We start from the raw sequence: 112127 nt of genomic DNA on the forward strand, positions 1-112127 counted from the left end.
ACTGGCACGACTTCAGCAGCGATGCCGCCGAGGTTCGCCAGCAACGCCTGCAACAGCTGGCCGACGACCAGGCGCACCAGCCCTTCGACCTGGAGCGCGGCCCGCTGCTGCGCGCCTGCCTGGTCAAGGCCGACGAGCGCGAGCACTACTTCGTGCTGACCCTGCACCACATCGTCACCGAAGGCTGGGCCATGGACATCTTCGCCCGCGAGCTGGGCGAGCTGTACGAGGCCTTCGTCGACGAGCGCGAGTCGCCGCTGGCGCCGCTGCCGGTGCAGTACCTCGACTACAGCGTGTGGCAGCGCCAGTGGCTGGAGGGCGGCGAGGGCGCACGCCAGCTGGCCTACTGGAAAGACCGCCTGGGCGACGAGCACCCGGTGCTGGCCTTGCCGGCCGACCGCCCGCGCCCGGCGGTGCAGAGCCACCGTGGCGAGCTGTACCGGTTCGACCTGGCCCCGGCACTGGTCGAGCGCGTGCACGCATTCAACAGCCAGCGCGGCCTGACCCTGTTCATGACCATGACCGCTACCCTGGCGGCGCTGCTGCACCGCTACAGTGGCCAGCGCGACCTGCGCATCGGCGCGCCGGTGGCCAACCGCATCCGCCCGGAAAGCGAAGGGCTGATCGGCGCCTTCCTCAACACCCAGGTACTGCGTTGCGACGTGGATGGGCAGATGAGCGCCGACGCACTGCTCGAGCAGGTGCGCCAGGCCATCATCGACGGCCAGTCGCACCAGGACCTGCCGTTCGAGCAACTGGTCGAAGCGCTGCAACCGTCGCGTTCGAGCGCCTACAACCCGCTGTTCCAGGTGATGTGCAACGTGCAGCGCTGGGCCTTCCAGCAGAGCCGTGAGCTGGTGGGCATGCAGGTGGACTACCTGGTCAATGACGCCAGCGCCACCAAGTTCGACCTTTACCTGGAAGTCACTGACCTCGACGGCCGCCTGGGCTGCTGCTTCACCTACAGCCGCGACCTGTTCGACGAGCCGCGCATCGCGCGCATGGCCGAGCACTGGCAGCACTTGCTGGTGGCCTTGCTCGACAATCCGCAACAGCGTCTGTGCGAACTGCCGATGCTGGCCGAGGCCGAGCAGCAGGCGCTGGTCGGTCAGCTCCAGGGCGAGCAGGACTTCGAGCTCACCCAGACGCTCCACGGCCTGTTCGCCGCCCAGGCCGAGCGCACGCCGCAGGCACTGGCGCTGACCTTCGCCGGCAATCACCTGAGCTACGCCGAGCTCGACCAGCAGGCCAACCGCCTGGCCCGCGCCCTGCGCGAACGCGGGGTCGGCCCGCAGGTGCGGGTAGGCCTGGCGCTGGAGCGCTCGCTGGAGATGGTGGTCGGCCTGCTGGCCGTTCTCAAGGCCGGTGGCGCCTATGTGCCGCTCGACCCTGAATACCCGCTCGACCGCCTGCGCTACATGATCGAAGACAGCCGCATCGGCCTGCTGATCGGCCAGCGTGCGCTGCTCGGCACCCTGGGCGAGCTGCCCGAGGGCGTCGCCCGCTGGAGCCTGGAGGACGATGCCGCCAGCCTGGCCGCCTACAGCGACGCGCCGCTGGACAACCTCAACCTGCCGCAGCATCAGGCCTACCTGATCTACACCTCCGGCTCCACCGGCAAACCAAAGGGCGTGGTGGTCAGCCATGGCGAGATCGCCATGCACTGCCAGGCAGTCATCGCTGAATTCGCCATGCGCAGCGACGACTGCGAGCTGCACTTCTATTCGATCAACTTCGACGCTGCCAGCGAACGCTTGCTGACGCCGCTGCTGTGTGGCGCCCGTGTGGTGCTGCGGGCCCAGGGCCAGTGGGGCGCCGAAGAAATCTGCCAACTGGTGCGCGAGCAGCAGGTGAGCATCCTCGGTTTCACCCCGAGCTACGGCAGCCAGCTGGCCCAGTACCTGGCCGGGCAGGGCGAGCAACTGCCGGTGCGCCTGGTGATCACCGGGGGCGAGGCACTGGCCGGCGAGCATCTGCAACGCATTCGTCAAGCTTTCGTACCCCAGCAGTTCTTCAACGCCTACGGCCCCACCGAAACCGTGGTCATGCCGCTGGCATGCCTGGCGCCGGAGACACTGCCCGCCGATGCCGGCAGTGTGCCGATCGGCCGGGTGATCGGTGCCCGCACCGCCTACATCCTTGACGAGGATCTAGCCCTGCTGCCGCAAGGTGGCGTCGGTGAGCTGTACGTGGGTGGCGCCGGCCTGGCCCAGGGTTACCACGACCGCCCGGGTCTGAGCGCCGAGCGTTTCGTCGCCGACCCGTTCAGCCACGACGGTGGCCGGCTGTACCGCACCGGCGACCTGGTGCGCCTGCGCACCGATGGCCTGGTGGAGTACGTCGGCCGTGCCGACCAGCAGGTGAAGATCCGCGGCTTCCGTATCGAGCTGGGTGAGATCGAAAGCCGCCTGCAGGAGCATGCCGATGTCGAGGAAGCCGTGGTGCTGGCCCTCGACCTGCCGGGTGGCAGGCAACTGGTGGGTTACCTGGTCTGCCCGCAGGCCAGTGGCAATCCGCAGGCACAGGCCGCGCTGCGCGAAGCGGTCAAGGCCGACGCCCGCCTGCACCTGCCGGACTACATGGTGCCGGCGCACCTGGTACTGCTCGAGCGCCTGCCGCTGATGGGCAACGGCAAGCTCGACCGCCGCGCGCTGCCGGCCCCGGACCTGGAACAGCCGCGCCAGCATTACCAGGCCCCGGCCAACGAACTGGAAACCCAACTGACGCAGGTTTGGCGCGAAGTGCTCAACGTTTCGCGCATCGGTGTGCAGGACAATTTCTTCGAACTGGGCGGCGACTCGATCCTGTCGATCCAGGTGGTCAGCCGTGCCCGTCAGCTGGGGCTGCAGTTCACCCCGCGCGACCTGTTCCAGCACCAGACCATCCAGACCCTGGCCGCCGTGGTCACTCGCAGTGAGGCACCTGGCAATATCGAACAAGGCCAGCGCCAGGGGCGCACCGGCCTGACACCGATCCAGCACTGGTTCTTCGACAGCGAGGTGCCGCAGCCGCAGCACTGGAACCAGGCAGTACTGCTGCAGGCGCTTCAGCCCTTGCAAACCGAGGCACTGGAGCAGGCCTTGAATGCGCTGGTGGCGCATCACGACAGCCTGCGCCTGCACTTCGAGCAGCACAACGGGCGTTGGCAGGGCCGCTATGGCCAGCCGACGGCCCAACCGCTGTTGTGGACGGCCACGGTCGCCGATTTCGATGAGTGCCAGGCGCTCTACACCGATGTACAACGCAGCCTCGACCTGGCCCAGGGGCCGTTGCTGCGCGCACTGCTGGTGACCGACGGGCAGGGTGCGCAACGGCTGTTGCTGGCGATCCACCACCTGGTGGTCGACGGTGTGTCCTGGCGTGTGCTGCTGGAAGACTTGCAGGCGCTGTATCGCGGCGAAACCCTCGCGGCCAAGACCCACGCCATGGGCGAGTGGGCCGCACGCCTGGCCAGCTATGCCGGCAGCGACTCGCTGCGTGACGAGTTGACTTGGTGGGAAGGCCAACTGGGCAGCGCCCGCCATGAACTGCCGTGCGATCACCCGCAGGGCGGGAACCTCAATCGCCATGCGCGCAGCGTGGCCATCGAACTGGATGTGGAGCAGACCCGCCAACTGCTGCAACAGGCTCCGGCGGCCTATCACACTCAGGCCAACGACCTGCTGCTGACTGCCCTGGCTCGAACCCTGTGCCGCTGGAGCGGCGACGAGCAGGTGTTGGTGCAGTTGGAAGGCCACGGCCGTGACGGTTTGTTCGAGGACATGGACCTGACTCGCAGCGTCGGTTGGTTCACCAACGCCTACCCGCTGAGCCTGAACCCCATGGTCGGCGAGGACGAGACTGCCCGCGCAGCGTCAATCAAGCGCATCAAGGAGCAACTGCGCCAGGTGCCGCACAAAGGGCAGGGCTATGGCGTGCTGCGCTACCTGGCCGATGACGCCGACCGTGAGCGCATGGCCGCGCTGCCCCAGGCGCGCATTACCTTCAACTACCTCGGCCAGTTCGACCAGCAGTTCGACGCGGCCGCGCTGTTCCAGCCGCTCGACGCCCCGGCCGGCCTGGCCCACGACCTGGATGCGCCGCTGTCCAACTGGCTCAGCGTCGACGGCCAGGTGTACGGCGGCGCCCTGCAACTGCGCTGGAGCTTCAGCACCGAACGCTACGACGAGGCGACCATCGACCGGTTGGCCGAGGCCTACCGTCAGGAACTGCTGGCCCTGGTCGCCCACTGCCTGGCGGATGGCAACGGCAGCTTCACGCCATCGGACTTCCCGCTGGCTCAGTTGAGCCAGGAACAGATCGATGCCTTGCCGGTGCCGGCCACCGAGATCGAGGACGTCTACCCGCTGACGCCAATGCAGGAAGGCCTGCTGCTGCATACCCTGCTGGAGCCGGGCACCGGCCTGTACTACATGCAGGACCGCTATCGCATCAACAGCGCCCTGGACCCCGAGCGCTTCGCCCAGGCCTGGCAGGCCGTGGTGGCGCGCCATGAAGCTCTGCGCGCCTCGTTCAGCTGGAACGCCGGTGAAGCGATGCTGCAGATCATCCACAAGCCGGGCCATACACCGGTGGATTACCAGGACTGGCGCGGCCTCGACGAAACCACCCAGGAGGCGCGCCTGCAGGCCCTGCACAAGCAGGAACGCGAGGCCGGCTTCGAGCTGCTGCGCGAGGCACCGTTCCACCTGCGCCTGGTGCGGGTGGACGATGCCCGCTACTGGTTCATGATGAGCAACCACCACATCCTCATCGATGCCTGGTGCCGTTCGCTGCTGATGAACGACTTCTTCGAGCTCTACCAGGCCCTTGGTGAAGGCCGCCAGGCGCAATTGCCGGTACCGCCGCGCTACCGTGACTACATCGGTTGGTTGCAGCGCCAGGACCTGGGCGAGGCGCGCCAGTGGTGGCAGGACAACCTGGCCGGCTTCGAACGTGCCACGGCGATCCCCAGCGATCGCCCGCTGCGCCATGACCATGCCGGCGACGGCATGCTGGTCGGCGACTGCTACACCCGCCTCGACGTCGCCGAGGGTGCCCGCCTGCGCGAGCTGGCCCAGGCCCACCAGCTGACCGTCAACACCTTCGCCCAGGCGGCCTGGGCCCTGACCCTGGCACGCTACAGCGGCGAGCGCGACGTGGTGTTCGGCGTCACCGTGGCCGGGCGCCCGGTGAGCCTGCCGCAGATGCAGCGCACGGTCGGCCTGTTCATCAACAGCATCGCCCTGCGCGTGCAGTTGCCGCAGCCCGGCGAGCGCGCCAGCGTGCGCCAGTGGCTGCAAGGCCTGCTGGACCGCAACATGCAGCTGCGCGAATACGAATACCTGCCGCTGGTGGCCATCCAGGAATGCAGCGAGCTGCCCAAGGGCCAGCCGCTGTTCGACAGCCTGTTCGTGTTCGAGAACGCCCCGGTGGAAACCGCCGTGCTCGACCACGCCCAGCACCTGAACGCCAGCTCCGACTCGGGGCGCACCCACACCAACTTCCCGCTGACCGCGGTGTGCTACCCGGGCGACGACCTGGGCCTGCACCTGTCGTTCGACCAGCGCTACTTCGACTACCCGACCGTCGAACGCCTGCTGGCCGAGTTCAAGCGCCTGCTGCTGGCGCTGGTCGAGGGCTTCGAAGGGGAGGTGGGCGAGCTGCCGCTGCTGGGTGCCGACGAGCAGCGTTTCCTGCTCGATGACTGCAACCGCACCGAGCATGCCTATGAGCTGGAGCAGAGCTACATCGAACTGTTCGAGGCGCGGGTGGCCGCCCATCCGCAACGCACCGTCGCCCGCTGCCTGGACGCCGCGTTCGACTATGCCGGGCTGAACCTGGCCGCCAACCGCCTGGGGCATGCCCTGGTTGCGGCAGGTGTGGCCGTCGACCAGCCGGTGGCGCTGCTGGCCGAGCGGGGCCTGGCATTGTTGGGGATGATCGTCGGCAGCTTCAAGGCCGGCGCCGGTTACCTGCCGTTGGATCCGGGCCTGCCGTCGGCGCGCCTGCAACGCATCGTCGAGCTCAGCCGCACGCCGGTGCTGGTGTGCAGCGCCGCCTGCGCCGAACAGGCGCGGCTGTTGCTCGATGAAGTGGCCGGGGCCGTGCGGCCCAAGCTGCTGGTGTGGGAAGAGGTGCAGGCGAGCAACGTCGCCAGCCACAACCCAGGCATTCACAGCGGGCCGGACAACCTCGCCTACGTGATCTACACCTCGGGCTCCACAGGCTTGCCAAAGGGGGTGATGGTCGAGCAGCGCGGCATGCTCAACAACCAGCTGAGCAAGGTGCCGTACCTGGCGCTGGATGAGCAGGATGTGATTGCCCAGACCGCCTCGCAGAGCTTCGACATCTCGGTGTGGCAGTTCCTCGCCGCGCCGCTGTTCGGGGCCAAGGTGGAGATCGTGCCGAACGCCATCGCCCATGACCCGCAGGGCTTGCTGGCCCACGTGCAGGCCACCGGCATCACCGTGCTGGAAAGCGTGCCGTCGCTGATCCAGGGCATGCTGGCCAACGACCACCAGGCCCTCGACGGCCTGCGCTGGATGCTACCCACCGGTGAGGCGATGCCACCGGAGCTTGCCGCGCAATGGCTGCAGCGTTATCCGGCCATCGGCCTGGTCAACGCCTATGGCCCGGCAGAGTGTTCGGACGACGTGGCGTTCTTCCGCGTGGACCTTGAGTCGACCCAGGGCAGCTACCTGCCGATAGGGACGCCGACCGACAACAACCGCCTGTACCTGCTGGGCGAGGACCAGACCCTGGTGCCGCTGGGTGCGGTGGGTGAGTTGTGCGTTGCCGGCACCGGCGTAGGCCGTGGTTATGTCGGCGACCCGGTGCGCACGGCACAGGCCTTCATCCCGCATCCTTATGGAGCACCGGGTGAGCGCCTGTATCGCACCGGCGACCTGGCTCGCCGCCGCGCGGATGGCGTGTTGGCGTATGTCGGCCGTATCGACCACCAGGTGAAGATCCGCGGCTACCGCATCGAACTGGGCGAAATCGAGGCGCGCCTGCACGAGCAGCCGGAGCTGCGCGATGCCGCCGTGGGCGTGCAGGAAGGCGCCAACGGCAAGCACCTGGTCGGCTACCTGGTGGCGCACCAGGGCGTCGAGGCCGATGCCGCGCTGCTCGACCAGCTCAAGCAACGCCTGCGTGCCGAGTTGCCGGAATACATGGTGCCGCTGCACTGGGGCTGGTTCGACAGCCTGCCGCACAACGCCAACGGCAAGCTCGACCGCAAGGCGCTGCCGGCCATCGACATCGGTGGCCAGCATAGCCAGGACTACCTGGCGCCGCGCAACGAGCTGGAGGAGACCCTCGCCGGGATCTGGGCCGATGTGCTCAAGGCCGAGCGGGTGGGGGTGCGCGACAATTTCTTCGAGCTGGGCGGGCATTCGCTGCTGGCCACGCAGATCGCCTCGCGGGTGCAGAAGGCGCTGCAACTGAACGTGCCGCTGCGGGCGATGTTCGAGTGCAGCACGGTGGAGGCGTTGGCGGTGTATGTGCAGGGGCTGCAGGGCAGTGCGCTGGACGATGACAAGGTCGATCGGTTGAGTGACCTGATGGCGGAGCTGGAGGCGCTGTAGCAGTAACAAGGGCAATCATGTCGGCGCTCTTCGCGGGTAACCCCGCTCCCACAGGCACACCGCAATCTTCGAATCTGCGGTGTACCTGTGGGGGCGGGGTTACCCGCGAAAGGGCCGATGCGGTCTCAGCGCTTGCCGAGAATCTTGCCCAGCATCTCCGGCCGCGGCGCCCCTTGCTGGCTCTGCAACTGGCCTTTCTCATCCTGGTAGAAGATCGCCGGCGTCGCCGCCAGCCCCAGCTCTTCCATCAGCGCCATGTTGCCCTCGAGCTTCTTCTGCACCGCCTCGGGCACGCTCTCCAATGCTTTGAGCGTACTGGCCTTGCCGGCTTTCTCATGCACTTGCAACGCCTTGGCCGGGTCCTTGGCGGCCAGCAGGGCGGCGGACTTGCCCGGGCTGTCCTCGCGGATGATGCCGACCATGATGTGGCGCAACTGCACCTTGCCCGACTCCACCCACGGCCGCGCCTGTTCCCAGAACATGTTGCAGTAGGGGCAGTTGGGGTCGCTGAACAGGTAGACGATGCGCGGCGCGTCGGCCTTGCCGTCCTGGATCCAGGCGGCCTTTTCCATCTTCGCCCAGATCGCCTTGCTCATGGGCGCGTACACCAGCTTCTCCAGCGGCTCGGCGCTGAGGTCCTTGCCCTGCTCGTCGAACAGGCTGCCCACCAGCACATGCTTGCCGTCGGGGGTGAGGTACAGGGCGATGCCGTTGTTGTGGTACTCGGCGGCATAGCCGCGCAGGCCGTTGGGGGCGTTGAAGCTGCCCTTGATCACGGCGCCCTTGGCCTGCAGTTGCTGGATCGGCTTGGGCAGCTCCTCTGCGTGCAGCGCGGGGGCGGCGAGCAGGGCGAGGGTCAGGGGCAGCAGCGCATTCAATCGCATGTCAGTTTCCTTGTGGGGCGGGCGCGTCGGCGCGTTCGAAGGGTTCCAGGGCGTGGCGCAGGCTGGCGCGCGACAGTTCGCCCAGGTGGCTGCCGACCAGCCGGCCATCGGCGTTGTAGAACAGGGTGGTGGGCAGGGCCATGGAGCCGACCCGGCGGGCCAGCTCGCCGGTGCCGTCGAACAGCACATGGGACAGCGTCAGGCCGGTGGTGGCCATGAAGGTGCTGACGTTTTCCGGGGTCTCGCCCTGGTTGACGAACAGGAAGGTCACATGGGGGTAGTCGTCCTCGGCCTGTTGCAGCACCGGCATCTCACGGCGGCAGGGTGGGCACCAGGTGGCCCAGATATTGATCACCAGCGGCCGGCCACGGTAGTCGTGCAGGGCCACGGCCTGGCCGCGGCTGTCATGCAAGGTCATCTGCGGCAGCTCGGTGCCCTTGCTGTAGAGATGGCTGGCCAGGCTGCCGAGCCCCCAGAACAGCGCGCCGCTGAACAACGCCCAGCCCAGTGGCCGGCGCAGGCCTGGGCGGCGCCAAGCCTGCCAGGCGGTGCCCAGCACAACGCCCAGCAGCCCGCCCCAGAGCAGGAAGCCGCCATCGCGGATGTCGATGATCTGCAGCGGGTCGTCGCGGTACATCGGCCAGTAGGCCAGCACGAACCCCAGGCGGGCGAACAGCAGGCCCAGCAGGAACAGGTTGAACAGCGCCGACTCGGGGTTCTCGCCACCGCGTTTGGCCACGCGCCAGCCCACCAGGCTGGCGATCCCCAGGGCCGCGAGCAGCAGCAGGTGGTTCAGGGCCATGGTCAATGGCCCGAGGGTGACGGTCAGCATCAGCCTTGGCTCCTGGTCTGGGCCCAGTGCTTCAGGAAACCGGCGGCGTCGACTTCGCCGGTGATGCGCTGGGCGCGGCGTTCATCACCTTCGGGGCCGATCCAGATCAGGCTGGGCGGGCCGGGGACCTGGTAGCGTTGCAGCAGTTCGCGGCTGGCTGGAGTGTCGGCGGTCACGTCCAGGCGCACCAGATGCACGCCGGCCAGGCTGGCGAGTACGTCAGGGCGGGCGAATACCTGCTTTTCCATCACCTTGCACGACACGCACCAGTCGGCATAGTAGTCCAGCATCACCCACTGGCCACGGGCCTTGGCGGCATCGAGCTCGCGTTGCAGGTCGGCGGGCGCGCTGACGGTGACGAAGGCATCGTGGGCATCGACCCTTGCCGGGCTGCCAGCTTGAGCGGTGAATGGCTGCAGCGGTTGCCACAGGTCATTGCCACCGGCCGCGGCGCCGACCAGCAGCAGGCCCCCCCACAATGCACCCAGCAGCGGCACCGCGCGCAGGGCCGGCAATGCGTGCAGGGCCGGCCAGGTCGCCCAGCCCAGGGCGATCAGCCAGCCCCCGGCCAGGGCCAGCAGCAGCGGTTCGGGCAGCAAGGTGCGCACGGTGTACAGGGCCATGGCCAGGAACACGAAGCCGAACACCCCTTTGACCCGGTTCATCCAGGCGCCTGGGCGCGGCAGGTAGCGGTTGCCCAGGGTCACCAGCAACAGCAGTGGCACGCCCATGCCCAGCCCCAGGCTGAACAGCACCAGCGCGCCTTGCAGCATGTCGCCGCTCTGGGCGATGTAGAGCAGCGCACCGGCCAGCGGGGCGGTCATGCACGGGCCGAGCAGCAGGCCCGACAGGGCGCCGAGCAGCGCCGCGCCATACAGGTTGCCGCCCCGGGTGCCTTGCCCGGCGCGGTCCAGGCGGTCGCGCAGGGTGGCGGGCAGTTGCAGTTCGAACGCGCCAAACATCGGCAGGGCGAGCAGCACGAACAACGCCGCCAGGCTGCCCAGCAGCCAGGGTTGCTGCAACCAGGCCTGCAGGCTGGCGCCCAGCAGTGCGGCGACCACCCCCAGGGCGGCGTACACCAGCGCCATGCTCAGTACGTAGACCCCGGCCAGCAGCCAGCCGCGCCGGGCGCTGGCGCCGTTGCCCAGGACCAGCCCGGCGAGGATCGGCAACATGGGCAGTGAGCAGGGGGTGAAGGCCAGCAGCAGGCCCAGGCCGAAGAACGCCAGCAGGCTCCAGGCCAGGGTGGACTGTTGCAGGCCGCTGGCCAGGGCCTGGTCGCTGGCCTGTGCCGTGTCCGCTGCCGGCGTCGCGCCGCCCAGTGCGATGGGCGTGGTCTGTGGCGGGTAGCAAAGGCCGGCGTCGGCACAACCTTGCCAGCCCAGGCGCAGCTCGCCAATGGCGGCGGCTGGGAGCAGAAGCTCGAGTTGGTCGCGATAGACCGCGCTGTCGCCGAAGAATTCGTCGTGGTGGTTGAGGGCTGGAGGTAGCGCGGGGTGTTGTTCTTCAGGCAAGCCATCGAACTTCAGGCGCTTTTGATAGAGGTAATAACCGTCCTTGATCTGGAAGTGCAGGCGCATCTGGCCGTCGGGCAGGCGGTCGTGGGTCAGCACGAAGGCCTGGTCGACCGGCAGGAAGTCCGGTTTGACGGCGAAGGGGTTGGCCTGGAGCGGGCCGGCGAGCAGGAATGTCAGGAACAACAGGAGCACACGCATGTCTAGGCCTTGGCAGCGCTTTGAAGGGGACCATGCTGGCCGTGGTTCATTAACCCAAGGTTAACCCGGTCCTACAGGGTGGTGTTTCAAGGGGTTTTGGGGCCCGGCAATGGACCGCGGGGTGGCGGACAGGTGCCTGTCCCAGAAATTGCAGTGTTCTCGAGATCGAGCGCCGCCCGCGCGGCGCTCGATCTCATGGGCACTGCAACTCCAACGATGAACATCTCGAAAGCGCAACCCCCACTTGATACCGTCACAAAGCAGGCGTACCGTTCCTCACATGTGAGAAAAGGATACCCTCGATGGCAGGCAAGAAAAGCTCCACCGACTATATGCGAGACATGCGCGCCCGGCTCAAGGCCGCCGGCTACGTCAAGCGCGAGTTGTGGATCCTGCCCGAGCACGCCGCCGCCCTGCGCGGCATCGAGAAGGCTTTACGCCAGCCCCATGGGGGCAAACAGGTCAGAACGGAGGATTTCATGACCGAGCACAAACACTGGACGATCGAATCGCTGCACAGCGCCCTGCAGGAGCTGGATGAAGTGCGCGAAGGGTCGATCGGCCTGTCCCTGCAACAAGGCGCCGAGCCCAGCCTGAAGCTGGAAATGCGCGAACTGGACGGCCTGCCGCTCTACATCGCCGTGGCCGGTGAGCAGATCCTGGTCGACACGCTGCTGGTGGCAGCGAGCCAGGTCAAGGACCGCGCCGCGTTCAACGACGCCGTGCTGCGCACCCGCGACGTGTTCCCGCTGTCGTCCATCGGCCTGCACACGCTGCCTTCGGGCGAGTCGGTGTACACCATGTTCGGCGCCCTGAGCGCCGCCTCGTCGCTGGACAATATCGTCCAGGAGATCCAGACCCTGGCGGAAAACGTCATCACCGCCGCCGACGATTTCGACGTCTACTTCACCCACTGATTTTCCGGAGATTCCCCATGAGCCTGTTGAAAAAGATCGTCACCGCCCTGCGTGGCGGCGCTTCGGAAGTCGGTGAGGCGATCGTCGACTCCCAAGCCCTGCGCATCCTCGACCAGGAGATCCGCGACGCCGACAACAACCTGATCGACGCGCGCAACCAGCTGGTCAAGATCATGGCCAAGCACAAGACCGCGCAGCAGCGCATCGAAGAGTTCAACAAGACCATCGGCGACTGGGAGCAGAAAGCCATCGCCGCCCTGGACAAGGGCGAAGAGGGCCTGGCCCACGAATGCGCCGCGCGCATCGCCGACCTCACCAACCAGCGCGATTCCGAACAGGCCCTGGCCGACCAGTTCGGCGCTTCGGTGAAGACCCTCACCGACACGGTCAACAAGACCGAAAGCCAGATCAAGGGCCTCAAGCAACAGGTGGACCTGATCAAGGCCCGCGAAAGCGTGCAGCGCGCCCAGGTCAGCGCGGCCTCGGCCACCGGTGGCGCCAACGGCAGCCTGGAAACGGCGGTGGGTTCGCTGGATCGCATCAAGAAGCGCCAGAGCGAGCGCGCCGCCGAGCTGGAAGCGGCGGCCGAGCTGGCGGGCAAAGCCGATGGCAGCGACCTGGAGGCGCGCCTGAAGGCCGCTGGCATCGGTGGCAGCAACAGTGGTGCCGACGATGTGCTGGCGCGTCTGAAGGCCAAGGCGGCGAAGCCTGAGTGATCAAGGGGGTGTGAGGCCAGCAGTGTTGTGCTGGCTGCACTGGCCTAAACCGTAACCCATTGGTTCGGTGCGATCTCTGTAGGAGCGGCTTTAGCCGCGATCACCCGCGAAGCGGGTGCCAGGCACCGCGTCGCCTGCATCGCGGCTGAAGCCGCTCCTACAGTGAGCAGGCGCGCACCATTGGCGCGGCCAATGAAAACCAGTATCGTGTCGCCCCCGCCAAAGGACTGCCGCGACCCCAAGGGATTCTTCATGTCGCCCTCACCACACAGGCCCTGCCTGTTCGCGTCACCTCTGGCCTGCGTCCACGCTCCGTCACAACCTCACCAAGGAGACACCCCGTGGGTTGGTTGAAACGCTTCATGGGCTTCGAGGCGCCCAAGCCCGCAGCCACTTCCGCCAAAGCCTCCGGCAACCTGCCGTTCGGCCTGGCCAGCGGCCGCCTGATCAAGCTCGACAGTTCGCTCAAGCTGCTGCTCGATGGCCACAGCGAGCTCGAAGTCCCTGACCAGGAGGTGGTCTGGGCCGTTGGCGAGGTCGATCTCGGCCAGTCGATGCGCCTGGCCCGCTTCTACATGGAAGACGAGGACTACTGGCTACAAGTGGTGATGAACGGCGCGTCGGCCGACGATGTGCGCGACATCATCCTGTTCGGCTACTACAGCGCGGTGCCCATCACCAGCGACGCTGAACTCAAGCGCCTGGTCGGCCCGGATTCGAGCATCGGCCTGCCGTACTACGAGCACGAAGGCTACGAATTCGTCCGCCAGTGGGGCAGCGAGGACGGGCAGACCGAGCTGACGCCGATCAGCGAATGGGTGACCAGCCCCGAAACCAGCTACCGCATCCAGCACCTGTCCATGCTGTATGCCCGCGAGACCGGCCTGACCGATCGCCGCGAATTCCTCCTGCTGTCGGTGGAGGAAGACGAAGAAGGGAATGTCAGCCTCACCACCTCGGTGGGCGTCACCCTGCAATCAACGGACTTTCACGTCATCTGACAAGGATCCACCATGCTCGAAGCACTTCGCATGTCGCTCAACGCCGAGGCGGTGATCGGCTTCATTCTCTACATCAGCGTGGCGCTGGTGCTGTTCTGGGTGTTCCAGTTCATCTACACCCACCTCACCCCGCACCGCGAGTTCGCCCTGATCCGCGACAACAACAGCGCCGCGGCCATCGCCCTGGGTGGCGCGCTGATCGGTTTCTCGCTGCCGGCCAGCAACATCATCGCCTACAGCGTCAGCCTGCTCGATTTCGTGGTCTGGGTAGTGATCGCCGCAGCCGTCCAACTGCTGGCCTTCGGCATCACCAGCCTGGTGCTCAAGGGCCTGGCCAACCGCATCGCCAAGGGCGAGATGGCCGCCGCGATCTATGCCGCCGCCGTGGCGATCAGCGTGGGCTTCCTCAACTCGGCCTGCATGACCCCCTCGGTCTGACTCGTTCGCGCGCAAGGAGCCCTTCATGAGACGCAGTTCCGTCAAGCTGGTATTGGCCAGCTCCCTGCCACTGGCGCTGTCCGCGTGCAGCGCGCCGGAGGAGACCTACACGGTCAGCAAACGCACCAACTACACCACCGTGCAGGCTTGTGTCGACGACAAGGTGCCGGTGGACGTGTGTTCCGACGCCTACATGCAGGCGCTGGCCGACCACCGCCGCATCGCCCCCACCTACGGTGACAAGGCCGCCTGCGAGGCCGACTTCGTGCCAGACTATTGCCAGGTGACCAGCGACGGCCGCTACATGCCGCGCCTGGGTGGCTTCGAGTTGGCGGTGTCGGGCGAGGTCAGTCAGTCGCAGGTCGACGCGGCTCGCGCCCAGATCGAGAACAGCGGCCAGGGCGGCAGCGGTGGCAGCAATGTCAACGGCTTGCTCACTGGCCTGCTGCTGGGTCAGGTGCTCAGCGGCGGCAACCGCCAGTACTACTCGCAGCCGGTCTATCAGTACCGTGACAGCCGTGGCGACTACCGCAACTCTACGCTGGGGCAGCAAGTCGACCAGGGCAAGCGTTTCGAGCGCTCCGACCAGGCCCAGAGCAGTGGCACCGGCAGCTACACCTACTCGGGTGGTTCTTCCAACCGCAACTACACCTCGACGTCCTCCACCCGCTCCAGCGTCTCTTCGTCGACCTCCCGTGGCGGCTTCGGCAGCCAGGCCACCGCGCGCAGCGGCTGGGGCGGCAAGAGCAGCGGCGGCTTCAGCTTCGGCGGTTGAGCATGCGCAGGATCAGCATCGAAGAGCGCCCGGACTGGCGCGCCACCGCCGAACGCGAGGGTTTTACCTTCCATACCATCGATGGCGAGCGCTACTGGGACGAGCGCGGCTACTACCAGTTCAGCGAGGCCCAGGTCAGCCGCGACCTGGAAGCGCCGACCCAGGAGCTGCACGCCATGTGCCTGGACGCTGTCGAACGCATCGTCGACAGCGAGGCATTGATGACCCGCCTGGCCATCCCGCCGGCGTTCTTCGACCTGGTGCGCCGTTCGTGGAAGGAGGGCCAGCGCCACCTGTATGGGCGCTTCGACTTCAGCTACGACGGCAGTGGCCCAGCCAAGCTGATCGAGGCCAACTACGACACGCCGACCTCGCTCTACGAGGCGGCGGCGTTCCAGCTGATCTGGCTGGAGGAACAGATCCAGCGTGGTGTGCTGGCGCCGCATGCCAGCCAGTTCAACACCCTGGCCGAGGACCTGGTGAAGGCTTTCGCTGCGTTCGAGCGCGAGGGCACGTTCTACTTTTCCGCCATCGGCGGCTCGGCGGAGGACCGCGGCACCACTGACTTTCTGCGCAAGATGGCCGAGCATGTCGGTATCGCCACCCGGCACATCGACCTGGAGGATATCGGCCTGGACGGTGCGGGGCGCTTCGTCGACCTTGAAGGCCGTCCGATCCCCCGGCTGTTCAAGCTGCATGCCTGGGAGCACATCTTCCACGAGGACTTCGGCCGCGCCATCGCCGGGAGCGGCACCCAGTTCATCGAGCCGGCCTGGAAGTCGCTGATCTCCAACAAGGGCATCCTGCCGCTGCTGTGGGAGTGGCACGCAGGGCACCCCAACCTGCTGCCGGCGTACCTCGACCAGGACCCGCGCAGCCCGGTGCCCAAGGGCTGGGTGCGCAAGCCGTACTTCTCCCGCGAGGGGGCCAACGTCGACATCCGCACGCCCGACGACCAGCGGGTGTTCGAGGATGGGCCCTACGACGATGCGCCCTACATCCTCCAGGCGTTTGCGCCGCTGCCGAAGTTCGGTGACAGCTACACCCTGATCGGTTCGTGGGTCATTGGCGACCAGGCCTCGGGCATTGGCATTCGCGAGGACGATAGCCTGATCACCAAGGACAGCTCGCGCTTCCTGCCCCATGTGGTGTTGGGCTGAGCCGCGTGGCAGACGAGGCGTTCTGAGGTAGGTTGCAGGACCTCTGTAGGAGCGGCTTCAGCCGCGATCAGCGTTGGAGCGGGCACCAGAACTGCGTAGCCGGCATCGCGGCTAAAGCCGCTCCTACAGCGACTGCGCAAGCCTGCTCACATGCCAGTGTTTTGATACCCGCGCCAGCCCAATCATGGGGTTGTAATGATTGCGGCGTCCGATGGTCGGTTTCAGGACGCGCCGAGTCGCCCGCGCACATCCCACCCTCGCCAGACCTGCCATGCTCTCAGGATGCCCACGGACCGAGTGCGCCAAGACACACGGCCACGGGCAAGGAGGGCGCCCGCCCCACGCCACCGTGACGTGGCCGGCGCGCCGCAGCTGAACACCGCCGGACACCTGCCCGCCACTCGGGCCGCTCCGGGTTGACGAGGTTTGCTGTATGCCTGACGAGTCGAACCACCTGCCCCTGATCCAGCGCGTCCTGACGCGCGAAAAGCACACCCCCGGCGCCTTGTTGCCGATCCTCCACGCCATCCAGGCCGGTATTGGCTACATACCCGATGCCGCTGTCGGCGAAATTGCCCATGCCCTCAACCTCAGCCTGGCCGAGGTGCGTGGGGTGATCAGCTTCTATCACGATTTCCGCACCACGCCACCGGCCCGCCATACTTTGCGCCTGTGCCGTGCCGAGTCATGCCAAAGCCGCGGCGCCGAGGCGCTGGCCGCGCAGTTGCGCGAGCAACTGGGGCTGGATGACCACGGCACCAGCGAGGACGGTGCACAGAGCCTGCGACCGGTGTATTGCCTGGGGGCTTGTGCCTGTTCGCCCGCCCTGGAGCTCGATGGCCAGTTGCATGCCCGGGTCACGCCGGAACGCCTGCGGGCGCTGGTCGCCGGCTGCCGCGAGGAGGTGAAGGCATGCTGAACCTGTGCATTCCCTGTGATTCCGTGGCCCGCGCGGTCGGTGCGGACGCGGTGGCCGACGCCCTGGTGCTGGAAGCCGAACGCCGCCAGATGCCTTTGCGTATAAAACGCACCAGTGCCCGTGGCCTGTACTGGCTGGAACCGTTGCTGGAGCTGGAAACCGAAGCGGGTCGCCTGGGCTTCGGGCTGGTCACCGTCGAGGACGTTCCTGGCCTGCTTGACGCGCTGGCCAGCGACCCTGGCAGCCATGCGCTGGCGCTGGGGCTGGTGGAGCAGATTCCTTACCTCAAGACCCAGCAACGCCTGCTCTTCGCCCGTGCCGGTATCACCCGGCCGTTGTCGCTGGACGACTACCACGCCAACGGCGGCTTCGAGGGGCTGCGCCAGGCCACGCTGATGGAGGGCGACGAAGTGGTCGCCGCCGTGCTCGACTCGGGGCTGCGCGGTCGCGGCGGCGCGGCCTTCCCGGCGGGCATCAAGTGGCGCACCGTGCGCCAGGCCCAGGCGGTGCGCAAGTATGTGGTGTGCAATGCCGACGAAGGCGATTCCGGCACTTTCGCCGACCGCATGCTGATGGAGGGCGACCCGTTCCTGTTGATCGAAGGCATGATCATCGCCGGGCTGGCGGTGGGTGCCAGCCATGGCTACATCTATGTGCGCTCGGAATACCCGGACGCCATTCGTGTGCTGAACGAAGCCATCCTGCTGGCCCGCGAAGCGGGTTATCTGGACGTCGCCGGCAACAGCCTGGCCTTCCACCTGGAGGTGCGGGTGGGGGCGGGGGCCTACATCTGCGGCGAGGAAACCGCGCTGCTCGAGTCGATCGAGGGCAAGCGTGGCATCGTCCGGGCCAAGCCGCCGCTGCCCGCGCTGGAAGGGCTGTTTGGTCAACCGACCCTGGTGCACAACGTGCTCACCCTGGCCTCGGTGCCGATCATCCTGGCCAAGGGGGCTGCCTTCTACCGTGATTTCGGCATGGGGCGTTCGCTTGGGACCTTGCCATTCCAGCTGGCGGGCAATGTCCTTCGCGGTGGGTTGGTGGAGCGAGCATTTGGCCTGACCTTGCGCGAGCTGGTTGAGGGCTACGGTGGCGGGACCGCCAGCGGCCGGCCGCTCAAGGCGGCGCAGGTTGGTGGCCCGCTGGGGGCCTGGGTGCCGCCCGCGAACTTCGACACGCCGCTGGACTACGAAGCGTTCGCCGCCATGGGCGCGATGCTCGGCCACGGTGGCGTGGTGGTCGCTGACGACACCCTGGACATGGCCGGCATGGCTCGCTTCGCCCTGCAGTTCTGCGCCGAGGAGTCCTGCGGCAAGTGCACCCCGTGCCGGATTGGCTCGACCCGTGGCGTTGAGGTGATCGACCGCCTGATCGCCAGCACCGACCCGGCCTATCGACAAAGCCAGGCCGGGCTGCTGCGCGACCTGTGCGACACGATGCAGTACGGCTCGTTGTGCGCCATGGGCGGGATGACCCCATACCCGGTGGTCAGCGCCCTCGAACACTTCCCTGCCGATTTTGGTCTGGCCACTGCGGAGGCTGAGCGATGATCCACTACTTCGACCCCAGCAACGACATCGACCTGGGCACCCCCGCGCGCACCAGCGAGACGCAGGTCAGCCTGTCCATCGACGGCCGAGCGATCAGCGTGCCGGCCGGCACCTCGGTGATGCGCGCCGCCACGCTGCTTGGCACCACTATCCCGAAACTGTGCGCTACCGACAGCCTCGAAGCCTTCGGCTCTTGCCGCATGTGCATGGTCGAGATCGACGGCATGCGTGGCTACCCGGCGTCCTGCACCACGCCGGTCACCGAAGGCATGGTGGTGCGCACGCAGACACCGCGCCTGGCCGACCTGCGGCGCAACGTGATGGAGCTGTACATCTCCGACCACCCGCTGGATTGCCTCACCTGTTCGGCCAACGGCAACTGTGAGTTGCAGACCGTCGCCGGCCAGGTCGGCCTGCGCGAGGTGCGCTATGGCTACGAGGGCGCCAACCACCTGGCCGAACAGAAGGATGTGTCCAACCCGTACTTCGACTACGAGCCCAGCAAGTGCATCGTCTGCAACCGCTGTGTGCGTGCCTGCGAGGAGATTCAGGGCACCTTCGCCTTGACCATCACCGGGCGCGGTTTCGACTCGCGGGTGGCGGCGGCGGGTGGCGACGACTTTCTCGCTTCTGAATGCGTGTCGTGCGGTGCCTGTGTGCAGGCATGCCCCACCGCCACATTGAGCGAAAAGAGTCTGGTACAGATGGGGCAGCCCGAACGGGCGGTGATCACCACCTGCGCCTACTGTGGCGTGGGCTGCTCGTTCCGCGCCGAAATGAAAGGCGACCAGCTGGTGCGTATGGTCCCGGACAAGCAGGGCGGCGCCAACCATGGCCACGCCTGCGTCAAAGGTCGCTTTGCCTGGGGCTACGCGACTCATCCGGACCGCATCACCAAACCCATGATCCGCAAGCGCCTGCAAGACCCTTGGCAGGAGGTCAGCTGGGACGAGGCGGTAACCTACGCCGCCAGCGAGTTCAGGCGCATCCAGCTCAAGTACGGGCGCGATTCCATCGGTGGTATCACTTCCAGCCGTTGCACCAACGAAGAGGCGTACCTGGTCCAGAAGCTGGTGCGCACGGCCTTCGGCAACAACAACGTCGACACCTGCGCGCGGGTCTGCCATTCCCCCACCGGTTATGGCTTGAAGCAAACCCTGGGCGAGTCCGCCGGCACCCAGAGTTTCGACTCGGTGATGCAGGCCGACGTGGTGCTGGTGATCGGCGCCAACCCCACCGACGCCCACCCGGTGTTCGGCTCCCAGCTCAAGCGCCGCCTGCGCCAGGGCGCGCGGCTGATCGTCATCGACCCGCGGCGCATCGATCTGGTCGATTCGCCCCATGCCCGTGCCGAACTGCACCTGCAACTGCGCCCAGGTACCAACGTGGCCATGCTCAATGCCCTGGCCCATGTGATCGTCACCGAAGGCCTGCTCGATCAGCGCTTCATCGACGCCCGCTGTGAAACCGAAGACTTCGCCCGTTGGCGCGACTTCGTCGCCCGTGCCGACAACGCCCCCGAAGTGCTAGGCCCGGTGTGCGGCGTGCCCGCCGAGCAGATCCGCGCCGCTGCCTGGCTGTACGCCACCGGCGGCAACGCGGCGATCTACTACGGCCTGGGCGTCACCGAGCATAGCCAGGGCAGCACGGCGGTGATGGGCATCGCCAACCTGGCCATGGCCACCGGCAACATCGGCCGCGAAGGCGTAGGGGTGAACCCGCTGCGCGGGCAGAACAACGTGCAGGGCTCTTGCGACATGGGCTCGTTCCCCCATGAGCTGCCCGGCTACCGGCATATTTCCAACGAAAGCGTGCGCGCCGAGTTCGAGCAGGCCTGGGGCGTAACCCTGCAACCCGACCCGGGCCTGCGCATCCCCAACATGTTCGAAGCGGCGCTGGACGGCAGTTTCAAGGCGCTGTACTGCCAGGGCGAGGACATCGCCCAGAGCGACCCCAACACCCAGCACGTCACTGCGGCATTGCTGGCCATGGAGTGCGTGGTGGTGCAGGACATCTTCCTCAACGAGACGGCCAAGTTCGCCCATGTGTTCCTGCCGGGCAGCTCGTTCCTGGAGAAGGACGGCACCTTCACCAACGCCGAGCGGCGCATCTCGCGGGTGCGCAAGGTAATGGAGCCGCTGGCCGGCAAGGCCGACTGGGAGGCCACCATGGCCCTGGCCGGCGCCCTGGGCTACGCCATGGATTACCAGCATCCGTCGCAGATCATGGACGAGATCGCCCGCCTGACCCCGACCTTCCGCCGGGTCAGCTACGCCGAGCTCGACCGTCACGGCAGCCTGCAATGGCCGTGCAACGACGCCGCGCCCGATGGCACACCCACCATGCACATCGACCAGTTCGTGCGCGGCAAGGGGCGTTTCATGCTCACCGGCTACGTGCCTACCGACGAGAAGGTCAACACCCGCTACCCGCTGCTACTGACCACCGGGCGCATCCTCAGCCAGTACAACGTCGGCGCGCAGACACGGCGCACCCGCAACGTCGCCTGGCATGACGAGGATCGCCTGGAGATCCACCCCACCGATGCTGAAAGCCGTGGCATCAGCGAGGGTGACTGGGTGGGTATCGGCAGCCGCTCCGGGCAGAGCGTGCTGCGCGCCAAAGTCAGTACTCGAGTGGCGCCGGGGGTGGTGTACACCACCTTCCATTTCCCCGAGTCCGGCGCCAACGTGATTACCACCGACAACTCCGACTGGGCCACCAACTGCCCGGAATACAAGGTCACCGCGGTGGAGGTGGTGAAGGTGTTCCAGCCGTCGGAATGGCAGAAGCGCTACCAGCGTTTCAGTGACGAGCAGCGGCGCTTGCTCAAGGAACGACGCCACGCCGAAGCGAAGGAGGAGGTGCGCCGATGAGCAACGACAACCTGGTGAAGATGGCCAACCAGATCGCTCACTACTTCGACAGCGAGCCGGATCATGCGAAGGCGGTGCAGGGTGTAAGGCAGCATCTGCAGAGCTTCTGGACGCCGGCGATGCGTCGGCATTTGGGTGAGCGGTTGCAGGCCGAGGGCGGCGAGGGGCTGGATGTGTTGGTGCGCGAGGCGCTTCAGCCGGTGGTTTGATTGTCTTGCTGATTCACGCCTGCCCCTGTAGGAGCGGCCTTGAGCCGCGAAAGGGCTGCGTAGCGGCCCCAGGATTTCAGGGGCGAGCAAAGATCGTCGGGGCCGCTTTGCGGCCCTTTCGCGGCGCAAGGCCGCTCCTACAGGGGGCACGTAAGGGTTAGGGGCTTGCCCCGCGATAGGGTGCTGGAATTCCGGCTCAATCGCACCGCCAGAAATAGACGTGCTCTGGATCCCCTTCGTCGAGGTGTTCGACCACCCCACTCTCGACAAACCCCTGGCGCTCCAGCAGCCGGCGCATCGGCGCGTTGGAGCGATTGGTCGAAGTGAACAGCTTCTGCCCCCCGCATTCGGCCTGTATGTGGCCCACCAGCGCTACCCCCAGCCCGCTGCGCCGATGGCTTTCGCCAACCATCAGCATCTCGATGAACGCACAGCCGAAAAAGTGCCGGTGCATCACCGCATACGCGGCTACCGCACCGTCAACCTCGGCTACCAGGCAAAGGTACTGCCCGAGCCAGGCGGCGATCTGTCCAGCGCGTCGCGGGTCGTGTCGGGCGACGCTGTCGATGGCGATCAGGGCTGGGAGGTCCTTTGATTCAGCAACGCGAATGTGCATGGTTCGGCTCTTGGCTGGAGATTTTGCAAATATGGGTGTGCAAGGCTCATGGTTGTATCTGCGCAACGTCGGCGATCTTGCTGGCGCTACTCGCGTAGGAGCCGGCTTGCCGGCGAAGAGGCCGGAACAGGCAAAGATGAAAAGTCCGTCATGAATGCGAGGGTGATTCTGTGCCAATGCTACGCTCGCGGAAACATCTCGACGGACATCCACCATGGACATGAACTGGCACCAGGCCCTGCAAGAGAGTCTGAGCTGGCTGGCAATCGCCTCTTTGATCACCCTCGTCGGCTTCACCGCCGCTGCCGCACTGGCCATACGCTGTACCCGATGGGGCAGCCAGTTCTGGCAGCTCGCCGGGCCCTATTTCAGTTTCACGCGCAGTTGGCGGCCATTGCTGGCCTTCGCCTTGCTGCTGGTGCTGACGCTGTTCTCGGTACGCCTGAACGTGCTGTTCTCGTTCTGGTACAACGGCTTCTACAGCGCCCTGCAGGGCCTCGACCAGACCGCCTTCTGGTACCTGCTCGGGGTGTTCGCGGTGCTGGCCACCATCCACGTGCTGCGTTCGCTGTTCACCTTCTACGTGACCCAGGCCTTCAACATCCACTGGCGAGTCTGGCTGACCGAGCGCCTGAGCGCCGACTGGATGCGCGGTGACGCCTACTACCGTGGGCAGTTCCTCGCGGAGCCGGTGGACAACCCCGACCAGCGTATCGAACTGGACATCAACGCCTTCGTCTCCGGCTCCGTGTCCCTGGCACTGGGGGCGGTGAGCGCGCTGGTCTCGCTGGTAGCCTTCACCGGAATTCTCTGGGGCCTGTCGGCGCCGTTGACGGTGGCCGGCATCGAAGTACCGCGGGCGATGGTGTTCGCCGTGTACGTCTATGTGCTGATCGCCACCTGGATTGCCTTTCGCCTCGGCAAGCCGCTGATTCGCCTGAACTTCCTCAACGAGAAGCTCACCGCCAACTTCCGTTACGCGCTGATGCGCCTGCGCGAGAACGCCGAGAACATCGCTTTCTATCAAGGTGGGCAGGTGGAGCGCGGCACCTTGCTGACGCGCTTCTTCGCCCTGATCGGCAATGCCTGGGCGCTGGTGTTCCGGAACCTGAAGTTCAGCGGCTTCAACCTGGGCATCAGCCAGGTCGCCGTGGTGTTCCCGTTCATTCTCCAGGCACCGCGGTTCTTCAGCGGCGCGATCAAGCTTGGCGACGTGATGCAGACCTCCCAGGCGTTCGGCCAGGTGCAGGATTCGCTGTCGTTCTTCCGAGAGTCCTACGACACCTTCGCCCAGTACCGCGCCACCCTCGACCGTCTGACCGGCTTCCTCGACGCCAACCAGCAGGCCAGTGCCTTGCCCCGGGTGTTCAGCGAGGACCAGCCGCGTGCCCTGGATATCAGCGGGTTGCAAGTGATGCGCCCTGATGGCCATGCCCTGATCGCCGACCTCGACCTGAGCCTGCAGGCCGGCCAGGCCTTGCTGATCAAAGGCCCGTCGGGCAGTGGCAAGACCACATTGCTGCGTGCCCTGGCGGGGCTGTGGCCCTATGCCGAGGGTGAGGTAAGGCGACCCATGGGCAAGCAGGCGTTGTTCCTGTCCCAGCGCCCGTACTTGCCGCTGGGTGACCTGCGTACTGCCATCGCCTACCCGGCGGATGCCACGCCCGAGGATGATGCGCGCATGCAGCAGGCCCTGCGCCAGGTCAACCTGGCGCACCTGGCCGAGCGCCTGGATACCCCCAACGACTGGGCGCATATCCTCTCGGTGGGCGAGCAGCAGCGCCTGGCGTTTGCCCGGGTGCTGTTCAACCAGCCGCAGGTGGTGTTCCTCGACGAGTCCACCTCGGCGATGGATGAGGGGTTGGAGCACGCGCTGTATTCACTGCTGCGCACGGAGATGCCGGCGACATTGCTGGTCAGTGTCGGGCATCGCAGTACGTTGTCCGGGTTCCATACGCACCGTCTGGATGTGGACGGGCAGGGGGGCTGGTCCCTGCTGGAGCAGCAACCTGCGGTTGGAACGCCTGCCTGATACCGCACACCTGCGCTATCGCCCCAGGGTGGCCCCCTGTAGGAGCGGCTTCAGCCGCGATCACCCGCGAAGCGGGTGCCAGGCACCGCGTTGCCTGCATCGCGGCTAAAGCCGCTCCTACAGCCGGGCGTATTGCCGCTGGCAAGGAAGCACTTCCCGATCCCCCATTCCCCCCAAGGTCAGCACACTGACTTCCTCGACAGCGCGGCCCGCATCGAGGCGGCCAACGACCTGAGCGTCAAGGCCGGGCGCGACGTCATCAACCGCGCCAGCGTGCTGCAGAGTGGCCGCGACCTGACCCTGGGCGTGGTCGAGCAGGTCGGCAGCCATGCCAGCACGACGACCCGCCACAACAGCTCGACGATCACCCAGCATGGCTCCACGGTCCTGGCCGGGCGCGACCTGTCGGCGGTCGCCGGCCGGGACCTGGCGGCGATCGCCAGCCAGATCGAAGCCAAGCGCGACGTGGCGATGTCGGCCGGTGCCGGCCTGAGCCTGATCTCGGCGGCCAACGAGCAGCATTCGGAGGTCAACACCAAGAAGGTCAAGGCGCGCGAAGACCACGTGCAGCAGGTGTCCACCACCGTCAAGGCCGGTGGCGACGTCGCCCTGATCGCTGGCCAGGACCTGGCGATGAGCGCCAGCCGGGTCGAGGCGGGGGACGAGGCCTACCTGGTCGCCGGCGGCCGGCTGGGCCTGCTGGCGGCCGAAGACAGCGACTACTCGCTGTATGACAAGAAAAAGAAGGGCAGCTTCGGCAGCAAGAAGACCCAGCGTGACGAAGTGACCAAGGTGACCCAGGTTGGCAGCGAGGTCACCAGCGGCGGCAACCAGACCCTGCAGAGCGGCGGCGACCAGCTGTACCAGGCGGCCAAGCTCGACAGCGGCCAGGACATCACCATCGCCAGCGGCGGCGCGGTCACCTTCGAAGCGGTCAAGGACCTGCACCAGGAGAGCCACCAGAAGAGCAAGAGCGACCTGGCGTGGACCAGTGCCAAAGGCAAAGGCCACACCGACGAGACCCTGCGCCAGACGCAGATGGTCGCCCAGGGCGAACTGGCGATCAGAGCGGTCGATGGCCTGAACATCGACATCAAGCAGATTGACCAGAAGTCGGTGCACCAGGCGATCGACGCCATGGTCCAGGCCGATCCCAAGCTGGCCTGGCTCAAGGACGCCGAGCAGCGTGGCGATGTGGACTGGCGCCAGGTCCAGGAGCTGCATGACAGCTTCAAGTACAGCAATTCCAGCCTCGGCCAAGGGGCCATGCTGGCGATCATCATTATCGTGACCGTGTTGACGGCCGGGGCCGCCAGTACGGCGGTAGGTTCTGCTGCGGGTGCCACGGCGGGGTCCGGTTCGGCAATGGCGGCGGCAGGCACCGCCACGGCTGCGACCACGACCACCGCCACGGCCGCCGCTGCGACCACGACCACCGCCACGGCCGCCGCTGCGACCACGGCCGCTGCGAGCACCGCAGCGACGGCTGCCGCGACCACGGCTGCCGCTACTACCGCTGCGACCACCGCCGCGACCACTACGGTGGCCGCTGGCTGGGGCAATGTCATGGCCTCCTCGGTGCTGACGGGGATGGCCAGCAACGGCGCGGTCAGCTTCATCAACAACGGCGGCAACCTGGGCGCGACGTTCAAGGATGTCACCTCGAGCCAGAGCCTGCGCGGCTATGCCTCGGGCGCGCTGACCGCAGGCTTTACTGCCGGCGTGCTGGACAACGCGTTCGGGGTCACGGGGGACAACGTCAACCGGGTGACCAAGGGCTTCGACCTCAGCAAGCTGTCCGATATCGGCAAGTTCACTGCCTATTCGGCTGCCCAGGGCGCTGCCCAGGCGTCGTTCAACACCGCACTGCAGGGTGGCAGCCTCACGGACAACCTGCGCAACTCCCTGGTCTCCCAGGCGCAAGGCGTGCTGCGTGGCGTCGCGTTCAATGCCGTGGGTGACTTTGCCAGAGATCAGAACTGGGCGAACGCCAGCATCGAGAAGACCGCGCTGCATGCGTTGGTTGGCGGCCTGCTCAGCGAGGCCGCGGGCAAGGGCTTTGCCACCGGCGCGCTGGCGGCCGGCGCCAACGAGGCGATGAGCGAAAGCTTGAGCAAGCTGGTCAAGGGTGACAAGCAACTGGAGTTGATGGCCTCGCAGTTGGTCGGTTTGACCTCGGCGGCGATGGTGGGTGGCGACCTGCAGACCGGGATCGACATCGCCAAGGATGCGACGGCGTACAACCGCCAGTTGCACCCTGAGGAGAAGCGCCTGATCAAGGAGAAGGCGGCTGAACTGACGCGTGAGCGTGGGCAGCCGAAGCTGGAGGGGTTCACCTGGGAGGAGTTGTTGACCCTGGCCAGCGACAGTCAGCTGGACAACAGTGCCGAGCGTAAATACAACGCCCTGCGCGCCCAACTGCAGGCCAGTTCGCAACAAGGCAACCCACTGACCGCGAAGTTCGAAAGCGACATGGACTTCGCCAATTCGGTCGTGCGGCAGATGAGCGAGCAGGGCACGCCGCTGCACTGGAAGGATGGCTCGGTCATCACCGCGCATGGCAAGGAGGTACGAGCGTTCCAGGCGACAGCCGAGCAGAAGGCGGACAGCCAGTTGTTTGCCAGCAATGGCAGCGGCAGTTTCGGGCCCATCAGTGGCAACCTGCAGGGCGATGCCGAGCGCTTCGGTGCGGGGACGGCGCTGAAGCGCCACTCCGAAATCGGCCTGTTCAATGGCTCCAGTGATGCATCCGATACGACGATGCAGCGTGTCCGGGACTCGACCATTGGCGGGTTGAAGGACTTCACCCTGCTGGATGTGGTGCCATTGGGCCGTGCGGCCAGTGTTGGCGGAAAAGCGGTTGCCGCCGTCGAAGCCAAGGTCGCGGAGCAGATGGGGGAGGCTGTCCTGAAGGGCGGTGCGACCTACGTTGAGAGCAAAGTCATCCAGGCCAATACCACGGTACAGCTGAGCGTGGCGGTGACGCTGGCGGGCGGGAAGGTGCTGCCCAAAGGCAGTGTGGTGACGGTGGCCGACGATACGATGAAGGTCGTTTACCCGAATGGGGTGAGTGAGATAGGGTCGTATGGTAAGGCGGTGGGGCAGCCGTTGGCGTTGCCGGGGGGGAAAGGTGCAAAAGCAACTGATGGTGTTGGGGGAAAGATAGATGATCTAGCCAATAGTGGCTTGAGTTCAGCGTCAAACCTTCCAAGTGGAGCAGGTCTTGGTGGTTTTAAGGTCGGCTTAAGTGCAGATGATATAACTGCTATAAATTCACGATTTGGCGGTTCGGTTTCATTCAGAGAGGTTGATACGGCTGTTGCAAATGCTGCCAATTACGATGGCTTTTATAATAAAGCCGGCTCAATGATTAGGGATATTGCTGGTGGGCATCTATTTGATAATGGGAACAAACGAACTGCCGTTGAAGTGGTTGAGCAATTGATTGTAAAAAACGGCGTGGATGGCCCGCCAAAACAAGTGATTTGGAATGTTGTTGATAAGGTTGCGACTGGGAAGCTAACTAGTGTTCAAGATATTTCAAAGGCGTTAAGAGGGGTGGACTGATGTCTTTTAATGAGCTTTCTGAGAAGTATGCGACCCGCATTGGTTTGCCAGATATGAATAGTGTGGGGCTGGAGGACTTTGTTCAAGCGCTAGAGTTGGTGGCTATGAAGAATAGGGGTTTTTTTATATTTAAGATAGATGGTGAGAGAGAGCGTGGTGTTTATACATTTATTTTGAATATGTTGACTGGCAGTGATCTTGTGATAAGGAAGGATACAGATAGCATAAGTGAAGGTATGGAGTTTATTTTTTCTGAGCTTGAACGGCTCGCTATATATCCGTAATTTGATGAGTGGTGCTCGGGGCGTGTTCAGCTTTTATGGTTCGGGTCAACCAAGGCATGTGTTCAATGTTGTGAATCTGGAAAAGGGGGACAGATTTGAATGGTACTTACTTAAGATGCTTCGAATGCCCATATTTTCTGATCTCAGCCCTTGCTGATCGACGTGGCTTGGTCAGCAAGCGGTAGGCCTGAGGCCTTCGTTTTATGGCCCGAGGCTCGACACGACCAGGCCGGTTGCCCACACGCCTTTGAGCAATCAGCATCAGCAAATCTGCCAACTGATCTTCCCTATCACCGTCGGAAAAGGGGCAGATTTACACATGTCTAAAATTTACCGTCCTGGCTGTAGGGGAAAACCGAGGATGAACATTGATTAGCGTTTTAGAATTGAATGAATTGCTCGTTGCTCACAACTGCCTGCATTCCATTAGTATCCACTTGAGTGAGGATGGTATGGCCTATGATTTATTCTTGTCGGTTTCGGCCTTTGGAAAGGCAGGAGCTGATGTCATATGTATCAGATTCATTGATGTCAGCCAATGTATGTTTCGAGATTTTGGTGGCGGATTGACTCAGTTAATGCACATGAGTGTGAATAAGCTAGATGATGGCCTTGACAGGGTGCGTTATCAACTCAGAGAGCTTGAGGATGAAAAGTTATCATTTTATTTTTCATCGTTTTTGGTTGATTAGATGGTGCAAAAAATAACATAGAGAAAAGGTGGCTAATTTTCCGCTCTAATTTTTTGCTCTTGTGGCTCAGGAAAAGGCGAGTGATTGTGCCGGGTCGTATACGAATTTTCGTGGGTCAAGGGCAGACGCATTGAGCGGAGGAAGCTGGGCAGGTCGAAATTAGAGTAGGTCAAATAAATCTGTCCCCATTTTCTGAGAGCTACCTAGGATGTGGGAAAAATTAATTGAGAAAGGTTCAAGCAATGCTCGAGTGTACAGTCAAGAGGAATTCTTGAGGGAGTTTGGACGATGATTTTTAACGAACTGCTATCTGAAGAGTTGTGGAATGGTGAAAAAGGTGTGTGTTTTCTTGTGTGTAAGGGGGTGTGCTATTGGGTTTTAGATTATAAATATAATTTCTCTCTTGATGCGGAGAAGGATTATTCTGCGTATTTGAAGAGGGGGCATATAACGCAGGAGCAGTATGAGCAAGCATGCAAAGAGTTCAGGGGGGTATTTTAAAACTTACCTCTGATAATTTTCGGGAGTATTTAGTTTGCTCGAGTGCAACCATTGTCTCTAAAGTGGAATTGGAGGATTATTTCAATTCGGCCGGGGAGGGAGGGTTGCTGAGAACTGTTGAGAAGTATTATTTGTCGGGAGGTGAGCTAGAGGCGGATGTAGTTTATTCTGTTGGAAGGGCTGTGTCTAAACTGCCAATGTTTTATATTAATTTTGATAGAAAAATATACATGCACATGGATTCTGGTAGGTCGCATGAAGAGCTGGCTTATCCTGATTGGTTTGCTAAGTGCTCAGATTTTGGCTTTCTGATTCCAGATGTAGAACGATATTGGGTAAAGGGTGGTGATTATTGGAAGCTTAGGTTTATTCATTAAGCATGCCAGGCTACGGAGAGGTGTGGAAGGAGTGGTTGTGCGGCTGCTCAGGGAAACGCGAGTGTTTGTGCTGGGTCGTATACAAGTTTGCGTGGGTCAACGGCAGACATATTGAGCGGAGAAGGCAGAGCAGGTCGAAATTAGAGTATATAAATAAATCCATCCTCATTTTCGGCTGATATGTTCGCGAGCGCAATGCAACGCCTCGGCAATGAAGGCATCCAGGTCAATCAAATCCGTGGGGCTTGGGAGGCGGGTACTGACAGCGTTAACACTGCTAGGTATCTGCAGAATATTGCCAATGGAATGTCAAAAGAAAATGCTGCTTTGAATACATGGACAGGCCAAATATCCCAAAGGTACGGATATACGAAGGTCGAAAAAATTGACACCATTGGCGGAGTTATTTATGTCACTTTCGGAAAATAGACATTTGCTAGTGCAAATACTGGATGGAAAATCGCCAAGCGTTGTGTTGAATGTGATGCTAGAGGTTGCTCCTGATTTGGATAAATATGCTTTAGCAGATATTTTTCTGGAAGAGCTTGACCGCTTGGATAGCAAAATCCTTCCTGTAATATGGAAATGGAAGAGCGTCAAATCGATTAGAGGTATATCTGATCAACAATTTGATGAGGCGGTGCTTGCGCAGATGAAGACTGCGGGTTATATGGTGTAAATGATTGTGCGAGACAAAGGGGCAGATTTGAATGGGACTTACTTAACATGCTTCGAATGCCCATGTTTTCTGATCTCGGCCCTTGCTGATCGACGTGGCTTGGTCAGCAAGCGGTAGGCCTGAGGCCTTCGTTTTATGGCCCGAGGCTCGACACGATCAGGCCGGTTGCCCACACGCCTTTGAGCAATCAGCATCAGCAAATCTGCCAACTGATCTTCCCCATCACCGTAGCTGCGTTGCCGTAGCGCCATCAACAACGGCGGCAACCTGGGCGCGGCGCTCAAGGATGTCACCTCGAGCCAGAGCCTGCGCGGCTATGCCTCGGGCGCGCTGACCGCAGGCTTTACCGCCGGCGTGCTGGACAATGAGGAGAAGGGGACGGACTTATTTTCTACTCTATTTTTTACTCTTGAAGCTCAGGAAAATGCAAGTGTTTGTGCTGGGTCGTATACAAATTTTCGTGGGTCAACGGCAGACGTATTGAGCGTGGGAAGCGGGGCGGGTCGAAATTAGAGTAGAAAAATGAATCTGCCCCATTTTTGCCAGGGACGTTGAATAATGTACTCAAGCGCTAAGGTATTTGCTGGTTTTGTGAGTTGGTTGCTCTCTTTGCGGTTTTTTTCTGAGGAGAAACTGCTTGAAATGCTTGAGGAGTTTGATGGTGTTCAAGGGGTTGTAAGAAATGATTTGTATATATCGGCGTACGAGGAAGTCGCTCGCTACCTTGCCCGTCTTCAATCCCTTGAGGAAATGATTTATTTTGTCGAGGCGAATGGTGAGATGTTGAGTGAGTTGCCAGGGGAGCAGTATTATTTTGTTGAGGCTGTAGTGGATTTGTATTCTGCCAATGGGCTAAATGTTGCAGGGTTGATTGGTGTTTCACCCGATAGATATAAGGAGTGCTTGATTAAGCGCTTTGGATAGTGTCGCAAAAGTAACTGCGGAAAAAATGGAAGAAAGGGGCGGATATGAATGGCACTTACTTAGCAATCAATCAGTAAGATGAAATGAAGAAGGGCTGGCCTTGGTCCCTGGTTTTGCCGATTTTTGCGAAGCTTCGAGGTGTACGACGGGAGTGGTGCAGCGCCTATCGAATCGAGCGCCGCCCGCGCGGCGCATCGCGGATGAATCCGCTCCTACATTTGTTGCAACGTGGCCATGACAGATAGGCCATGGTTGTTCGCCTTGTTGGCACGACGCAATTTATTGCCTGGCGCCGCCGCCGCCCCACCTATCTCATGCCTTGCGTCAGGGCTGGCAACCCTGGCCTCACAGGTGCGGCACGTTGCAATAGATGTAGGAGCGGATTCATCCGCGATGCGCCGCGCGGGCGGCGCTCGATCTTGAACTCGCTGCAAGGCCGACGGCGAGCACCTGGCCGCCAATACGCGGTCAAGGGGCAGGGTTCATACGGAAGCCGCCAAACGCCGACATGGTAGTGACACCGGCGCGAAGGCATAATGCGTGGCTCTGTACTAAGGACTGGAACGCGTGATGATGGAAGGCTCTGGGCCAGGCAAGGTGTTGTTGGTGGAAGACGACGAGAAGCTCTCGGGGCTGATCGCGCATTTCCTGTCGCAACATGGTTTCGAGGTGCGCGAGGTTCACCGCGGCGATCTGGCACGGCAGGCCTTTGTCGAGTTCCAGCCATCGATGGTCGTACTCGACCTGATGCTGCCCGGGCAGGATGGCTTGCAGGTATGCCGGGAAATCCGCGCGCTCAGCGATACACCGATCGTGATCCTCACGGCGCGCGAGGACGACCTGGACCATATCCTCGGCCTTGAATCGGGGGCCGACGACTACGTGATCAAACCGATCAAGCCACCGGTGTTGCTGGCCCGCCTACGTGCGTTGCAGCGGCGGCATGTGCCGCAGGCCAACCCGGGCGGCGCGCTGCTGTTCGGCGAGCTGAAGATCGACCCGGTGTGCCGCGAAGTGACGCTGGAGGGCGAGGTGCTCGAGTTCACCACCATGGAGTTCGACCTGCTCCAGCTGCTGGCCGACAACGCCGGGGTGATCCTGTCCCGCGATGACATCCTCAACAAGATGCGCGGCATCGACTTCGACGGCATGAACCGCAGCGTCGACGTGTATATCAGCAAGCTGCGCAACAAACTCAACGACACGCCGCGCGAGCCGGTGCGGATCAAGACCGTGTGGGGCAAGGGCTACCTGTTCAACCCGTTCGCCTGGGAGCGCTAGATGCTGCGCCTGTTCCTGGGCCTGTACCTGATACTGGCGGTGGGGCTGGTGCTGGCGTTGCAGACCGTCGAGCATACGCTCGACGCGCTGCTCGCCCCGCAGATGGAGGCCGCCAGCCGCGAAACCTTCCGTGGCACGGTGCACGCACTGGTCTCGCAGTTGCGCGACGTACAGGGCGAACAACGTGCCCAGCGCCTGGCACGCCTGCGCCCCGACTATGGCCTGGGCCTGGAGCTGGTGCGACGTGACCAGTTGGCGCTGAGCGAGCGTGAAAATGCGCAGTTGGCCCAAGGCCAGCTGGTGCTGCGCGAGCAGTACACGCAACTGTTCAGCCGCATCGATGACGGCGAGCAACTGCTGAGCATCAAGCTGCCACGCGAGCCCAATTTCATGCCGGTCTACATCGTCACGGCCTACCTGATGCTGGCGCTGCTGCTGGGGGTGGTGCTGTTCTTCTGGGTGCGCCCGCACTGGCGGGACCTGGAGAAACTGCGCATGGCCGCCCAGCGCTTCGGCGACAACGATCTGTCGGCGCGGGTGCGCATGTCGCGGCGTTCGAGCATCAGCGACGTGGCAGGGCATTTCGACCTGATGGCGGCGCGTATCGAGGGGTTGATCGCCAACCAGCGCGAGCTGACCAACGCGGTATCACATGAGTTGCGCACGCCCATCGCGCGCCTGAACTTCGAACTCGATCAACTCAGGAAACAACAGGACCCGGTCAAGGCACGCGAGTTGATCAGCGACATGTATGCCGACCTGGGCGAGTTGGAAGACATGGTGTCCGAGCTGCTCACCTACGCCAGCCTGGAGCATGGCGCGACCGCCATCAGCCTGCAACCGATCGAGGCCGGCAGCTGGCTGGACAGCGTGGTCGCCAGCGTGACCCTGGAGGCCGAGGCCAATGGCATTGAGATTCACCTGGCGCCGAGCCCGGTCGAGACGTTCAGTATCGAACCGCGGTTCATGGCCAGGGCGGTGATCAACTTGCTGCGCAACGCGATCCGCTACGCCGAAGGGCACATCCACGTTTCGCTGTCGTGCCGTGACGGCCAGTACCAGCTGCAGGTCGACGATGACGGGCCGGGGGTGCCGGTGGCGGGGCGTGAGCGGATCTTCGAGCCCTTTTCGCGGCTCGACAGCAGCCGCGACCGGCGCACCGGTGGCTTCGGCCTGGGGCTGGCCTTGGTGCGGCGGGTGGTGCAGTCCCATGGCGGGGAGGCACAGGTGGGGGATGCGGCGGGTGGGGGCGCGTCCTTGCGCATGATCTGGCCGGCCCGGGGCCAGGCAGCCCCGGGTGGTCGAAAGGGGTCAGAAGGTGTAGGTCATCTGGCTGACCACTGAAGTTTGCAGGCGCTTGTCGACCAGCGGGCTATCGCCAGCGTCGTTGCTCAGGTAGTCCGCCGCCAGCACCGTCGCCAAGCTCCAGTGCTCGCCGAACGGCATGCTCCAGGCCAGTTCGGCGCCGCGGCTGACCAGGCCGCCACTGGCTTTATGGGCGCGGAACTGGCTGCGCGAGGCCTGGGCCTGGCTCACGCCATACCAAGTGCGCACGTAGTCGCCGTCGCCGAACTGGCTGTTGATGCTGCCCGTCAGCTCGCCGAAACGGCCCTTGTACAGCGGCGTGCCCAGGCTCAGTTTCAGGTGGTTGTTGGCCGAACCGGTGTCGGGTTCGTCCTTGTCCTCTTCGAAGGCATGCTCGAAGTTGGCGGCCAGCGTCAGTGGGCCGAGGTGGTAGGCCGCGTCCAGCCCCACCAGCGGCCGTGACTTGATCGAACCCATGCCTTCGAGCTTGTCTGAACCTTTGAAGCCGGAGCGGTGGTCTTTGCGCGCGGCGCTGGCGCCCACATAAACGCCAAAGTCGAACGCGTCGCCGTCATGGGCCCAGCCCAGGCCTTTTTGGGTATCGATGAAAAAGCCACCGGGGCTGGTGATGCTGCCACCGAGCAGTGGCGCGGTGGTCCGTTCGCTGGCGCCGCTGTAGCGGGGTGCATTGGCAACACCCGCGTTCAGGCGGTACTGCCAGTCTTCGGCGCGCAGGTCGTTGGCGCTCAGCAGCAGGCAGGCGCAAGAGAGGGACAGCAAGCGGTACGGTACAGACATGATGACACCCGATGAGGATTGGATGTGCCCATGCTAGGGAGCGCGGCGGCGGCAATCCTTGGCAGCTTTGTCGGGAAACTGTCAAAGACTGTTAATGCGCACTTTTTAACAATCCTTTGCAAAGCTCATGAAGTTGTGGCCGGTGCTTCATTGCTAGGGTGCGCTCCCTTCAAGCCACCTCGAGATTGTTCATGAGATCCCTCTACCCGTTTGCCCTGTTCGCCTGTCTGGCTGTGAGCCAGGCCCAGGCCACCAGTTTCGTCATGACCACCGACATGACTGTCAGCCTGAGCATGAGCGCCAGCAAGGGCACGAGCAGTTCGTTCAAGGACGACAAGATCGTCCTGGCGGCCAAGGATGACGCGGCGGCGTTCGTCGCCAGCGACGGCGCCATTCGCGGGGCGCGCATGGAGGCGGCATTCGAGCGGATTCGCCAGGTGCTCGATGAACCCGGCTTGCCGGACCAGGCGCTGGCGCAGGCGATCCTGGCGCTTTGATCGCGAGTACGTCGGGAGAGGTGCAGCGCCTATCAGATCGAGCGCCGCCCGCGCGGCGTATCGCGGATGAATCCGCTCCTACATTCGTTGCAACGTGGCCATGACCGATAGGCCATGGTTGTTCGCCTTGTTGGTACGACGCAGTTTATCGGCTGGCGCTGCTGACGCCCCACCTGACTCACGCCATGCGCCAAGGCTGGCAACCATGGCCTCACAGGTGCGGCACGTTGCAACAAATGTAGGAGCGGATTCATCCGCGATGCGCCGCGCGGGCGGCGCTCGATCTCATAGGCGCTGCATGGCGGACGGCGAGCACCCGGCCGCCACCACGCGGTCAAAAGCCCCGCGTCCAAAGGCCTCGAACAAGCAAGCTGTAAGAATGCTCTTCAGACTTTCCTGATTCCATGTAGTCCATTTCCCATTCAAGCTTTCACGGCCTTTTCGCTGTTGTTCCGGCCTGCCGCATTCCTTAGTCTCGCCCAGTCGTTGCCAATTCAACGACCGGGTGTGCAAGCCCGTACAGGTACAGCGCGAAAGCGCCTTGTGAACCTGTCGCTATCTGCGACAAGGGTTCTTCAATGGCGGCTATGCGTTGGGAGACCTTCGGGTCTGCCGGGTTCCTGTATCCTCGGTCTTGCACCCCTGCGCATAGCTGCCACCTATTCGAGTGCAAGCGGATTTCGGCAGTTTTCCCATGACGGTACAGGAGTGCTGAACCATGCTGAAAATAGTGCCCGATCCACCCCAAGCCTTACCCCAGGAGGTTCACCCATGAGCCTCGCCCCCCGCAACAAAACCCACCCCCCACGCCCAACCACGGCCCACGCCCATTTCGGCACCTGCAACGACGCCCACCCCCCCATGTTCTCGGTACACGCCGGCATCGACGGCGAGGATGCGCTGGTGTGCGCCGTGGCCGCGCTGCGAGCGGCCTATGAAACCAATGCCATGGCCTTGGAAAGGGCGGGCGAGCCGTTGCGCAGCCTGCTGGTGGCGACGGAGAACTCCCTAGAGAAGGGCCTGGCGCTGTCGTCGGCGGTGCTCGACGGGATAGAGCGCGGCTAGTGCTGAAATCCGTTCGCCGGCTTTGCCGGCGAACGGGGCTCAGAGGCAACCCCGGTGATACCCGTGGTCTTGCCGGCAGCCAATCGACTCCGTAGCATCCGCAACCCCGCCCATGGCCTTTCGGGATTGAGGGCCGGCTATAGGACCACGGAAGAATGTTGCCGCTGTTTTCACGCCTGCTGTTGCACACCCTGGCCTGCGTGGCCTTTCCCTTTCTACTGCGGCTAGGCTTTGACCTTTACCGGGCGCACGTCGGCCCGCCGGTGGCGCGTGGCGTTGGTGTCGGCCTGGCCACGATGCTGGTGTTCTACACGTTCGTTTTCTTCAACCTGCTGATGGTGGCCATCCCGCGGGCGGCGGTCCGTTATGGGTTGGCGCTGTTGCTGGTGCTGGTGGTGCTGGTCTACTTCAATCCCTTGCACCCGATACGCGCGCTGGGGTTCGCCGCGTTGTGCGGGGGGCTGTGCCTGGTGGCGATCGTGTTGACGCCGTGGTGTACCCGGTTGCTGCGGTTGTTCGGCAGGCGCTTGGCGTGATCTTTACGCTGAATTGCCTTGAAGCGTGTGTCGTGGTGGGTGGCACCGGCTTTGCCGGTGTTCGCCGGCAAGGCCTGCTCCTACAGGGGGTGGTTCGGCTGCAGTAGCACGCCTTGTTGATCGAGCCACTGTTCGAAGCATTCGAAGGTGGTGATGGCGGCATCGACCGATTGGGCCTGGGTGGCAGCGCTTGCCTCGGCCAGCCGTTGCAGGAATGCCCGCCAGTTCGCGCCCGTCGCGGGGCCGTACACATCGAGGAAGGCGCCGCCGCTGTCGGCGTCGATGCCCAGGCGTTCGGCCATCGCACGCTTGAGTACCTGGCCGCCGAGGGTGGAGCCTTCGAGCACGTACATCACGCCCAGGGCGCTGGCCGCGCTGTCGATGCCGGGCAGGGCATGGCAGCGGGGCAGGGCGTCGATGTCGTGGGACGTGTGGTTCAAGGCGCGCAAGTCACGGGCCAGGGCCGGCGCCTTGCGTCGCTCGAGGGGCTGGTACCCGGCCAGCGCGGCATCCAGTGGCGCGTGGAAGCCATGGTAGGCCTCGACCAGGCGCCGGTAGGCCGGCAGGTCGAAACCTTCGCTGAAGAACGGCAGGCGCTGTTCCAGGCCTTTGTGGCAGGCACGGGTGCCTTCGCGCAGGGCGTGCAGCAGGGGGCTGGCGGTTTCGGGCATCGTCGCGCTTCTGGCCGTGGAGGTAGCCGTGATACTGCCAGAAACCCGTGGCCGGTCACCACTGCAGCCGCGCTTGTACTCTGCCGCGTATCTGCAATCATGGCGCCTTTCGAGACGAGCTGACTCAAGGACGCAGCATGGGACGTGCGACAAGATGGAACTGGTTGGCCCTGGCGCTGTTGCCGGGCCTGGTGGCGGCGGCCCCTGAGCCGGTGCCGCTGTACCGCGAGATCAAGGATTGGGCGGTGGGCTGCGACAACACCCGCGCCTGCACGGCCTTGCTGGCGATCGATGATGAACTGATGACCGGGCTGCACACCATCGTGCGCCGCGAGGCGGGGCCCAAGGGCAAGCTCGAACTGACCCTGCGCGTGGGGCCGACCTATGCGGACCAGGTGCTGCTCGATGGCCAGCCGCTGTCGGCCGGATGGCAACATATCCAGCGCCAGTACGATTACGACCTGCGCCTTGAAGGCGATGAGGCTCTGGCGTTGCTGCGTCAGCTGCGCAATGGCGAACGGCTGAGCGCGCTCACCGAAGATGGCGAACTGGTCGCTTCGTTGCAGGGGCTCAGTGCCGCGCTGCTGGTGGTCGATGCCGTGCAGGCGCGGGTCGGGCATGCCGATGCGTTGGTGCGGGTGGGGGATGCGCCCGCCGCCAGCGTGCCTGATGCACCGCCCGTGGCGCATTTGTCGCGCTACATCCCGGCACCTGCCTTGGATGATAACCACCGCCAGGAAATGGGCGACGCGGTGCTGCGCTGGGCGACCGAGCAGGGGGTGATGGAGGATAGCCGCTACAACAACCTGGAACTGCATCCGCTGGATGAAGCCCATGCCCTGGGGATCCTGAGCACCGGATGCAGTGGGGAGTTCTGCGCCAACTACCTGTACCGGGTTTCACGCACAGCGCCCTACCAGGTCAGCGAGTTGAGTGTCGAGGTGCCGGTCTCGCTACTGGCGCCCAACCTGAGCGGTTTCATGGCTTTCGACTCCCTCACGGGCCAGCTGTATGCCACCGACAAGAGCCTGCTCGAACGCGGCTGTGGCCTGGTGCAGCACTGGCGCTACGACGGGGCGCTCATGCGCCCGGAACGGGTGGCCAGGATGGACCGTTGCGGGTACGTGAAACCGGAATTTTGGCCGGTGCTGTGGCGAGCCGAGGGCTAGCCTCGGGACGCTGGGGCCGCTATGCGGCCCGTTCGCGGCAGCCCCGAATCAGAACGCCAGCTTGTAGCCGATCAGCAGCAGCATGGTCGCCAGGCACGGCCGCAGCACGCGGTCGGAGATGCGCCCGGTCAGGTGGCTGCCCAGGTAGATCCCCGGCAGCGACCCCAGCAGCAGGTAGCCCAGCAGCGACCAGTCCATGTTGCCCATGCCGGCATGGCCCAGGCCGGCGACCAGGGTCAGCGGCACGGCGTGGGCGATCTCGGTGCCGACCAGGCGACGGGTGACCAGGAATGGGTAGAGCAGGAACAGCGCCACGGTGCCCAGGGCGCCGGCACCGATGGAGGTCAGGGTGACCATCACCCCCAGCACCACGCCAGTGATCACGGTGAGAATGTTCAGGCTGCGGTCGCTGAGGTGGTAGTGGTCGCCCGCGTGCTTGCTGGCGAAGGCCTGCAGGCGCGACTTGAACAGGATCGCCAGGGCGGTGAGGATCAGCACCACCGCCAGGCCTTGCTTGATGATGGCGTTCAGCGCCGAGGTGTCGGTGTGCAGGGTGCTGAGGAACCACAGGGTGAGGGCGGCGGCGGGCACGCTGCCCAGGCTCAGCCAGCCGGTGATCTTCCAGTCGATGTTCTTGTTGCGCCCGTGCACCCAGACGCCACTGGCCTTGGTGATGGCGGCATAGAGCAGGTCGGTGCCCACGGCAGTGGCCGGGTTGATGCCGAACCACAGCAGGATCGGGGTCATCAGCGAACCGCCACCAACGCCGGTCATGCCGACGATGAAGCCCACTACCAGCCCAGCAATGGTGAAACCAAAAGAACCTACATCCATACGCTACTCGACTGCCCAGCTTGCCCGTGATCGGATGCTTGCCAGCATATAGATTTTTTTATAGCCAAATAGACTTGTTCGTTATTAGGTTATAACCGCCGGCCTTTTCAAAAGGGGCGACGGGCGTGTTGCAATGTCGATGAGTTCGAATGCTGTTCCCGGTACGTTCATCCCATCCTGAAAGGAGTGTTCCATGAGCAATGACATCCAGCGTTTTCCCAGCAGCCTGCCGTTTCCGTTTTCCCGCGCGGTGAAGGCTGGAGGGTTCCTGTTTCTCTCCGGGCAGATTCCGATGAATGCGGCCGGCGAGGTGGTCAAGGGCGATATTCAGGAACAGACCCGCGCGGCCTGCGAGCGGATCGGCGAGAGCCTGGCGGCATGCGGGGCGCGCTTCGACCAGGTGGTGAAGTGCACCGTATGGCTGTCGGACATGAGCCATTTCGCCGGTTTCAACGAGGTGTACAAGGCGTTCTTCGGCGCGGCGTTGCCGGTGCGCTCCACGGTGGCCTCGGCGTTGGCGCTGGGCGTGGATGTGGAGATCGAGGTGCAGGCGTTCGTCGGGCAGGAATGACAGCGACGCCGTCGTAGGGATGGTCAGGTGCGGCGGGTAAGGGATATCGCGGTGGCCTGAGCGGCCGGTTCGCCGGCAAGCCGGCTCCTGCAGTAGGAGCCGGCTTGCCGGCGAAGAGCACGACTTAGATACGGAAGCTGCCCACCAGCTGCTTCAGGCGCCCGGCCTGCTGGCTCAGGGCGTCGCAGTGGCGCAGGGTCTCGTTGAGGTTTTCCACGCCTTGCTGGTTGAGGGCGTTGATCTGGGTGATGTCCAGGTTCAGGCTCTCGACCACGGCGGTCTGCTCTTCGGTGGCGGTGGCCACCGACTGGTTCATGCCATCGATCTCGCCGATGCGCTGGGTGACGCTGGCCAGGCGCACGCCGGCCTGGTTGGCCACCTGCACGGTCTGCTCGCTCGAAACCTGGCTGGTGTTCATGGTGTGCACCGCTTCGCGCGAGCCTACCTGCAGGCTGGTGATCATGCGGTGGATCTCTTCCGCCGATTCCTGGGTGCGGTGGGCCAGGTTGCGCACTTCGTCGGCGACCACGGCGAAGCCACGGCCGGCTTCACCGGCACGGGCGGCCTCGATGGCGGCGTTGAGCGCCAGCAGGTTGGTCTGCTGGGAGATGCCCTTGATCACGTCGAGGATCTTGCCGATCTCGTCGGTGCTGGCGTTGAGGGTCTCGATCTGCTCGCAGGACTCGCTGATGCGCTGGGACAGCGCGGTCATGGCGCTGATGGCTTCTTCGACCACTTCGCGGCCACCGTTGGCCTGCTCGCTGGCGCCGCTGGCGTGCTGCGAGGCGTCGGCGGCATTGCGGGCGATTTCCTGGGTGGCGGCACCCAGTTCGTTGATCGCCGCGGCCACACTGTTGGTGCGCATGCTTTGCTCTTCGGAGCCGGTCAGCGAGGCGTTGGAGGCGCCCACCACTTTCTCCGACAGGTCATGCACCAGGCGGGTGGCCGACGACACTTCGCTGATCGAGGCGTGGATACGCTCGACGAAGCGGTTGAACGAGGTGGCCAGTTCACCAAACTCGTCCTTCTGCTCCACGACCAGGCGGCGGGTCAGGTCGCCTTCGCCTTCGGCGATGTCCTGCATGGCGCGGCCCATGGTGGTCAGCGGGCGCATCAGCACCGGGATCAGCAGGCCCAGCAGGCCGGCGATGACGGCCACGGCGATGAGCATGGCGATGATCGCCGAGGTGCGGAACTGGCTCAGGGGGGCGTAGGCTTTCTCTTTGTCGATCGACAGGCCGATGTACCACTGCGCCGACGGCAGGCCTTCCACCGGGGCGAAGGAGATGATGCGGTCCTTGCCGTCGAGGCTGACTTCCTGGATGCCGGGTTCGACACGCAGTGGGCTGCCTGGGTAGATGTCCTTCAGGTTCTTCATCACCCGGGTCTTGTCAGGGCTGACGATGACCTGGCCGTTGCGGTCGACCAGGAAGGCATGGCCGATGCCGCCGAAGTCCACGGCGTTGATGATGTCGACCAGGGTGTTCAGGCTCAGGTCGCCGCCGACCACGCCGATCAGCTCACCGCTGGACTTGGCCTTGACCGGCATGGCGATGGTTACCACCAGGCCACCCACCGCCGCCTGGTAGGGCGGGGTCAGCATGGTCTGGTTGGCGGCCACGGCCTGGCTGTACCAGGGGCGCTGACGCGGGTCGTAGCCGTCAGGCATCTTGGCGTCGGGGCGCTGGGTGAACAGGCCGGTGCTCTGGCCGAAATAGGTGAACTGGAAGTTGCTGGTGTAGGACGGCTGGTCGACCAGGCCTGGCACGTTGTTGCCGGCGCCTTGCTGGGCGATGTCCTGGGCGAGGTTTTCCAGCACCAGGATGCGCCCGCTCATCCAGTTCTGCACGCTGCTGGCGGTCTGCAGGCCGGCCTGGCGTACCGAGGACTCGATGTTCTGGCGGATGGTGTTGCGTTGCAGGTAGTCGTTGTAGAGCGTGAACAATGCAAATGCCAGGACGACGACGCCGCAGGCACTGAGCAGGATCTTGTGGCGGAATTTCAGGTTCATGTTTCGAGACCTTGATTCAGTGAAGGGAGGGCGCCGCATGCTTGTGGCACGAGTGACGGGGCCTGTTTCCACGGTATCGGCCGTTTGCGCAAAATGTTGAAATACTAAATGTCGCAGTGCTTGGCAGATCTGCCATCACTTGATGACAAATCATTTCGAGGCCAGCAGCGTCACCAACGTCCTGGCCGCTTGCCCGAGCGGTTGTTGTTTGAGCCAGAGGGCATGCACCGGCAATTCGAGGGCGTTGTGGGTGTTGCGAAAGTCCAGGCGTACCAGGCGCCCGGCGTCGATCAGCGGAGCCACCCGCGACAGCGGCAGGTCGCCCCAGCCAAGCCCGGCTTCGACCATCTGCAGGGCCAGGTCGAAGCTGTCGGTGCGCCAGTGCGAGGTGCCGATCAGCGAGCGCGGGTCGGTCAGCGGCAGGTCGCGGCTGCGCACCAGGATCTGGCGCAGGTTGACCAGGTCCTCAAGGTCGCGGATGCGGCCTTCGAGGTAGGCCGGGTGCCGGGGCGACAGGGTGGCCACCAGCGATTCCATGGCGATGTACTGGAAGCTGCGACGCGCATCCACCTGCAGCCCGGCGAAGGCCAGGCACAGGTTGACCCGGCCGCTGTCGAGCAGTTGCAGGGCTTCTTCCTGAGGCGCGGCGAGCAGTTCGATGTCGAGCAGCGGATGGCGTTCGCCCAGCCGGGCGATGGCATTGAGCAGTGGTTGTTGGTCGATGTCCGGCACCACGGCGATGGCCAGGCTGCTTTCCAGGCCTTGGGACAGTTCCAGGGCGTGTACCTCCAGCAACCCCAGCTGTTCGGCGATCAACCGGGCGTGAGGTTCCAGAGCCAGGGCCTGTGCGGTGGGCCTGGCTTCACGTGGGCCTCGGTCGAAGAGGGCGTAGCCCAGCTCCGCCTCGAGGTTGCCGATGGCCATGCTGACCGCCGACGGTACACGCCCCAATGCCCGGGCGGCAGCGGAAAACGAGCCGCGATCCAGCACGGCGAGGAACAGCTGGATAGTGTCGCTGGAGAAATTCACGGGTAATCCTGGAAGTGGCTGATATCAGAAAATCTGATGGCTGCTGACTTTTGCTGTCAGCTTCATTGAAGCATCATCGCCTGCTTTCGACGTAGCCGCAATCAAGGTAATACCGTGCAAGGACTTAAACGCAAACTGGTCTATGTGACCTTCTACGAACTCATCGGCCTGTGCATGTCGACCCTGGGGCTGGCCTACCTGTCCGACACCCAGGCCTCGCACACCGGCCCGCTGGCGGTGATGATCACCACCATCGCCATGGCCTGGAACCTCATCTACAACAGCCTGTTCGAGTGGTGGGAGAGCCGCCAGGCCAAGCGCGGGCGCAGCCTGGCGCGGCGGGTGGCGCATGCCATCGGCTTCCAGCTGACCCTGGTGGTGTACCTGATCCCGCTGATCGCCTGGTGGCTGGACATGACCCTGCTGGAGGCGCTGCTGGTGGACATGGCGTTCATCATCCTGGTGCCGTGCTACACCTTCGTCTACAACTGGGCGTTCGACCGCATCTTCGGCCTGCCGGCCGCGGCCATGGCCACTGCCTGAGCTTGACGATCGGATCTGCAGGAGCGGCTTCAGCCGCGATGCATTCGCCGCAGTGTGTGGCACCCGCTGTGCGGGTGATCGCGGCTGAAGCCGCTCCTACAGGAACCCGTCGAGTCAATTCGGCAGGCGAATCAGCAAAGGCTCCTGTGACCGACTTTCGAGCAAACTGTCCTCCACCTGCCCCGACAGGTAATACACCCCCGCCATGGCCCCGCTCTGGCGGTTCTCCATCAGCTCCTGCCATTCCTCGTTCAGCGCCACATTGAGGATCACCCGCAACTGCTCGACCATCTGCGGTTGTTCGCGGTCATGGGTGATGAGCCCATAGCCGGCGGCCGCCACCGAGATCAACGCCCCCGCCGCCTTGCCCACGGCCGCGGCGACGGCGCTGGCGGCCCCGCGCGGGGCGAGGGTGGCGCCGAGTTTTTCGCTGGCCCGGGTGGCTACCGACGACAGGCCAGCCTCGGTCTGCCCGGGCGCCTTTGCTGCCAGCTGGTGCAGTTGTTGACGAAGTGACTGCCAGGCCGGCTGCTGGTCCAGCGACTTGGCCCGGAGCAATTGGTAAAGCGTGGCATTGCGCGCCTCGGGCGGCCCCAGGGCGATGGCCTGGATATGGTTCAGGCGTTGGCTGAACTGCTCGGGCGGGGCGTTGTAGCGCTGGATGATCTCGGGCAGTTGCTGGCCGAGCAGTTGCAGGTACAGCTCGCTGGCGCGATCGCGGATGATCTCGGGGTTGATCTGTTCGGCCACCGGTTCGATCACCCGGTCGTGGTATTGCTCCTGCAGGTACAGGGCCAGGCGCTTTTCCGGTGGTTCGTTGCCGCTGTTCATCTTGTACCAGGCCACCTTGAGGGTGAGCCATTGCTGGGTCCAGTAGCCGGTGAACCAAGGGATGAAGTCGTTCTCGGTGCGTTGCTGCACCTGTTGTTTCCATACCCGCATGGAGCGCCGGGCATAGTCGTTGGCCGAGCCTGCGGCGGCGGCCGAAGCCTCGATGATGTCCTGGTCGATGCGTTGCCAGACGGCAGGGGGGAGGTTTTGCGGCGGGGGCGGGGCAGGTGGGCGTTTTCCGGCGCAGCCGGCGAGGGCCAGCAGCAGGCAGAGCGGGAATGCCACGAGGAGGGATTTCACGTGGATTGCCTCCTTGGTAAGAGGCCGCGGGTGATTTATCCGAAGTATAGGTTGGGCCTGAGGGCCTCATCGCGGGTAAACCCGCTCCTACAGGTACTGCGCAATACCCGCGATGGGCCGCGAAGCGGCCCCTTTGCAGGCTTGAATGACATGTTCAGCCCTCCAGTTCAAGGTGCAGCAGCGGATAGGGATCACCCTGCCCATCCACCTCGGATCGCCCGGCCTGGACAAACCCCTGTTTCAGATAGAACCCCACCGCCTGCGGGTTCTGTTCGTTGACATCGACCTCACGTACGTCCAGCTCACTGACCACGCTGCCCAGCAGCGCCTTGCCGATGCCCTGGCCGCGGCAGGCCGGATCGATGAACAGCATTTCCAGTTTGCCGTCGTGCACGCCGGCAAACCCTTGGATGCGTCCGTCGTGGTCACGCCAGGCGCGCAGTTCGACGAAGCCCAGGTATTGCTCCCTTACTAGCGGGCGCAGGCGTTCTATATAGCCTTCGGGCAAAAAGTCGTGGGTCGCCCGTACCGAGGCTTCCCAAAGCTCGGCGAGGCGGTCGTAGTGTTCCGTGCTCACTGGCACGATGCTGTGGTCCATATTGTCTCCAGATGAAAAGTGCTTCGAGGTGTTCGCACATTCACGCGACATGGTACTGATCTGACAAGCCACTGCGCTATGCTCGCACCCTCGGTCCTTCACTTCGGAGGCATGCGTGACAGCCACCCCGGTTCCCTACGCCGACGCCCTGCTGCTGGTGGATGTGCAATGCGCGTTCATGCAAGGCCCGGACGCCGTGCCAGGCCACCTGGCGCTGCAGTCGAGCATCGCCCGTCTATTGGCCCGGGCGCGCGCGGCCGGCGTACCGGTGATCTTCCTGCAGAACGACGGCGCCCCCGGTACGCCGGATGCTCCGCACAGCGCCGGTTGGTCGCTGTACTTTCCGCCAGCCCGAGGCGAGCACGTGCTGTTCAAGTGCGAGGATGATGGGTTCGCCGACACGCGGTTGGAAGCGCTGTTGCGTGAGTTGGGCGTCCACAGTCTGGCCCTTTGTGGCCTGCTCTCGGAAATGTGCCTGGCCGCCACCGCCCGCGCCGCGCTGCAGCGGGGTTTCCAGGTATCGTTGCCACACGACGCCCACGCCACCTACGACGTGCCGCCCGGTCCGGGTGGCTCGCCGGGTGTGCCCGCAGCCCTTGCGGCGCGGGCAGCAGAGTGGTCGCTGGGCGATGAAGTGCGGATCCTGCCGGGTGTGGACGCCGTGCTGTTCAGCTTGGCCAGCACGGCAGGCAGTTGATGTCGCAGTGACCGTACGCCGGCCGGTCTTCCCTGGACCTGGCCTTGAGGTGTTCAGACCATGACTTGATACGGGGTATAGGACCAGTCCTGCGCCAATGTGATCTTACCGGTCTGCGGCTCGAGGATCTTCAGGTGGCCATCCAGGTCGAGAAACAGGTTCACGACGTGTGCGTCGGTACCGCTCGAGCCCGCGATCCAGCCCACCGCGTAAGGGTGGCTCGCGTTGTTGTGGTAAGCGTCGAGCGAGGCCTGGCCCTTGTAGACGAAGGCGAAATCGTCGCAGTCGAAGCTCTCGCTGCGCCAACGGCAACGTCCCAGTCCCGAGTCCTTCCAGATCTGCCGGGCGTGGTGTGACGAGATGGCTTGGTAGGCAGTGTCGACTTCAAAGAGCGCGTCAGTTGGGAGGCAGGGCCAGGTAGCCTTGATGAGGTCGAACAGGCCATTGCCGGAAACATGGTAACGGTGCAGCGTGAAACGCGTTGGTCCCTTCCCAGGGTTTGCCAGGTACAGCCAGTCCCAGTTGCTGCCACCTGCCTTGAAGGCTTTGCGTTCACCGTCGATTTCAATTTCCAGTGTGAATTGATGAGCGGTACTCCCACTGGCGATGGGGCTCAAGGTGAGCCTGGGGTAGCCGGGCCAGCGTTGGCCGGAGGCGAAAAGCCATGGGTCGCCGCCGATGGGGCCATTGGCATAAAGGCTCCAGGATTGGTCTTTCGCATAGACATTCAAGGCGGGAGGGCTATCAGGCCCTGAGGATGATGCCGCGATATGAAGCACGTCCGAGTTGTACGTGTCGAAATCTCCCAGATAGGCCCAGCCCCACGATTCCTTCTGTTCGGCGCACAAGACACGACCGTACTCGTCAAAGAGCACATAGGACTCGTCGCTTGCCAGCGCGTCCAAGGGTATCGATACGCTGAGTTCACCGTCAGCCGGGCTCGGCTTTGGTGAGGGGACCGTTTCGGGTGGCCTCCCCGCGGGCAAGTGGGTATCTGCTTGTAGGGGTGGTTCGGTCGTGTTCATTGGGCGCGTGGGTCCGGCAAGCCCGACGGGATGTCGAGGTGGTGTGGAGTCTCGCCCGGATCACCGCGCCTTGATCATCCGGCACCGCTTCCCTCGGGCACATCCAGTTCAAGCTTGGCTTCCAGGCGGTCCAGGTGCTCATGCATCAGCGCCAGTGCTCCTGTGCCGTCGCCGCGCTCCACCGCGTCGATGATCGCCGCATGCTCCTGCCAGGCACAGTGCTCGCAACAGGGCGATTCGTAGCGGGCAATGATCAGCGAGGTCATCGGCACCAGGCCATTGAGAAAGCGCGCCAGCGGTACATTGGCGGCCATCTGCGCCAGCTTCAGGTGGAACTCGCCGCCCAGGCGGATTGCCGTGCAGCGCTGGCCCTGCTCATGATGCTGACGTTCGCGCTCCACCAACTGGCGCAACTGGCGGATCTGCGCTGGCCGGGCACGCTGGGTGGCCAACCCGATCAATGTGGTCTCGGCCAGGCGCCGGGCACTGAGCACCTGGCGCGCCTGCTGTGGATCGGGCGCCGCCAGTTGCGCGGTGTGGCTGGGACGCTGCACGATCACCTGCTGGTCGGACAGGCGCCCGAGCACCCGGCGGATCACCGTGCGGCTGACCCCGAAGGCATTGCCGAGGGCCTGCTCGGGCAGGGCGGTGCCCGGTGGCAGGCGCTGTTCGAGGATGGCGTCGAACAGGCGCGGGTAGATCTGCTCGGCCGACAGGCGGGTTTCACCTGCGCCGAGCAGGGCGGGCAGGCGGGGGGCGGCTTGGGCGCAGGCGGTCATGGTCGCTCTCCTTCTTCTTTATTCAGGTGCCCGGCTGGTCGTCCGGAATGTTCAGGGCGATGCCCATGCGCTGACCTTCGGCGAGAATGTGCAGGCGCATCTGCTGGCTGGCCTTGGCGCTGTTGCGCTCGCGGATGGCCCGCACCACGGCCTCGTTCTCGCTCAGGCGCGCGGCCAGGTGTTCGGGCGAGTTGCGCAGCATCTCGGCGCTTTGCTTGAGGGCATTGCCGGTCTGCTGCACCACGCTCTGGAAGATCGGGTTGGTGGTGAGGGCGAACAGCGCCTCGTGGAAGGCGATATAGGCATTGATGCCGGCTTCGCTGTCGCAGGCGTCGAGGGCCTCGCGCATGTCCATCAGGGTCAGGCGCAGTTGGCCGATGTCCTGGTTGCCCGCCGACTGCGCGACCAGCCCAGCGATGAAGGGTTCGAGGGTGTAGCGCAGTTCGAGCACGTCGGCCAGGCTGGCGGCGGCGATGGCCTCCGGCTCTTCGGCCTGGACGCTTTCTGTGTCCAGCACCAGCACGCCTTTGCCCGGCATCGAGCGCACCAGGCCCAGGGTTTCCAGCACGATGACCGCCTCGCGCAGGCTGGGGCGGCTGATGCCCAGTTGCTCGGCCAGCTCGCGCTGGCCGGGCAGCATGTCGCCGCTGCGCCATTGGCCGCGGGCCAGGGCCTGGCGGAGTTTCTCCACCACTGAATTGACTACCGTCGACGAGCTGATCACGTTTCGCTCCTTGGTTGACGCTGCATCTTCGCGTCTGGCGGGCCGGCGCCGGGCGCCGGCCTCGCGTGGCTCAGAATTCCTGTTGATGGGGTTGGCCCTGCTTGCGGGTTATCGGCGCGAAGCCTGGTTTGTTGGCCAGTACATTGTGCGCACGCTCCAGGTCGATATCTTTCTCCCAACGCGCGATGGCCACGGTGGCGACGCAGTTGCCGATCAGGTTGGTCAGCGCCCGGCCGATGCCCATGAACCAGTCCACCGCCAGCACCAGCACCAGGCCCACCACCGGGATCGCCGGCACGGCGGTCAGGGTGGCGGCGAGAATCACCAGGGCCGAGCCTGGGATGCCGTGGGCGCCCTTGGAAGTCACCAGCGACACCAGCAGGATGGTCAGCAGGTCGGTCATGGCCAGCGGTGTGCCGGTGGCGTTGGCGATGAACACGATGGCCAGGGTGAGGTAGATGGAGAAGCCATCGAGGTTGAACGAATAGCCGGTGGGGATCACCAGGCCGACGGTGGAGCTGCCGATGCCCAGGTGCTCGAGCTTGCGCATCACCTGGGGCAGCACGGCGTCGGACGAGGCGGTACCGAGCACGATGGTCAGCTCTTCGCGCAGGTATTTGATGAAGGGCAGCAGCTTGAGGCCGGAAATACGCATCACTGTACCGAGAACGATCAGCACGAAACCGGCGCAGGTCAGGTAGAACAGCGCCACCAGGCCTCCCAGGTGTTGCAGCGAGCTCAGGCCATATTTGCTGGTGGTGAAGGCAATGGCGCCGAACACGCCGATGGGGGCCAGGCGCACGATCATGCCCATGATGCGGAACACCACATGGCTCAGTTCGTTGATCAGCCGCGAGATGCCCGAGGCCGATTCACCGACCAGGTTCAGCGCGCTGCCGAACAGCACCGAGAACAGCAGCACCTGGAGGATGTTGTTGTCGGCGAAGGCGCCGACCACCGAAGTCGGGATCAGGTCCATCAGGAACGTGGCCGTGCCGTGGATGTGCTGGCCGCGCTCGGCGAGGGCTCCGGCATCGGCGCTGGACAGCTGCTCCAGGTGGATGTTGGCGCCGCTGCCGATGCCGCTGCTGAAGGCGAATACCAGGCCGATCACCAGCGCCAGGGTGGTCAGCACTTCGAAGTAGATCACTGACTTGAGGCCGATCCGCCCGACCTTCTTCAAGTCGCCGGCGCCGGAAATGCCGCTGACCACCACGCAGAACACGATCAGGCCGATGAGCATCTTGATCAGCTTGATGAAGCCGTCACCCAGGGGTTTGAGTTGTAGAGAAAGGTCGGGGAAGCTCAGGCCGCAGACGATGCCGAGGGCAAGGCCGAGCACTACCTGGAGGAAGATCGAACGCGAACACCATTTGAGCATGGGAGGAGTCTCTGGTCGGTGTCCTTGCCCCCCAGCCACACGGAGCGAAAGAGTGCAGGACTTAATTATTGTGGTCTTACCGGTTTGTTCACTGCGAGGGCCATGAAACGCCGAAATTTTCGACATTGCAAGGTTTTTTGGCCTGACCGGTATGACCAGTTGTGGTGCGTCGACGGAGAACCTGCTCTAGCGTGGTGCACGGGGGATTTCAGGGTTTGGACAGGGCCTGATCGACGGCAGCGATCAGCTTGCCAAGGTCCTTGGGCGGGGCGTTGTGGATGACGCCGAACAGGTAGGCGCGTTGCTCTTCTTCGTCGTCCGGCTCGGCGAAAAAGACTTTGGGTTTCACCCCCAGCGCTTCGGCGAAGTTCATCAGCGCCTCGATGCTGGGGGTGTACGTGCCGGTTTCGAAGCGGCTTATGGTCTTGGGGTCGAAGCCGGTGCGCTCGCCCAGTTGCGCCTGCGTGAGGCTCGCCAGCTTGCGGTAGCGGCGCAGGGCAGGGCCGAGGCCTGTTCTGGTCATCGCTTAATTCCCATTTAGAATCAAGCACTTAACGATATCTATCGATGCAGTGCAACGCCATGATTCATCACCTTTATTTGCAAAGTGTGATGGAATTCGTAGAATTCGCCGCTTTGATTGGTCAGCCATTCAAGCAATTGTCCAAGGTGATCCGGCCATCCGCCGGCTTGCGTGCGCCTGTTGTCGAACATTGGAACTGATCCGGGATGAACGGTTCCGGCGCCCCTGGCCACCGGCCAGGCCACCCGTCGGACCGCCTATGAAGGGAGTCTCATCGTGCGTCTGAACCTGCCGGTCAATCCGGTCGAGCAAAGCTTTCCCGAGCACCAGCGGCTCATCTCGGCGACCGACACGGCCAGCCTGATCACCTACTGCAACGCCGAGTTCGCCGCCATCAGCGGCTACAGCCAGGACGAGCTGATCGGCAGCCCGCACAACCTGGTGCGCCACCCGGACATGCCCGAGGCGGTGTTCGAGCTGATGTGGCAATACCTCAAGGCCGGTCGCAGCTGGATGGGGATCGTCAAGAACCGCTGCCGCAATGGCAATTTCTACTGGGTGAACGCCTACGTCACGCCGATCCTGGAGCAGGGCCGGGTGGTCGGCTACGAGTCGGTGCGCGTGCGCCCCAGCCGCGAGCAGATCACCCGGGCCGAAGCGTTGTATGCGCGATTGCGCGCGGGCAAGGCGGCGCTGTCACCGGCCCACCGCCTGGCCCTGCTGGCACGCGGCATGACCCTGCCGTTGCTCGGCGGCGCGCTGGCCATTGGCGTGAATCAGCTGTGGCCGGGCCTGGTGGCTCAAGGCCTGACCCTGGCACTGTTCGCCGCTGTCGGAGCCTGGGCGCAAAGCCGGATTGGCCGTCACCTGCGACGCATCGCGGATGGCGCGGGCAACACCTTCAGCGACCCGGTCGCGGCGCTGACCTACAGCGACCTGCCGGGCGCCGCCGGCCAGCTGGAGCTGATCCTGATCAGCGAGGAGGCGCGCCTGAAGACCGCGCTGACCCGCCTCAGCGACCTGGCCGCGCAGATGGCCGAGGCCGCCCTGGATGCCGGGCGCTTGTCCCGCGGTACCGAGTCAGCCTTGCTCGAGCAGCGCGCCGAGACCGACCTGACCGCTACCGCCATGACCGAAATGGCGGCCTCCATCGGCGAGGTCGCCGGCCACGTGCAACTGACGGCGCAGGAGGCGCACACCGCGCACCTGCTCGCCGAGCAGGGCAGCCAGGTCGCCGATGCCAGCGGCGCGGCGATCCGCGACCTGGCCGGCACGGTCGGGCAGATCAACCAGGCGGTCAACGACCTGGCCGGTCAGACCGGTGATATCGCCGAGGCTGCCGGGATGATCCGCGCCATTGCCGAGCAGACCAACCTGTTGGCGCTCAATGCCGCGATCGAGGCGGCGCGGGCCGGCGAGCAGGGGCGCGGTTTCGCCGTGGTCGCCGACGAGGTGCGCGCACTGGCGGACAAGACCCGCCAGTCCACCCTGCATATCCAGGCGATCATCGACAGCCTGCGCAGCGGCGCCGGGCAGGCGGTGAGCATCGCCAGCCAGGGCCTCGAAGGCGCGGAGCAGGGGGTCACCCAGGTGGCCCAGGCGCAGCAGGCGCTGCAAGGCATCCGCCAGGCCGTGTTGCGCATCAGCGACATGAGCCAGCAGATGGCGGCGGCTTCCCAGGAACAGTCGGCGGTGGCCGAGGATGTCTCGCGGCAGATCAACGGCGTGGCCGGTACGGTGCAGCAGAGCGCCCGGCGGGCCAACGCCGCCGCTTCCCGCGGGGCCGAGCTCGAGCAGGTCTGCGCCGGATTGCGCGCCCTGGTGGAGCGCTTCAACCGCTAGGGCGGGCAACTTATGGATGATATCTATCGCGCGGCCGTGGATGCGGCCGCGATCTTTTCCGAGACCGACCTGCGCGGGCGTATCACCTACGTCAACCAGCAGTTCTGCAGTATCTCCGGCTACAGCCGCGAGGAACTGCTGGGCGCCAACCACCGTATTCTCAACTCCGGGCTGCACGAGCCGGCGTTCTTCCTCGACATGTGGAGCGCCCTGGCGGCCGGTCGGGTGTGGAAGGGCGAGATCTGCAACCGCGCCAAGGATGGCTCGCTCTACTGGGTCGACAGCACCATGGTGCCGCTGGTCGACCCGCATACCGGCCAAGTGCGCAAGTACGTGTCGATCCGCTTCGATGTCACCGAGAAGCGCCAGCTGCTGCACACCTTGCAGTGGCGTGTCGGGCACGACGTGCTGACCGGGCTGCCCAACCGCGCGTACTTGTCCGACCTGCTCAACCAGGCCCTGGCATTTTCGCGCCGCGAGCGCATCCCGCTGGCGGTGTGCATGCTCGACCTGGATGGTTTCAAGGCGGTCAACGATGGCTATGGCCACGCCACCGGCGACCTGTTGCTGGTCGAAGTGGCGCAACGCCTGCAGGGCATCCTGCGCGGCGGTGACGCAGTGGCGCGGCTGTCGGGCGACGAGTTCGTGCTGATCCTGCGCCACATCGAGGGCCCCCGCCAGTTGCATGCCGCATTGCAACGGGTGCTGCTGTCGCTGGCGGCCCCCTACGTGGTCCGTGAACACGCCCTGACCCTCAGCGCGAGTATCGGCGTGACCCTGTTCCCCCAGGACGACGAGGACGCCGACACCCTGGTGCGTCACGCCGACCAGGCGATGTACGTGGCCAAGCAGCAAGGGCGCAACCGCTACCACCTGTTCGACGTGTCCCAGGAGCAGGAGCTCAAGGCCACGCACCAGACCGTGGCGCGCGTGCGCCAGGCCATGCGCCAGGGTGAACTGTGCCTGCACTACCAACCGAAAGTGAACATGCGCAGCGGGCAGGTGATCGGTTTCGAGGCGTTGTTGCGCTGGATGCACCCCACGAAAGGGCCGGTGCCACCGGGCGAGTTCCTGCCGTTGGTGGAGCAGACCGACCTGATCGTCGAATTGGGCGAGTGGGTTATCGAACAAGCGCTGGTGCAGCTGGGGCAATGGCGGGAGGAAGGGCGGGGATGGTCCCTGAGTGTCAACATCGCCGCCCGCCAGTTGCAGCGTGGCGACTTTTCCGAGCGTCTGGCGCAGCTCCTCGAGCGTCACCCTGGCGTGGACCCGGCGCAGCTGGACCTTGAGATCGTCGAGTCGGTGGCCATCGACAACCTGGCGCGGGTCGGCCACTGCCTGGATGCCTGCCGGGCACTCGGTGTGCGCTTCTCGCTGGACGACTTCGGCACGGGCTACTCATCGCTGAGCTACCTCAAGCGCTTGCCCGCGCAGACCATCAAGATCGACAAGTCGTTCGTGCGCGACATCCTGCACGACCATGACGACCTGGCCCTCACCGGTGCGGTGATCGGCCTGGCGCGTGCGTTCGGCCGGGAAGTGATCGCCGAAGGGGTGGAAACCATCGAGCACGGGCGGGTGTTGATGGGGTTGGGATGCGAGCTCGCCCAGGGCTATGGCATTGCGCGGCCTATGCCGGCAGGTGAGGTGGTCGAGTGGGTGGCAGGCTATCACCAGCCCTCGGAGTGGCTGGCCGGTTGAGGTGATGGGCGGCCATGCGCCCCTCCGCCAGCGTGTAGGTCAGCGTTGCCTGCAAAGCCGTCTCAGCGTTGCGCCGGGTGGCACCTGAGGCGTCGAGCAGCGAGCCTCGCGCTGCCCGCCCGGCATGGATAGCACCCGGCGGGCAGCGTGGAGGTTCAAGCCAGGGGCGCCGTACTTTTGACCGCCGCCAGCTCCGGATGGGCGACCAGCTTGTCGATGTGCAACTCGTCGTTGTTCATCCAGGTCTCGGTCAGTACCCGGTAATGCTCCATGTCGCGGCAGCGCATGCGCAGGCTGTAGTCGAAATGGCCACTGATCAGCTGGCATTCGTACACCTGCGGGCAGGCCCGCACGGTGGCTTCGAAGGCCTTCTGCGCGGAGCGTCCGCTCTGGTTGGACAGCGCCACCAGCACCAGCAACGACAGGCCGGGCGAGACCTGTTGCAGGTCGATGATCGCCCCATAGCCGCGGATAACGCCGCGCCGTTCCAGCTTGCGCACCCGTTCCAGGCAGGGCCTGGGCGTCAGGTGCACGAGGGTGGAGAGCTTTTCATAGGTGATCCTTCCCTGGTGGCGCAGCACGTCGATGATGGCTTCATCGATGCGATCCAGTGGTGCGACTGCGGTGCTAGTGGCCTTGGTATCCATATGCGGCGTGACTTCACTTGAGGCGGTTGGAGAGGAACTGCCGCAGGCGCTCGCTCTGTGGCCGGTCGAGGATCTCGGCGCTGCCGTGCTCTTCGACCAGGCCCTGGTGCAGGAACAGCACCTGGCTCGACACCTGGCGGGCGAACCCCATTTCATGGGTGACCATGAGCATGGTACGTCCTTCCTCGGCGAGCGTCTGTATCACCTTGAGCACTTCGCCGACCAGCTCCGGGTCGAGGGCCGAGGTGGGCTCGTCGAAGAGGATGATCTCCGGCTCCATGGCCAGCGCCCGGGCAATGGCCACGCGTTGTTGCTGGCCGCCGGAGAGGAATGCCGGGTACTGCTCGGCGGCGCGCGCCGGCAGGCCGACCTTGTCCAGGTACTTGCGGGCACGGGCCTCGGCTTCGCCGGCGCTGACGCCCAGCACCTTGCGCGGCGCCAGGCAGATGTTCTCCAGCACCGTGAGGTGGCTCCACAGGTTGAAGTGCTGGAACACCATGGCCAGGCGCGTGCGCAAGTTCTGCAACTGGGCTGGTGGCGGGGTGCGGGTGCCGGGGTGTATCTCCAGCGTCTGGCCGTCGAGGGTGATGCTGCCGGCGTCGGGCTGCTCGAGGAAGTTGATGCAGCGCAGGAAGGTGCTCTTGCCCGAGCCGCTGGCGCCGATCAGGCTGATCACGTCGCCCTTGCGTGCTTGTAGCGAGACGCCCTTGAGCACCTGGTGTTCGCCATAGTGCTTGTGCAGGCCCTCGACGCTGAGCTTGATGGCGCCGGCATGGGCGCGTTCTGCCGGGGCCTGTTCGAAGGTGTTGAGTGGCAGTGCGGTAGCAGTCATGAAATCAGCCTCGGGCAGGGACAAGGAAGCGCATCCAGCGGCGCTCGGCCAGTCGGAACAGGCCGACCAGGGCGAAGGACAGCAGCATGTAGAGCAGGGCGGCCACACCGAAGGCCTGGAAAGTCAGAAAGGTCGCGGCGTTGGCGTCGCGGGCCACCTTGAGGATGTCGGCGACGGTGGCGGTGAAGGCCAGCGAGGTGGCGTGCAGCATCAGGATCAGTTCGTTGCTGTAGGCCGGCAGCGAGCGGCGCAGGGCGGCGGGCAGCACCAGGAACAGGTTGAGCTTCCAGCCCTTCAGGCCATAGGCCAGGGCGGCTTCCAGCTCACCAGCCGGCAGGTTGCGGATGGCCCCGGCGAAGATCTCCACGGTGTAGGCGCAAGTGTTGAGCACGAATGCCAGCAGCGTGCAGTTGAGTGCGTTACGGAAGAACTGGTCGAGCAGGGCGTGCTCGCGTACCACCTGAAGGCTATAGAGGCCGGTGTAGCAGATCAGCAACTGGATATAGAGCGGTGTGCCGCGGAACACGAAGGTGTACAACTGCACCGGCAGGCGCAGCCAGGTGTTGCGCGACGCCCGGGCCAGGGAGAGGGGCAGCGAGAGTGCCAGGCCCAGGACCATGCTGGCGACGAACAGCCAGAGGGTCATGGCCAGCCCCGACAGGCCGTTGCCGTCGCTGTACAGGTAGGCCAGGCCATATTCCTGAAGGAGATCGATCATCGCGCCAGCTCCTTGATGCCGATGTTGTAGCGCCGCTCAAGGTAAGTGAGCAGGCGGTTGGAGAGGGTGGTGATGAGCAGGTAGACCAGCCCGGCCAGGCTCAGGAAGAACAGCACGTCGTTGGTGGTCTTGCCGGCGTTCTGCGCGGCCTTGACCAGGTCGGCAAGGCCGATGATCGACACCAGTGCGGTGGACTTGAGCAGCACCAGCCAGTTGTTGCCCAGCCCCGGCAGGGCGAAGCGCATCAGTTGCGGGAACAGCACCAGGCGAAAGCGCTGGGCGCGGCTCAGGCCATAGGCGGTGGCCGCCTCCAGCTGTCCGGCCGGCACGCTGAGGATGGCGCCGCGGAAGTTCTCGGTGAAGTAGGCGCCATAGATGAAACCAAGGGTGATCACCCCGGCGCCGAACGGGTCGATCTCCACGTAGTCCCAGCCCAGCACCTCGGTCAGATCGTTGAGCCAGATCTGCATGCTGTAGAAGATCAGCAGGATCAGTACCAGGTCGGGGACGCTGCGGATCAGCGTGGTGTAGAGGGTGGCCGGGAGGCGCAGCAGCGGTGAGCGGGACAACTTGGCGCTGGCGCCGAGCAGGCCGAGCAGCAGGCTCAGGGCCAGTGACAGCAGGGCCAGCTTGACGGTCATCCAGGTGCCTTGGGCCAGCAGCGGGCCGAAACCTTGCAGGCCGCTTGTGAGGAAGTCGTGCATGACGGGGTCTCGCGGTGGGTTCTTCGCGGGCAAGCCCGCTCCCACAGGATGTGTGCAGGCCAGAGGCTTTGATTACCTGTGGGAGCGGGCTCGCCCACGAAGAGGCCGGTGGGAACTCACTCGTTGTAGATGTCCAGTTCGCCGACGTACTTCTTCTGGATCTCGGCGTAGGTGCCATCGGCATGGATCAGGGCGATGCCCTTGTCGAGCAGGGCCTTGAGCTCCGGGTCGGTCTTGCGCAAGCCCATGGCGATGTCCAGCGGCAGGGTTGGGTCCTTGATTGCCGGGCCGCTCTTGAAGTCGGCACCTTCAGGCTTGGAGAGGAAGTTGAGCTGGGCCTCGAGCTTGTCGGTGACGGTAGCGTCGAGGCGCCCGTTCATCAGGTCTGCGTAGTTCTGGTCCTGGGCTTGATAGGCCTTTACCTGCGCGCCCAGCGGCGCCAGCACGGCGCGAGCGTAGGCTTCCTGCAGCGAGCCCTGCAGCACGCCGACCTGCTTGCCCTTGAGCGACTCGACCGTGTCGCCGAAATCGGCGGACTTGCGCACGATCACCGAGGTCGGGCTGAGGAACAGTTTGTGTGTGAAGTCGATCTGTTTCAGGCGCGCCGGGGTGACCGCCATCGACGACATGATGGCGTCGAACTTGCGCGCACGCAGGGCGGGGATCATGCCGTCGAATTCGTTGTGCACCCAGGTGCATTTGACCTGCAGTTTCAAGCAGATGGCGTTGCCCAGCTCGATGTCGAAGCCTTGCAGGCTGCCATCGGCGGCGACGGATTCGAAGGGGGGATATTCGGGGTAGACGCCGAAGCGGATCTCGGTCCACTCCTTGGCGTGGGAAACGGTGGTGGCGCACAACGAGAACAGCAGCACGCCGAGGCGTTTTCGCATGGAGAGCATGGTCTTGGGTCCCTGGGTGTTGTTATTGGTAGTAGGGCGATTACCGCGTGTAGGTCCGTCGGTGACTCATGGGTCGGGCTCAGGATGCGCGAGATAGACCGGTTTTTTGTGTCGTTTGCTAGCGCGCTGGGTGCCGGAATCGGCTGTTAGGTTCCTCGTGGCAGCAGAATCGGCTGTTCCGACAAAGATTTATGGAAGTGCGACAGCGGATTCCGCGTGTCACGCGCGCCCTGCCGACCACCGTATTAACTCATTGATCTGGCGCGACCTCCGTAGGAGCGGCTTTAGCCGCGATCACTCGCGAAGCGGGTGCCAGGCACCGCGTCGCCTGCATCGCGGCTAAAGCCGCTCCTACAGGGGGCAATCAGGCTGCGTTGGCTTTGGCTCGTGCCGAGACGGGCCGCAGCAAGGCGAACAGGTCTTTCGGGTTCTCAAGCGCTGGCACCAGCGCGATGTCATGCCCGATATCCAGCGCCCGGGCCACATCCAGCACATAGCGCAGCGCCGAATAGTCCTCAAGGGCGAAGCCGACCGAGTCGAACAGCGTGACCTGATCGGCGCTTTCACGTCCTGCGGCACGCCCTTCGACGACCTCCCAGAATTCGGTGGTCGGCGAGTCGCTTGGCATCTGCTGGATCTCGCCCTCGATACGGCTTTGTGGCTCGTACTCGACGATCACCCGTGCACGCTCGACGATGTCGCGGTGCAGCTCGGTCTTGCCCGGGCAGTCGCCGCCGACCGCATTGAGGTGCATGCCTGGCTCGATCATCCCCGGGGTGAGGATGGTGGCGTAGGCCTTGTCGGCGGTCACCGTGGTGACGATGTCGGCGCCGCGCACCGCTTCGGCGACGTCAGTGGCGATGGTCAACTTCAGTTGTGGATAGCCGGCCAGGTTGGCGGCCAGTTTCTCGCTCGCCGCACGGTCGATGTCGAACAGGCGGATCTCGTCGATGCCCAGCATCGTGTGGAAGGCAATCGCCTGGAATTCGCTTTGCGAGCCGTTGCCGATCAGTGCCATGCGCTTGCTGTCCGGGCGCGCCAGGTAGCGGGCGGCCAGGGCCGAGGTGGCGGCGGTGCGGATCGCGGTGGTCAGGGTCATCTCGCTGAGCAGCACCGGCGCGCCGGTGTCGACATCGCCCAGGGCACCGAAGGCCATTACCGTGAGCAGGCCGTTGTGGGTGTTCTTCGGATGCCCGTTGACGTACTTGAAGGCGTACAGGTTGGCATCGGACACCGGCATCAGCTCGATCACCCCGTCGGGCGAATGGTTGGCCAGGCGCGCGCACTTCTCGAAGTCGTGCCAGCGCAGGTAGTCCTGGCGGATGTACTCGGCCATTTCCTCGAGGCAGGTGGGCAGGCCCTTGCGGTTGACCAGGCGGGCGAGGTCTTGCACGTCGATATAGCGGGTCATGGTGAGGCTCCTTTTCAAGTCAGTGGCGCGAGGGCAGGTGGACTTCGGCGAGCATGCAGCGCGCGCTGCCGCCACCGATGCGTTCGATATGGTCGATATTCACCACCACGGGATGGCTGTGCTGTTCCACCTGGCGGCGTTGCCGCGGTTCCAGCGAACGCCAGGCGCTGCGTGACATCACCAGCAGCGACCGACCGTCGCGGTCGTGGACTTCGAGCATGTTGCCGGCGAAGTTCTCCAACTGCTCGAAGGTCAACGCCAGCACCTGCTTGCCGGTATCACGCAGCGAATGTTCGAGGGTGCGGCGTTCCGTGGCGTGGGGCAGGGCGTCGAGGCAGGCTACGGCCAGCTGGCGGCCGACGTTCATCATCACGTTGCTGTGGTAGATGGGGGCGTGCTGGCGGTCGACGGCGTGGAACAGGCACAGGCGGTAGTCGAGCTGTTCGGCGAACTGGCGCAGGGCATGTTCGTGGGTGCGCCCGGAGTGGCAGGCATAGCTGATGCGGTGCTCACGGTCGAGCACCATGCTGCCGGTGCCTTCGAGGAACAGATTCTGCTGTTCCAGCGGGCTCAGGTCGACGGTGCGCTGGATGGCAAAACGCTCCTCCAGTACGCGCAACGCACCCTTGTCGCGTTCCAGGCGGCGATTGCGGCCTTCCATCGGGTAGAGCACCAGGCTGCCGTCGGCGTGGCTGCTCCACCAGTTATTGGGGAAGATCGAATCCGGCGTGTGAGGCTCAGGCGTATCCTGCACCACCAGCACCTCGACACCGTGCTGGCGCAGGGTTTCGACGTAGCCGTCGAATTCCTCCAGGGCCTTCTCGCTTGCGGTCGCCGGGTCCAGTGGTGCTTGCTGGAAACGATTGTTGAGCGCGGTGTCCGGGTTGAAGGTGAACCGCGCGGGGCGAATCATGAGGACGGTATTTGTTGTTTGCATTGGGCACGCATCCACAGGTGGGCTGTGTGACCATTGTGGGTGGGTGAGCGGTGAAATCCCGGCTGAAGCGGGTGGGGTGGGCAGCGGGACCAGCTGAAATGGCTTGTTTGCCAGCCGAATCGGCTGAGGCCGCAGGAAATGCTTTCATCCTCGTGGGCAAATGAAAACGGCGCCTCGAAGGGCGCCGTTTCACTTCATTGCCGGAACAACTTACTTATGCAGCTCTTCGGCGGCATACAAGGTGTTCTCCAGCAGGCACGCGCGGGTCATCGGGCCCACGCCGCCCGGCACCGGGGTGATCCAGCCGGCGCGGGGCAGAGCCGTCTCGTAGACCACGTCGCCCACCAGCTTGCCGTCTTCCTGGCGGTTGATGCCGACGTCGATGACGATGGCGCCTTCCTTGATCCACTCGCCCTTGACCAGGCCCGGCTTGCCGGCAGCGACCACCACCAGGTCGGCACGGCCGACATGGCCGGCCAGGTCCTTGGTGAAGCGGTGGCAGACGGTCACGGTGCAGCCGGCCAGCAGCAGTTCCATGGCCATGGGGCGGCCGACGATGTTCGAAGCGCCGACGATCACCGCGTTCATCCCGTACAGATCCTGGCCGGTGCTTTCCAGCAGGGTCATGATGCCTTTCGGGGTGCAGGGGCGCAGCAGGGGGATGCGCTGGGCCAGGCGACCGATGTTGTACGGGTGGAAGCCGTCGACGTCTTTATCCGGGCGAATGCGCTCGAGCAGCAGCGAGGCATCCAGATGTGCCGGCAGCGGCAGTTGCAGCAGGATGCCATCAACGGCCGGGTCGTCGTTGAGGCGGTCGATCAGGTCGGTCAGGGCTTGCTGCGTGGTATCGCTGGGCAGGTCGAACGCTTGCGAGATGAAGCCGACTTCTTCGCAGTCCTTGCGCTTGTGCGAGACATAGACTTGGGAGGCCGGATCGGTACCGACCAGGATCACCGCCAGGCCTGGTGTGCGCAGGCCCTGCTGGCGGCGCTCGGCGACACGTTGGGCGATCTGCTGGCGCAGGTTGGCGGCGATCGCCTTGCCATCGATAAGGTGTGCAGTCATAGACGCGTGATTAACCATCGAGAAGGGAACATGAAGAAGGCGGCATTCTCTCACGAGACGGCCCGAGGGCAAAGGCGGATGGTCGGGCAAATTCCCTAAGCCCTTCAATAAATTATATTTTTTTGAGAAAACTGTTGACGCCCTGCGGGGCCGTCTATAAGATTCGCCGCACTTGTCGGGCACTGCCTGGCACGGGTTGGCAAGGTCGGGCAGAATAAGCAGTTGGTTTGTTCGGCTTGACTGTAAGCTTAAGCGCCCGTAGCTCAGCTGGATAGAGCATCCGCCTTCTAAGCGGATGGTCGCAGGTTCGAGTCCTGCCGGGTGCGCCATTAAGGCCTGGGCAAGTAAGCAGTACCGCAATATGGTGGGCGTAGCTCAGTTGGTAGAGCGCCGGATTGTGATTCCGGTTGTCGTGGGTTCGATTCCCATCGTCCACCCCAGATTCTGCAGGGGCGCCTTGATTGAATGATCCGGCGCCTTTGTTTTTGAGTTTCATGCGGACGTGGTGAAATTGGTAGACACACTGGATTTAGGTTCCAGCGGCGCAAGCTGTAAGAGTTCGAGTCTCTTCGTCCGCACCATGTTTCTCTAAGGCTGTACCGCAACATTGCACTATGGTGGGCGTAGCTCAGTTGGTAGAGCGCTGGATTGTGATTCCAGTTGTCGTGGGTTCGATTCCCATCGTCCACCCCATATTTTAAAAGGGCGCCTCGATTTTCTGATCGGGCGCCTTTTTTGTATTTGTCTTGTATGCAAAATGCCGCTAACGCGGCATTTTTCGTTTTTGCGGTGTTGGTTGGGTGGGGCGGATTTCTGGCGCGAGCGTCATTTCGCTGGCGTCGTGCATCTCGCATGACGATGCCGCCTGGGAGAGGTGCTGCCAGGAGCGCCTGAGTAATGTTGCCCATCTGCTCGATGTGACTGCCTTACGTTGAAATCCCTCATCAGTTGATCACGCCAGCGCGTGTGGTCTGCGGCGCGCAGCGTCACAGCGTCAGATTCGACTGATTCCTGTGCGGGGCGTTTCGTCGCTCTGGTGCTCTTTATGTGGGTCGGTAGTGTTTCCTCTGGTGGCGGCAGCCTGAAAGCTGATAGATTTCAGCCGGTTGAAATACCGGTCTGGAGCCGGCAGGGGAAATACCGATGATTGCCAAAGAAGCTCGCCAGGCCCTGGCATTGCAGCGTTTTGCCGAAGCCAATCCGCAATTGCTCGAGGAGATCCGCGAGCTGGATGCGCGCGAGCAGGCTCAGCAGGTCGAATGGGCGTTCGAAGATGCGGCGCAGGAGCAGGGTGTCGAGCCCTGGGAGTACGCGCTGCAACTGATCGCCGAGTCGCCGGAGCAGTTGCAGGCCATGCGCCTGGAGACCCATCGTGAGGTGGCCGAGGCGCTGGGAATGGAATGGGAAGAGTACTGCCAGTTCAATGAGATCGATCCGCAGTAGGGTCGCTTTATTGGGGGGGCGGCGCTTGATCTGAAGATCGCTGCAAGGTCTTCGGCGAGCACGTGCCAGCCTCCACGCAAATGCTCTTGAAATTCCGAAAATAGGCCGCATATCCGCTGGCTGTGGTTTGTTTGACAAGGTTTTACGGTCGCGCGGCCTCGAATGGCCGGTGCGACCCTGATAATGAACAGCTCGACGCCACGGCGGGCGGGCCTTTCAATGAATTCGACCGGCGTGGTGTGCCGACCCTTCAGGTGGCGTGACTTCTGCGGCATGAGTCACTAGAATGTTTGCCCTTGATTCTGGAGTCGGGCTATCGCCGGCTAACGTCTGTGCAACGAGGAATATCCATGCAAGTTTCTGTTGAAAACACTTCTGCTCTCGAGCGCCGCATGACCATCGCCGTTCCGGCCGAGCGCGTCGAGAACGAAGTCAACAAGCGTCTGCAGCAGACTGCCAAGCGCGCCAAGGTTGCCGGCTTCCGTCCGGGCAAGGTGCCGATGAGCGTGATCCGCCAGCGTTTCGAAGCCGACGCCCGTCAAGAGGCTTTCGGTGACCTGGTCCAGGCTTCCTTCTACGAAGCCATCGTCGAGCAGAAGCTGAACCCGGCTGGCGCCCCTGCCGTCGAGCCAAAATCGTTCGAGAAGGGCAAGGACCTGGAGTTCGTCGCCATCTTCGAAGTCTTCCCTGAATTCACCGTTGCCGGTTTCGAGTCGATCGCCGTCGAGCGCCTGAGCGCCGAAGTGGCTGACGCCGACCTGGACAACATGCTGGAAGTCCTGCGCAAGCAGAACACCCGTTTCGAGGCTGTCGAGCGCGCTGCTGCGAACGACGACCAGGTCAACATCGACTTCGTCGGCAAGATCGACGGTGAAGCCTTCGCCGGCGGTTCGGCCAAGGGCACTCAGCTGGTGCTGGGCTCCGGCCGCATGATCCCGGGCTTCGAAGACGGCCTGGTCGGCGCCAAGGCTGGCGAAGAGCGCGTGGTCAACGTGACCTTCCCAGAGGACTACCAGAACCTGGACCTGGCTGGCAAAGCCGCTGAGTTCACCATCACCGTGAACAGCGTTTCCGCGCCTGTGCTGCCTGAGCTGAACGAAGCCTTCTTCGCCCAGTTCGGCATCAAGGAATCTTCGCTGGAAGGCTTCCGCGCCGAAGTTCGCAAGAACATGGAGCGTGAGCTGCGCCAGGCCATCAAGGCCAAGGTCAAGAACCAGGTCATGGACGGTCTGCTGGCCGCCAACCCGATCGAAGTCCCGAAAGCCCTGCTGGAAAACGAAGTCAACCGTCTGCGCGTGCAGGCTGTTCAGCAGTTCGGTGGCAACATCAAGCCTGAGCAGCTGCCGGCCGAACTGTTCGAAGAGCAAGCCAAGCGCCGCGTCGTGCTGGGCCTGATCGTCGCCGAAGTGGTCAAGCAGTTCGAGCTGAAGCCTGATGAAGCCGAAGTTCGCAAGGTGATCGAGGAAATGGCCTCGGCTTATCAAGAGCCTGAGCAGGTCGTTGCCTGGTACTACAAGAACGACCAGCAACTGAACGAAGTCCGTTCGGTTGTACTGGAAGAACAAGTTGTAGATACTGTCCTGCAGAAAGCGACTGTGACCGACAAATCGGTCTCGTACGAAGAAGCTGTCAAGCCAGCACAGGCACCTGCCGCCGCTGAGTGATAAGGCTTCTCTCGTAGGAACCCCACAAGCCAGCCTTCGCGCTGGCTTGTGTGTATTCAAGCCATGACTATTTGGGAGTGAGTGCAGGACATGTCCCGCAATTCTTATATTCAGCAGAGCTCTGACATCCAGGCCGCAGGCGGCCTGGTCCCGATGGTTATCGAGCAGTCCGCCCGTGGCGAACGCGCCTATGACATCTACTCGCGCCTCCTGAAGGAGCGGGTGATCTTCCTGGTCGGCCCCGTAGAAGACTACATGGCCAACCTGGTGGTGGCGCAACTGCTGTTCCTTGAGGCGGAAAACCCGGACAAGGATATCCATCTGTACATCAACTCGCCGGGCGGTTCGGTGACTGCCGGCATGTCGATCTACGACACCATGCAGTTCATCAAGCCGGACGTCTCGACCATCTGCATCGGCCAGGCCTGCAGCATGGGCGCCTTCCTGCTGGCGGCCGGTGCCGCCGGCAAGCGCCACTGCCTGCCCAACTCGCGGGTGATGATTCACCAACCGCTGGGTGGCTTCCAGGGCCAGGCGACCGACATCGAGATCCACGCCCAGGAAATCCTCAACATCAAGGCGCGCCTGAACGAGCTGCTGGCCCACCACACCGGCCAATCGCTGGAGACCATCAAGCGCGACACCGAGCGTGACAACTTCATGAGCGCTGCGCGCGCGGCCGAGTATGGCCTGATCGACTCGGTCTACGACAAGCGGCAACTGGCATCCTGAAGCAATGCGCCAGAGCGGGCAGGCACGGATTGTGCCTGCCCGCGGACTTGAAAAAGCCAGCGATTGCCTTCATCTTGTGTTTCAAGCCTACCGGATTGGATCGATCGAATGACTGACACCCGTAATGGCGAGGACAACGGCAAATTGCTCTATTGCTCCTTCTGCGGCAAAAGCCAGCACGAAGTACGCAAGTTGATTGCCGGCCCCTCGGTATTTATCTGCGACGAGTGCGTCGACCTGTGCAACGACATCATCCGTGAGGAGGTGCAGGAAGCCCAGGCCGAGAGCAACGCGCATAAATTACCCTCGCCGAAAGAAATCAGCGGCATCCTGGACCAGTACGTCATTGGTCAGGAGCGCGCGAAAAAGGTCCTGGCCGTAGCGGTGTACAACCACTACAAGCGCCTGAACCAGCGTGACAAGAAGGGCGACGAAGTCGAACTTGGCAAAAGCAACATCCTGCTGATCGGGCCAACCGGCTCGGGCAAGACGCTGCTCGCCGAGACGCTCGCGCGCCTGCTGAACGTACCGTTCACCATTGCCGACGCCACGACACTGACCGAAGCCGGTTATGTGGGCGAGGACGTCGAGAACATCATTCAGAAACTGCTGCAAAAGTGCGACTACGACGTGGAAAAGGCCCAGATGGGCATTGTCTACATCGATGAGATCGACAAGATCTCGCGCAAGTCGGACAACCCGTCCATCACCCGTGACGTCTCGGGCGAGGGCGTGCAGCAGGCACTGCTGAAGCTGATCGAAGGCACCGTGGCTTCCGTACCACCACAAGGTGGCCGCAAGCACCCGCAACAGGAATTCCTGCAGGTCGATACCCGCAACATCCTGTTCATTTGCGGTGGCGCCTTCTCTGGCCTGGAAAAAGTCATCCAGAACCGTTCCACCAAAGGTGGCATCGGCTTCAGCGCTGAAGTGCGCAGCAAGGAAGAAGGCAAGAAGGTTGGCGAGTCGCTGCGTGAAGTCGAGCCGGACGATCTGGTCAAGTTCGGCCTGATCCCCGAGTTCGTCGGCCGTCTGCCGGTACTGGCCACGCTGGACGAGCTGGATGAGGCTGCGCTGATGCAGATCCTCACCGAGCCGAAGAACGCGCTGACGAAGCAATACGCCAAGCTGTTCGAGATGGAAAGCGTCGACCTCGAGTTCCGCAGCGATGCGCTCAAGGCCGTGGCGCGCAAGGCTCTGGAGCGCAAGACCGGCGCCCGTGGCCTGCGTTCCATCCTCGAAGGCGTGCTGCTCGACACCATGTACGAAATTCCTTCGCAGAAGGAAGTCAGCAAGGTGGTGATCGACGAAAGCGTCATCGAAGGGACTTCGCAGCCGCTGCTGATCTACGAGAACAGCGAGCCGCAAGCCAAGGCCGCCCCCGACGCCTGATCGGGCAGGGGTGCAGCAACCAGCAAAGGGGCCTTCGGGCCCCTTTCTGCATTTCATGGACGCTGCGCTTGTAATTTCCCAAGGCTGCCCCCACATTAGCCCCAAGCACCATTTCCAAAGGTTTCCGGCCACAAGGCCGCTGTAGAGGCGAAATCATGAAGACCACCCTCGACTTGCCTCTTTTGCCATTGCGGGACGTCGTCGTCTATCCGCACATGGTCATCCCGCTGTTCGTGGGGCGTGAGAAGTCCATCGAAGCCCTCGAGGCCGCGATGACGGGCGAAAAGCAGATCCTGCTGCTGGCCCAGAAGAATCCCGCCGACGATGATCCGGGCGAAGACGCCCTGTATCGCGTCGGTACTGTCGCAACCGTGCTGCAGCTGCTCAAGCTGCCTGATGGCACCGTCAAGGTGCTGGTCGAAGGCGAGCAGCGTGGCGCGGTCGAGCGCTTCACCGAAGTCGAAGGGCACATCCGTGCCGAAGTCAGCCTGATCGACGAAACCGAGACCGCCGAGCGCGAGTCCGAGGTGTTCGTGCGCACCCTGCTGTCGCAATTCGAGCAGTACGTGCAGTTGGGCAAGAAAGTCCCGGCCGAAGTACTGTCCTCGCTCAATAGCATCGAGGAGCCAGGGCGCCTGGTCGACACCATGTCCGCTCACATGGCGTTGAAGATCGAGCAGAAGCAGGAAATCCTCGAGATCGTCGACCTGCAGGCCCGTGTCGAGCACGTGCTGGCATTGCTGGATGCCGAGATCGACCTGCTGCAGGTCGAAAAGCGCATCCGTGGCCGCGTGAAGAAGCAGATGGAGCGCAGCCAGCGCGAGTACTACCTGAATGAGCAGATGAAGGCCATTCAGAAGGAGCTCGGTGATGGCGACGAAGGTCACAACGAAGTCGAGGAGCTGAAAAAGCGTATCGATGCCGCTGGCCTGCCCAAGGACGCCCTGGCCAAGGCCCAGGCCGAGCTGAACAAGCTCAAGCAGATGTCGCCGATGTCGGCTGAAGCCACCGTTGTGCGTTCGTACCTGGACTGGCTGGTGCAGGTTCCATGGAAAGCCCAGAGCAAGGTGCGTCTGGACCTGACCAAGGCCGAAGAGATTCTCGACTCCGACCATTACGGTCTGGAAGAGGTCAAGGAGCGCATCCTCGAATATCTCGCCGTACAGAAGCGCGTGAAGAAGATCCGTGGCCCGGTATTGTGCCTGGTCGGTCCGCCCGGTGTCGGCAAGACCTCGCTGGCCGAGTCGATCGCCGCCGCCACCAACCGCAAGTTCGTGCGCATGGCCCTGGGGGGCGTGCGTGACGAGGCCGAGATCCGTGGCCACCGCCGCACCTACATCGGGTCGATGCCTGGCCGTCTGATTCAGAAGATGACCAAGGTCGGTGTACGCAATCCGCTCTTCCTGCTCGACGAGATCGACAAGATGGGCAGCGACATGCGTGGCGACCCCGCTTCGGCGCTGCTGGAGGTGCTCGACCCGGAGCAGAACCACAACTTCAACGATCACTACCTGGAAGTCGACTACGACCTCTCGGACGTGATGTTCCTGTGCACCTCGAACTCGATGAACATCCCGCCGGCGCTGCTTGACCGCATGGAAGTCATCCGCCTGCCGGGTTACACCGAGGACGAGAAGATCAACATCGCGGTCAAGTACCTGGTGCCCAAGCAGGTCAAGGCCAACGGCCTGAAAAAGGATGAGCTGGAGGTCGATGTCTCGGCGATCCGCGACATCATCCGCTTCTACACCCGCGAAGCTGGCGTGCGTGGCCTGGAACGGCAGATCGCCAAGGTCTGCCGCAAGGTGGTCAAGGAGCACACCGGCAGCAAGCAGGTGAAGGTCAAGGTGACCGGTGAACAGCTCGAGCAACTGCTGGGCGTGCGCAAGTTCCGCTACGGCCTTGCTGAACAGCAAGACCAGATCGGCCAGGTCACGGGCCTGGCCTGGACTCAGGTGGGTGGCGAGCTGCTGACCATCGAGGCCGTGGTCATTCCGGGCAAGGGCCAGTTGATCAAGACCGGCTCGCTCGGTGACGTCATGGTCGAGTCGATCACCGCCGCGCAGACGGTCGTGCGTAGTCGTGCCCAGAGCCTGGGGATCGCTGCAGACTTCCATGAGAAGCGCGACGTTCACATCCACATGCCGGAAGGGGCCACCCCCAAGGATGGCCCGAGCGCCGGCATTGGCATGTGTACCGCGCTGGTGTCCGCATTGACTCAGATTCCTGTGCGTGCGGACGTTGCCATGACCGGTGAGATCACCCTGCGTGGTCAGGTCCTGGCCATTGGTGGTCTAAAGGAAAAACTGCTGGCGGCACACCGTGGCGGGATCAAGACGGTGATCATTCCCGAGGAAAACGTTCGCGACCTCAAGGAAATTCCGGAAAACATCAAGCAGGATCTTCAGATCAAACCGGTCAAATGGATTGACGAAGTCCTCCAAATTGCGCTGCAATACGCCCCGGAGCCCTTGCCGGATGTGGCTCCGGAGATTGTCGCGAAAGATGAAAAGCGCGACGGCGATGCTAAGGAAAGAATCAGCACGCACTAGTACGTATTTCGCTGGGGGGCTTGGTTGACAGCATTTTCGGGGCCTTGCTATAAAGCGGCACGCCAGTGTCAACAGGCCACTCAGCGCTCGTTTCATAAGCTTTTCATTACATACTTAGAAACAAACTCAATAGAGAAATAAGGGGACTTAGAGTGAACAAGTCGGAACTGATTGACGCTATCGCCGCATCTGCTGACATCCCGAAAGCTGTAGCCGGCCGTGCGCTGGACGCAGTCATCGAATCCGTCACCGGCGCCCTGAAGCAAGGTGACGATGTGGTACTGGTTGGTTTCGGTACCTTCTCGGTCAAGGAGCGCGCTGAGCGCACCGGCCGCAACCCGCAAACCGGCAAGGCGATCAAGATCGCTGCCGCCAAGGTTCCAGGCTTCAAGGCTGGCAAGGGCCTGAAAGACGCTGTCAACTAAGTCGTCTCTTCAGCCGGCTCGGGCTTCAACGAGCCGACCGCGTGACGGCGGGTCGCAAACGTTCCCGCTGGCACGCTCGCTTCGAAAAGGCGCATCCACTGGATGCGCCTTTCTTCTATCAGGATTCTACCCACGCTCCGCGGTTGTCGACGCAGTGGTACAGCCGTTTCTGGGGGACGCATGCTGCAGAATATCAGGGACAATTCACAAGGTTGGATTGCCAAGACCATCATTGGCCTCATCGTCGTGCTCATGGCGTTGACCGGTTTCGAAGCCATCTTCCAAGCCGCCACCCATAGCCAGGACGCCGCCAAGGTAAACGGCCAGACCATCAGCCAGAACGAGCTGAGCCAGGCCGTCGACATGCAGCGCCGCCAGCTGATGCAACAGCTGGGCAAGGATTTCGACCCTGCGCTGCTGGACGAAAAGATGCTGCGCGAAGCCGCGCTCAAGGGGCTGATCGATCGCAAGCTGCTGTTGCAGGGCGCCGAAGACGCCAAGTTCGCTTTCTCCGAGGCCGCGCTGGATCAACTGATCCTGCAGACGCCTGAATTCCAGGTCGATGGCAAGTTCAGCGCCGAGCGCTTCGACTCGGTCATCCGTCAGATGGGCTACGGGCGCATGCAGTTCCGCGAGATGCTCGCTCAGGAAATGCTCATCGGCCAACTGCGCACCGGCCTGGCCGGCAGCAGCTTCGTTACCGACAAGCAGGTCGAAGCCTTCGCCCGTCTGGAGAAGCAGACCCGTGACTTCGCCGCGCTGACCTTCAAGGCCGACCCGGCCGCGGTCAAGGTGAGCGACGAGGAAGTCAAGGCGCACTATGACCAGCACGCCAAGGAGTTCATGACCCCGGACCAGGTGGTCATCGACTACATCGAGCTGAAGAAGTCGGCCTTCTTCGACCAGGTCAAGGTCAACGACGACGAGCTCAAGGCGCTGTACGAGAAGGAAATCGCCAACCTTGGCGAGCAGCGCCATGCTGCGCACATCCTGATCGAGGTCAACGACAAGACCACCGATGCCCAGGCCAAGGCCCGCATCGAGGAAATCCAGCAACGCCTGGAAAAAGGCGAGGACTTCGCCAAGCTGGCCAAGGAGTTCTCCCAGGACCCGGGCTCCGCCAATGCAGGCGGTGACCTCGGCTTTGCTGGCCCAGGTGTGTACGACCCGACCTTCGAGGAGGCGCTGTACAAGCTGAACAAGGATCAGGTGTCCGCTCCGGTGCGCACCCAGTTCGGCTATCACCTGGTCAAGCTGCTGGGCGTCCAGGCACCTGACGTACCGAGCTTTGCCAGCCTGAAGGACAAGCTGACCCATGAACTGAAGACCCAGCAAGTGGAGCAGCGCTTCGTCGAGGCGACCAAGCAACTCGAGGATGCGGCATTCGAGGCATCCGACCTGGTTCAGCCTGCCCAGGACCTGGGCCTGAAAGTGCAGACCTCCGCGGCGTTCGGCCGAGAAGGCGGCGAAGGTATCACCGCCAACCGTGCGGTGATCCAGGCAGCCTTCAGCGAGCAGGTGCTGGAGGAGAGCGCCAACAGCAACGGCATCGAGCTGGATCCGGAGACCGTGGTGGTATTGCGAGTCAAGGAGCACCGCAAGCCTGAACAGTTGCCGCTGGAGGCCGTGGCCAAGAACATCAGCCAGCACCTGGCCAAGGAGAAGGCGACCGCCGAACTCAAGGCCAAGGCCGACAAGCTGATTGCCGGCCTGCGTGATGGCTCGGTCAAGGCTGCCAGCCAGAGCTGGAAGGTCCAGGAAGCGGCGACCCGCGGTCAGGACGCCATCGACCCGGCCGAGCTGCAGGCGGTGTTCCGCATGGCCAAGCCCGAGTCCAAGGACAAACCCGTGTATGGCAGTGTAGTGCTGGGCGATGGCAGCCTGGTTGTGCTGCAGCTCAAGGGTGTCAACGAAGGCGCCGCCGCCACCGACGAGGAGAAGGCACAGATTCGTCGCTACCTCGCTTCGCGTGCCGGTTCGCAGGACTTCGCGGCCTACCGCAAGTTGCTTGAAGGCAGTGCTGATATCACGCGCTACTGAGTGGTGCGCTGATCACGAAACAGGCCGCCTATGCGGCCTGTTTCGTTTCCGGGTAATCATCGGGGCGCGTCATGCCCCTGTAGGAGCGGCTTTAGCCGCGATGCGGTCGACGCAGTATCTGGCACCGGCTGCGCCGGTGTTCGCAGCTGAAGCCGCTCCTGCACCTATGTGACTAGCGTCGCTGCCCTTCATGGGCATCCAGCGTATCCCGCGCAATTTCCCGCCCCAGGGCAATCAACTCCGGCGCCTTGTAGAACTCGAAAAACCGGCAGACCCGCTTGGGCACGTTGATCAGCACATCGGGTGGGTAACCCGCGATCTTGTACTGCGCCAACGACGTCTGCATCACCTCGAAACTCTGGTTGATCAGGTCGAGCAGGGAGGCCGGGCCAACGTTGTCGATAATGAAAGAGCCCGTGGCTGACTTCGGGGCGCCCTCGCTCTCCGGTGCCGCTGCCGGCTGCTGGCCTTCGGGCTCGGCGCTCTCGCCCAGCCAAGGGTTGGGGGGCGCGAGGCTCTCCACGGTGATCTCCTGTTCGATGCGCATCAATTGCTCGGCCGGCTTGCGGCGGAACGGCAGGCGCGAGCCGAGCGAGCTGATCAACGAGTCGAAACGCATCTTGAACGCTGCCGGGCGTTCGATCACTGGCAACTGGTACTGCTTCTGGTTAGTCGCATTGAGGTTGACCGCGATGATCAGGTCACAGTGGCTGGACACCACCGGAACGATCGGCAACGGGTTGAGAATGCCGCCGTCGACCAGCATCCGATTGCCCTGCACCACAGGGGTGAACAGGCTGGGGATCGCCGCCGAGGCGCGCATCGCCTGATGCAGGCACCCCTCCTGGAACCAGATTTCCTGTTGATTGGTCAGGTCGGTGGCCACCGCTGTGTAGGGAATGCGCAATTGTTCGATGTTGATTTCACCAACGATCTTGCGGATCTGCCCGAACACTTTGTCGCCCCTTATGGCGCCCAGGCGAAAGCTCACATCGACCAGGCGCAGCACGTCGAGGTAGTCCAGGCTCTCGATCCAGCTGCGGTACTCATCGAGCTTGCCGGCGGCATAGATACCGCCGATAACGGCGCCCATCGAGCAGCCGGCGATACAGCCGATTTCATAGCCGCGCCGCTCGATTTCCTCGATCACGCCGATGTGCGCGTACCCCCGTGCGCCGCCCGAGCCAAGTACCAGTGCCACGCGTTTGCTCATGATTTTCCCCCCGGGCTTGTGCCACCATGGTCCTACAATGCACCCACTGCCGCCTGTGCTTCAATGTAGCCCGCGCTGGACTACGCTGAGCAGGGCACTTTTCGTTTGCTTTGCCGTCGAACGGCCACCTATGTCTTACAGCCTTGAGGTATCACCGATGAAAGCTTGGATCACCCTTCCTCTGATTGCCCTGGCCCTGGTGGGCTGCGCGGGCAAGACGGCCTACCGTGACAGCTGCGCGACACAGCTCGATGCCGCCTGGAAGGAGTTGGACCTGGCCAAGGCCGAAGGCTTCGCCGGCACCGTCAGTTACTCCAAGGCGCTGTCATTGTTGACCGGGGCGAAGACCCAGCAGCAGTTCGAAGGCTTCGAGGGCTGCACCCGCAAAGCCGAGAAGGCACGGTTCTACATTCGTGAGTCTCGCGCCGGACGTTGATCCGAGGAGGGCGCCATGCTCGACCATGTGGTTTCCCAGGTGCTTGCCCTCAACGTACGCCTGCTGGCCTGCCGCGAGCGTCTGGCTGCGGATACCGACAGCGAGGCGCTGCACGACCTGCGCATCGCCTTGCGCCGCCTGCGCAGCTTGCTGCGGCCCTTGCGTGAACTTCCGGGTGTCGAGCAACTGGAAAGCGCCACGGCGTCGCTGGGTACGCTCACGACACCGCTACGGGATCGCGAGGTGCTGGCGGCGCAACTGATCGAGCATGGCCACCTGCAGGCGGGGCAACGTCGCCTGGAGGGCAGGGCCCGTACTTTCGCCAGTGTCGCGACAAGCCCTCAGCTCATGCGGGTGCTGGCTATCCTGGATGCGTTTCCACTGTTTCTTCGGGCGGCGGACCGTGAAGGGTTGGTGAAGAACCTCCAACGTCGCATCGACAAGCGCCTGGAAAAGCAGTGGCGCACGCTTGGCAAGGCGCTGGAGGACCCAACCCGCGATCGCCACCGCCTGCGCCTGCTGATCAAACGGGTGCGCTACGGTGACGAAGCCTACCCGCAACTCGAACATGCCCGCAGGCCCCTGCAGCGGTTGCTCAAGCGTGCGCAGGGCGACCTGGGCGACTGGCACGACCGTGTGCAGTGGTTGTTGCAGGTTCGCGAACACAGCGACCTGGTCGGCTGCAAGGTGGCCTGGGAACGCGAGCTGCATGCGGCCGAGCGCCGCTCGGACGTCACCCTCGAAGCGCTGCGCGACGCCCTGGCGCGCCGATAGTCGCTGCAAATGACCGATATGCGGGCTGTCGCCGAGGCGGCTGCTGGTTAAGATCGAGACTTTTGCGCGGGAGCCTGGGGCATGAACTTCACTGATTTGATGGCGGCGGCGCGCGCTCACCCCGAGGCGGTCAGCGTGCCGGCCAGCTGGGCGCAGGGGCGGGCGGTATTCGGAGGGCTGATGGCGGCGATGGTGCAAGAGGCGATGCGCCAGAAGCTGGTGGATGAGCGCCCGGTGCGCTCGCTGGCCATCACCTTCGTCGGCCCCGCAGCACCGGATGTGCCGATCAGTCTCGAGGTCGAAGTGCTGCGCGAGGGCAAGGCCGTCAGTACGCTGCTTGGGCGCGCGGTGCAGGATGGCCAGGTCGTGACTTTGGTGCAGGGCAGCTTCGGTGCCGGGCGCCCGTCGGCGGTGGCGGTCGAGGCGCAGACGGCCATGGCCATCAAACCGCTGGAGCAATCGGCGCCCGAGCTGCCCTATATCAAGGGTGTGACCCCCGAGTTCATGCGCCATGTGGCATTGCGCTGGGCGATTGGAGGCCTGCCGTTCAGTGGCAATGCTTCGCGGCACATGGGCGGCTGGGTACGCTTGCGCGATGTGGCCGAGGGGCCGGTGGAGGTGACGCATTTGCTCGCACTGGTCGATGCCTGGCCGCCAAGCCTGATGCCGTTCCTCAAGCAGCCTGCTGCCGGCAGTACCCTGACCTGGACCATCGAATTCATTCAGCCCATGCCCAGGCTGTCGACCCTGGACTGGTGCCGCTACGTCGTCGAGACCGAGCATGCGCGCGATGGCTACGGGCATGCCGCGGCGGCGTTGTGGACGGCGGAAGGGGAATTGCTGGCGTTGAGTCGGCAGACGGTGACCGTTTTTGCTTGAGCGCTGGTGCTCACGTCCTCAGTAGGAGCGGCTTCAGCCGCGATGCCGGCAACGCGGTGGCTGGTACCCGCTTCGCGGGTGATCGCGGCTGAAGTCGCTCCTACAGGCTTTGGCGTATCAATGCCGGTGCTTGTGCCGTTCACGCCATGCTCGCCACCAGGCTCCGCTGAGAACGAACCGCGGGAAGGTGATGAACTGCTCGGTCAACAGTCGTTGCATGGCGTCCTTGCGGTTGGCGAACGGTTCGGGCTGCTCGGCCTCCAGGCGGTGCCCCTGGCGTTGCAGGCCCAGGCCGGCAATCAGGGCGATGACACCCACGGCAATCTGCGACAGCTCCAGGGCAAATAGCCCCGACAGCACCAGCAGCGCCCCCAGGATGAACAGCGGCACGGCGATCAGGTGCAGGACCAGGTTGGTCGGGTGGCGGTGATTGTGGTGGTAGCCACGCCATTGCCAGGCGGGCAGGTTGGGCAGTCGTTTGCTCATGGACAGGTTCCTCACAAGGATGTCCAAAGCTTAGTGCGGCCCCCGGGCGGGGGCCAATCGAGGCTGGCTATGGTGGCTATAGCATGGCCTAGAGCTTGAGCTGGCCGATCGCCTTGTTCAGCTCGCCGGCCAGGGTGGCGAGTTCGCTGCTGGTGGTGGCCGAGCCCACGGTCTGCTGCACGGTTTCTTCGGTGACATCGCGGATGCTCACCACCGCACGGTTCATCTCCTCGGCGACCTGGCTCTGCTGCTCGGCCGCCACGGCGATCTGGGTATTGCTCTCACGCATCTGCGCCACCGCGCTGGTGATCTCGGCCAGGGCTTCGCCAGCCTCGCGGGCCTGCTTGACGCAATCGTCGGCCTTGTACGAACTCTCCTGCATGAAATCCACTGCGTCACGGGTGCCGGCCTGCAGGTCGGCGACCATGGTGGTGATCTCATCGGTGGAGGTTTGCACCCGTTTGGCCAGGTTGCGCACTTCGTCGGCGACCACGGCGAAACCACGGCCCAGGTCACCGGCCCGGGCCGCCTCGATGGCGGCGTTGAGGGCGAGCAGGTTGGTCTGTTCGGCGATGCTGTGGATCACCCCGACCACGCCGTTGATCTTCTGGCTGTCGTCGGCCAGCTGACGGATCATCTCGGCGGTCTGCTGCACGCCGCTGGACAGGCCGGCGATCGAGTCCTGCACGCGGCTGACCACGGCCTGGCCGCTGCCGGCGAGGGTGTCTGCGGTCTGCGACAGGTCGCGGGTGGCGCCGGCATGCTGGGCGATGTGGTGCACCGTGGCGGTCATTTCGTTGATGGCCGTGGCGGCCTGGTCGGTCTCGCTTTGCTGGCCGATCATGCCGTGGCGCACTTCGCTCATGCTGCCGGCCAGGCGCGCGGCGCCGGAGTCGAGCTGGGCGGCGGTGCGCGCCACGGTGCTGACCACGCGGTGGTAGGTGGCTTGCATGGCGTTGAACGCGCCAGCCATCTGGCCAACCTCGTCGCCGCAGGCCAGGGGTACGCGGGCCGACAGGTCGCCAGTCTTCTCGACGTGGAGCATTACGTCCTTGAGCGTATTGAGCTGGCTGAGCAGGAAGCGAATCAGCAACTGCGAGGCGCACAGCATTGCCAGCATCAGAATCAGGACGCACACCGCATAGTTGCTGAAGCGATCGAAATAGACCTGGCGCAGGCTCGGCGATTGGGCGAGGACGGCCAGGTGCTGGTCGCCCTGGCGAATCACCTGGGCGCCGAACAGAGGATTGTCGCCGAGGATCCAGGCGGAGGGCAGGGCGACCCAGCCTTGAGCGTCGCGCAGGGCCTCCAGTGGTTCGCCGGCAAAGGTGGGGGTCTGGCCGGTGCGCCAGGTGATCAGGTTGCCTTGGGCGGGCAGGGGCTGCCCGGCTGGCCAGGCGGCCAGCAGTTGGGCCTGGCTCTGCACCTGGGCCTCGACGCCGCTGGCGCGGGCCTGTTGCTCCAGATATACGGCGTAGAGCACCAGCATCAGGGTGGTGACAAACGCCACCGCGTTGACGGCCCAGAACTTGTACTTCAGGGAAATATTGCTAAGCCAGGCACCCATGGTAGGTCTTCTCTGAGTTGGCGGAAACATTATTGGCAAGGTGCCATCATTGTGCCCGCCAAGGCCAGGATCCTTCTTGATATGCGTCAAGAAACCTCAGGCAGAACAAAGAAGGCACGTGCGCAGGCCGTGGTGTGTGCCGCGGTGTGTTCGACCGTTTCACCGCGATGCAGCGCCACCTCACGCAGCACTTCGGGCAGGAAGGACGGTTCGTTGCGGCCGTTCTTCGGTTTCGGGCGCAGGCTGCGTGGCAGCAGGTACGGTGCGTCGCTTTCCAGCATCAGGCGGCCTGCCGGGATGTTGCCCACCAGCGGATGCAGGTGAGTACCGCGACGCTCATCGCAGATCCAGCCGGTGATGCCGATATGCAGGTCCAGGTCCAGGTAGGCGAACAGCGCCTGGCGCTCACCGGTAAAACAGTGCACCACGGCGGCGGGTAGTTGGTCGCGGTAGCCCTTGAGCATGGCCAGCAGGCGTTCGCTGGCGTCGCGCTCATGGAGGAATACCGGCAGGCGCAGTTCGACGGCCAAGGCCAGTTGAGCTTCCAGCGCTTTCTCCTGCTGGGGGCGAGGGGAGAAGTCGCGGTTGAAGTCCAGGCCGCATTCGCCCACGGCCCTGACCCTGGGTTGCGCGAGCAGGTCGCGCAGCTGCCGTTCGCTGTCGGCGTTCCAGTGGCTGGCGTCGTGGGGGTGCACGCCGGCGGTGCTGAACAGGCGTTGGCCGGTCTCATCCAGCTGCTGGCACAGTTCGAGTGCCGCATGGCTCACGTCCAGGCTGGTGCCGGTGAGGACCATCTGCGCCACGCCGGCCTGCACGGCGCGTTCGACGATCGCTGCTTGCTGGTCGTGAAAACTGCTGTTGGTCAGGTTGACGCCGATATCGATCAGTTGCATGTTGCTACCTCGTGCCGCGGGGCGGCCAGCATAGCAAAAACCGGAAAAACGCGGAAAATTCAAGAACTTCAAACGTTTGCCGTTGTCTTTTGCAGCCATTTATCAAGGATCGATCACAGCACATGGTGCTCGCCAACCCCTTTCGGACCCTTTCCCCCATGCTGCGAACCTTGCTGATCACGTTTCTGGTGTCCGGGGCGATCACGGTCGGGCCAGCCCATGCCGCTCAGCCGGGGCCTCAGCAGCATGTGCCGGCCAGCCAGGTGCGCGACTTGGAGCAGGTGCGCTCAAGCAAGGTGCTGCGGGTGCTGGTCAACCAGAGCCGTAACAGCTCCGGCGAGGTCAAGGGCGAGCCGGTGGGCGTCGAATACTATCGGTTGAGGTCGCTGGAGCACGCCCTCAATGCTCGCGCTGCCGATGGGCAGGATATCCGGCTGAAGATCATTCCGCGGGCCAAGGAGCAATTGATCGGCGCCTTGCAGCGAGGCGAGGGGGATCTGGCAGCTCCCGGCGAACTGCTCGATCCGACCCAGGTACTGGGCGTCGAAGCCAGTGCGCCGGTGGTGGACCAGGTGCCCTTGCTGCTGGTCGGGCGCAAAGGCGACCGTAGCTTCAGCCATGTCGAGCAGTTGTCCGGACGTACCATCGCCTTGACCAGCGCCAGTGCCGCAGGTGCGGCGATCCAGGTCATCAACCAGCAGCTGCAATTGCGCAAGCGGGCGCCGATCAAGGTGGAGTGGGTCGACCCGACCCTGGCGGTGGAAGACGTGCTGGAAATGGTTCAGGCCGGCATCTACCCGCTGACCGTGGTCGAGCGGCCGATCGCCCAGCGCTGGGCGCGGGTGATGCCGCGCCTGCGTCTGGACAGCAAGGTGGCGCTGGCGCAACCCGGGGCCATGCGCTGGTATGTCCGGCGTGACGCGCCCCAACTGAAGGCCGCAGTCGATCGCTTCCTGGCCGGCTACCGGGCGCCGGAGAACCAGGATGCCGCGTTCGAACGCATCTACCGGCGCCAGTATCGGGTGCACAACCCGCTGGCCAGCAAGGACCGCCAGCGCCTGGCGTCTTTGCGCCCGGTGCTGCAGAAGCATGGTGGCGACCTGCAGATCGACTGGCTCAACCTGGCGGCCCTGGCCTACAAGGAATCGACGCTGGATCCTGCCGCAAGGGGCATGGGGGGAGCCCATGGGCTGATGCAGATCACCCCGTCGGCAGCCAAGCGTGTCGGGGTCGGCAACACCGCCACGGTCGACGGCAATGTCCAGGCCAGTGCGCGCTACCTGGCCATGATCCGCCGTCGCTTTTTCGCCAGCCCTCAGCTCAACGAGCGGGAGCGCATGGCGTTCGTCCTGGCGGCCTACAATCTCGGCCCGGAGCGGGTTCAGGCCATGCGCGCCGAGGCGCGGCGGCGCGGCCTCAACGGCAACCAATGGTTCTTCCAGACCGAGCGTGTCGCGATGGAGCAGGTCGGTATGGGGCCGGTGAACTTCGTCAACAGCGTGAACAAGTACTTCCTGGCGTTCAATCGCGAGCGAGCGTCGCTCGAGCGGGTGGCGAAGCGCTAATTAATCGAATTAGTCGATTTTAAAGTCGCATTATTTGCGATTTTCTTATCTGTTGATTTGATTAAGATGGCGCTCATCCAACACACACCTGCTCACCCAAGGAAGCAAGAAATGAACAACTCCCTCAAAGCCCTGTTTGCCACCCGCGCCGGTTACGGCCTGAGCGTCGTGCGTATCCTGGTCGGTGTCATCTTCATGGCCCACGGCGCCCAGAAACTGTTCGGCCTGTTCGGTGGCTACGGCCTGGAAGGCACCGGCCAGTGGATGGAGAGCATCGGCCTGGCGCCGGGCTACTTCATGGCCCTGCTGTCCGGTAGCGCCGAGTTCTTCGGCGGCCTGGCCCTGGTGATCGGCCTGCTGGCCCGCCCGGCGGCGCTGGCCCTGACCGTCACCTTGGTCGTGGCGATTTTCTCGGTGCATATCGGTAACGGCCTGTTCATGTCCAACAACGGTTACGAGTTCGCCCTGGCCTTGCTGGCCGGTACCGTGGCGGTGCTGATCGAGGGCGCGGGCCGCCTGTCGCTGGACCGACTGATCGCTCGCTGAGTGACCTGAAAAGCGCACGGGGCCTGACGGCCCCGCGCGCTTTTCATTTCCAGCTTGTAACTTGAAGCTTCAGCCTCTAGCATACGGACTGCGCCGATTTAAACAGCTACTTGCGGGGCGCGGGAGAAGCCCCCGGTGGGTCATCCGAAATACCGCTAAAGCGCTGGTTCGGTGACGCCTCCCACCGCTGCCCAGCGGGTTCAGCGAGGCGGAGAGAGACTCCATGAGTTGCCCACGTACCAGTGTCTGTTTGACCCCCCTGGCCAAGAATCAGGCCTCCCGCACCCCGCGCATCCTGCTCGGCGGTCAGCATCAACCCACGCTTTTGCGCAATCTCGACGGTTTCTCCCGCCGCAAAGGCCAGGCCTGTGCCTTCCTCATTCAGTTCTCCGATACCTGTGATCAGCTCGATCAGTACGGCAACGACCGCTTCGACCTGGCCGTGATCCCGGCCCCTGCGGCCGAAGATGCCGCCGAAGTCATCGGCCAACTGACCCGCATCGCTCGCCAAGGCCTGATCACACGCCCTTGAACAGCATGTCGGCGCAATGCGTTTTTCGCTAAGCTCAGTCACTCGGTGGGCGCCCTGGCGCCTGCCGCGGATGCACTGAGGAGACAGTCGTTGAGCACCAACATCATCACAACGGAAGGTCATGAAGCCCTGAAGAAGGAGCTCGACCATCTGTGGCGGGTCTATCGCCCGGAAATCACCCAGAAGGTGACCTGGGCGGCATCGCTTGGCGATCGCAGCGAGAACGCCGACTGGAAGGTAGAACCCCATGATCGTGTACTATTCCGTCTTACACCTTGATTTTTCAGGTTTTTCGGAATAGTACTATACTCTTGCCCCATACTATTTAACACTGGTCATCATTGCAGTCTGGTCTTGACATAGTAGGGGCCGATTCGGAAGCACCTCAGGGTTTAATGAACCGAGGTGCGACTTCCGCGGCGATGTACTCAATTTCGGTGACTTCCCAATAGGCATCGCCAGTTGGAGTCCGTACAACAATCTCTTCCCCTACACGCTTGCCAATGCACGCTCGTGCCATCGGCGAGTCGATAGAGATGAAGTCTTTCCTATCGTAGATTTCATCAGCACCTACAATGCGGAATCTCTTGCTCATATCTTCTTCGTTGACAATGGTTACCCAAGCTCCGAAAAATACCTTACCTTCCTGAGTAGGGGAATATGGAACTACGCGAAGATCTTCGATCCGCTTACGAAGGTATCTTACACGGCGATCTATTTCCCTCAGCCTTTTTTTGTTGTATTGGTAGTCAGCATTTTCACTTCTGTCGCCCAAAGACGCAGCCCAGGTTACCTTTCTGGTGATCTCTGGTCGCTCTTCGCGCCAGAGCCAATCTAGTTCATCTTTCAAGGACTGATAGCCAGCTTCAGTAATAAGATTGGTAGCCATTTTTTGCCTGTTATTGATTCAAAGACCGGTCACAATGCCTTGAGAGCTTTCTGTATTGCATCAAGGGTTCCTGGGCGAAAAACTTTTGCTCCCTTTTGGTCAATCAAGTCCCCGTGCTTGCCCAGTGAGCAGCCCCATTGTAGCCTGAACTCTTCGGACATTAAATACAGTAGAGCTCTGCGTTCTATATTCGTTAACTTATTTTCGACCGAAAATGGAGTGCGATCATCTACCCTGATTTCCAGGTTGGGTGGCATAATTTCTCTAAGGAGACTTCGGAGGCGATGGTTCTCAGCCTCTTGCGCGCGCGCTAGAAATTTAGTCTTACCATCTTTTATCGCATCTATCCAATCTGGCGCTGCTCGTTCTTGATGAATTGGACCGGCTGCCTCTTTGAATGCCAGTATTAGCTCGCGATATTCTCGGCCGGAACTATTTCGCATGCTTTGGGCGTTTGGTACTCCGTTATTAACTCCAGTGCGTGCAATAGTCGAAAATGAAAAGTCTTTTTCATTATTCGATAACAGCTCGGTGCATACTTTGTATACTGCGTCTAACGTACGCTGTTTTCTTAAGCTGCAGTTCTGCTTCAGTTTATCCAAAGTTTCCGATGGTGACATGATTTTAAACCTGAGGTAAACTATTGCCTTTGTTCATGAAGACTTCACTAATCTCTTTAAGTGAAATGCTCTCAAGGCCAACCAGTTCAGCAAGCCTAAATCTTCCTTCGATTAGTGAGTCAATTCGTTCCCAGCTTCTGAGTCTGGATATCAATAATCTTGCGATTTGATTGCCAACCAAAAGTTGCTGATCTTTGTTCAGTCTGAACATTCGCTGCGGAGATTCATTGTTTTCTAGCATTTTGTCCAATAGTTGCGATCTTGCCGTCAATGCGGAGTTGGCCGAGGCGCATTCATATATCTCGGCATTTTCGCAAACCTCGCTTAACTGATGAAAGTGAGTGGTTTCCTCAAGCGCGAGCCTAAGTTCGTGACCCTCCTGTACAATAAGCATGAGTGAGTCTTGTGGGGTCGATTCGGATTTTATAATAGTCACCTGCTCGATCTGTTTTATAAGGCTAGCGCTAGCCTGTACATCACAAATCAAGACGTCAAGCTTTTTAGCTGCGCTTTCCGCTTCGGCAAGCACTTTTCGATGTTTGACTTCTAGTCCTAGGTCTCGACCCTCAAAGTGCCCTCCCGACTTGATTAATTCATATTCCAGTTCGTCATGGTTGTCAATTTCAGATCTCAGCTCTTCAGCTTTATTTTGAAGTTCATCATATCTTGCAAATTGAAGATTTACTTCCAGTGATATTTCATTGCCCAAAGCTAATAGGCCACCTATGAATGCAGGTCCGGTTACGAAGTGGCGACACCTTATGCAATTCTGACTACCTAGGTATCCGGCCGGTACTGGGTGCCAGATATCACCTTTTCCGAGCGAACCTCCGTCATCGCACCTAGCCCCAGCATATGGACAAAAACCGTAATCACGAAACAAATAGCTGCCAGGAGACTTTTGTCTGTATATTAATTCAAGGGCATCTTTGCTGTTTGCTACTAACTGCCCTTTGATTTGGTCGATCCTACCTTGCTCAATCATACTCTGCGCAACAAAGGCTTGATTTTGTAGTGCGTGTTTCTCACCCTCAGTAAATCGACGCTGCAGTTCAACGCTACCGATCTTTACATAGTACAAATTCATGACGACTGAAGAGTGGCCAGCAATCTTCATTGTGATCTCAATTGGTAGCCCGAATTCATGGACGTAGGCTGTGATAAGGCTTACCCTCATGCTGTGCGGAGTGTATATAGAAGAATAGCAGGTTAGTTTTTCTTTTGGCCCTGACAGCGTAGCTAAAGGTAAATCCCGAGGCTGCGAGTGATACAATGCGGCTGCAAGCCGTGGGGTTAGTAAATTTGTCGGCGATCCTGGCTCTTCAGCACCAAAGAGCCGAAACAAGAAGCAGTTGGCACCTTTTGCAATGCGCTGGCTTTCATTTAAGTTAGTTCGAGTGCATTCAATCCACGGCATCGGACGCGATATTGGATTATATTTTTCCTGCCACCGACGGAGTTTAATTATCCACGGAATCAGATGAGGGGGAAACCATGGCACGCTATAACCCCTGTATCCAATGCTAGTCTTATTGCTCGTGACGAACATGCCGCAATGGTCGCCAGGGTAACGTTTTATGAAGCCCTGATCTTTTGTTATTCCTGCAAGCGGGGCTTCGTTTTCAGTCCAGACGACCTTGCCATCATGACAGACGGGAATGTAAGCGTCGCCTTCGCCTGAATCGCAATATGCAATTTGCCTACCTCTGGACGGGACTGAAACGAGGGTAAGTACTTGCATCCAATACATCGGGAACCAAGCTTTAAACTTCCCGCCAATCCATCGTGTGACTAGATCGGGATCATTACGATCTAAGGGGAAAGCATCAACATCAATCTCGACCCAGTCGGCATCGAAACTATGAAGGTGGGTTAAATCAGAGAAGCTGGTTGCAGTGTCTGGAGCTATCCATTTTTGCACGGCTGCAACATATTGATAAGCCAAAGCTAGTTTGGCCGTTTCACCAGGACTACTGTTATTGGCCGAGGCTGAGTATTCGATTTCACTACCACGTAATGGATTGCTTATGCCTTCTGCAATTATTAGCTCGCCGGTTTCGTCATCTTCAAGCGTAAAATCCTCACGTATGATAAAGCGCAGGAATTCGTTGATTGCCATGACGAAGCTACGTCTATTGGGTTCTTGAATTGTAGCGGTAACATAGTTTTTAAAGTGTTGTAGGTCTGTGTGTTTGTTTGAAAGAAACTCTCCGGGCGTTGTTCCCAATCCATTTGCTTGTATATAGGTTGCCAAAAAGCGGCAAATTGATATCTGTTTTATTCGGCCCCCGCGAGCCTCTTTTTTGAAGCGATTTAGATCTTCAAGCCACTTCGAATGGTCAGGGTCTACAGAGCTTTCTGAAAAAGGTTCCGCCTTTCCGAGAAAAGCATATGAGGTGGTCCATTCTCTATGGTACACCTTATCTGGAGTGCCTGGTAATCTATTGTCTCCTGAAGACTTTACATATTTTTGATACTCTTTTATAGATGTGAGATTAAGAGGGTGAATGATATTTATTGTTTCATCGTAAGTGTAAAATGTCCTGATCGAGCATAGATCGTACCAGCTTTTCCATTCGTCTTTAAATACCCGTTCAGGGTGAGCGGGCAGAGGTGGATATTCTTTATAGCGATTCCGATAATCCTGACTGTCTTTTATGTCAAGTTTAATTACCGCTACCCTAATGTCATCAAGGCAATTGTAGTTGAGGGGCAATAAGAAATGGATCCACGATTTCCATTCGCCCTTGAATTGTTCTGGGTTGCTTGGAAGTCGTGGGTCTTTGTGGTAATTGAATTCGTACTGCCGTTTTGTGCTAATGCCCAACCTTTGTGCTGCTTCGCGAACCTCATATAAAGTGTCATACTGTTCAGTTAGATCTAGATAGTCCTTCCATGATGTCCATTGATCCGGATAAACACAAGTTGGATCTCTTCGCAGGCGCCAGTCATGTTTAAATCTATTGTAATAGTCTTTTCGTGAGTGACATTTCATGTTGCGGGCTGCAGATCTCGCTTCATCAAATGTATCATATGCATTTCTTGTTTTACCTGGGTGGAGAAATTGGACCCATCCCTCCCATTGGTCTTTGTATTTGTATTTGGGGTCAATAGGTAGTTTCGGGTCCTCTTCGCGGCGATTGAAATATTCAGTTGAGTATTTAATGCCCAGGGAAACAGCCGCTGCAGAAGCTAACTCATAACTTTCATAAGGTGGGGTAGAGTGACTTGTTCCCAAGAAGTGATTCCAGTTCTGCCACTCGGGGTAAATAGTGCTAGGGTTTGCAGGAAGTTTTGGGTCTTCCTTATACCTTTTTAGCGTCGTGTATTGGTGGTAGTTATTAATGCCGAGCGCCAACGCAGCTCTGCTTGCTGCGCTGAGCGTTTGGTAGAAATCTTTAGATCTACTTCTGCCGATGAATGCTGACCAGCCCATGAAATCTGGATAGAAGCGCATGTCGCTCGGGAGTTTTGGGTCTTTAAAGTGGTCGGTCTGATATTGGGCTATAGTCCAAATGCCGAGGCGAACTACGGCCTCGCGTGCTTCTTCAAGTGTTAGATATTTCTCTACAGGCCGTTCACTCCCACAAAAATCGTACCATGAGAGCCATTCGCTGGCGTAATCAATATAAGGATTGGCCGGTAGCATGGGATCTTCTTGCCAGCGAAGTCTGTAGGCTCTGCTGTTTTTGATTCCGAGCTGTCTGACGGCAGCTTTGGCCTGTATCAATGTTTGATATTTTTTCGATGGCTTTCGTGTGCCGCACAAGTCGTACCATGAGCTCCACTCATGCGCATATTCTAGTTCGGGATTGGATGGTAGTTTCGGATCTTTCTTGTAGAGACGATGATATTCAACGTTGCTTTTTATGGAGAGCTGTATAACTGCGATTCTAGCCTCTGCTAGTGTTGGGTATTTCTCAATTGGTTTTTTATTTCCGCATAACTCGTACCATGAAATCCATTCGCTAGCATAAACTTCATTTGGGCATGCCGGGAGCTTCGAATCCTCTTTTCGACGAAGCCTATAGTCCGTGCTATTTTTAATGCCGAGTTTCTCAATTGCGACTCTAACTTCGGCTAAGGTTTGATATTTGTCCGCTCTCGGCATTTGATCTCGCCTCAAATGGAAGTATGTGTCTATTCAGCATAGACTGCTTTGTGGCTTGCTGACATTTTTTCTCGTATTTCTTCATGTGTTGGTTGAATATACACCAAGCAAGAATCTGGACTTTTATGGTGCATTGCTTTCTGGATTTCAATTTGATTAAATCCGTGTTCTCGTAACCTGTACCCATAGCTGTGTCGATGCCCGTGCTCACTTGTGCCAACTATTTTTCTGTGCAGTAAGCCAATTCGCTCGACAGCAGATTTGTGCAGGCGTTGAGCATTTTTTAGCGTTTCAGGCTCTCCCTGTGAGTTTGTGAATGCATATGGGTGGTCTTGGGCCGGATTTGGGTCAACGCGCTGATGTTTTAAGTATTGGACCCATATATCCAAGAACTCTGCCGCTTTATGGGTAGGGAAGAATTGAACAGAGAAGTAGCCATCCTTGTTGTCAAGTACTGGGTTCTTCCATCCCAAATGCAGTCGTTCTGATTTCAGGTATTCAGTTCGAGGCAATAGTCCGTAGTGTACTGCCAGAAATTGCTTTCTGTTAAGATATTGCTCGTCAGGTGACTTCCCACTGGATGGATGATAAACCCTTACAATGGCATCGTTATTTTTTGTGTCTAGAATAATATCTGACAAGTAAAGGTGCAGTGCTTCAGACTTACGTAACCCTCCATAGTGCATCAGCAGCGTTAAAGCCTGGCCCTTGTAGTCAGGGATCGGCATGTCGAAGTTTTTGGCGTTTGGAACAATAAATCCCTGCTTCAGCAAGAGATCAATTTTGTCTTCAGGAAATCTTTTTGCAGGTGCAATGTTTTCAGGATGGCGCTGTGGTCCTTGTACTTCGCGAATGGTGCTTAACGCTTCGGCGTGTTTGCCCGGATCCACAAGATGATTCAAAAAGATTCTATTTCGTTTGTGATGAAAGGCGCACCAGTTCATTCGCTGTTCCGTAGAGGTGGCTTGCCTGAAAGGATTTGCGGTTTTTATTTTGAAGTCGCTTTGGCGCGTAAGCCAATCCGTGTAGTCTGTAACTAGGAACAGGAGGTCTGAACAGTGTTCGCTAGATCTTGGTAGCCAAAAAAGGTGGGAGGGATCTTTTAGGGTTTTTGGATCTACTGTGCCTTCTACTAGCGCCCTTACAAATGATGCGAGAAGCTTTGTTGTTTGCCTGAATAAACCCTTGTTAGCATTAATGTACTCTATTAGTAGCTTGATGGCTTGCGTGGACTTCTCTTTCCAGGACGAACTCTTCTTGCTGTGATGAGCGAGGTAGCGAAGGTGTGATATTAATATTCCGCTTTCGGTCAATAATGCAGGGAGCTTTATGGTTCGGCCGGTTTGGTCGTTTTGGTAAAGTGCTTTAATTTTTATGACGTAAGCCATTGCAAATACCTGGCAACTATCGTTTGGGTGATGTGCAGGTTCGCTTCGCGGTTTTCTGAAACCCATTGAGAGCGAGTGTGCACACAGCAGTACTCATAGTCTAGTATAAGTCGTGGTATACGCAATTGAATCGGTTTGTTGGTTCTATAGGTTCGCTCTCGTCTATTTTTATAATATCTCTAATAGCTCTGATCGAAACTGTGACGATACGCCCAATTCGTATGTCGTGGGCGAGAGCAAGCGTGGAACAGTTACAAGGTAATCCACCTTGGACGGCAGATCATTATCGGATTTGAAAGTCGACCAATTATCGATGTTATTGTTTTCCCAGCCTATTAAAGCTTTTTGCTCCTCAAATCGGGGTGCTGTCTTCCTGCTAACAACAGCTAAGTCTTGAGGCAGATCCTCGGAGATGCGGCGCGAGTAATCTATAAGTGAAGGTTCAGCTATCACAAACAACCATGCTTGATCATCATTGATCCCCGTTCGCCTAAGAATTCTACCTAGGACCTGGCGGTAATGCAGTTCAGTCCGAATGCGACTAAGATAACAGCATACTTGCAACCGTGGAATGTCAGTGCCTTCGCTAATCATGCCGACCGCAATAATCCAGCAGCCAATACCGGATCTGAACTCGTTAATGTTATCTTGCGCGCTACCAGTTTTTGTCGTAGCTACGCGGCAGTTTTCGCCACGGCTTAGGAGCTTGCTCTCGATTAACTTCGCGTGATTAGTGTCTGTTGCAACGATAAGCCCAGCAGCAGATGGGATTCTTTTCCTCAGTTGGGCTAACTTTCTACAGCCTAGATCGAGCATGTGATCTATTATATCTTCATTCCAGAGGATGTCTTCGAAGCAAAGGGGTGAGCTGTCAAGCAAATGAGCAAAATTATCAAAATTAGATACTTGTCGATTTTGTTGTTTTTTTTGGATCAACTGCAGATTATGATTGTCAATCAAGGTTATTCTGGGGGATCTGCAAACACTGTCGACAATGGCTTGCTGAAGTCCATAGCGATAATTGCAGGTCAACGTTCTTGTCGGCGCTGAATACCGCCCTAGTGCAATAGCCTTATCATCTGTTCTCCAGGGCGTGCCTGAAAGTGACAAAGTGAATGTCGCTTGATTTTGTATTTTGGATATGATCGTCGATCCCCAGGTGTTGCTGGTTTTAAGATCATAACCTGCACAGTGATGAATTTCGTCAAATATAGCAAGAACCCGATACTGTTGGAATAGTTCCCAAAACTCTTCACCTTTCGCATCCATGCCTTGGTAAGTACAAGCATCACCAATTGCTCCAACATATCCATCCATTCGACGCCCAAGTATTTTTGAGAGCGTATTCCGGAAGCCATCGACTACTTGGCAGGAAGGTGCGAAGCACAGCACGAGATCGATAGCGTTTTTGTTGAGCAGCTCTTTTGCCAACTCACCAGCCATTCTCGTCTTGCCTGCTCCTGGCGTTGCTTGGCAAAAGAAATGTTTATTTACCAGGAAGTGCCTTAGTGCTCTTTCGATACATAATTTCTGCCACTCTCTTAGAATGCTGCTCATTCAATTCCTAGTATTTTCAGGGTTTTTTCAACCGCTTTAAGATGACCTAGCAGGCGGGAGCTACGATCTCTCGCTTCCACATAATCGTTTTCCAGCTTCGAGTGAAGGTGTGGCAGGTCATCCAACAGTTGCTTGTATCTTTCCGCTTCGCCCATTGAGGTGAGGAAGTCCAAACGAGTTTCTTTGACCATTGCCTGGAGTCGTCGAGCTGTGTGCTCGTTGGTCGACACACCTTTTTCGGTGTCGATCGCAGGTACTGCAGTGCGAGGGGCGACGGATTGATACCCCTCGTCAATCAAGCGGAGGGTGATTGACGCCGGCAGATTCTGGAGGTGATAGAGCTGGTCGCGGCCGCGCTTTTCTGGGTCTCGTACTACCCATTCGATCCTTTCGAGGCGGAGGATCTGCCTGAAAATATAGCGCCGGAGATCAGAGGTATGCTCGCGAGCTACGCCAAATGACTGGGCATAGGCGTCTCGAAGGCCGCGACAGGTGAAGCTGTCTAGCTCGCCGCTTTGCAAGAGCTCGTAGACGTGCCTGTCGAGAGCGAATGAAGCCGGTTTCATACAGGCACCTAGCTAGCAGAAATACATCAAATGCGGATTATAATCCGTCGCCGATCAACTCGCAAACGCTGATAGTCCCGCCTTATGTACACCGAGGCGGATATGCAAAAGTTGGCGAGGGCTCTAGGACGCAAAGTCCGAGAGCAGAGAATGATGGTCGGCATTTCGCAAGACGCTTTAGCTTTCGCGTGCCAGATGGATCGGAGCTACATAGGGCGGATAGAGAGAGGGGAAGTGAATCTGACTATTGAGAAGCTCTACAGAATTGCGACTGAGCTGAAATGCACCCCGCAATCGCTTCTGCCCACAGGCCTATGCGACTAGGTTGCATTCGGGTTGGGTGGAGTCGAGCGGCTGACGTCTTCCTCCATCTGCATGCCTCCTTGCCCGTTGAGAAACACCGTCAAGGTGACGCTCGCTCCAAGCTTCTGGCTCCGGTCCTATCTGAGTTAACATGCTGCTTCTAGGGCTTTTTAATCTGGCCTTGAGGAGCTTTGGCAATGATAACGACTCGACTCATCGGCCCTCGCGAGGATGCTCAATTCGGATGTTGGGGCGTAGGTCAGCGCTATTACGAATGGCGAAAAGCATGGATCTTGTCCGAGGCTCAACGAGTGCTTGGACGGCGAACGCTTGCGACGCGCTGGATGTGTGAAGAATCGTTGGGCCTTGGCCGGATTTCACCTTGTACGTTGCTTGTTAGTCCTTCCGGATTTGAGCAAGTACAAGATTTTTTACTGCGAATCGAATACGGCGTTTACTGCTAAGTTTTTGTACTATTTGGATAGCTTAGGTTGACAGGATTCAGCGATAATTTCGCTTGATATTGAATGGAATTCAATCGACTTTCACCCTAGAGCGGAAGCCTAAAAAGTATCAATTTTGACTGTATCGATATTCGTCGGGCGAGAATCGTCCATTAGGGCCGAATAGCAGATGAGTCGTAAGTTGCTCCAAATACGTTATGGCTTCCGCCCGAACACAGCGTTCGTAGTAGTGGCGCTTGGCAAGCGGGATTATCGCTCGATTCTTTAGGCACAGCTTCACAAGTTCCGACAGCAAATAGCCTCGTACGTCATACCGCGCATCAACTGCCCTGATCAATGTCGAGTAGCAATCGCGGAAGAGAGGTCGTTGGATGTTGGGGCTTGGGAGTGCATATTCACTTCTCATCTTATATTCCTTGAGGCGCCATTCGGCTGTTGCGTAGGGCTGCAGGCGTCGAACGTCTCGTACGCATATGGCGGAGCGCATTCAAAAATCCGTTGGCCAGGGGCACCAGGTCTAGAATCGCCCTAAGTCCTTGCGCAGGATCTGGATACGATTATCTGCTGACACGATTCCGCCGAGGTTTTACCTTCGCTGCGGCCAGCACCTTGTCTTGTGCAGACGCTAGCAGTGCTTTCGGTGCGACACCGCCAAGATAGGGATTTTCGGACTGGAACCATGCTGCGATTGACCAGTCATCCATCCGAGCAGATAGCACCGACAACACATCGCAAAGCCCGTGAATCGGTTGGTATCCATTGCTACCGTCTAAGCCATATGTAGGGAAAAAATCAACCTTGCCCGGTCGCAGAGAAAAGATCTTCCCATTAGCCAGCAACTCATCAGGGTCTATCTCGACGCCAGGGTTGGAAGACAAGGCCAGATGAATCCACTGCTTGGCTGATATCAAATCTCCGCTTTGGAAAAGCCTAGAGCGGATTATGCCTGCAGAAACGCCTTCCGCCAAAATCGAATGGGGTACCGATTCTGCGGGGAGGAAGCAGTCGATAATGAGGTCTAGCGCTTTTTGGGGATACTCGCTCAGCCTCCACTCGAATAGGTCGTTGTACATCTGCAGCCCGCCGAGGTACGCGTCGATCGTCCTGTCTGAATTGGCCTCAATCGACAAGGTGGCAATCAAGCCCATCTTGTTTTCAGGCATGTCCGATCCAGCGGCAGGCTCGTACCTAGTTTGGATGCGCGCAAAGGGAGTACTCATAAGCACCTCCAGCTAAGGGGCTAAAGATCGCTGCATCAGAGGGCTGAAATCCACCGGGGATTCTCGCAGCGCAGATAGCAGTATGCGGCACTCAGCTTTCGAAGCTTGTTTTTCCGATCAATCGCGACTGCTTGGCTCGGTTGCGGTGGCGCAATGCCTCTATCGGCAGGTGAAGGTCTCACGAGCCCTCCCTGCGACGTTATCTAAGGTTTCGCTGGCTCGAATACGACAGCTGCTCTGTCAGGTGGACACTGTGGTCAAGATAACGATGTAACCCAAATGCTAGTACTCAAGCTTGAGCCGGATCACTCAGGTCCGCTCCATCTCCACTGGCCCATACCAGCCCTTGGCGGGCATGGTGACGCAGACGGTAAGTGACCGGCGGTGGCTGCTCGCTGACTCGTTTGCTATCCCACACCGTCACAGAAACAAAAGAGTCTTTCGGCCAAGCGCGCCAGTCGCCTTGGTCGGGACCATCGATCACTAGTAGGGGCTTGCTTAAATCGCGAGTGGTACTCAAGTTGTTCCTCCTGCCCTGGTGCATCACCATGGGGGCATCAAATGATGCTCAATGACGTGGAAAAAGCGTTCTTCCCAGCTTGGCTGCAGCCCCGACACCGTTCTGGGCCTCATTAAGAATGTCACGAGAGAAGTAGTCTGCGAGCCGTGCGCGGCTCTCTATCTCCTGCCGGATATCTTCTGGATCAATGTTTGGAAGATCCACACGATAGGCCGCGTGATGAACCAATGCGGCAGCCTGGAAAAGCGCGTCGGAAAGTCGGTATCGATCAAGTCCCAGTGCTGCGCATGCTTCGAGGATGGTCACCGCATCGCTTTCGGTTCCGCCAGTGATACGCTGGTCTGGCAAGGTGGAGTGTCTACGAAGATGCTCCACGTACTGACGTAGCGAAGGAATCGAGAGACCTATGGAGTAATGCTTAATGTACCAAGGACCGATAATGTCGATTTCGTCCAGAGTGATGGCCATTTCCTGGAAGTACCCGGCCCATGCTTCTTGCATGTCCTCATCTATGCGCTCCTGACCAAGGCTGGCTAGATGTTCGTTGAGGCGTTTGACTAAGCGGAAATAGTCGAGTCGTACAGGCGGGTCGCGATGCTCATCCATAATCAGCTCCAAGGTTGAAGTCGCCGATGAGTTTCCGCCGGTACGGTGATGGTGGTCAAGATCGCCATCAGGTGAGGCCTCCAGCACAGGCTGGCTGAGCGGCTAAAAGTCCGACCCTTCTCGCTTTCACACCTACAATCTGTCAACTGTATGCGCTCAACCGATACCACTAAGCAAGGCGGTGTATTTCTATGGATTTGATGGCACTGATTCAGCAGGCGCTTGAAGCGTCAGGGAAGCTGCGAGACCTCTCGAAAAAGCTCGAAGATGCGGACTTCAAAATGATACTGGCGGATCTTCACAGCGCCTTGGCTGATGCGAAGCTTGAGTCTGGGGAATTGAAGATGAAATTAGCATTGGCGCAAGAGGAGATAGTCAGGCTCAAGCAGGTGATTGAGCAGCGAGACAAAGGTAAGCCCACCTACAATTCTGAGGGGGTTTATACCTTTGAAGGCGAAGTCGGTCGCTTCTGCACTGCTTGCTGGGACAGCGATGAGCGCAAGATGCGCTTGACCGACCTAGCCAGCGAATTTCGATTTGTCGGTCAGTGGGAATGCCCCAAATGCCATGCAGGATATGGCGCAAAGGACGCATGAGGGCGCTGATCGGGCCAATGGTTCATCCGTTCGTTCATCCGTTGTTTTGGCAAAGCTGTGCGTAATGAGCTAACGAGCGTCGAGGTCGACAGTCTTTGCGAGGACCTGTAGGTGCTGGATATCTGAGCGAGGTTGCCAAGCGCTTTTCTGATTCTTCTGTGTTGGCTATTGGCTCTGCATCCATTCTGTGGGATCGACCAGGTGCCATGATTGTGCTTCACGATCAAAGTCCGTCCATATCTCCTGCAGCTTGGCGCGGTCACCTTGAAAAAGAGGGCTGTCCAAATGAGCGAACTGATCGAACTCGGCGATGGGTAAAACAGTGCCAGCGCCGCTGTAGCAGAACCAGGAGCCCACCACCTGAGCAATTTCTGCAATTTCACGCAAAGCTTGCTTGGCATCTGCAAGGCCCCACCGCTCTAACATGCGCCCTTGCCGACTAGCCTCAGTTGCAGCGTGTGCGATGTCCACGTTCACATGTTCAATGACGGAAGATAGTCGACCTAGGCGGGACTCCAACATGTCGAATACCTCGATCCGTATCAGATCATCCGGTCTGGATGCACCTGCGCTCACCCCGCTTAGCCAGTCAAATTCCTCGTGCCGCTTAACCGCGAGCTCATAGTGGTATTTCGTGGGCACCCAGTACGATCGCTTTCCCTGCTGGAGTTGCTCAGTGGCAAATTTGTCATAAGCGGCGTGTGTGCTGCGGTAATTGTAATTCAGTTCAGCGATATCCCTGACGTATACCAGGCGCGTGAGCTTTCCACGCGAGGCGCGGATGTCGGCGATTAAGCTACCTAATGAGCACACGCTCCTCGGGCCGCGAATAGGTTCGACCTCTACGAGTCTGCGGATACCCTGCATGGTTCCTGCCCAGAATCCGCTAGCTAGCATGTCCATGATCAAAACGTTCAGCTGTTTTTCGCCGCAGACCGTGGGAGCTTGGCGTACCATTTCTACGACACATGAATACGCCGCGATGTCCCACGCCATTTGATTCAACGCCTTAGTGATGGCGTTCTCTTCGGCCTCAAAAACCCGCTTCCATTCCGCGATCCGATCTAGCATCGATGACTCCTTGGTTTTCATTTTGTAAGCCACCCGTATCGTGCTGGATCGCGACAGCAGCGGTCCAAGCACTGCGATGGCAATCGGACATCATTCCTGTCTATGATGTTCCTTTGAACGGAGGCAGGGTACAGCGGTGATAGGGAATATTTTCAACGTTTTTTCGCGACGTAAAGGAAACCAGAGCCAGCCGAAAAAGCAGCTTACAGAACAATTTCGGCAACGGACGTTCATGCTCATCCGAGACATGGGCCCCGGAATGGGCGAAACTCTTGAGTTTCTACACGATAAGCTCTCCTATCTCACGGGGCGCCATAACCTGTCCGGAAACAAGAACCTTTCTTACGCCGATGACGCATTCAACTTTCTGCGCACCTGCAGTGACCCTCATTTTCTTGATGCCATTGAGTATCTTGTCCATCAGGAAGGATGGAATTACATCGGGGGTTACCATGAGCCTGTGATTGACCGCTTGAACGAGTTCTTGAACATTGACGATCTTCCCTATTTCGTTACGAAACCGGTGTGGCAAACCACTGAGGAAATGTATAGGGGAGAACTCACTAGGTTCACCGGAATCCGTGAGCACGCGAAGGTTATTCCAAGGGAAAACCAGGCTGTTCACGAGACGGCTATTGAGCCCGCCCTGAAGCTTTTACGTCAGCCAGCTTTCCTCAATGCCAATTCCGAGTTCATGGCAGCTCTTGAGGATTTTCGGCACGGAAAATTCGGCGACTGCGTTACCAAGTGCAACAGCAGCTATGAGAGTGTTATGAAAGTGATCTGTGGCCAGAAGGGTTTCGGGTATTCCCAGGGAGACACAACCTCCAAGCTCATTCGTACCATCATGGAGAAGACTGCGATGGAATCTTTCTGGGAGCAGCCACTGATGACCGTCGGCACGCTCCGCAACAAATTGAGCACGTCGCATGGTGCCGGGGAGTTGCAAAAAGTAGTGCCGGAGCACGTGGCGAAGTACACGCTGAACATGACTGCATCTGCGATCATCTTTTTGCACGATCAGGCTTACCGATCAAAAACCTGAAATCATCAACTAGCTTGCGGGAGTGGGCATGCGTCGTTTTGATACCAAACCCCTGATTGCTTTGGCGACGACTCCGAAGGATCAAGACGATCCCTGGTATGTAAATGCCGAGCAGGCTGTGCATTACATGACAGCAAACTCGGATTCAGACGAGATTGTGATTTACGCGAGCGCACCGTTCCTGCTTATCGTGGGGGCGCTCGCCCCAACTGAAAATGTCACGCCGCCAGATGGGGAGGCGCTACAAAATCTTACGCTATTTACCAATGCAACCTGGTGCATTCAAAGGTCCTGGAGCTCAGGTGAAGGACATCGTGTCTACATTGAGCCCGCTTTCCCTGAGGACAGCGGATCTCCCTTAGCTGGGGGGGAACCACTTGTCATCCGTCGGCGTCTTGAGGGGGTTCATACCGGACCCACGCCGATCGAAATTAACCAAAAGCTCGTACATTGTCTCGACATCCATTATGTAGAAGAGCGGAAGGCGTACTGTCGGCTCAATGGCGATGGCGACATCGAAGATGTCATCAGGATTCTGACTTTGGCAATTCCCGATCAGATAGAGGGTCGCGAGGTTGTCACAATTCTTCGTAAAGACTTGGACAACTACATGGCTCTGGCGGACTTGGCGCTGGTCTTGAAATTTGATTTCACCAGATACGTGCCGGGCAGTTTCGACAGCTGGCATGGCGCAACTCGATATCACCGAGACGAGTCGGATCTTTTTTTTCATGGTGGATCGATAAGCAGAGCGAGCTTCGCGCATGGAGCCATGGTGGTCAGGCCAAAGATTACGGTTGAAGAGCAAGAAGAGGTGTGGCGCAAGGATTTTGATGGTGATCCGGATCGTGAGTATGCAGTCTTTAAAATCTATGATCGCAAGAACGACCGTCAAGTCGAGACCTCTTGCAGCCCCGATCACATTGTCAGTTATTTTGAGGATAGTGATCTTCCCTGGCAGATATCGCCTGCTTTTTTCAGGGCAGAGGTGCTTAACCGCTTTAAAGGAGATCCGGAGAAATACACGCTGGAAGACCGGAGCATTTCTTGCAGAGGAGCTTGGACCCTCAAGTCTTACGATATCAATGAGGCCGGGCAAGTTCATGCATGGATCTGGGATTTGTCGAAACTTCCCTTCGATGAACAGCTGTACTGGAAGGCCTTCAACGAATGGCCAAAGGCGCCAATCTCTCAGCGGGCAAATCGAACGGATATTGAAGGCGATTGGTACACCGAATATCAGCCACTGGATGCGCTCAAGCGAAAGGTGCGTGAACTAGACAAACGTAAGCCAGCATGGTGGAACCCCCGAGGTGAGGAGTTGATCGACAGCGTGCTAGCCCCCGCCACAGACTCACCTAAGGAATGGGGTGATGAAATCATGGCTCTTGATCAATGCCTGGTAGAAGGTTTTCTCGACAAGCCATTGCGCAAAGTTGCTGAAGGAAAAGGGTGCGTACTGGAGTCAACCTGGCGCTCGCTTAAGTTGCTGTACGAAATCTTAGTGGCAAGTTCAATCAGCGCGGAGGAGGCCAGGGAGATTCTGGCGCCCATGAGAAGGCTTCATGAGCTTCGCAATGAGATTCGGGGTCATGCGACCCATGAAAAGAAAGCGATTGCCATTCGAGAAGCCCGCACCACCCATGGCAATTTTCGAGCCCAGTTTTTTCACCTTGCCGAGGGTTGTGATAAAGCCCTTGTCGCTGTGTTGGGGGCTATGGACTTTGAACTAGGGGAGTGAAGGCGCAGGAGTTGTCATCACCAGCTCGCGCCTGTGAGGTGGTTTGGTGAATCTTCTCGTTTTCACGGCTCTGCAATCTAAGGTGACCCCGCGGGAGTTTTCACGCGGGGCTGTATGCATCAATCCTCGCCTGGCCCTTTGGGTTCGCTATCGATCTTGCGCTTGATGATCCGCACTGCCTCATCGACCGACTTGCCCTCATCGATCAGTCGAACAAGGTCAGTGTGCAGGTCAGAGCGTAGTTTTGGGAGACGTTTGAGGGCTGCCGCGACATCCCGCTCCTTGGAGTCAAAAGAGAAGTTGGGGTTGATCACCGTCAACCCAGGCGTCGGGAGCGAGTCGTCTTTTTTGTCAGGGGTGTTGCTTTCGTTGCTGGAGGACATCAGGTTTCTCCGTTGAGGGAACCCGTAGGCTACAAACTATCTTGCCCTGCCGGCAAGGCGCGTTGAGCGCGGCCGATTTGCGCGAGCTGGCCACCTACATGCGGGAGGAAGGCCGGAGGGTAGTTGCGGTCATTTGACCATCTGTTTGCATTCGACTCGACCACACAGTTGCATTCGGCTTGATCAGTCGGTTGCGATCATTACCACTTAGTGCGCCTGAGCTGGGTATGGCTTTGGTTAGAATTCAGCTCCGCTTTCTGAAATGATGTTCCTCATCACTGTTACGAAGGGGGTTTGAATGACGGCTTATGGAGGGCGGGTGTGGGATGTAGTTATCATTGGCGGTGGGCAAGCGGCTTTGGCAACTGCCTACTTCCTTCGCCGTACGGGGCTTTCGTTCATCATGCTCGATGCTGAGGAAGCAGCCGGCGGAGCTTGGCGACACGGTTGGAATTCCCTGCGGCTGTTCTCGCCGGCCACGTGGAGCTCCATTCCCGGTTGGATGATGCCACCTGTCCAGGATGGCTATCCGTCTCGCGAGCATGTCATCGACTACCTCACTCAGTATGAGGCGCGCTATCAGTTTCCAATCGAACGGCCAGTGCGCGTCACTTCAATCGAGCGCGTTATCGGCGCGTTACGTGTTCATTCAGAGTCTGGCCATTGGGATGCCAAAGCAGTGGTCAGTGCCACAGGCACTTGGAGCAATCCGAACATACCTGCCTACCCTGGCGCTGAGCTGTTCCGTGGCCAACAGCTGCATTCGGCTGACTACGTTGAACCGCAGTCCTTCTCTGGCAAGCACGTGCTGGTCGTTGGCGGCGGCAACTCCGGCGCGCAAATTCTCGCAGAGGTTTCCAAAGTAGCGGATGCGACCTGGGTAACTCCCACAGATCCACTCTTCCTACCTGATGATGTCGATGGCCGAGTGCTGTTCGAGCGGGCCACGGAGCGCTGGAAAGCGCAGATGGAGGGGCGTGTCATTGAGCAGCCGGTCGGCGGGTTGGGCGACGTGGTCATGGTCCCGCCTGTGGTGGAGGCGCGTGAGCGAGACGTTCTGCACGCGGTGAGACCCTTCGTTCGTTTCACCCCTGACGGTGTGGTCTGGGCAGACGGGTCGGAAACCGCAGTGGATGCAGTGATCTGGTGCACCGGGTTCAAACCCGCCCTGGGACACCTCGCCAGCCTTGGGGTTGTTACTGAGCAAGGACGTGTAGAAGTCGAAGGGACCCGATCTGTGAGTGAGCCCAGACTGTGGTTGGTGGGCTATGGCGAGTGGACAGGCTCTGCCTCGGCGACCTTGATCGGAGTGACCCGCACGGCCCGAAGTACCGCAGCAGAAATTGAGCAATTTGTGGTGAGAGCGGAGGCCTGATGGCCTCCGCTTTTTCCTCACGGATCAGTGCGTCTGCTGTGCCATTACACTGTGCCTGGGCAGCGCAATCGAGATGAGCGCGGCGGCCAATACGAAGATGCTGGAAACCCACAAGCAAGCCTCCAATCCATAGGCCTGAAACACCCAACCTGACAGCAGCGTGCCGACCAAGCGACCCAGGGCGTTGGACATGTAGTAGAAGCCCACATCCAGGGAGACGCCGTCTTCCTTGGCATAGCTGACGATGAGGTAGCTGTGCAGCGATGAGTTCACGGCGAACAGCACGCCGAACAGCATCAACCCACCGAGCAAGACTACCTGCGCCGACCAGCCTGTCGACAGGCCCACGGCAATGAGCGCAGGCAGCCCGGCCAGGGCGATTGCCCAGATGAAGGCTGCTCGGCCGTCGGGCACATGACCACGTTTCTTGCCGGTGATGTGGGGGGCAAACGACTGGACGATGCCGTAGCCGATTACCCACGCGGCCAAGAAGCCACCGACCAGCCAGAAGTCCCAGCCAAACGCAGAGCTCAGGTACACCGGCAGAGCCACCACGAACCAGACATCCCGTGCACCGAACAAAAACAGCCGTGCGGCCGAGAGGATGTTGATGGCCCGGCTCTTGGACAGCATGTCGCGGAAATTCGGCTTGGCCTTGGCCTTGCCCAAGTCTTTTTTCAGGAGGATCAGACTAGCGATCCAGATCAGGGCCAGCACCGCCGCCATGGCCAGTACCGCCTGGCTGAAACCGAGCAGCGCAAGCAGTGCTCCCCCGAGGAAGAAACCCACGCCTTTGAGCGCGTTTTTCGAGCCTGTCAGGATGGCCACCCATTTGTAGAGGGTGCCTTGTTGGCTGTCCGGTACCAGGAGCTTGATGGAGCTCTTGGCGCTCATCTTGTTCAAGTCCTTGGCAATGCCGGACAGCGCCTGGGCGGCCATCACCCAAGGTACCGTCAACGAGGCTGCTGGTACCGTGAGCATCAGCAGGGCAACGACCTGCATGCCAAGGCCGATATTCATGGTGCGGTTGAGTCCCAGGCGGGCGCCGAGGTAACCGCCCACCAGGTTGGTGATCACGCCGAACACTTCGTAGAACAGGAACAGCGCCGCGATCTGAAGCGGCGTGTAGCCCAGCGAATGGAAGTGCAGTACCACCAGCATGCGCAATGCGCCGTCGGTGAGGGTGAAGGCCCAGTAGTTGCCGGTAACCAGCAGGTACTGACGCACTTCCGCAGACAGGGCTGACAACGCCTTCATGATCGCCGTTTACTCCGCTGCGCCGACCAAACGTGCCAGTTCCGCGGCACGGTTGGCGTAGCCCCACTCGTTGTCGTACCAGGCGTAGATCTTCACCTGGGTGCCGCTGACTACCATGGTCGACAACGCATCGATGATTGAGGACCGTGGATCGGTGCGGTAGTCGATGGACACCAAGGGACGTTCTTCGTAGCCCAGGATGTCTTTCAGCGGCCCTTCGGCAGCGGCTTTTAGCAGCGCGTTGACCTCTTCAGCCGTCGTCTCACGTTGCACTTCGAACACGCAGTCGGTCAGCGAGGCGTTGGCCAGTGGTACACGCACGGCGTGACCATTCAGCTTTCCGCGCAGTTCGGGGAAGATCTCCGCGATTGCTGTGGCCGACCCTGTAGTGGTCGGGATCAGGCTCATGCCTGAGGCACGGGCGCGACGCAGGTCCTTGTGCGGTGTATCGAGGATGCTCTGGGTATTGGTGAGGTCGTGAATGGTGGTGATAGAGCCGTGGCGGATGCCAAGGTTCTCGTGAATCACCTTGACCACCGGGGCCAGGCAGTTGGTGGTGCAGGAGGCGGCGGTGACGATACGGTGTTGCGCCGGGTCGAACAGGTGTTGGTTGACGCCCATCACCACGTTCAGTGCGCCTTTCTCCTTCACTGGAGCACAGACGACCACACGTTTGACGCCCTGATCCAGATAGGCCTGGAGCACGGCTACCGACTTCATCTTGCCGCTGGCCTCGATAACCAGGTCGCAGCCCGACCAGTCGGTGTCTGCGATGGTCTTGTTCGCGGTGACCTTGATGCGCTTGCCCCCGATCACTACCGAATCGCCTTCTGCGCGGGCTTCACGGTGCCAGCGTCCGTGGATCGAATCGAAGTTGATCAGATGGGCATGGGTCTCGGCGTCACCGGCCGGGTCATTGATCTGCACAAACTCGAATTCCGCCCAGTCCCAGGATGCGCGAAGCGCCAAGCGACCAATACGGCCAAACCCATTGATACCTACTTTGATAGCCATGTTCTTGTTCTCGAATCGCGATTAGCGAAAGGTCAGAGGGTGTCGCTGAACTGGTTGATGTACCCAACGTGTGCAGGGTTCTGGATCGCACGTGGGCGCAGGGCCTGGACCTGGGCAACAGCTTCCTGCACAGGAATGCCGCACTCGATCATCAGGCGGGCCGCAAACAAGCCGGTGCGACCAGAGCCGCCCTTGCAGTGAATGGCGATCGTCTTACCGCTCTTCACCAGCTCTTTCAGGCGTTCCCGGTGAGTTTCCCAGGCAGCCGCAAACGGCTCACCGGGTGCTTCGTCGTCCTCGACCGGCAGGTGGAACCATTCGAGGCCCAGCAGTTGGCACTCCTCGGGAAGCAGATCGATCTCGTTCTGCAGCAGTTCTTCACTCGGCATCAGGGTTACCAGCGCGCTCGCGCCGGCATCGTGCAACGTTGCTAGAGCCTGAGATACCGATGTCTCCTTGGTACCTGGGCACGGAGTGAAGATCAGCTGGCCGACCAGATCGGAATTAGCCAACACGGAATACGGGTGCAATTGCATGCTCACAAAGCCTCAAATGGATCGTTGATTGACACGCTGGGATAGTTCTTCAGCCGACTCTTTACGTTCGGAGTAGCGATCGACCAGATAGTCAGAGCGATCACGAAGCAGCAGGGTGAACTTCACCAGCTCCTCCATCACGTCGACGACACGGTCGTAGTACGAAGAGGGTTTCATGCGGCCCGCCTCGTCGAATTCCAGGTAGGCCTTCGGCACGGACGACTGGTTAGGGATGGTGAACATGCGCATCCAGCGGCCGAGGACGCGCAGCTGGTTGACCACGTTGAACGACTGCGAGCCGCCGCAGACCTGCATCACCGCGAGGGTTTTGCCTTGAGTGGGGCGCACGGCGCCCATGCTCAGTGGAATCCAGTCGATCTGCGACTTGAACACACCGGTCATTGCACCGTGGCGTTCCGGCGAGCACCAGACCATGCCTTCGGACCACAACACCAGATCGCGCAACTCCTTGACCATGGGGTGGTCATCGGGCACGTCATCTGCCAGTGGCAGCCCGGTCGGATTGAAGATGCGCGTCTCGGCACCGAAGTGCTCCAGCAGGCGTGCCGCTTCTTCCGTCAGCAGGCGGCTGAAGGAGCGTTCGCGGGTCGATCCGTACAGCAGCAGAATGCGTGGCTTGTGGGTGGACTTTTGCTCGACTGCCAGCTTGTCTGCTGTCGGCAGGTCGACCAGATCGTTGTCGATATTGGGGATGTGGTGTTCGGTCATGATTTACTCCTGAGACAAGGCGCCAGATGGCTGATCGAACCAGCGGCGCTTGAGCCACAAGGCCACGCCCACCAGGGAGATCAGTACCGGCACTTCCACCAAGGGCCCGATGACGGTGGCAAACGCGACCGGCGAGGCAAGACCGAAGGTGGCGATGGCCACGGCAATGGCCAGTTCGAAATTGTTGCTCGCTGCGGTGAACGCCAGCGCAGTGGTACGTGGGTAGTCAGCTTCCAGCAGCTTGCCCATCCAGAAGCTGATGAAGAACATCACCACGAAGTAGATGGTCAGCGGGATAGCGATGCGCAGCACATCCAGCGGCAGTTGCAGCACCATGTCGCCCTTCAGGCTGAACATGGCGACGATGGTCAGCAGCAACGCCACGAGGGTCAGCGGGCTGATCTTCGGGATGAAGCGCTCCTGGTACCAGGTCTCGCCCTTGCTGCTGATCAGGATCTGGCGGGTCAGAAAACCAGCCAGGAACGGGATGCCCAGATAGATCAGCACCGATTGGGCGATATCGAGGAAGCTGGTCTCGATGACGCTACCTTCAAGACCAAACAGTGGCGGCAACAGGCCCAGGAAGATCCAGGCGTACACGCTGAAGAACAGGATCTGGAAAATGCTGTTGAAGGCGACCAGACCCGCCACGTATTGGTTGTTGCCTCCGGCGATCTGGTTCCACACCAGCACCATGGCGATGCAGCGCGCCAGGCCGATGAGGATCAGGCCTGTCATGTACTCAGGCTTGTCGGAAAGGAAGACAACGGCCAGCCCGAACATCAGGACCGGGCCGATCACCCAGTTCTGGATCAGCGACAGGGCAAGGATGCGCTTGTCCTTGAATACCTGTGGTAACTCCTCGTATTTCACCTTCGCCAGAGGTGGGTACATCATGACGATGAGGCCAATGGCGATGGGGATGTTTGTCGAGCCTACCGACAGGCTGTTCAGCCACGCAGGCAATCCCTGGAACAGGCTGCCCAGACTAATGCCCAGGCCCATGGCCAGAAAGATCCAGACCGTCAGGTAGCGGTCCAGGAATGAAAGTCGGCTTTTGCTCATGGTGGATCTCCCTAAACGTCAGAGCGTTCCGATGCGGGCCAGCTCGACCTTGAGCTGGGCGGCATCCAGTTTTTCGAAAGGCAGCCCGAGGAATGCCTTGAGGCGTCGTTTGATCTGCTCAAGCGTGACGTCGAACGCTGCGTCCAATTCGGCGGTGTTGCCCTGCAGGTCCGAAGGGTCAGAGAGCCCCCAGTGGGCTTTCACTGCTGGTCCGAAGAACACGGGGCAGGCTTCGCCAGCGGCCTTGTCGCAGACGGTGATGACAAAGTCCGGTGCCAGCTCGGCATGCGCGTCACTGGACTTGCTGCTGAGACCCTCGGTGGAAATACCGGCACGCTGCAGCGCGGTGATGGACAGCGGGTGCACCTCCCCCTTTGGCTGGCTGCCGGCGCTGTAGGCCTTCATGCCGGCCGGAGCCAGGTGGTTGAAAACGGCCTCGGAGAGGATGCTGCGGCAGCTATTGGCGGTGCAGAGGAACAGAACTTTCATCGGTTTTTCTCGGCAATGATCAGCAGCAGGAGGCGACGCGTTGAGGGCGGTCACCCATGGTGTCCAGTCGTTTGGTGCTAGTACTTAGCCATTCGCGGTTGGCCTCCAGCGTCGTCGCCAGGACCTCACGTACCCAGGCAGGAAGCGAAGGATGCAGCCGGTAATAAACCCACTGGCCCTGACGGCGGTCTTCCAGCAGGTCACACGTGCGCAGCTGCGCCAGGTGGCGGGAAACCTTGGGTTGGCTTTCTTCCAGTGCGCAGGTCAGTTCACAGACGCAGAGTTCTTCCTCGCGAGCGATCAGCAGCATCATCCGAATGCGGTTTTCGTCGGCGAGGCATTTGAAGACTTTGGTGGGAGTCAGCGAGTCAGTCATTGGGTTACTCGTTTGGTTTTCACAAGGACGAACATCTTGATGCGTTCATGGATCTCGTGAAGGGTGTGTCGGAAAGCATCGTGTTTGTCACTGGTCACAGGGTCTTCGAAGTTCCACGCGAGGATCTCGCCGAAGGCAGGCAAGGTAAGGCACTCATGGGCTGCCTTGTCGCAGAGCGTAATCACGTAGTCGAACCGTTCGCCTGCGAACTCGTCGATGGACTTGCTGCGTAGAGTCTTGGTATCGATATCGAGATATTCGAGGGCGTCATAGGTGCGGGGATCGACTTGGCCAGGCTGGGTACCTGCGCTGAAAGCTTCGAAATGCACAGGGTCTGTGTGCCGGAGCAAAGCTTCGGCGAGCTGGGATCGAGCAGCGTTTGCAGTACAAACAAACAGGACGCGGATCTTGCCAGTCATCACTTGATACCCTGCATGTATGCGGTTTTTCGAATATACGCTTTTTCGAATGTATCGCAACCCCTCGATGATGGGTGGCTTTACATGTGCGCGTTCATGCACATATATTGAGCGCATGACGACCAACCATAATCTCCGCGCTCAAGCCATCGATGCCGCCATCGAGTCGCTGGATGAGGCCTTCTTCAAAGCGCTTTGCGAGCCATCCAGAGTCGCGGTTTTCAAGCGCGTGCTTTTGCTGGGCCGGGCGGATGTCGGCGAAATCGCCAAGGAGCTCCCACAGGAGCGCTCGGTGATCTCCAGGCACCTGCAGGTATTGCATGACGCCCAGATCGTGAAGGCCGCCAAGGTGGGCAGGCAGGTGTTCTATGAAGTGAATGGTGGGGCGATCGTCGAGCGTCTGGAAGGCCTGCTCCAGCGAACCAAAGGTCTAGTTTCGATCTGCTGTCCGTAGCCCGGCCTTTTTTTGCCCTTATATATGCATGAGTGCGCACATATGAATGATTCGAGTCGCGTTCTGGATGTGGTCGTCATCGGTGGTGGGCAAGCAGGTTTGGCGACTGGCTGGCAATTGCAGCAGCAAGGATTGGAATACCTCATCTTGGATGAGCAGACATCCCCTGGCGGGAACTGGCGTAACTACTACGAAAGCCTGCAGCTGTTCTCACCAGCTGAGTACTCTGCGCTGCCGGGGCGGGCGTTTCCTGGCGATCCCAAGGGCTACCCGCTGCGAGACGATGTGGTGCAGTACCTGGAGGCATACGCCGCCGAGTTTCAGCTGCCTTTTCAGGGCGCTACCCGTGTGGTGGCGGTCGTACAGAAGGACAAGGCATTTGAGGTTCGCACCGTCAACGGAGCGACTTTCACTGCGCGTGCTGTGGTAGTGGCATCAGGGGGCTTCAGCCGTCCTTTCATGCCTGACATTCCTGGGCTGCAGGACTTTTCAGGACACTGTCTGCATAGCTCGGCTTATCGAATACCTGAGGCCTTTGTCGGCCAGCGGGTTGTCGTTGTGGGAGCAGCGAACTCGGCTGTTCAGATTGCCTATGAGCTTGCCGGCGTCGCACAGGTGGTGCTGGCGACCCGCGAGAAGATCCGCTTCTTCCCTCAGCGGATTCTGGGACTCGATTTTCATGCCTGGCTGAAATTCACCGGGCTGGAGCAAACACGTTGGTTGAGTGATCAGAGCACTCCGGTGCTCGACACCGGCAAGTACCGAAAGGCCCTTAGCACCGGCAGAATTCAGCGCAGCCCCATGTTCCAGCGGGTACTACCCGATGGTGTGGTTTGGCCAGGCGGAAGCAGCAGCCAGGTCGATACGCTGATATTCGCAACGGGATTCCGCCCTAACCAGGAGTTTCTGGCGCAGCTCCCAGTCGTTGACCGGCATGGGCGTACGCTACAGCGAAACGGCGTGGCAACTCAGGTGCCTGGCTTGTACTTCGTGGGTCTCCCCAAGCAAAGAAATTTCGCCTCGGCAACGCTGAGGGGCGTGGGGGCCGACGCGAGATATCTGATGCCTCTAATGCTTCAACACCTGGGAGAGGTTGCCTGATGGCACCCCTTGCATTCTGATTTAGATACCTGGCAGACCCTTTTCACCGCGATGTTTGCTTGGACAGAGCCTGCTACATCGGAGCTAACTGAAAAGCGCCCAGAAACGGCTGAAGTTGACAGTAGCAATGGCAAGGCCGCTGAGCACGATCACTGTTGTGTAGATCGGGTGGTCTTTGACGATCTCAACCAAAACTACAGGGTGCACCCCGTTCCGCTCGTACCATTTGGATTTGGTCTTCAGAGACTTGTCATGCGTCCTTTCGAAGAAATTCGCAAACATATCGAGCTTTCTTAGGGTCGATTGATGCATTTTTATGTACTCAGCATTCACGAAGGCTGCTGCTTCGTCAGCGCCCGGCAGCGCATCTTGGTCGCTGGCATTATTGAGCTCAGCTAACGCCATAATCCTGCCTTTCCTTCCTTTACTATCGGCATGCGGAGCGTAGCTTCTTCCGTATAGGGCGACCAGCTCACGTGCAAGATCTACTTTTTTGTCATCCGATAGCTCTACAGGCTTGCCGCCGAGCACCCGAAATCGATGCTCGAGTGCAAAGAACCCGAAATTTTCGTCCCGCATGTTCCAATGCAGGAACCGGCAATCCTTGTGCTTATCAAGCCACTGGAAAAAACCCTTCAGCATCGACTTTTCGAATTTGTTGAGCTCGGCTTGCATGCTAGACAGCTGTTTGCTGAGCTCTGCTTCCTTATGGATCGACCACGATTTCGTCTGACCCGTTTTTAGGTTTCGTGTGGCGATGGATGTCACACGTTTCGACTCCCCGGTATCGTTCTCGTAGAACGATTCGCAGGAATAGTGGATTACGTAGACACGGTTTGCGTCGAGGTAGAGATCCTCGATTAACGCCCTGCTTCTTTTACGATCCTTTACCCGATCCAGCTCTGCTCCCACACGTTCCCCCTCAACCCAATGCAATGTAGGCAAAGCTGGTGATTCTGCTCCCAAATTTTCGTCCCCGCTAGATCCACTTCCGGCGTCGGACTGGTGGGCCGCTCTCAGTCGCCAGAGACTAAAGCGCCCCGCCAGATCTGAGCTCTGGCAGGGCCTAGTTGCCCCCTAACTGCAGCCTCAGGTGTTGCCCACCTGTGTACAGCAGCTAGCTTTCTCAACAGAAGGAATGGTCGAAGGTCCAGGTGAATCGCAGCAACTGGCCTGAGGCGCGGGCTCGGGCGCGCAGCAGTTGGAAGCATCACCTTGGTCCTCGAACTGAAGGCTGCAGACACCGGTTTCGGGCAGTTCGAGCTCGACACGCCGTGCAGCTTCCCAGTCTCCTGCAAGCCCGGCCATGATTGAGCGCACCTGCTCATACCCGGTAATCATCAGGAATGTCGGAGCACGGCCGTAGCTTTTCATGCCCACGATAAAGATGCCTGCGTCAGGATGAGAGAGCTCATCGATGCCATGGGGGCGAACGGTACCGCAGCTGTGCTCATTTGGGTCGATCAACGGGGCCAACTGAACAGGGCTCTGTGTAGCGGGGTCGATGGCCAGTCGTAGCTCGCCCAGAAGCTGCAGGTTTGGGCGGAAGCCCGTGGCGACGATGATCTCATCCACCTCTGGCAGAGCTTGGCCATTGCTGTGCACGACCAGCCCCTGCTCGGTCGTGTCGACCTGGCTGATGGAGATGTCCTGGTGTAGCGAGATCTTTCCTTGTTCGAGCAATGCACGGATTCGCAGACCCAGGCTGCCGCGTTCGGCCAATTTGTCATTGGCACCACCTCCCAGAATTTTACCTAGCGAGTGTCCGCGAATAGCCCACGAAACCTGGGTGCCGGGCAGTTGGACCAGATCCTGAAGAGCGTTGAATGCCGAGTGTCCGCCACCTACAACCAGCACTCGGCGCCCGAGATAACGATCGCGCGCATTGTCGCTGACATCGGGAATCCCATAGGCAATATGCGCTTTGGCGTTCAACTCTCCCAATGCCGGAATGCCGGAGGCGCCCATCCAGTTTGGGGTCTCGTACGTGCCCGACGCATCGATGACTGCCCGAGCCTGGATGTCTTGCTCACCCTTTGGCCCTTTAACACGCACCAGGAACGCGGCAGATTCGCGGCCTTTGGTTTTCTGCACATCAGCGCCGACTTTCGTCACAGCAGTGACGCGAGAGTTCAGATGAAGTCGTTCCTTGATGACTGGCAGCTCAGCTAGCGGGAGCAAGTAGTGATCCAGCAGTTCACGACCTGTGGGGTACGCGTCGGAATCAGGCGCTTGCCAGCCCGTTGCCGACAGTAACTTTTCAGCCTCCTTGTCTACGTTGTATTCCCAGGGCGAGAACATGCTGACGTGGCCCCATTGGCTGATGCTTTCTCCAGCCTGGCTGCCTGCTTCAAAAATGAGTGGGTTCATACCCCGGGCCAGTGCGTGCGCAGCAGTCGCCAGCCCCACGGGGCCGGCGCCGATGATTACGATGGGAAGATCAGATTGGCTCATGCTCGTTCTCCTGTGTCAGGTTGGTTGGAGGGGAAGACTCGTTCAACGATGGCGCAATCAAGCCAGCGTCCTTCAAGGCATGCGTGTTTCTCATAGACTCCGACCTTTCTGAAACCGCAGGACTGGCAGAGCGCGAGGCTCGCTTCGTTGAAGGTGAAAATGCGGGAAAGGACTTTCCAGAAGCCCCGTGCTTCTGCTTCGCTCAACAGTGCGTTCAGCAGTGCCTTGCCGATGCCACGCCCACGGACATCTCGCCGCAGGTAAATCGAGAAATCAGCGATGCCGGCATAGCAGGAGCGCGCCCGGTAGCTGCTTAGGTTTGCCCACGCCACTACTGCGCCGTCCAGCTCGACGACCAGCACCGGGAAGCGAGACATATCGGCAACCCAGGGCTGTACATCCATAGCGGTTCGAGGCTGGGTCTCAAACGTAGAGCTACGGTCATCGATCCCTTGGTTGTAAATCTCGGCGATGGCCTGAACATCACCGAGCTGAGCGGGGCGAATGTGCATCTGGCTTCCTTTTAAGTTGGTAGTGACAACAATTCGGATAAAAAAGGGGGATTTCCCCCTCATTTTTCTTGCGACTGAGCTGAGCAACTCTCGTTTGCCAAGCCACAACGAACCTCAGCAGCGCGGGTCAACTGCCGCAGGAGCGTAAGGGCTCCCTGGCGTACCTCCGGTGCCATGCAACTGATCATCGCCTTTTCTTCATTGATGAGATCATCGCGGATGCGCTCATACAGGACGGCACCGGCTTCGGTAGCCTGGACCCGCACGGCACGGCGGTCTTCCGGATCTTCCACACGGGAGACATACCCTTTGCGCTCCAGAGTATCGACGACACGGCTGGCCGTGCTCTTGTCCAGGAACATTTCCTCGGCCAGGGCCTGCAGACGTAGTGGTCCCTGTTTCACCAAGGTCTCGATGGCGTAGCACTGGGTGACGGATACGTCATAGCAGCAGATGCGATCGCGATCCCTGAACTGGTAGACGCGCACCAGCTGGTTTAGAGCTTCGTAGAGGTCTTCAGCATCACGGCTAAGGTCGTCGTTGTGCTTGGTGAGCATGTCATTTCCAGTTAGTTGTTACCTGCAACAATATGGGCGATGAGCGCACTCGTCAACTGACCGGTCATCAGATTGACCTTTCAAAGCTCCGTCGACTACATTGGTTGTTACTAACAACCATAACAAGGACTGCCGTGACTCGACATGAACAGCTCCTGCCAGCCAGCGTGGGCCGCACTCGGTTGGTGTTCACCTTGGGCATCACCCAGATCTTGGCTTGGGCGTCGACGTTCTACCTGCCGGCAGTCCTGGCAGGTCCAATTGCTCGCGATATGGGCTGGTCTCTATCGTTTGTCGTGGGCGGACTGTCCTGGGGCATGCTGGTTGCTGGGCTTTTCTCTCCACTGGCTGGCCGATTGATTGATCGCCGCGGCGGGCGCTTGGTCCTTGTCTTCAGCTCGTTGATGCTGGGTGCAGGGCTCATGGTGATGTCGATCGCCAGCTCTCTGTGGCTCTATTACATGGCTTGGTCGCTCCTCGGCGTAGCCATGGCCACGGGTTTGTACGACGCGGCATTTGCCACTCTGGGGACGTTGCTGGGAGAGCGTGCTCGGGGTGCAATAACGGGACTGACCTTAATTGGCGGCTTTGCCAGCACTGTCGGATGGCCCGCGCTGGCAGCGTTGGAGTCTTGGATCGGCTGGCGGGATACCTGCTTGGTGCTTGCTGCGATTCATGTTGTGGTTGGCTTGCCTGTTCATTGGCTGGCGGTGCCGAAACCGCTCGGCTCAGGAGAAGAATCAACCTCGAAAAAAGGGGTAGCAGTGACGCTCGATGAAGGTAGCCGCCGCCTTTTCTGGCTTGTTGCAGGACTGCTGACGGTAGTCGCTTTCGTCATGGCCAGCCTCTCGGTTCACCTGCTCGCGGCGCTCAAGCAACTGGGCCTGCCAACGGTCACGGTATTGGCGGTCGGGATGGTCATTGGACCGGCCCAGGTGGTTGCCAGGGTGTTGGAGTTTTCGATTGCCCGGCATCTTCATCCGAGCTGGTCGGCTCGTGTCGGTGTGATGGTAAGCCTCATCGGCATCTGCCTGTTTATCCCTGGTGTGCCTTGGCTGGCATTTCCTGGAGCGGCACTTTATGGCGCGGGTATGGGAATTCTGACTATCGCCAGAGGCACATTACCGTTGGTGCTTTTTGGTCCTCAGGGCTACGGCGCCCGGATGGGAGCACTTGCGCGGCCCATGCTTCTCGCACAGGCCGCAGGTCCATTTGCTGCGGCCATTGTGTTGAGCGCTCAGGGCGCTCCTGCAATGCTTTTGCTGATGGCGATGATGATCGCGGTGGCACTCTGGGGAAGCATCAAGCTGCCCACAGAAACTCATTTATGACCAGCAATAAGGGGCTTACAAATTGGCTGCTTACGGTCCAAAAACAGAGGGGGCCGTACTGATCGCCTCCAACCCACGGCTGCCGCTAAGCCGGCGTAACCGCACCGAAGCTAGGTAGCTTCTGCTTTGATCTACGACGAAGCGAACCGAAGATGATCTGGAGCGTTTGTATCGTCCGGCCATCCTACGAGGAACTAGCCCTGTGAATAGTATGTTTCGATCTGGGGCCCTAATACCAGTACAACAAGAAGCTGTTGCGCGAGATCGATCGTCGCGTGCGCTATCTGCGCAAGCGCCTGGAGGACGTCAAGGTCGTCACCTATTCACCGCAGCAGGAAGGCAAGGTGTTCTTCGGGGCCTGGGTCGAGATCGAGAACGACGAGGGCGAGCAACTGAAGTTTCGTATCGTCGGTTATGACGAGATTCATGGGCGTAACGACTACATCTCCATCGATTCGCCCATGGCCCGTGCCCTGCTCAAGAAAGAGGAGGGCGACGAGGTGGTGGTGCACACGCCCACGGGCGAGGCTACTTGGTATGTCAATACCATCAGTTACAACCCATAGCGCTTGGCGCGACCTTTGTGGGAGCGGCTTCAGCCGCGATCACCCGCGAAGCGGGTGCCAGGTACGCGGCGCTCCCATCGCGGCTGAAGCCGCTCCTACAGAGGTGAACCTCAGCTTTCCCGCAACACCGCCAGCGGGCTGGCATTGAGTGCCCGACGTGTTCCGATTACACCGGCACCGCCGACCAAAATTGCGCCTGCCAGTGGCAGCAGCAGTAACCATGGGTGCGGTGCCCAGTGCAGGTCGAAGGCATAGCGATACAGTGCCCAGGTGATCAGTTCGCAACCCAGTGCGGCCAGCACGCCGCTGGCCGCCCCGAGCAGGCCGAACTCGATGCGCCGCGCCTTGACCAGCAGCGGTCGCGTAGCCCCCAGCGCACGCAGCAGCGCCCCCTGGCGGATACGCTCGTCGAGTGTCGCCTGCAGTCCGGCGAACAACACCGCCAGTCCGGCCGCCAGCACGAACAACAGCACATACTCCACCGCCAGGGTGACCTGGGCGAGGATGCTGCGCAGTTGGG

Annotated in this window: 104 protein-coding genes, 4 tRNA genes and 7 pseudogenes (2 of these 115 only partly in view); 61 read left to right on the top strand and 54 right to left on the bottom strand. The window is 60.9% G+C overall.

Annotation, left to right across the window (positions count from 1 at the left end; translation table 11 throughout):
* A protein-coding gene (locus JYG34_RS08650) for a non-ribosomal peptide synthetase (protein ID WP_213660309.1) crosses the window boundary here: on the top strand, positions 1–7568 show its 3' portion. It extends 5380 nt beyond the left edge of the window; only the last 7568 of its 12948 coding nucleotides appear in the window; its start codon lies off the left edge, out of view; it ends in the stop codon at positions 7566–7568.
* Between the two features lie 125 nt (positions 7569–7693).
* On the opposite strand, the gene dsbG is transcribed toward JYG34_RS08650, so the two are convergent.
* Genes dsbG through dsbD form a run of 3 tightly spaced genes read right to left on the bottom strand, consistent with a single transcriptional unit; the run spans position 7694 to position 10999 of the window.
* The gene (gene dsbG, locus JYG34_RS08655) at positions 7694–8452 is read right to left on the bottom strand and encodes a thiol:disulfide interchange protein DsbG (protein WP_213660310.1); all 759 of its coding nucleotides are present in this window, start codon (positions 8450–8452) and stop codon (positions 7694–7696) included.
* A 1-nt stretch (position 8453) separates the two neighbouring features.
* The gene (locus tag JYG34_RS08660) at positions 8454–9284 is read right to left on the bottom strand and encodes a TlpA family protein disulfide reductase (RefSeq protein WP_213660311.1); all 831 of its coding nucleotides are present in this window, start codon (positions 9282–9284) and stop codon (positions 8454–8456) included.
* Positions 9284–10999: a protein-disulfide reductase DsbD gene (dsbD, locus tag JYG34_RS08665; protein WP_213660312.1), complete on the bottom strand. Its 1716-nt coding sequence runs from the start codon at positions 10997–10999 to the stop codon at positions 9284–9286. The genes JYG34_RS08660 and dsbD overlap by 1 nt, the downstream gene beginning before the upstream one ends.
* A 302-nt stretch (positions 11000–11301) precedes the next feature.
* Between dsbD and JYG34_RS08670 the strand changes: the two genes are divergently transcribed.
* The 10 genes from JYG34_RS08670 to JYG34_RS08715 all read left to right on the top strand — a co-directional run bounded on the left by JYG34_RS08670 (position 11302) and on the right by JYG34_RS08715 (position 21557).
* Positions 11302–11916: a YjfI family protein gene (locus JYG34_RS08670; protein ID WP_213660313.1), complete on the top strand. Its 615-nt coding sequence runs from the start codon at positions 11302–11304 to the stop codon at positions 11914–11916.
* Between the two features lie 17 nt (positions 11917–11933).
* Positions 11934–12632 carry a PspA/IM30 family protein gene (locus JYG34_RS08675; protein ID WP_213660314.1) on the top strand — a complete coding sequence of 233 codons (699 nt, stop codon included), beginning with the start codon at positions 11934–11936 and terminating at the stop codon, positions 12630–12632.
* A 341-nt stretch (positions 12633–12973) separates the two neighbouring features.
* Positions 12974–13633, top strand: coding sequence for a DUF2491 family protein (locus JYG34_RS08680; RefSeq protein ID WP_213660315.1), 660 nt, complete (start codon positions 12974–12976; stop codon positions 13631–13633).
* Positions 13634–13645: 12 nt separating this feature from the next.
* Positions 13646–14071 (top strand): DUF350 domain-containing protein, encoded by a 426-nt coding sequence (locus JYG34_RS08685; protein WP_213660316.1) that lies wholly within the window; start codon positions 13646–13648, stop codon positions 14069–14071.
* Positions 14072–14096: 25 nt separating this feature from the next.
* Positions 14097–14846, top strand: coding sequence for a DUF1190 domain-containing protein (locus JYG34_RS08690; protein ID WP_213660317.1), 750 nt, complete (start codon positions 14097–14099; stop codon positions 14844–14846).
* Between the two features lie 2 nt (positions 14847–14848).
* Entirely contained in the window at positions 14849–16006 is a 1158-nt protein-coding gene (locus JYG34_RS08695; protein WP_213660318.1) for a glutathionylspermidine synthase family protein, read from the top strand.
* 433 nt (positions 16007–16439) lie between these two features.
* Entirely contained in the window at positions 16440–16925 is a 486-nt protein-coding gene (locus JYG34_RS08700) for a formate dehydrogenase subunit gamma (RefSeq protein ID WP_213660319.1), read from the top strand.
* Positions 16919–18472: an NADH-ubiquinone oxidoreductase-F iron-sulfur binding region domain-containing protein gene (locus tag JYG34_RS08705; RefSeq protein ID WP_213660320.1), complete on the top strand. Its 1554-nt coding sequence runs from the start codon at positions 16919–16921 to the stop codon at positions 18470–18472. The genes JYG34_RS08700 and JYG34_RS08705 overlap by 7 nt, the downstream gene beginning before the upstream one ends.
* Complete coding sequence (fdhF, locus tag JYG34_RS08710; protein ID WP_213660321.1) at positions 18469–21348, top strand: formate dehydrogenase subunit alpha; 2880 nt, start codon at positions 18469–18471, stop codon at positions 21346–21348. The genes JYG34_RS08705 and fdhF overlap by 4 nt, the downstream gene beginning before the upstream one ends.
* Positions 21345–21557: a formate dehydrogenase subunit delta gene (locus tag JYG34_RS08715; protein WP_213660322.1), complete on the top strand. Its 213-nt coding sequence runs from the start codon at positions 21345–21347 to the stop codon at positions 21555–21557. The genes fdhF and JYG34_RS08715 overlap by 4 nt, the downstream gene beginning before the upstream one ends.
* A gap of 196 nt (positions 21558–21753) precedes the next feature.
* On the opposite strand, the gene JYG34_RS08720 is transcribed toward JYG34_RS08715, so the two are convergent.
* A complete protein-coding gene (locus JYG34_RS08720; protein WP_213660323.1) occupies positions 21754–22173 on the bottom strand; it encodes a GNAT family N-acetyltransferase in 420 nt (139 codons plus the stop codon).
* A 214-nt stretch (positions 22174–22387) separates the two neighbouring features.
* Between JYG34_RS08720 and JYG34_RS08725 the strand changes: the two genes are divergently transcribed.
* The 3 genes from JYG34_RS08725 to JYG34_RS08735 all read left to right on the top strand — a co-directional run bounded on the left by JYG34_RS08725 (position 22388) and on the right by JYG34_RS08735 (position 28056).
* Positions 22388–24205 carry an ABC transporter ATP-binding protein/permease gene (locus JYG34_RS08725; protein ID WP_213660324.1) on the top strand — a complete coding sequence of 606 codons (1818 nt, stop codon included), beginning with the start codon at positions 22388–22390 and terminating at the stop codon, positions 24203–24205.
* 75 nt (positions 24206–24280) lie between these two features.
* Positions 24281–27772, top strand: a complete 3492-nt coding sequence (locus tag JYG34_RS08730) for a DUF637 domain-containing protein (protein WP_213660325.1) — start codon at positions 24281–24283, stop codon at positions 27770–27772.
* Complete coding sequence (locus tag JYG34_RS08735) at positions 27772–28056, top strand: hypothetical protein (protein ID WP_213660326.1); 285 nt, start codon at positions 27772–27774, stop codon at positions 28054–28056. Before JYG34_RS08730 ends, JYG34_RS08735 begins: the two co-directional genes overlap by 1 nt.
* Positions 28057–28162: 106 nt before the next feature.
* Here the strand turns inward: JYG34_RS08735 and JYG34_RS08740 are convergent.
* Positions 28163–28357 (bottom strand): annotated as a pseudogene (locus tag JYG34_RS08740) (IS4 family transposase); the annotation flags it as partial.
* A gap of 85 nt (positions 28358–28442) precedes the next feature.
* Between JYG34_RS08740 and JYG34_RS08745 the strand changes: the two are divergent.
* The 4 genes and pseudogenes from JYG34_RS08745 to JYG34_RS08760 all read left to right on the top strand — a co-directional run bounded on the left by JYG34_RS08745 (position 28443) and on the right by JYG34_RS08760 (position 30305).
* Entirely contained in the window at positions 28443–28748 is a 306-nt protein-coding gene (locus JYG34_RS08745) for a hypothetical protein (protein WP_249746229.1), read from the top strand.
* A 288-nt stretch (positions 28749–29036) separates the two neighbouring features.
* Positions 29037–29626: pseudogene (locus tag JYG34_RS08750) on the top strand (hypothetical protein).
* A 195-nt stretch (positions 29627–29821) separates the two neighbouring features.
* Positions 29822–30055 (top strand): hypothetical protein, encoded by a 234-nt coding sequence (locus JYG34_RS08755; RefSeq protein ID WP_213660327.1) that lies wholly within the window; start codon positions 29822–29824, stop codon positions 30053–30055.
* Positions 30036–30305, top strand: coding sequence for a hypothetical protein (locus JYG34_RS08760; RefSeq protein WP_213660328.1), 270 nt, complete (start codon positions 30036–30038; stop codon positions 30303–30305). The genes JYG34_RS08755 and JYG34_RS08760 overlap by 20 nt, the downstream gene beginning before the upstream one ends.
* Before the next feature lie 38 nt (positions 30306–30343).
* Here the strand turns inward: JYG34_RS08760 and JYG34_RS08765 are convergent.
* Positions 30344–30562, bottom strand: a pseudogene (locus tag JYG34_RS08765) (IS4 family transposase); the annotation flags it as partial.
* A 10-nt stretch (positions 30563–30572) separates the two neighbouring features.
* Between JYG34_RS08765 and JYG34_RS26610 the strand changes: the two are divergent.
* The 4 genes from JYG34_RS26610 (at position 30573) to JYG34_RS08785 (ending at position 33854) form a co-directional block, all read left to right on the top strand.
* Complete coding sequence (locus tag JYG34_RS26610; RefSeq protein WP_434011695.1) at positions 30573–30818, top strand: hypothetical protein; 246 nt, start codon at positions 30573–30575, stop codon at positions 30816–30818.
* 45 nt (positions 30819–30863) lie between these two features.
* Complete coding sequence (locus JYG34_RS08775) at positions 30864–31229, top strand: hypothetical protein (protein ID WP_213660329.1); 366 nt, start codon at positions 30864–30866, stop codon at positions 31227–31229.
* 573 nt (positions 31230–31802) lie between these two features.
* Positions 31803–32510, top strand: a complete 708-nt coding sequence (locus JYG34_RS08780; protein WP_213661134.1) for a response regulator — start codon at positions 31803–31805, stop codon at positions 32508–32510.
* Positions 32511–33854, top strand: a complete 1344-nt coding sequence (locus tag JYG34_RS08785) for an ATP-binding protein (protein ID WP_213660330.1) — start codon at positions 32511–32513, stop codon at positions 33852–33854.
* On the opposite strand, the gene JYG34_RS08790 is transcribed toward JYG34_RS08785, so the two are convergent.
* A complete protein-coding gene (locus tag JYG34_RS08790) occupies positions 33822–34613 on the bottom strand; it encodes a MipA/OmpV family protein (protein ID WP_213660331.1) in 792 nt (263 codons plus the stop codon). The two genes, JYG34_RS08785 and JYG34_RS08790, sit on opposite strands and share 33 nt — an antisense overlap.
* Positions 34614–34804: 191 nt before the next feature.
* On the opposite strand from JYG34_RS08790, the gene JYG34_RS08795 reads away from it, so the two are divergent.
* From JYG34_RS08795 to JYG34_RS08805, 3 genes are all read left to right on the top strand, one after another.
* Positions 34805–35110 carry a DUF2388 domain-containing protein gene (locus tag JYG34_RS08795; protein ID WP_213660332.1) on the top strand — a complete coding sequence of 102 codons (306 nt, stop codon included), beginning with the start codon at positions 34805–34807 and terminating at the stop codon, positions 35108–35110.
* Positions 35111–35881: 771 nt separating this feature from the next.
* Positions 35882–36175 (top strand): hypothetical protein, encoded by a 294-nt coding sequence (locus JYG34_RS08800; protein WP_213660333.1) that lies wholly within the window; start codon positions 35882–35884, stop codon positions 36173–36175.
* Between the two features lie 155 nt (positions 36176–36330).
* Entirely contained in the window at positions 36331–36711 is a 381-nt protein-coding gene (locus tag JYG34_RS08805; RefSeq protein ID WP_213660334.1) for a hypothetical protein, read from the top strand.
* A gap of 80 nt (positions 36712–36791) precedes the next feature.
* On the opposite strand, the gene JYG34_RS08810 is transcribed toward JYG34_RS08805, so the two are convergent.
* Positions 36792–37382 (bottom strand): biliverdin-producing heme oxygenase, encoded by a 591-nt coding sequence (locus JYG34_RS08810; protein ID WP_213660335.1) that lies wholly within the window; start codon positions 37380–37382, stop codon positions 36792–36794.
* 137 nt (positions 37383–37519) lie between these two features.
* Here JYG34_RS08810 and JYG34_RS08815 point away from each other — a divergent pair, with 137 nt between their 5' ends.
* Complete coding sequence (locus JYG34_RS08815; RefSeq protein ID WP_213660336.1) at positions 37520–38551, top strand: DUF1176 domain-containing protein; 1032 nt, start codon at positions 37520–37522, stop codon at positions 38549–38551.
* Positions 38552–38599: 48 nt separating this feature from the next.
* Here the strand turns inward: JYG34_RS08815 and JYG34_RS08820 are convergent, their stop codons facing one another.
* Entirely contained in the window at positions 38600–39385 is a 786-nt protein-coding gene (locus JYG34_RS08820; protein WP_213660337.1) for a sulfite exporter TauE/SafE family protein, read from the bottom strand.
* Between the two features lie 193 nt (positions 39386–39578).
* Between JYG34_RS08820 and JYG34_RS08825 the strand changes: the two genes are divergently transcribed.
* Entirely contained in the window at positions 39579–39956 is a 378-nt protein-coding gene (locus JYG34_RS08825; RefSeq protein WP_213660338.1) for a RidA family protein, read from the top strand.
* A gap of 124 nt (positions 39957–40080) precedes the next feature.
* Here the strand turns inward: JYG34_RS08825 and JYG34_RS26615 are convergent, their stop codons facing one another.
* The 3 genes and pseudogenes from JYG34_RS26615 to JYG34_RS08835 all read right to left on the bottom strand — a co-directional run bounded on the left by JYG34_RS26615 (position 40081) and on the right by JYG34_RS08835 (position 42996).
* A complete protein-coding gene (locus JYG34_RS26615; protein WP_430624205.1) occupies positions 40081–40821 on the bottom strand; it encodes a methyl-accepting chemotaxis protein in 741 nt (246 codons plus the stop codon).
* Between the two features lie 114 nt (positions 40822–40935).
* Positions 40936–42006: pseudogene (locus tag JYG34_RS26620) on the bottom strand (HAMP domain-containing protein); the annotation flags it as partial.
* A gap of 111 nt (positions 42007–42117) precedes the next feature.
* Positions 42118–42996: a LysR family transcriptional regulator gene (locus JYG34_RS08835; protein ID WP_213660340.1), complete on the bottom strand. Its 879-nt coding sequence runs from the start codon at positions 42994–42996 to the stop codon at positions 42118–42120.
* Positions 42997–43110: 114 nt separating this feature from the next.
* Here JYG34_RS08835 and JYG34_RS08840 point away from each other — a divergent pair, with 114 nt between their 5' ends.
* Entirely contained in the window at positions 43111–43539 is a 429-nt protein-coding gene (locus JYG34_RS08840) for a PACE efflux transporter (RefSeq protein ID WP_213660341.1), read from the top strand.
* Positions 43540–43653: 114 nt separating this feature from the next.
* On the opposite strand, the gene JYG34_RS08845 is transcribed toward JYG34_RS08840, so the two are convergent.
* Together JYG34_RS08845 and JYG34_RS08850 are read right to left on the bottom strand one after the other, a co-directional pair.
* Positions 43654–44670, bottom strand: coding sequence for a hypothetical protein (locus JYG34_RS08845; RefSeq protein WP_434011219.1), 1017 nt, complete (start codon positions 44668–44670; stop codon positions 43654–43656).
* A gap of 154 nt (positions 44671–44824) precedes the next feature.
* Entirely contained in the window at positions 44825–45268 is a 444-nt protein-coding gene (locus JYG34_RS08850; protein WP_213660342.1) for a GNAT family N-acetyltransferase, read from the bottom strand.
* Positions 45269–45383: 115 nt separating this feature from the next.
* On the opposite strand from JYG34_RS08850, the gene JYG34_RS08855 reads away from it, so the two are divergent.
* Positions 45384–45965 (top strand): isochorismatase family protein, encoded by a 582-nt coding sequence (locus JYG34_RS08855; RefSeq protein WP_249746230.1) that lies wholly within the window; start codon positions 45384–45386, stop codon positions 45963–45965.
* A gap of 53 nt (positions 45966–46018) precedes the next feature.
* Here the strand turns inward: JYG34_RS08855 and JYG34_RS08860 are convergent, their stop codons facing one another.
* The 5 genes from JYG34_RS08860 to JYG34_RS08880 form a co-directional block, all read right to left on the bottom strand.
* Positions 46019–46870 carry a lectin MOA-related protein gene (locus JYG34_RS08860; RefSeq protein WP_213660343.1) on the bottom strand — a complete coding sequence of 284 codons (852 nt, stop codon included), beginning with the start codon at positions 46868–46870 and terminating at the stop codon, positions 46019–46021.
* A gap of 194 nt (positions 46871–47064) precedes the next feature.
* Positions 47065–47769, bottom strand: coding sequence for a GntR family transcriptional regulator (locus JYG34_RS08865; protein ID WP_213660344.1), 705 nt, complete (start codon positions 47767–47769; stop codon positions 47065–47067).
* 22 nt (positions 47770–47791) lie between these two features.
* Entirely contained in the window at positions 47792–48493 is a 702-nt protein-coding gene (locus tag JYG34_RS08870) for a FadR/GntR family transcriptional regulator (protein ID WP_213660345.1), read from the bottom strand.
* 70 nt (positions 48494–48563) lie between these two features.
* Positions 48564–49874: a C4-dicarboxylate transporter DctA gene (locus JYG34_RS08875; RefSeq protein WP_213660346.1), complete on the bottom strand. Its 1311-nt coding sequence runs from the start codon at positions 49872–49874 to the stop codon at positions 48564–48566.
* Positions 49875–50082: 208 nt separating this feature from the next.
* Positions 50083–50397, bottom strand: coding sequence for a helix-turn-helix domain-containing protein (locus JYG34_RS08880; RefSeq protein ID WP_213660347.1), 315 nt, complete (start codon positions 50395–50397; stop codon positions 50083–50085).
* 44 nt (positions 50398–50441) lie between these two features.
* Here JYG34_RS08880 and JYG34_RS08885 point away from each other — a divergent pair, with 44 nt between their 5' ends.
* The 4 genes and pseudogenes from JYG34_RS08885 (at position 50442) to JYG34_RS08895 (ending at position 53940) form a co-directional block, all read left to right on the top strand.
* Positions 50442–50597 (top strand): hypothetical protein, encoded by a 156-nt coding sequence (locus JYG34_RS08885; protein ID WP_213660348.1) that lies wholly within the window; start codon positions 50442–50444, stop codon positions 50595–50597.
* A gap of 76 nt (positions 50598–50673) precedes the next feature.
* Positions 50674–50955, top strand: a pseudogene (locus tag JYG34_RS26625) (PAS domain-containing protein); the annotation flags it as partial.
* Between the two features lie 174 nt (positions 50956–51129).
* Positions 51130–52239, top strand: coding sequence for a methyl-accepting chemotaxis protein (locus JYG34_RS08890; RefSeq protein ID WP_434011698.1), 1110 nt, complete (start codon positions 51130–51132; stop codon positions 52237–52239).
* Between the two features lie 12 nt (positions 52240–52251).
* A complete protein-coding gene (locus JYG34_RS08895) occupies positions 52252–53940 on the top strand; it encodes a putative bifunctional diguanylate cyclase/phosphodiesterase (RefSeq protein WP_213660350.1) in 1689 nt (562 codons plus the stop codon).
* A gap of 155 nt (positions 53941–54095) precedes the next feature.
* Here the strand turns inward: JYG34_RS08895 and JYG34_RS08900 are convergent, their stop codons facing one another.
* The 8 genes from JYG34_RS08900 to folD all read right to left on the bottom strand — a co-directional run bounded on the left by JYG34_RS08900 (position 54096) and on the right by folD (position 61153).
* Entirely contained in the window at positions 54096–54587 is a 492-nt protein-coding gene (locus JYG34_RS08900) for an Lrp/AsnC family transcriptional regulator (RefSeq protein ID WP_213660351.1), read from the bottom strand.
* 13 nt (positions 54588–54600) lie between these two features.
* A complete protein-coding gene (locus JYG34_RS08905; protein WP_249746231.1) occupies positions 54601–55419 on the bottom strand; it encodes an ABC transporter ATP-binding protein in 819 nt (272 codons plus the stop codon).
* A 4-nt stretch (positions 55420–55423) separates the two neighbouring features.
* Positions 55424–56137: a histidine ABC transporter permease HisM gene (gene hisM, locus JYG34_RS08910; RefSeq protein ID WP_213660352.1), complete on the bottom strand. Its 714-nt coding sequence runs from the start codon at positions 56135–56137 to the stop codon at positions 55424–55426.
* Positions 56134–56841, bottom strand: a complete 708-nt coding sequence (locus tag JYG34_RS08915; protein ID WP_213660353.1) for an ABC transporter permease — start codon at positions 56839–56841, stop codon at positions 56134–56136. The genes hisM and JYG34_RS08915 overlap by 4 nt, the downstream gene beginning before the upstream one ends.
* Before the next feature lie 116 nt (positions 56842–56957).
* Positions 56958–57740: an ABC transporter substrate-binding protein gene (locus JYG34_RS08920; protein WP_213660354.1), complete on the bottom strand. Its 783-nt coding sequence runs from the start codon at positions 57738–57740 to the stop codon at positions 56958–56960.
* 364 nt (positions 57741–58104) lie between these two features.
* Positions 58105–59151: an ornithine cyclodeaminase gene (locus tag JYG34_RS08925; protein WP_213660355.1), complete on the bottom strand. Its 1047-nt coding sequence runs from the start codon at positions 59149–59151 to the stop codon at positions 58105–58107.
* Between the two features lie 19 nt (positions 59152–59170).
* The gene (ctlX, locus tag JYG34_RS08930; RefSeq protein WP_213660356.1) at positions 59171–60088 is read right to left on the bottom strand and encodes a citrulline utilization hydrolase CtlX; all 918 of its coding nucleotides are present in this window, start codon (positions 60086–60088) and stop codon (positions 59171–59173) included.
* Positions 60089–60298: 210 nt separating this feature from the next.
* Entirely contained in the window at positions 60299–61153 is an 855-nt protein-coding gene (folD, locus tag JYG34_RS08935) for a bifunctional methylenetetrahydrofolate dehydrogenase/methenyltetrahydrofolate cyclohydrolase FolD (RefSeq protein WP_213660357.1), read from the bottom strand.
* Between the two features lie 252 nt (positions 61154–61405).
* Here folD and JYG34_RS08940 point away from each other — a divergent pair.
* The 11 genes from JYG34_RS08940 to JYG34_RS08990 all read left to right on the top strand — a co-directional run bounded on the left by JYG34_RS08940 (position 61406) and on the right by JYG34_RS08990 (position 71401).
* A tRNA-Arg gene (locus JYG34_RS08940) sits at positions 61406–61482 on the top strand.
* Positions 61483–61517: 35 nt separating this feature from the next.
* Positions 61518–61593, top strand: a tRNA-His gene (locus tag JYG34_RS08945).
* 56 nt (positions 61594–61649) lie between these two features.
* Positions 61650–61734: transfer RNA gene (locus tag JYG34_RS08950), tRNA-Leu, on the top strand.
* Positions 61735–61770: 36 nt separating this feature from the next.
* A tRNA-His gene (locus tag JYG34_RS08955) sits at positions 61771–61846 on the top strand.
* A gap of 450 nt (positions 61847–62296) precedes the next feature.
* The gene (locus JYG34_RS08960; RefSeq protein ID WP_213660358.1) at positions 62297–62596 is read left to right on the top strand and encodes a DUF6388 family protein; all 300 of its coding nucleotides are present in this window, start codon (positions 62297–62299) and stop codon (positions 62594–62596) included.
* 350 nt (positions 62597–62946) lie between these two features.
* Entirely contained in the window at positions 62947–64260 is a 1314-nt protein-coding gene (gene tig, locus JYG34_RS08965; RefSeq protein WP_213660359.1) for a trigger factor, read from the top strand.
* A gap of 90 nt (positions 64261–64350) precedes the next feature.
* A complete protein-coding gene (clpP, locus tag JYG34_RS08970) occupies positions 64351–64992 on the top strand; it encodes an ATP-dependent Clp endopeptidase proteolytic subunit ClpP (protein WP_011533114.1) in 642 nt (213 codons plus the stop codon).
* Between the two features lie 108 nt (positions 64993–65100).
* Positions 65101–66384 carry an ATP-dependent Clp protease ATP-binding subunit ClpX gene (gene clpX / locus JYG34_RS08975; RefSeq protein WP_044487893.1) on the top strand — a complete coding sequence of 428 codons (1284 nt, stop codon included), beginning with the start codon at positions 65101–65103 and terminating at the stop codon, positions 66382–66384.
* Positions 66385–66539: 155 nt separating this feature from the next.
* The gene (gene lon, locus JYG34_RS08980; RefSeq protein WP_213660360.1) at positions 66540–68936 is read left to right on the top strand and encodes an endopeptidase La; all 2397 of its coding nucleotides are present in this window, start codon (positions 66540–66542) and stop codon (positions 68934–68936) included.
* Between the two features lie 152 nt (positions 68937–69088).
* Positions 69089–69361, top strand: coding sequence for a nucleoid-associated protein HU-beta (gene hupB, locus JYG34_RS08985; protein WP_011533117.1), 273 nt, complete (start codon positions 69089–69091; stop codon positions 69359–69361).
* Positions 69362–69541: 180 nt separating this feature from the next.
* Positions 69542–71401, top strand: a complete 1860-nt coding sequence (locus JYG34_RS08990) for a SurA N-terminal domain-containing protein (protein WP_213660361.1) — start codon at positions 69542–69544, stop codon at positions 71399–71401.
* A gap of 172 nt (positions 71402–71573) precedes the next feature.
* Here JYG34_RS08990 and JYG34_RS08995 read toward each other — a convergent pair whose 3' ends face one another.
* The gene (locus JYG34_RS08995; protein ID WP_213660362.1) at positions 71574–72614 is read right to left on the bottom strand and encodes a patatin-like phospholipase family protein; all 1041 of its coding nucleotides are present in this window, start codon (positions 72612–72614) and stop codon (positions 71574–71576) included.
* Between the two features lie 157 nt (positions 72615–72771).
* Between JYG34_RS08995 and JYG34_RS09000 the strand changes: the two genes are divergently transcribed.
* The 3 genes from JYG34_RS09000 to JYG34_RS09010 all read left to right on the top strand — a co-directional run bounded on the left by JYG34_RS09000 (position 72772) and on the right by JYG34_RS09010 (position 74703).
* Positions 72772–73050, top strand: a complete 279-nt coding sequence (locus tag JYG34_RS09000) for a hypothetical protein (RefSeq protein WP_011533120.1) — start codon at positions 72772–72774, stop codon at positions 73048–73050.
* 15 nt (positions 73051–73065) lie between these two features.
* Entirely contained in the window at positions 73066–73824 is a 759-nt protein-coding gene (locus JYG34_RS09005; RefSeq protein ID WP_213660363.1) for a CHAD domain-containing protein, read from the top strand.
* A gap of 81 nt (positions 73825–73905) precedes the next feature.
* On the top strand, positions 73906–74703 hold the full coding sequence (locus JYG34_RS09010; RefSeq protein ID WP_213660364.1) for an acyl-CoA thioesterase: 798 nt from the start codon (positions 73906–73908) through the stop codon (positions 74701–74703).
* Positions 74704–74820: 117 nt separating this feature from the next.
* Here the strand turns inward: JYG34_RS09010 and JYG34_RS09015 are convergent, their stop codons facing one another.
* The 3 genes from JYG34_RS09015 to JYG34_RS09025 all read right to left on the bottom strand — a co-directional run bounded on the left by JYG34_RS09015 (position 74821) and on the right by JYG34_RS09025 (position 77649).
* Positions 74821–75189, bottom strand: coding sequence for an Mpo1-like protein (locus JYG34_RS09015; RefSeq protein WP_213660365.1), 369 nt, complete (start codon positions 75187–75189; stop codon positions 74821–74823).
* An 88-nt stretch (positions 75190–75277) separates the two neighbouring features.
* Positions 75278–76756, bottom strand: a complete 1479-nt coding sequence (locus tag JYG34_RS09020) for a methyl-accepting chemotaxis protein (RefSeq protein WP_213660366.1) — start codon at positions 76754–76756, stop codon at positions 75278–75280.
* 86 nt (positions 76757–76842) lie between these two features.
* Positions 76843–77649, bottom strand: coding sequence for a TatD family hydrolase (locus tag JYG34_RS09025; protein WP_213660367.1), 807 nt, complete (start codon positions 77647–77649; stop codon positions 76843–76845).
* Between the two features lie 158 nt (positions 77650–77807).
* Here JYG34_RS09025 and JYG34_RS09030 point away from each other — a divergent pair, with 158 nt between their 5' ends.
* From JYG34_RS09030 to greB (JYG34_RS09045), 4 genes and pseudogenes are all read left to right on the top strand, one after another.
* Positions 77808–79214, top strand: coding sequence for a transglycosylase SLT domain-containing protein (locus JYG34_RS09030; protein WP_213660368.1), 1407 nt, complete (start codon positions 77808–77810; stop codon positions 79212–79214).
* Positions 79215–79325: 111 nt separating this feature from the next.
* Positions 79326–79760 (top strand): DoxX family protein, encoded by a 435-nt coding sequence (locus JYG34_RS09035; protein ID WP_213660369.1) that lies wholly within the window; start codon positions 79326–79328, stop codon positions 79758–79760.
* A 223-nt stretch (positions 79761–79983) separates the two neighbouring features.
* Positions 79984–80292 (top strand): hypothetical protein, encoded by a 309-nt coding sequence (locus tag JYG34_RS09040; protein ID WP_011533128.1) that lies wholly within the window; start codon positions 79984–79986, stop codon positions 80290–80292.
* Between the two features lie 90 nt (positions 80293–80382).
* Positions 80383–80529: pseudogene (gene greB, locus JYG34_RS09045) on the top strand (transcription elongation factor GreB); the annotation flags it as partial.
* Positions 80530–80677: 148 nt separating this feature from the next.
* Here greB (JYG34_RS09045) and greB (JYG34_RS09050) read toward each other — a convergent pair.
* The 6 genes from greB (JYG34_RS09050) to JYG34_RS09075 form a co-directional block, all read right to left on the bottom strand.
* On the bottom strand, positions 80678–81181 hold the full coding sequence (greB, locus tag JYG34_RS09050; RefSeq protein WP_213660370.1) for a transcription elongation factor GreB: 504 nt from the start codon (positions 81179–81181) through the stop codon (positions 80678–80680).
* Positions 81182–81210: 29 nt separating this feature from the next.
* Positions 81211–81801 (bottom strand): gamma-mobile-trio protein GmtX, encoded by a 591-nt coding sequence (gmtX, locus tag JYG34_RS09055; RefSeq protein ID WP_213660371.1) that lies wholly within the window; start codon positions 81799–81801, stop codon positions 81211–81213.
* Positions 81802–81805: 4 nt separating this feature from the next.
* Positions 81806–85912, bottom strand: a complete 4107-nt coding sequence (gmtZ, locus tag JYG34_RS09060) for a gamma-mobile-trio integrase GmtZ (RefSeq protein ID WP_213660372.1) — start codon at positions 85910–85912, stop codon at positions 81806–81808.
* 29 nt (positions 85913–85941) lie between these two features.
* On the bottom strand, positions 85942–87300 hold the full coding sequence (gene gmtY, locus JYG34_RS09065; RefSeq protein ID WP_213660373.1) for a gamma-mobile-trio recombinase GmtY: 1359 nt from the start codon (positions 87298–87300) through the stop codon (positions 85942–85944).
* 168 nt (positions 87301–87468) lie between these two features.
* A complete protein-coding gene (locus tag JYG34_RS09070; RefSeq protein WP_213660374.1) occupies positions 87469–88857 on the bottom strand; it encodes a DEAD/DEAH box helicase in 1389 nt (462 codons plus the stop codon).
* On the bottom strand, positions 88854–89423 hold the full coding sequence (locus JYG34_RS09075; RefSeq protein WP_213660375.1) for a hypothetical protein: 570 nt from the start codon (positions 89421–89423) through the stop codon (positions 88854–88856). Before JYG34_RS09075 ends, JYG34_RS09070 begins: the two co-directional genes overlap by 4 nt.
* A gap of 102 nt (positions 89424–89525) precedes the next feature.
* On the opposite strand from JYG34_RS09075, the gene JYG34_RS09080 reads away from it, so the two are divergent.
* Both JYG34_RS09080 and JYG34_RS26630 read left to right on the top strand, forming a co-directional pair.
* Positions 89526–89747, top strand: coding sequence for a helix-turn-helix domain-containing protein (locus JYG34_RS09080; protein ID WP_213661138.1), 222 nt, complete (start codon positions 89526–89528; stop codon positions 89745–89747).
* Between the two features lie 176 nt (positions 89748–89923).
* Entirely contained in the window at positions 89924–90190 is a 267-nt protein-coding gene (locus JYG34_RS26630) for an antitoxin Xre/MbcA/ParS toxin-binding domain-containing protein (protein WP_213660376.1), read from the top strand.
* A 557-nt stretch (positions 90191–90747) separates the two neighbouring features.
* Here JYG34_RS26630 and JYG34_RS09090 read toward each other — a convergent pair.
* Together JYG34_RS09090 and JYG34_RS09095 are read right to left on the bottom strand one after the other, a co-directional pair.
* Positions 90748–91353: a hypothetical protein gene (locus JYG34_RS09090; RefSeq protein WP_213660377.1), complete on the bottom strand. Its 606-nt coding sequence runs from the start codon at positions 91351–91353 to the stop codon at positions 90748–90750.
* Positions 91354–91978: 625 nt separating this feature from the next.
* Positions 91979–92536 (bottom strand): hypothetical protein, encoded by a 558-nt coding sequence (locus JYG34_RS09095; RefSeq protein ID WP_213660378.1) that lies wholly within the window; start codon positions 92534–92536, stop codon positions 91979–91981.
* 191 nt (positions 92537–92727) lie between these two features.
* Here JYG34_RS09095 and JYG34_RS09100 point away from each other — a divergent pair, with 191 nt between their 5' ends.
* Positions 92728–93132: a hypothetical protein gene (locus JYG34_RS09100; protein ID WP_213660379.1), complete on the top strand. Its 405-nt coding sequence runs from the start codon at positions 92728–92730 to the stop codon at positions 93130–93132.
* A 165-nt stretch (positions 93133–93297) separates the two neighbouring features.
* On the opposite strand, the gene JYG34_RS09105 is transcribed toward JYG34_RS09100, so the two are convergent.
* Entirely contained in the window at positions 93298–94203 is a 906-nt protein-coding gene (locus JYG34_RS09105; RefSeq protein WP_213660380.1) for a hypothetical protein, read from the bottom strand.
* A 232-nt stretch (positions 94204–94435) separates the two neighbouring features.
* On the opposite strand from JYG34_RS09105, the gene JYG34_RS09110 reads away from it, so the two are divergent.
* The gene (locus JYG34_RS09110) at positions 94436–95248 is read left to right on the top strand and encodes an abortive infection family protein (RefSeq protein ID WP_249746234.1); all 813 of its coding nucleotides are present in this window, start codon (positions 94436–94438) and stop codon (positions 95246–95248) included.
* A 28-nt stretch (positions 95249–95276) separates the two neighbouring features.
* Entirely contained in the window at positions 95277–96989 is a 1713-nt protein-coding gene (locus tag JYG34_RS09115) for a hypothetical protein (RefSeq protein ID WP_213660382.1), read from the top strand.
* 119 nt (positions 96990–97108) lie between these two features.
* Here the strand turns inward: JYG34_RS09115 and JYG34_RS09120 are convergent, their stop codons facing one another.
* The gene (locus JYG34_RS09120) at positions 97109–97372 is read right to left on the bottom strand and encodes a hypothetical protein (protein ID WP_213660383.1); all 264 of its coding nucleotides are present in this window, start codon (positions 97370–97372) and stop codon (positions 97109–97111) included.
* Positions 97373–97670: 298 nt separating this feature from the next.
* On the opposite strand from JYG34_RS09120, the gene JYG34_RS09125 reads away from it, so the two are divergent.
* Positions 97671–98747: an ArsO family NAD(P)H-dependent flavin-containing monooxygenase gene (locus tag JYG34_RS09125; RefSeq protein WP_213660384.1), complete on the top strand. Its 1077-nt coding sequence runs from the start codon at positions 97671–97673 to the stop codon at positions 98745–98747.
* A 24-nt stretch (positions 98748–98771) separates the two neighbouring features.
* Here the strand turns inward: JYG34_RS09125 and arsJ are convergent, their stop codons facing one another.
* The 8 genes from arsJ to JYG34_RS09165 are packed head-to-tail and all read right to left on the bottom strand — an operon-like array spanning position 98772 to position 104632.
* Positions 98772–100004, bottom strand: coding sequence for an organoarsenical effux MFS transporter ArsJ (gene arsJ, locus JYG34_RS09130; protein WP_213660385.1), 1233 nt, complete (start codon positions 100002–100004; stop codon positions 98772–98774).
* A 9-nt stretch (positions 100005–100013) separates the two neighbouring features.
* Positions 100014–101018 carry an ArsJ-associated glyceraldehyde-3-phosphate dehydrogenase gene (locus JYG34_RS09135; protein WP_213660386.1) on the bottom strand — a complete coding sequence of 335 codons (1005 nt, stop codon included), beginning with the start codon at positions 101016–101018 and terminating at the stop codon, positions 100014–100016.
* Positions 101019–101050: 32 nt separating this feature from the next.
* Entirely contained in the window at positions 101051–101554 is a 504-nt protein-coding gene (locus JYG34_RS09140; RefSeq protein ID WP_213660387.1) for a cyclin-dependent kinase inhibitor 3 family protein, read from the bottom strand.
* Between the two features lie 12 nt (positions 101555–101566).
* Complete coding sequence (arsH, locus tag JYG34_RS09145; RefSeq protein WP_213660388.1) at positions 101567–102283, bottom strand: arsenical resistance protein ArsH; 717 nt, start codon at positions 102281–102283, stop codon at positions 101567–101569.
* 3 nt (positions 102284–102286) lie between these two features.
* Positions 102287–103348, bottom strand: a complete 1062-nt coding sequence (gene arsB, locus JYG34_RS09150) for an ACR3 family arsenite efflux transporter (protein WP_213660389.1) — start codon at positions 103346–103348, stop codon at positions 102287–102289.
* 18 nt (positions 103349–103366) lie between these two features.
* Positions 103367–103837, bottom strand: coding sequence for an arsenate reductase ArsC (locus JYG34_RS09155; protein WP_213661139.1), 471 nt, complete (start codon positions 103835–103837; stop codon positions 103367–103369).
* A 19-nt stretch (positions 103838–103856) separates the two neighbouring features.
* Complete coding sequence (locus tag JYG34_RS09160) at positions 103857–104213, bottom strand: metalloregulator ArsR/SmtB family transcription factor (protein WP_051096013.1); 357 nt, start codon at positions 104211–104213, stop codon at positions 103857–103859.
* The gene (locus JYG34_RS09165; RefSeq protein WP_213660390.1) at positions 104210–104632 is read right to left on the bottom strand and encodes an arsenate reductase ArsC; all 423 of its coding nucleotides are present in this window, start codon (positions 104630–104632) and stop codon (positions 104210–104212) included. The genes JYG34_RS09160 and JYG34_RS09165 overlap by 4 nt, the downstream gene beginning before the upstream one ends.
* Positions 104633–104747: 115 nt before the next feature.
* On the opposite strand from JYG34_RS09165, the gene JYG34_RS09170 reads away from it, so the two are divergent.
* Together JYG34_RS09170 and JYG34_RS09175 are read left to right on the top strand one after the other, a co-directional pair.
* Positions 104748–105086: an ArsR/SmtB family transcription factor gene (locus JYG34_RS09170; RefSeq protein ID WP_213660391.1), complete on the top strand. Its 339-nt coding sequence runs from the start codon at positions 104748–104750 to the stop codon at positions 105084–105086.
* A 42-nt stretch (positions 105087–105128) separates the two neighbouring features.
* Entirely contained in the window at positions 105129–106187 is a 1059-nt protein-coding gene (locus tag JYG34_RS09175) for a flavin-containing monooxygenase (protein ID WP_213660392.1), read from the top strand.
* An 84-nt stretch (positions 106188–106271) separates the two neighbouring features.
* Here JYG34_RS09175 and JYG34_RS09180 read toward each other — a convergent pair whose 3' ends face one another.
* The 4 genes from JYG34_RS09180 to JYG34_RS09195 all read right to left on the bottom strand — a co-directional run bounded on the left by JYG34_RS09180 (position 106272) and on the right by JYG34_RS09195 (position 109710).
* Positions 106272–107099, bottom strand: a complete 828-nt coding sequence (locus JYG34_RS09180; protein ID WP_213660393.1) for a hypothetical protein — start codon at positions 107097–107099, stop codon at positions 106272–106274.
* Positions 107100–107276: 177 nt separating this feature from the next.
* The gene (locus tag JYG34_RS09185; protein ID WP_213660394.1) at positions 107277–108641 is read right to left on the bottom strand and encodes an NAD(P)-binding domain-containing protein; all 1365 of its coding nucleotides are present in this window, start codon (positions 108639–108641) and stop codon (positions 107277–107279) included.
* On the bottom strand, positions 108638–109153 hold the full coding sequence (locus JYG34_RS09190) for an arsinothricin resistance N-acetyltransferase ArsN1 family A (protein ID WP_051096008.1): 516 nt from the start codon (positions 109151–109153) through the stop codon (positions 108638–108640). Before JYG34_RS09190 ends, JYG34_RS09185 begins: the two co-directional genes overlap by 4 nt.
* Before the next feature lie 59 nt (positions 109154–109212).
* Positions 109213–109710, bottom strand: coding sequence for a MarR family winged helix-turn-helix transcriptional regulator (locus JYG34_RS09195; protein WP_213660395.1), 498 nt, complete (start codon positions 109708–109710; stop codon positions 109213–109215).
* 185 nt (positions 109711–109895) lie between these two features.
* Between JYG34_RS09195 and JYG34_RS09200 the strand changes: the two genes are divergently transcribed.
* A complete protein-coding gene (locus tag JYG34_RS09200) occupies positions 109896–111041 on the top strand; it encodes an MFS transporter (RefSeq protein ID WP_349629317.1) in 1146 nt (381 codons plus the stop codon).
* A gap of 157 nt (positions 111042–111198) precedes the next feature.
* Positions 111199–111607: pseudogene (gene greB, locus JYG34_RS09205) on the top strand (transcription elongation factor GreB).
* A 110-nt stretch (positions 111608–111717) separates the two neighbouring features.
* Here greB (JYG34_RS09205) and JYG34_RS09210 read toward each other — a convergent pair.
* On the bottom strand, positions 111718–112127 hold the 3' end of the coding sequence (locus JYG34_RS09210; protein ID WP_213660397.1) for an ABC transporter permease. 2098 nt of this gene lie beyond the right edge of the window; 410 of the gene's 2508 nt are visible here — the last part of the coding sequence; its start codon lies off the right edge, out of view; its stop codon occupies positions 111718–111720.

Source organism: Pseudomonas entomophila, assembly GCF_018417595.1.
Lineage (GTDB): Bacteria > Pseudomonadota > Gammaproteobacteria > Pseudomonadales > Pseudomonadaceae > Aquipseudomonas > Aquipseudomonas entomophila_C.

Coding starts and splice junctions, on each gene's coding strand:
- JYG34_RS08990 (WP_213660361.1), top strand. CDS start 69,542: ATGCTGCAGAATATCAGGGACAATTCACAAGGTTGGATTGCCAAGACC.
- greB (WP_213660370.1), bottom strand. CDS start 81,181: ATGGCTACCAATCTTATTACTGAAGCTGGCTATCAGTCCTTGAAAGAT.
- JYG34_RS09005 (WP_213660363.1), top strand. CDS start 73,066: ATGCTCGACCATGTGGTTTCCCAGGTGCTTGCCCTCAACGTACGCCTG.
- JYG34_RS09160 (WP_051096013.1), bottom strand. CDS start 104,213: ATGACTGACTCGCTGACTCCCACCAAAGTCTTCAAATGCCTCGCCGAC.
- JYG34_RS09070 (WP_213660374.1), bottom strand. CDS start 88,857: ATGAGCAGCATTCTAAGAGAGTGGCAGAAATTATGTATCGAAAGAGCA.
- JYG34_RS09165 (WP_213660390.1), bottom strand. CDS start 104,632: ATGACTGGCAAGATCCGCGTCCTGTTTGTTTGTACTGCAAACGCTGCT.
- JYG34_RS08890 (WP_434011698.1), top strand. CDS start 51,130: ATGACCCTGCCGTTGCTCGGCGGCGCGCTGGCCATTGGCGTGAATCAG.
- dsbD (WP_213660312.1), bottom strand. CDS start 10,999: ATGCGTGTGCTCCTGTTGTTCCTGACATTCCTGCTCGCCGGCCCGCTC.
- JYG34_RS08675 (WP_213660314.1), top strand. CDS start 11,934: ATGAGCCTGTTGAAAAAGATCGTCACCGCCCTGCGTGGCGGCGCTTCG.
- JYG34_RS09115 (WP_213660382.1), top strand. CDS start 95,277: ATGCGTCGTTTTGATACCAAACCCCTGATTGCTTTGGCGACGACTCCG.
- JYG34_RS08690 (WP_213660317.1), top strand. CDS start 14,097: ATGAGACGCAGTTCCGTCAAGCTGGTATTGGCCAGCTCCCTGCCACTG.
- arsJ (WP_213660385.1), bottom strand. CDS start 100,004: ATGAAGGCGTTGTCAGCCCTGTCTGCGGAAGTGCGTCAGTACCTGCTG.
- JYG34_RS08700 (WP_213660319.1), top strand. CDS start 16,440: ATGCCTGACGAGTCGAACCACCTGCCCCTGATCCAGCGCGTCCTGACG.
- JYG34_RS09120 (WP_213660383.1), bottom strand. CDS start 97,372: ATGTCCTCCAGCAACGAAAGCAACACCCCTGACAAAAAAGACGACTCG.
- JYG34_RS09140 (WP_213660387.1), bottom strand. CDS start 101,554: ATGCAATTGCACCCGTATTCCGTGTTGGCTAATTCCGATCTGGTCGGC.
- JYG34_RS09030 (WP_213660368.1), top strand. CDS start 77,808: ATGCTGCGAACCTTGCTGATCACGTTTCTGGTGTCCGGGGCGATCACG.
- JYG34_RS09090 (WP_213660377.1), bottom strand. CDS start 91,353: ATGCCTGAAAACAAGATGGGCTTGATTGCCACCTTGTCGATTGAGGCC.
- JYG34_RS08895 (WP_213660350.1), top strand. CDS start 52,252: ATGGATGATATCTATCGCGCGGCCGTGGATGCGGCCGCGATCTTTTCC.
- JYG34_RS09095 (WP_213660378.1), bottom strand. CDS start 92,536: ATGGATGAGCATCGCGACCCGCCTGTACGACTCGACTATTTCCGCTTA.
- JYG34_RS08725 (WP_213660324.1), top strand. CDS start 22,388: ATGGACATGAACTGGCACCAGGCCCTGCAAGAGAGTCTGAGCTGGCTG.
- JYG34_RS08780 (WP_213661134.1), top strand. CDS start 31,803: ATGGAAGGCTCTGGGCCAGGCAAGGTGTTGTTGGTGGAAGACGACGAG.
- gmtY (WP_213660373.1), bottom strand. CDS start 87,300: ATGGCTTACGTCATAAAAATTAAAGCACTTTACCAAAACGACCAAACC.
- JYG34_RS08775 (WP_213660329.1), top strand. CDS start 30,864: ATGTACTCAAGCGCTAAGGTATTTGCTGGTTTTGTGAGTTGGTTGCTC.
- hisM (WP_213660352.1), bottom strand. CDS start 56,137: ATGATCGATCTCCTTCAGGAATATGGCCTGGCCTACCTGTACAGCGAC.
- JYG34_RS08660 (WP_213660311.1), bottom strand. CDS start 9,284: ATGCTGACCGTCACCCTCGGGCCATTGACCATGGCCCTGAACCACCTG.
- JYG34_RS08995 (WP_213660362.1), bottom strand. CDS start 72,614: ATGAGCAAACGCGTGGCACTGGTACTTGGCTCGGGCGGCGCACGGGGG.
- JYG34_RS08790 (WP_213660331.1), bottom strand. CDS start 34,613: ATGTCTGTACCGTACCGCTTGCTGTCCCTCTCTTGCGCCTGCCTGCTG.
- tig (WP_213660359.1), top strand. CDS start 62,947: ATGCAAGTTTCTGTTGAAAACACTTCTGCTCTCGAGCGCCGCATGACC.
- JYG34_RS08695 (WP_213660318.1), top strand. CDS start 14,849: ATGCGCAGGATCAGCATCGAAGAGCGCCCGGACTGGCGCGCCACCGCC.
- JYG34_RS09175 (WP_213660392.1), top strand. CDS start 105,129: ATGAATGATTCGAGTCGCGTTCTGGATGTGGTCGTCATCGGTGGTGGG.
- JYG34_RS08735 (WP_213660326.1), top strand. CDS start 27,772: ATGTCTTTTAATGAGCTTTCTGAGAAGTATGCGACCCGCATTGGTTTG.
- JYG34_RS08850 (WP_213660342.1), bottom strand. CDS start 45,268: ATGGACCACAGCATCGTGCCAGTGAGCACGGAACACTACGACCGCCTC.
- JYG34_RS08925 (WP_213660355.1), bottom strand. CDS start 59,151: ATGACCCGCTATATCGACGTGCAAGACCTCGCCCGCCTGGTCAACCGC.
- JYG34_RS09185 (WP_213660394.1), bottom strand. CDS start 108,641: ATGAGCCAATCTGATCTTCCCATCGTAATCATCGGCGCCGGCCCCGTG.
- JYG34_RS08920 (WP_213660354.1), bottom strand. CDS start 57,740: ATGCTCTCCATGCGAAAACGCCTCGGCGTGCTGCTGTTCTCGTTGTGC.
- folD (WP_213660357.1), bottom strand. CDS start 61,153: ATGACTGCACACCTTATCGATGGCAAGGCGATCGCCGCCAACCTGCGC.
- JYG34_RS09040 (WP_011533128.1), top strand. CDS start 79,984: ATGAGTTGCCCACGTACCAGTGTCTGTTTGACCCCCCTGGCCAAGAAT.
- JYG34_RS09020 (WP_213660366.1), bottom strand. CDS start 76,756: ATGGGTGCCTGGCTTAGCAATATTTCCCTGAAGTACAAGTTCTGGGCC.
- JYG34_RS08720 (WP_213660323.1), bottom strand. CDS start 22,173: ATGCACATTCGCGTTGCTGAATCAAAGGACCTCCCAGCCCTGATCGCC.
- JYG34_RS09100 (WP_213660379.1), top strand. CDS start 92,728: ATGGATTTGATGGCACTGATTCAGCAGGCGCTTGAAGCGTCAGGGAAG.
- JYG34_RS09010 (WP_213660364.1), top strand. CDS start 73,906: ATGAACTTCACTGATTTGATGGCGGCGGCGCGCGCTCACCCCGAGGCG.
- JYG34_RS09000 (WP_011533120.1), top strand. CDS start 72,772: ATGAAAGCTTGGATCACCCTTCCTCTGATTGCCCTGGCCCTGGTGGGC.
- JYG34_RS26615 (WP_430624205.1), bottom strand. CDS start 40,821: ATGCGCACCAACAGTGTGGCCGCGGCGATCAACGAACTGGGTGCCGCC.
- JYG34_RS09170 (WP_213660391.1), top strand. CDS start 104,748: ATGACGACCAACCATAATCTCCGCGCTCAAGCCATCGATGCCGCCATC.
- JYG34_RS08825 (WP_213660338.1), top strand. CDS start 39,579: ATGAGCAATGACATCCAGCGTTTTCCCAGCAGCCTGCCGTTTCCGTTT.
- JYG34_RS09025 (WP_213660367.1), bottom strand. CDS start 77,649: ATGCAACTGATCGATATCGGCGTCAACCTGACCAACAGCAGTTTTCAC.
- JYG34_RS08865 (WP_213660344.1), bottom strand. CDS start 47,769: ATGACCGCCTGCGCCCAAGCCGCCCCCCGCCTGCCCGCCCTGCTCGGC.
- JYG34_RS08795 (WP_213660332.1), top strand. CDS start 34,805: ATGAGATCCCTCTACCCGTTTGCCCTGTTCGCCTGTCTGGCTGTGAGC.
- gmtZ (WP_213660372.1), bottom strand. CDS start 85,912: ATGCCGAGAGCGGACAAATATCAAACCTTAGCCGAAGTTAGAGTCGCA.
- JYG34_RS09135 (WP_213660386.1), bottom strand. CDS start 101,018: ATGGCTATCAAAGTAGGTATCAATGGGTTTGGCCGTATTGGTCGCTTG.
- JYG34_RS08705 (WP_213660320.1), top strand. CDS start 16,919: ATGCTGAACCTGTGCATTCCCTGTGATTCCGTGGCCCGCGCGGTCGGT.
- arsH (WP_213660388.1), bottom strand. CDS start 102,283: ATGACCGAACACCACATCCCCAATATCGACAACGATCTGGTCGACCTG.
- JYG34_RS08800 (WP_213660333.1), top strand. CDS start 35,882: ATGAGCCTCGCCCCCCGCAACAAAACCCACCCCCCACGCCCAACCACG.
- JYG34_RS09190 (WP_051096008.1), bottom strand. CDS start 109,153: ATGCACATTCGCCCCGCTCAGCTCGGTGATGTTCAGGCCATCGCCGAG.
- JYG34_RS08755 (WP_213660327.1), top strand. CDS start 29,822: ATGCAACGCCTCGGCAATGAAGGCATCCAGGTCAATCAAATCCGTGGG.
- clpP (WP_011533114.1), top strand. CDS start 64,351: ATGTCCCGCAATTCTTATATTCAGCAGAGCTCTGACATCCAGGCCGCA.
- JYG34_RS08810 (WP_213660335.1), bottom strand. CDS start 37,382: ATGCCCGAAACCGCCAGCCCCCTGCTGCACGCCCTGCGCGAAGGCACC.
- JYG34_RS09015 (WP_213660365.1), bottom strand. CDS start 75,189: ATGAGCAAACGACTGCCCAACCTGCCCGCCTGGCAATGGCGTGGCTAC.
- arsB (WP_213660389.1), bottom strand. CDS start 103,348: ATGAGCAAAAGCCGACTTTCATTCCTGGACCGCTACCTGACGGTCTGG.
- JYG34_RS08880 (WP_213660347.1), bottom strand. CDS start 50,397: ATGACCAGAACAGGCCTCGGCCCTGCCCTGCGCCGCTACCGCAAGCTG.
- JYG34_RS08875 (WP_213660346.1), bottom strand. CDS start 49,874: ATGCTCAAATGGTGTTCGCGTTCGATCTTCCTCCAGGTAGTGCTCGGC.
- JYG34_RS08905 (WP_249746231.1), bottom strand. CDS start 55,419: ATGACTGCTACCGCACTGCCACTCAACACCTTCGAACAGGCCCCGGCA.
- clpX (WP_044487893.1), top strand. CDS start 65,101: ATGACTGACACCCGTAATGGCGAGGACAACGGCAAATTGCTCTATTGC.
- JYG34_RS09110 (WP_249746234.1), top strand. CDS start 94,436: ATGCTCATCCGAGACATGGGCCCCGGAATGGGCGAAACTCTTGAGTTT.
- JYG34_RS08885 (WP_213660348.1), top strand. CDS start 50,442: ATGCAGTGCAACGCCATGATTCATCACCTTTATTTGCAAAGTGTGATG.
- gmtX (WP_213660371.1), bottom strand. CDS start 81,801: ATGTCACCATCGGAAACTTTGGATAAACTGAAGCAGAACTGCAGCTTA.
- JYG34_RS09155 (WP_213661139.1), bottom strand. CDS start 103,837: ATGAAAGTTCTGTTCCTCTGCACCGCCAATAGCTGCCGCAGCATCCTC.
- JYG34_RS08685 (WP_213660316.1), top strand. CDS start 13,646: ATGCTCGAAGCACTTCGCATGTCGCTCAACGCCGAGGCGGTGATCGGC.
- JYG34_RS09195 (WP_213660395.1), bottom strand. CDS start 109,710: ATGCTCACCAAGCACAACGACGACCTTAGCCGTGATGCTGAAGACCTC.
- JYG34_RS08815 (WP_213660336.1), top strand. CDS start 37,520: ATGGGACGTGCGACAAGATGGAACTGGTTGGCCCTGGCGCTGTTGCCG.
- JYG34_RS09075 (WP_213660375.1), bottom strand. CDS start 89,423: ATGAAACCGGCTTCATTCGCTCTCGACAGGCACGTCTACGAGCTCTTG.
- JYG34_RS09035 (WP_213660369.1), top strand. CDS start 79,326: ATGAACAACTCCCTCAAAGCCCTGTTTGCCACCCGCGCCGGTTACGGC.
- JYG34_RS08670 (WP_213660313.1), top strand. CDS start 11,302: ATGGCAGGCAAGAAAAGCTCCACCGACTATATGCGAGACATGCGCGCC.
- JYG34_RS08760 (WP_213660328.1), top strand. CDS start 30,036: ATGTCACTTTCGGAAAATAGACATTTGCTAGTGCAAATACTGGATGGA.
- JYG34_RS08900 (WP_213660351.1), bottom strand. CDS start 54,587: ATGGATACCAAGGCCACTAGCACCGCAGTCGCACCACTGGATCGCATC.
- JYG34_RS09105 (WP_213660380.1), bottom strand. CDS start 94,203: ATGCTAGATCGGATCGCGGAATGGAAGCGGGTTTTTGAGGCCGAAGAG.
- JYG34_RS09125 (WP_213660384.1), top strand. CDS start 97,671: ATGACGGCTTATGGAGGGCGGGTGTGGGATGTAGTTATCATTGGCGGT.
- JYG34_RS09080 (WP_213661138.1), top strand. CDS start 89,526: ATGCAAAAGTTGGCGAGGGCTCTAGGACGCAAAGTCCGAGAGCAGAGA.
- JYG34_RS08785 (WP_213660330.1), top strand. CDS start 32,511: ATGCTGCGCCTGTTCCTGGGCCTGTACCTGATACTGGCGGTGGGGCTG.
- lon (WP_213660360.1), top strand. CDS start 66,540: ATGAAGACCACCCTCGACTTGCCTCTTTTGCCATTGCGGGACGTCGTC.
- JYG34_RS08715 (WP_213660322.1), top strand. CDS start 21,345: ATGAGCAACGACAACCTGGTGAAGATGGCCAACCAGATCGCTCACTAC.
- JYG34_RS26630 (WP_213660376.1), top strand. CDS start 89,924: ATGATAACGACTCGACTCATCGGCCCTCGCGAGGATGCTCAATTCGGA.
- JYG34_RS08805 (WP_213660334.1), top strand. CDS start 36,331: ATGTTGCCGCTGTTTTCACGCCTGCTGTTGCACACCCTGGCCTGCGTG.
- fdhF (WP_213660321.1), top strand. CDS start 18,469: ATGATCCACTACTTCGACCCCAGCAACGACATCGACCTGGGCACCCCC.
- JYG34_RS08960 (WP_213660358.1), top strand. CDS start 62,297: ATGATTGCCAAAGAAGCTCGCCAGGCCCTGGCATTGCAGCGTTTTGCC.
- dsbG (WP_213660310.1), bottom strand. CDS start 8,452: ATGCGATTGAATGCGCTGCTGCCCCTGACCCTCGCCCTGCTCGCCGCC.
- ctlX (WP_213660356.1), bottom strand. CDS start 60,088: ATGCAAACAACAAATACCGTCCTCATGATTCGCCCCGCGCGGTTCACC.
- JYG34_RS08915 (WP_213660353.1), bottom strand. CDS start 56,841: ATGCACGACTTCCTCACAAGCGGCCTGCAAGGTTTCGGCCCGCTGCTG.
- JYG34_RS08820 (WP_213660337.1), bottom strand. CDS start 39,385: ATGGATGTAGGTTCTTTTGGTTTCACCATTGCTGGGCTGGTAGTGGGC.